The sequence below is a fragment of the Kitasatospora sp. NBC_00458 genome, from assembly GCF_036013975.1.
Taxonomy (GTDB): Bacteria; Actinomycetota; Actinomycetes; order Streptomycetales; family Streptomycetaceae; genus Kitasatospora.
Map to the genome: position 1 here is coordinate 3874954 of NZ_CP107904.1, position 112281 is coordinate 3987234.

The following is a 112281-nucleotide window of genomic DNA, read 5'->3' on the forward strand; positions in this document are numbered from 1 at the left end:
GGGGGTGAGGTCGCGGACCATGGGCGATGCTCTTTCGTCTGGGGGCCGATCGGGGTGCACGGACGCGGGCGACCGGCCCGGGTGCGGGAGAGGTCTCTCCCGCACCCGGGCCGGTCCGGTCATCCGGCGGGCCGACGTGGTGTCACTTCTGCTCGCCGATCGCCCTGTTGAGCAGGACGACGTTCACGCCCGGCTGTCCGAGGAAGCCCAGTGCGCGGCCTTCGGTGTACTTCTCGACGAGCTTGCCGAGCTGTTCGGGCGAGACGTCGCCGCGGGCCCTGGCGACCCGGGCGACCTGCTGCTTCGCGTAGGCCACCGAGATGTGCGGGTCGAGTCCGGAGCCGGAGGCGGTGACCGCGTCCACCGGGACGCTCGCCGGGTCGACGCCGTCGAACGCCGCGACGGCCTTGCGGCGCTCCTCGACCGTCGCGGTGAGGTCCTCGCTGTCGGGGCCCAGGTTGGAGGCGCCGGAGGCCTTCGGGTCGTAGGCGCCGGGCCGGGGCTGGAACCACTTGGGGTCGGGGAGCGCGACCTCGTCCGGGTCGTCCGGGTTCTGCTTGGGGAGGCTGAAGTTCTGGCCGAGCAGGCTGGAACCGGCCTCCTTGCCGTCGACCTTCACGATCGAGCCGTCGGCCTTGTCGGTGAAGGCGGCCTGGGCGATGCCGGTGACCAGCAGCGGGTAGGCGACGCCGAGGATCACCGTCAGGACCAGCAGGGCCCGCAGCGCGGTGAGGTGGGTGCGCACGAGGGTGGGCAGGGGCTTGGACATGGCTGGTGCTCCTCTCTCAGTTGAGGCCGGGGACGAACTGGACGACCAGGTCGATCAGTTTGATCCCGACGAAGGGGACGACGAGCCCGCCGAAGCCGTACAGCCCGATGTTGCGGCGCAGCAGTGAACTGGCGTCGGAGGGGCGGTACTTCACGCCGCGCAGGGCGAGCGGGATGAGGCCGACGATGACCAGGGCGTTGAAGACGATCGCCGAGGTGATCGCGGACTGCGGGCTGTGCAGGCCCATGATGTTGAGCTTGTCGAGGCCCGGGTAGACCGAGGCGAACATGGCCGGGATGATCGCGAAGTACTTCGCGACGTCGTTGGCGATCGAGAAGGTGGTGAGCGCGCCGCGGGTGATCAGGAGCTGCTTGCCGATCTCGACGATCTCGATCAGCTTGGTCGGGTTGGAGTCCAGGTCGACCATGTTGCCGGCCTCCTTGGCCGCCATGGTCCCGGTGTTCATCGCGACGCCGACGTCGGCCTGGGCGAGGGCGGGGGCGTCGTTGGTGCCGTCCCCGGTCATCGCGACCAGCTTGCCGCCGGCCTGCTCCTTCTTGATCAGGGCCATCTTGTCCTCGGGGGTGGCCTCGGCGAGGAAGTCGTCCACGCCCGCCTCCTCCGCGATCGCCCGGGCGGTCAGCGGGTTGTCGCCCGTGATCATGACCGTCCGGATGCCCATCCGGCGCAGCTCGTCGAACCGCTCCCGCATGCCCTCCTTGACCACGTCCTTGAGGTGGATGACGCCCAGGACGCGGGCCGGCCGGTCCCCCGCCCGGGTGGCCACCACGAGCGGCGTGCCGCCCGCCGCCGAGATGCCGTCGACCAGGGCGGAGACCTCGTCGGTGACGGTGCCGCCGTTGGCGGTGACCCAGTTGGCGACGGCCGAGGCCGCGCCCTTGCGGACCCGGTGGACGCCGTCGGCCTCGTCGAGGTCGACGCCGGACATCCGGGTCTGGGCGGTGAACGGCACCCAGGTGGCGTGCGCCAGCTCGCCCTGGGCGCGGGCCCGCAGGCCGTACGCGGTCTTGGCGAGGACGACGATCGAACGGCCCTCGGGGGTCTCGTCCGCGAGGGAGGACAGCTGCGCGGCGTCGGCCAGCTCCTCGACGGTGACTCCCGCGGCGGGCCGGAACTCGGCGGCCTGGCGGTTGCCGAGGGTGATGGTGCCGGTCTTGTCGAGCAGCAGGGTGTTGACGTCGCCCGCCGCCTCGACCGCGCGCCCCGACATCGCCAGCACGTTGCGCTGGACCAGCCGGTCCATGCCCGCGATGCCGATCGCGGAGAGCAGCGCGCCGATGGTGGTCGGGATGAGCGCCACGATCAGGGCGACCAGCACGATCATCGACTGCGGGGCGCCCGCGTAGGTGGCCATCGGCTGCAGGGTCACGACCGCGACCAGGAAGACGATGGTCAGCGAGGCCAGCAGGATGTTGAGCGCGATCTCGTTCGGCGTCTTCTGCCGGGCGGCGCCCTCGACCAGGGCGATCATCCGGTCGATGAAGGTCTTGCCCGGTTCGGACGAGATCCTCACCACGATCCGGTCGGAGAGCACCCGGGTGCCGCCGGTCACCGCGGAGCGGTCGCCGCCCGACTCCCGGATCACCGGCGCGGACTCGCCCGTGATCGCCGACTCGTCGACGCTCGCGACACCCTCGACGACGTCACCGTCGCCGGGGACGGTCTGCCCGGCCTCGACCACCACGTGGTCGCCGAGCCGCAGCGCCGTGCCGGAGACCTCCTCCTCGGCCTGCGACGCCGGCCAGTTCGTGAGCCGGCGGGCCACCGCGTCCGTCTTGGTCCGGCGCAGGGTGTCCGCCTGCGCCTTGCCGCGGCCCTCGGCGACCGCCTCGGCCAGGTTGGCGAAGACCGTGGTCAGCCAGAGCCAGACCGTGATCGCCCAGGCGAACACCGACGGGTCGGCTATCGCACAGACCGTGGTGACGACGGACCCGACCTCGACCACGAACATGACCGGGTTCTTGACCATCACCCGGGGGTCGAGCTTCTTCACCGCGTCCGGCAGGGACGTCACGATCGCCCTGGGGTCGAGCAGACCGGCGGAGACTCTGTGCGGCGCCCCGGCGGGCGCCTCCGGCTGCGGGGCCGGCTTCTCGGTAAGGGTGGAGGACATCAGGAGAGACCTTCCGCGATCGGCCCGAGGGCCAGGGCCGGGAAGTAGGTGAGGCCGACGACGATCAGGACGACGCCCGACAGCAGGCCCACGAACAGCGGCTTGTGGGTGGGCAGGGTGCCCGGGGTGGCGGGGACCGGCTGCTGCTGCGCGAGCGCGCCGGCCAGGGCGAGGACGAAGACCATCGGCAGGAACCGGCCGAACACCATCGCCAGACCGATCGCGGTGTCGTACCAGTCGGTGTTCACCGTGATCCCGGCGAACGCCGAACCGTTGTTGTTCGCGCCCGAGGTGAACGCGTACAGCACCTCGGAGAAGCCGTGGGCGCCCGAGTTGAGCATCCCGGCCCGCTGGCCCGGCAGCGCCATCGCCACACCCGTGCCGACCAGCACGATCGTCGGCGTCGTCAGGATGTAGAGGGAGGCGAACTTCATCTCCCGCCCGCCCAGCTTCTTGCCCAGGTACTCCGGGGTGCGCCCGACCATCAGACCGGCCACGAAGACGGCCACGACCGCCAGCACCAGCATCCCGTACAGGCCCGACCCCACACCGCCGGGCGCGATCTCGCCCAGCATCATGTTGAACATCGTGAGCCCGCCGCCGAACGGCGTGTACGAGTCGTGGAAGGAGTTCACCGCGCCCGTCGACGTCAGCGTCGTCGACGCCGCGAACAGGCCGGACGCCGCGATGCCGAACCGCTGCTCCTTGCCCTCCATCGCCCCGCCGGCCGCCTGCAGCGCGCTGCCCGCGTGCTGCGACTCGGCGAGGGTGATCAGCGCCGTCGAAGCCACCCAGAACAGGCCCATCACCGCGACGATCGCGTAGCCCTGCCGGTTGTCCCCGACCATCCGGCCGAAGGCCCGCGGCAGCGCGAACGGGATCAGCAGGATCAGGAAGACCTCCACCAGGTTCGACAGGCCCGTCGGGTTCTCGAACGGGTGCGCCGAGTTGGCGTTGAAGAAGCCGCCGCCGTTGGTGCCCAGCAGCTTGATGACCTCCTGCGAGGCCACCGGACCGCCCGGGACCGACTGCGGGTCGCCCACCAGCGTGGCCACCTCGTGGAAGCCGTGGAAGTTCTGCACCACGCCGGTGGCCACCAGGACCAGGGCGAAGACGATCGACACCGGCAGCAGCAGCCGCAGGCAGATCCGGGTCAGGTCGACCCAGAAGTTGCCGACCCGGTCCGTCCGGTTGCGGACGAAACCCCGGATCAGCGTGGCGACCACCGCGATGCCCACGGCCGCGGAGACGAAGTTCTGCACCGCCAGGCCCGCCATCTGGGCCAGGTGCCCCATCGCGGCCTCGCCGCTGTAGGACTGCCAGTTGGTGTTGGCGACGAAGGAGATCGCGGTGTTCCAGGCCTGGTGGCCCGGCATCTGCTCGACGCCGAGGTTCAGCGGGAGGTGGCCCTGGAGGCGGATCAGGCCGTAGAGGAAGAGGACCGACACGGCCGAGAAGGCCAGCACCGAGCGCAGGTACACCGACCAGCGCTGGTCGGCGTCGGCGTCCACGCCGATCACCTTGTAGAGGGCCCGCTCCGCTCTCAGGTGCTTGGAGGTGGTGAGGATCCGGGCGATGTGGTCGCCCAGGGGCCGGTAGCACAGGGCCAGCGCGCCCACCAGGGCGAGGACCTGCAGCCAGCCCGCGAGAGTAGAGCTCATGTCAGAACTTCTCCGGGTAGATCAGCGCCACGACGAGGTAGCCGACGAGGGCGACGGCCACGATGAGACCTGCGACGTTCTCGGCGCTCACAGCTTCTCCACCCCCCGCGCGATCAGGGCGATGACGGCGAACACGGCGACCGTGACACCGACGTAGATGAGATCGGACATGGGCTCCACCACAGTGGTTCGGAGGTGGCCGCGGCCCGCGCCGCAGGGGCGGGGGCACGGCACCGGCGGCGGGCCGGCTACGCCAGCCAACCGCCCTCACGGTGCGTCAACGGCGTTCTTGACGGGCTCCATACGGCGGCCGTTCGATTGTTGACGGGCTCCATACGGGCCGCCGTTGCCGCGCCGTCCTGCCGTGCCGCTGCCCCGCTGTTCCGCTGTTCCGCTGCCCCGCCGTGTCGCCGTGCCGCCGTGTCGCCGTGCCGCCGTGTCGCCCGACCGTCCGCTCTCCCGCCGGGGCCGGGGCCGGGGTACTCGGGTGCCCGGGTGCCCGGGTGCCCCACGGCCCCGGACAGCGGCTTGCTGTCCGGGGCCGTGGGCGTGCGCGGGCGCTCCCCGCCTCAGGCGTGCTCGGGCGCCGGCAGGCTCTCGTTCTCCGACCGCACCGCCGGCTCCCCGCGCCGGACCGCGCCCGGGGCCCGCCGGGACGGCTGGTCCGCCCTGCCGGCCGAGGTCAGCTGCCACGGCACGCTGATCACCATCACCCCCGAGGTGAACAGCAGCCGGCTCTTCAGCCAGAGCGCCGACTGGTTGTGCAGCAGGTGCTCCCACCAGCGCCCCACCACGTACTCGGGGATGAACACCGCCACCGCCTCGCGCGGGCTGGTCCGGCGGTACTCCCGCACGTACTGGACGACCGGCTTGGTGATCTCCCGGTACGGCGAGTCCAGCACCGTCAGCGGCACCGCCACGTCCAGCTCCCGCCACTGCCGCTCCAGTTCGCCGGTGGCGTCCGGCTCCACCGCGACGGTGAGCGCCTCCAGCGAGTCCGGCCGGAACGCCTGGGCGTAGCCGAGCGCCCGCAGGGTCGGCTTGTGCACCTTGGAGACCAGCACGATGCCGTGCACCCTGGACGGCCGCACCGACTCGGCGTCCGGGTCGTCGACCGCCAGTTCCGCGGCGACGCTGTCGTAGTGCCGGCGGATGCCGCGCATCATCACCCAGAGCACCACCGCCGCGACCACGGCCAGCCAGGCGCCCTGGGTGAACTTGGTCAGCAGCACGATGACCAGCACCAGCGCGGTGGTGACCGCACCGGAGAAGTTGATCACCCGGGAGCGCTGGGCGCCGCCCCGCACCGCGGGGTCGGTCTCCTCCGCCAGGATCCGGTTCCAGTGCCGCACCATGCCGATCTGCGACAGCGTGAAGGAGGTGAACACGCCCAGGATGTAGAGGTGGATCAGGCTGGTGACGTCCGCGTCGTACAGCCAGAGCAGCCCGCCGGCGACCACCGCGAGCGCGATGATCCCGTTGGAGAAGGCCAGCCGGTCGCCCCGGGTGTGCATCTGCCGGGGCAGGTAGCGGTGCTCGGCCAGGATCGAGGCCAGCAGCGGAAACCCGTTGAACGCGGTGTTGGCCGCCAGGATCAGCACCAGCGCGGTGACCGCCTGGATGAAGTAGAAGAGGACGCTCCCGTCGCCGCCGAACACCGCGGCCGCCAGCTGCGCGATCACGGTCTGCTGGGGCGCGGTCGCGCAGTCGCCCGGGAACCCGGTGAGGTGGCAGGCGTCGTCGGCGATGTGGACCTTGGAGACCAGCGCCAGCGTGGTGATGCCGACGAACATGACCACGGCCGTGGTGCCCATCACGGCCATCGTGGCGGCGGCGTTCCGCGACTTCGGCGCCCGGAACGCCGGCACGCCGTTGGAGATCGCCTCCACCCCGGTCAGCGCCGTGCAGCCGGAGGCGAACGCCCGCAGGCCCAGCATCAGCAGCCCGAGCCCGGCCAGGGTGTCCTTGCCGTCCTCCGGCACGATCCCGTAGGCGGCACTGGCCGCCACCGGGGCGTCGCCGAGCGCGACCCTGACCAGACCGGTGACCACCATCAGCAGGATCCCGCCGATGAACAGGTACGTCGGTGCGGCGAAGGCCTTGCCCGACTCCCGGACGCCACGCAGGTTCCCCGCCATCAGCAGCACCACGAAGCCGACCGCCAGCTCGACCCGGTGGTCGGCCAGCGAGGGCAGCGCCGAGATGATGTTGTCCACGCCCGAGGCCACCGAGACGGCGACCGTCATCACGTAGTCGACCAGCAGCGAGGCGGCCACCACCAGGCCCGAGTTGGCGCCCAGGTTCCGGGAGACCACCTCGTACGAGCCGCCGCCGCTCGGGTAGGCGTGCACGACCTGGCGGTAGGACATCACCACGACCGCCATCAGCGCGACCACGCCGGCCGCGACCCACGGGGTCAGGTAGAGGAAGGCCGCACCACCGACGGTGAGCACCAGCAGGATCTCCTGGGTCGCGTAGGCGACCGAGGAGAGCGGGTCCGAGGCGAAGATCGGCAGCGCCAGCCGCTTGGGGAGCAGCGTCTCGCCCAGCTCTTCGCTGCGCATCGCTCGGCCGATCACTAGGCGCTTGAGCGCCTGGGGCAGGTTGAACACATGGGCGAGCGTAAAGGCGCCCGACCGACGTGCAAGGCGCCCCTGCGGGAGCCTCCGGAGCGCCCGGCGCGCCCGGGGAGCGGGAGTGTTCCCGCAGGTCGGAGCCACTGCAGGCGGGGTGCGCCGGGCGGAGCGGAGGCGTTTCGAGGGCACCGGGAGGGAGTTCGGGAGGGGCGTTAAGACATCGTCAAGATATGACGATCAACTCGGACAAATGCTTCTTATCCCCTTAATTCACCACGCTGGGACGGACCCTCACATCCTCATCCGGAGCCGGCAGACCACCGCGTCGGTGTGCCGGCGCAGCGCCCGGTCGATGACGGCGCCGCGGCGGTTCTGCAGGGCGCGCTGCCAGGGGTGGGCCGGTTCCACCTCGGGGATGAGGACGGTGAGCCGGTCGTAGGCGTGCTCGGTGCCGAGCCGGGCGACGAAGGCGGCGATCGGCGGGCCGAGCCGGCGGTGGGCGTCCGGGATCTCCACCAGCGGGACGCCCGGCTGCCACAGTTCCCAGTCCCGGCGCAGCGCCTCGGCCTCGGCCGGGTCGTGGACGACGGTGACGGCGAGGACCTCGTCGCCCAGTGAGAGCGCCGCCGAGAGCCCGTCGCGGGTGAGGCGGGTGATCGCGGTGACGGGGACGACGACCAGGCTGCGCTGCGGGGTGAGGGGGCCGGGGACGCGTCCGAGTTCCAGCCGCTCGCCGATCCGCGCGTAGCTGCGGTGGACAGCCTCGAAGAGCAGGACGAGCAGCGGCAGGGCCAGGCAGATGCCCCAGGCGCCCTCGGTGAACTTGGTGCCGGTGACCACCACCGCCGCCACCCCGGTGAGCAGTGCGCCGAAGCCGTTCAGCGCGGCCTTCGCCCGCCAGCGCGCCGGCCGCTCCAGGCACCAGTGCCGGACCATCCCGACCTGGCAGACCGTGAAGCCGACGAACACGCCGATCGCGAAGAGCGGCACCAGGCTGTTGACGTCGCCGCCCGAGCCGACCAGCAGCACCGCCGAGACGGCGGCAAGGAACAGGACGCCGTGCCGGTGGACCTGGCGGTCGGCGCGCAGCGCGAAGACGTGCGGCAGGTGGTTGTCGCGGGCCAGCAGGTGGAGCAGGACCGGCAGTCCGCCGAAGGAGGTGTTGGCGGCCAGGCCGAGCAGGACGACGGTGGCGAACTGGACCAGGTAGAAACCGGCGCCGTGGCCGAGCGAGGCGTCGGCGAGCTGGGCGAGGACGGTCACGCCCTCCACCGGCTGGAGGTGGAAGCGGCCGATCAGCACGGCCAGTCCGATCAGCATCACGCCGAGCAGCGCGCCCAGCGCGACCTCGGTGTGCTGGGCGCGCTTCACGCCGGGCGTGCGGAAGGACGGGACGGCGTTCGCCACCGCCTCCACTCCGGTCAACGCCGAACAGCCGGCCGCGAAGGCCTTGAGCAGCAGCAGCGCGCCGACCGCGGTCGCGTTGCCGGCCAGCACGGAGGCGTGCCCCTCGGCCGCCGCGGTGCTCACCGGGGCGTCCCGGAACAGGCCGACCACGATGATCGCCAGGATCGAGAGCACGAAGACGGCCGTCGGCGCCATGAACCAGCGGGCCGACTCGGCGATCCCGCGCAGGTTCACCGCCGTCACCAGGGCCAGCACGCCCAGGCAGAGCCAGACCCGGTCCTCGTACAGGCCCGGCACGGCGGAGGTCAGCGCCGCCACGCCCGCGGTCACCGAGACCGCCACGTTCAGGACGTAGTCGATCACCAGCGAGGCCGCGGCGGTCAGCGCCGTCCGCCGCCCCAGGTGCGCCTTGGCCACCGCGTACGAACCGCCGCCGTCCGGGAACGCCGCGATCACCTGCCGGTACGAGGCCACCAGCACCGCCAGCAGCACCGCGATCGCCACCGTCACCGGGAGCGTGAACCCCAGCCCGTACGCCCCCGCCGCGGCCAGCACCAGCACGATCGACTCCGGCCCGTACGCCACCGAGGCCATCGCGTCCAACGACAGCGCCGCCAGACCGCCGAGCGCGGTGAGCCGGTGCCTCTCGTCACCCGCGCCGGGCGCCCCGTCCGCACGGCCGACCCCGGCAGCGGTAGCAGTAGCGGCGGCGTTAGCGGCAGCGGCGTCAGGTGGCTCGGGCTCGGCGGAGACGGCCGGGGTGACGGGGCTGGACATCGGACGGGACCTCCGCAGTCGATCGGTTGATCCGATCCTGCGGGGCGCACCCCGGGCGGTCGCCGCCCTCTACGCGTTCCTGACGCGCCGGCACCAGCCTTTGACGCACCCTTGACGCGGGCTTCCGCACCTCCGAGGGGGCGGGCTGGACGGGGTGGGCGGACCGCTGTCCCGGCGGGCGCCGGTTGGGAAGACGATCAGCTCTTACGGAGGACTCCCGGCGCGCTTCCGCACGACCGGGGCATCTCAGCGGGGAGGCTGAACGGCCCGACCCCACCCCTGCCCCCACTCTGCTGCCTGATCAAGGTAATTGCAAGCTATTCGCAATAGGGACGGGCAGTTCCTTCGGCTACCCTCCGCGCATGATCCAGCACGATTCGTCACGCCACCCCGGCCCACACCGCCCCCTCCTCCTGATCGACCTCGACCACACCCTGGTCGAACGCGACGGCGCCGCCGACGCCTGGACCTCAGGCTTCTGCACCGCCCACGGCCTCCCCGAGGAGGCCGCGCCCACCGTCTTCGCCCTCCTCCGCGCCGAACGCTCCCCCGCCGGCTTCGCCCGGATCGCCGCCCACTACGGCATCGCCCGCTCCGGCGCGGACCTCTGGGAGGAGCACGTCGCCCGGGAGGCCGCCCGCACCCACCCGATCCCCGGCGTCCCCGAGGCCCTCGCCGCCCTCCGCGAGGCCGGCTGGACCATCGCCGTCGTCACCAACGGCTCCACCGACGTCCAGCGCGCCAAACTCGCGCACACCGGCCTGCTCCCCGCCGTCGACGCCGTCTGCGTCTCCGAGGAGGCCGGCGCCCCCAAGCCCGACCCCGCGATCTTCCACCTCGCCGCCACCCGCCTCGGCCGCACCCTCACCCCCGCCGACTGGATGGTCGGCAACAACCCGGCCACCGACCTCCGGGGCGCCCACGCCACCGGAATCCGCTCGATCTGGATCACCCCCGACCCGCCCCCGCCGCTCCCCCCGGCCCACCCCGCCCCCACCCGCACCGCCCCCGACACCCCCGCCGCCGCAGCCCTCCTCCTCGCCCCCTGACCCCGGAAACGGAGCACGGCCCCCGATCCGCACTTCCGCGCATCGGGGGCCGTGCTCCATCCGTCAGTAGGAGTCGGGGGTCCCGTGGGGCGGGTACTGCGGCGGCGGCGGCGCCTCCGCCCGACGGCCGGCCACGGCCGCGGCGAGCGCCAGCAGGGCTTCGACCTGCGCGACCTGGGCGCGCAGCTCATTGGTGGCCTGCATCCCGGTGATCTTGGTCCGCGCCAGGATGTCGCTCGCGGCCTGGGCATGTGTCTCGTAGCTGGCCATACCGAACTCCGACGTGTTGGGTCGTGGGAACCGAGCTACGTCGACGGTAAGCCCGGGACCCAGCACCGGCACCTCGCGAGCAAGCCGCCCCGGTCCGCGCCCGGCCCGTACACACCGGCCGACACGAGGATCCGGGCGGAACGAACCGAGGTAATCACCCCACAGCGGACCACCCCGGCAAGCCGGCGTTCGAGAATGACGAAAACGGCCCCTGATCCGCGTTTCCGCAGATCAGGGGCCGTTCTCTATCCTGTGGCTGGTGCAGGGTTCGAACCTGCGTAGCTTGCGCGACAGATTTACAGTCTGCTCCCTTTGGCCGCTCGGGCAACCAGCCAGGATGTTCGCCTCCCGGGGCTCGCCCCGTTCGACTGGGTAAACCTTACCTGATGCGAGGGGGTGCTCCGCCACCCGGTCAGGTGGCGGATGATCACCGGGCACGGCGTGGCGGTCGGGGGCGCGGGCGGGGGCGGGCTGGATAGGCTGGGGCCGCGGACGCCCGTTGGGGCGGGCCGTGTCAGTGCAGGCAGAGCATCAAGGAGACCAACACCCATGGCCGACTCCAGTTTCGACATCGTCTCGAAGGTCGAGTGGCAGGAGGTCGACAACGCGATCAACCAGACCTCCCGCGAGATCGCCACCCGGTTCGACTTCAAGAACGTCGGCGCCGAGATCAGCCGCTCCGGCGAGACGATCGAGATGAAGGCCAGCGGCGAGGAGCGCGTCAAGGCCATCCTGGACGTGCTGCAGAGCAAGTTCATCAAGCGTGGCCTGTCGCTGAAGGCGCTGGACACCAAGGACCCGCAGCTGTCCGGCAAGGAGTACAAGATCTTCGCGGACGTGAAGGAGGGCATCTCCCAGGACGATGCCAAGAAGATCGCGAAGATCATCCGGGACGAGGGCCCCAAGGGCGTGAAGGCCCAGGTCCAGGGTGACGAGCTCCGGGTGAGCTCGAAGAGCCGCGACGACCTCCAGGCCGTCCAGGCCCTGCTCAAGGGCAAGGACCTGGACTTCGCGGTCCAGTACGTGAACTACCGCTGACCCCTGCGGACATGCGGTGAGGCCCCGGTCCCGGGTTCGGGGCCGGGGCCTCACGCATCAGGGGGTCCGACGTGCCGGGCGGCCTCGCGCGTCGGGCGGCCCGGCGGGTCGGGGGAGCGGGATCAGCCCGCGGCGGTGTGGGGTCGGACGGCGGCCCCCCGGGCCCCGGCCGCGGTGTCCGCGAGGGCCTGGACCTGCGCCCTGAGGGAGGCGAGCTGCTCCGAACGGGTGGGCGCGTCGGTGCCGGGGGCCGTCGGCGGGGCCGGCACGGTCACCGGTGGTGTCGGCAGCTGGCCGAGCAGCCCCTGCAGCACGGCCTGCAGCGAACCGACCAACTGCTGCACGACGCCGAGGTCGACGCTGGAGACCAGTGACGAGAGCAGGCCCGTCACCGTGTCCACGAGGCCGCCGACCGTCCCGAGGAGCGCCGACGGGTCGGGGGCGGCGGGCAGCGCCGGAGCGGCGGGCAGGTCGGGGACGTCGGGCGCCGCCGGGGCGCCGGGGGGCACCGTGACGGGCAGCGGCGCGTCGGCGGGGCGCGCGGGGAAGCCCGGGAACGCCGGGATCGCGAGGCCTCCCGGGAGTACCGACAGACCCGACAGGCCCGGCAGGGACGGTACGGGGGCGGAGGCGGGGAGGGCGGGAGCGGCCGCACCGGGCGCCGCAGGGGCGGCCGGCGCGAACAGGGGGAGGTCGACGGGGACCGCGAAGGTGCTGACGGTGCGGGGGGTGACCGCGGCTCCGTTGCCGGCGGCGGTGGCGGAGGCCGTGGCGACCGGGGTCAGCGCAAGGGCTGCGGTCAGCGCGGCGGCCGTCCAGGTGGCACGCATGGGTGATGCTTTCCTCTCGGTACGGATCAGGCGAAATGCCTGATTCACACCGTGGAGCAGGCCAGTTGGCCCAGCCACCCGTGTACGCCGAACGGTGCACGACACGCGGCGGCGGGCCCCGACACGCCGTCGGACCGTCAAGCGTCGGACCCCCGGGGCCGTCGGGCCGTCGGTGCGACCCGGCCGGGGGGACGGTTCAGCGGGCCGCCGCCCAGGCCGCCGTGCTGCGGTGGGCGCCGAGGCCGACGGCGTCGAACTCGTCGCGGTGGGCGGTGCCTTCGGCGCTGGCACCGAGCCGGCGCAGGGCGCGGGAGATCGGACTGCCCTCAGGCGGGCTGGGTTCGAACTCCCCCGCGGCGACCGGGCCGAGGTCGAGCCGGCCGTCGGCCCAGACGGCGGCGCGCTGGGTGCCGGTGCCGCCGAAGAAGTCGGCCTCGACGCAGGCGATGGGGCCCGCCTTGGACCAGGCGGCCAGCCGTCGTTCGAGGCCGTCCGGGATCCAGGCGAAGCCGGCGGCGCCGGTGGCCGCCGGGTCGTCGTCGCCGAACCGGAGGGCGGCCAGGAAGGCGGGGGTCGCCGGTATCAGCGCCAGCCCCTGGGCCAGCGGCCGGGGCCTGGCCGCCGGAACCTCGGCAGCCGCCACTGCGACCAGCTCCGCCGGACCGATCAGCGCCTGAAGTTCGTATGACATTCAGTCATCCTGAACCATGGCACTGACAGTGCGCCCGGCGTTTACGAATCCGTGCCCGGGCGGGTACCGCTCCGAGAGCCCGGCGGCGCCGGAGCGGCGGCGTCCGGCTGGACTCCGTAGAGCAGGGTGAACGCCGCCACCTCCACCGCATCCTCGGCCGTGCTCTGTCCGGCGGCGCGCAACTCGTCGAAGACCGCCTTGAATTGAGCACGGAGCCGGACCAGCTGTTCGGGGCTGAGCCGCAGCGTGAAGTGCGAGAAGAGTCCGGGGAGGCCGACCGAGCCGTCCTCCGGGGTGGAGAAGTCGACCCGGCCGGAGAGCGCGTGGTCGCGGAAGTCGTCGCGGACCCGGTCGATCGAGGCAAGCATCGCGTCGAACGCCTCGCCCCGGGTCGGCGAGTCGGCCGAGAAGATCTCGGGAGCCAGCCGGACCGACTCCTGGCCGGGGGCGTAGCGGCTCTCGACGATGCCGGAGACCAGCCGGGTGCCGGCGACGCGGATCAGTCCGGCCTTCTCCAACTGCTTGATGTGGCGGTAGAGCTTGGTCTGCGGCTCCCCCAGGGCGGCGGCGATCTCCTTGGCGGTGAGCGGTCCGGCGCCGACGCTGTTCAGGGCGCCGAGAATGCCCAGGCGCAGCGGGTCGGCGAGCGCCTTGAGCGTGGCCGCCTCCTTGACCAGGCGCTCCCTGGGCAGCCCACCGGGGCCCCCGGCGGGCCCCGCGGCACCCGGGGTGCCGGCGACGGCGACGGCGGCCGCGGGGGCGGGGGCGGCGGCATCGACAGGTTCGTCAGCGTTCTCGACCACGGCCCCACCCTCGCAGATCGCCTTCGCCCCCGGCAATCAGCATTCACCCTTGCGCAATCGCTCACTCATCCGCAACCATTCACGGAAACGTGAACGATGACCAAAAGGTGAGTGGGTGGGGGCATGAGCACCGGACCGACGGATTCGAGAGCCGGGACGACGAGGACGACCGAAACAGCGGGCGGGAGGACGACCGAAACGGCGGGCGAGAGGGTGGACGGAACGGCGGCCGGGGCCGCTCCGGGGCCGCCTCCGGCCGTGGCGAAGGCGACCGCGGCCACGACGGCGGCGACCGCGACCGCGACCACGGGAGGAGCGGCTCCGCCGACCCCCGGGACGCGGCGGAGCAGCCCCCGCGAGCCCGTCCCGCTCCGCCGCAACCGGCGGTTCCAGACGCTCTGGGCCGGCCAGGCCTCCGCGACCCTCGGCCTGCAGATGGCCGACACCGCGTACCCGCTGCTGCTGCTCGCGCTCACCGGCTCGTCCACGCTCGCCGCCGTGTTCGGGGCCCTGCAGATCGGCACCGCCGTCGTCTTCGGCATCCACGGCGGCTCGGTCGCCGACCGGTACGACCGCCGCCGGATCCTGATCCTCGCCGACGGCTCCCGGCTGCTCGCCTCCGCGAGCGTCCCGCTGGCGATGGCGCTGGACCTGCTGACCGTCCCGCACACGCTGCTGGTGGCCGTCGTGATTGGCGCCACCATCGCGTACAGCGGTCCGGTCCGGCTGCTCGCGGTGCGCTCGGTCGTCCCGCCCGAGCAGCTGCGGCAGGCGCTGGCGCAGGACGAGGCGCGGGTGAGCGGCGCGGGTCTGATCGGTCCGCCGCTCGCGGGCGCGCTGTTCGGGCTCGGCCGGAGCGCGCCGTTCGTGGGGACGGCGCTCGCCTCACTGTTCGCGCTGGCCTCGGCCGTGCTGGTCCGCTTCCCGGGCCGGCCGGGGGCGACGGACCCGTACGGCCCCGGCCGGGACACCGCGGAACGGGACGCGGCCGCCGGGGACGCACCCGTCGAGGGGACACCCGCGGAGGGCGGCGGCGCGCTGGCCGGCCTCCGCCACCTGGCCGCCGACGCCTTCCTCCGCCCGACCCTGGCCGTCGTCCTCGTCATCAACGTGGCCTCCACCGCGATGCTGCTACCGGTGATGGTGGTCCTGCGCGGGCAGGGCACGTCGAACGGCGGGATCGGGCTCGCGCTGGCCGGGGAGGCGGTCGGGGCGCTGGCCGGCGCGTTCCTGGTGAACCGGCTGCACCGGCTGGCCGGTCCCGGGGTGCTGCTGCTCGCGGTGGCCTGGGTGCTGGTCCCCGCGGTCCTCGCGCCGCTGCTGCCCGGCGGGCCGGCCGTCGTCTTCGCGGCGCTGTTCGTGGTGGGCCTGGGGATACCGACGCTGCGCGTGATGATCGACCTGCTGATCTTCCGCCAGGTCGCCGACGCGCTGCGCGGCCGGGTGATCGCCGCCACCATGACGCTGTTCAGCCTGGGCATGCCCGCCGGGATGGTCGGCAGCGGCCTGCTGCTCGACCACCTCTCCCCCGCGGCCGCGCTCGGCTCGGTGGCCGGTCTGCTGGTCCTCGCCCTCGTACCCGCGACGGCCGGGCGGACGCTGCGCCGGGCCACCTGGCCGGCCGAGCGGCTCTGAGCCGCCCGTCGACGGTTCCGGCGCCCGCCTGCGGCCGCTGGAACGACCGCCCGGCCCGGCCCCACCGGTACAACGCCCCGCCGGGAGACCGGGCCCGGCCCCGGCCCGCCCCCGACACGGAAACCGGACCCGGGAACCGGCCCCGAAACCGGACGGCAGGTCGGCCAAACCCCTCCGCCCGCGCCTGACAGTCGATCACCCGTGCGGGTGCACGCCACATGCGGCACCCCCGGCAACCGGGTGAACTGGCCGGGTACGGCCCGCCCGGGGCCACCCCGGACCAGGCCGCTGGACCGGCCCCCGGACCAGACCTGTCGGGCCCCCGAGGAGGACTCATGAGTTCCATGGACGTGCCCTCGTCCGGTCGCGGCAGTCCCGGTGCGGGCAGCCCGGGCGGTTCGGGGCAGGGCGGGACCGGCGGGACCGGAACCGGCCCGGCCGCCCGGCAGCGCACCGGCGCGGTGGCGACCAGGCTCGCGAGCGCGCCCCGGATGTCCTGGCTGACCCTCGCGCTGATGACCACCAGCTCGGTGGCCAGTCTCCGCGCGGCGCCGACCATGGCGGTCTACGGCCTGGCCTGCGTCTTCCTCTACCTGCTCCCGGCGGTCGTCTTCCTGATGCCGACCGCGCTGATCTCCGCCGAGCTGGCGTCCGGCTGGGAGGGCGGCGTCTACCGCTGGGTGTCGGAGGGCCTGTCGAAGCCGCTCGGCTTCCTGGCCGTCTGGTGCCAGTTCGCGATGACGATCTTCTACTACCCGTCCCTGCTCGCGTACGTGGCCTCGACCATCGCCTACGTGATCAATCCGGCCCTGGCCAGCAACGGCCTGTACACCGCGATCGTGATCATGGTCCTGTACTGGACCGGCGTCTGGGTCTCCGCGCGCGGCACCAAGGCGGTGGCCGGCCTCTCCTCGATGGGCCTGGTGATCGGCACCCTGATCCCCGGCGTGCTGCTGGTGGTGCTCGGCCTCGTCTTCCTCGGCCAGGGCAACCCCTCCGCCGCGCCGATGAACGCCGCGCACCTCTTCCCGCAGTGGACCGGCCTGGCCAGCCTGGTGCTGATCGTCAACAACTTCCTCAGCTACTCCGGCATGGAGATGAACGCGGTGCACGTCTCCTCGCTCCGCGACCCGGCCAAGGAGTTCCCGCGGGCCATGTTCACCGCCTCCGGCATGGTGCTGGCGATCTTCATCCTGCCGGCGCTGGCGATCAGCTGGGTGGTGCCGTCCTCCGAACTGAGCCTGACCGCCGGCGTGATGCAGGCCTTCGACTCCTTCTTCCAGTACTTCCACATCGGCTGGCTCACCCCGGTGATCGCGGTGGCGCTGGTCTCCGCCTCGCTCGGCGGCATGCTCGCCTGGCTGGCCGGGCCCTCCAAGGGACTGCTGATGATCTCCCGGCAGGAGGGCTACCTGCCGCCGTTTCTGCAGCGGCTCAACCGGGAGGGGGTCCAGCAGAACCTGCTGGTCACCCAGGGTGTGGTCACCACGATCATCGCCCTGGCGTACGCGCTGATCCCGAACGTCTCCAGCGCCTACTGGATCTTCTCGGTGATCACCACGCAGGTGTACCTGATCGTCTACCTGCTGATGTTCACCGCCGCGATCCGGCTGCGCCGCACCCAGCCCGACCACCCTCGCGGCTACCGCGCGCCGGCGCTGGTGCCGATCGCGGTGACCGGGCTGCTGTCCTCGGCGGCCGCGATGGCGATCGGCTTCGTGCCCTCCTCGCAGTTCGGCAGCGGCTCGGTCTGGTCGTACGTCGCGATCGTCGGCGGCGGCCTGGCCCTGCTCGGGCTGATCATCCCGTACCTGTTCCTGCGGCTGCGCAAGCCGGAGTGGCGCTCGCCCGAAGCCCAGGCGGAGCTGGCCGAGATGGAGGCCGCCGAGCGGGCCAACGCCGCCATGCACGCCGACGGCGGCCCCGACGCACCGAACGCACCCGACGCACCCGACGCACCCGACGCACCGAAGGGCCCCGGCGGCCCGGACCGACCCCGCGGCCCCGGTGGCTCCGACGGCCCCGGTGGACCGGGTGGCCCCGCCGGCCCGAGCAACGGCGACACCCCCGGAGGAACGTCATGACCCGCAGCATGATGGCCTCCCGGCACCGCTGGATCTACGTCGGCGCGATCGTCCTCCTGGTCGCCATGCTGGTCACCGGCCTGCTGACCTACTCCCAGCTGAAGTCCACCAACGAGGCCAACCGGAAGGCCCAGCAGCTCTCCGAGGCGCTCGGCGCGGCCGGCTACCCGGTGCCCTCGCAGAGCCAGATCGTGCACACGCTGGGCGAGGACGGCGGCGCCGTCTGCGAGAACCCGGCGCACGCGCTGACCCAGGCGCAGTGGAAGTACGGCATGTCCAACGGCGCGGGCGGCCCCGGCCAGCGCCCGGTGCTCTCCGACCGCGAGGTGGTCCTCGCCGAGACGATCGTGCTCTCGGTCTACTGCCCGGACAAGCTCTCCGCCATCAAGGACAAGATCGACGACCTCAAGCTCCACGACACCGTGCGCAACTGACGGCCCGCAGGCGCCCCGTCCTCCCGCGCCCGTCTCCCGTTCGCCGCGCCCCGCCCCGCCCCGCGCCCGCTCCCGGCCCCGGCCCCGATGCCCGCGGAGGCCGACGACGCCCGACGAAGGCCGGCCGCACCACCCGCCCCGGAAGGAGCCGTACCCATGACCGACGAACTCGCCCGCCGGATCGCCGACCTGATGCCCCGCGCCAAGGCCGACCTGGCCGAACTGGTCGCCATCCCCTCCGTCGCCGACCCCCGCCAGTACCCGCCGGAGAAGTGCCGCCAGGCCGCCGAGTGGGTCGCCGCCGCCTTCACCGACGCCGGTCTGCGCGACGTCCACCTGGAGGAGACCCCGGACGGCAGCCACGCCGTGGTCGGCCACCGCCCGCCACCGCCGGGCGCGCCGACCGTCCTGCTCTACAGCCACTACGACGTCCAGCCCCCGCTCGACGACGACGCCTGGACCTCCCCGCCGTTCGAGCTGACCGAGCGCGACGGCCGCTGGTACGGGCGCGGCACCGCCGACTGCAAGGGCAACATCGTCATGCACCTCACCGCGCTGCGGGCCCTCGGCGACGACCTGCCGGTCGGCGTCAAACTGGTCGTCGAGGGGTCGGAGGAACAGGGCACCGGCGGCCTGGAGGCCTACGTGCCGCCCCACGCGGGCGAGTTGCACGCCGACGCCCTGCTGGTCTGCGACACCGGCAACGCGGCGGTCGGCGTACCCACCGCCACCACCTCCCTGCGCGGCCTCACCAACGTGGTGGTCACCGTCTCCTCGCTCAGGGGCGACGTGCACTCCGGCATGTTCGGCGGTCCGGCCCCGGACGCGCTCGCCGCGCTGATCCGCGTCCTCGACACGCTGCGGGACGCCGACGGCGGCACCCGGGTCGACGGCCTGGACTGCACCGGCAGCTGGAGCGGCACCGGCTACGACGAGCAGCAGTTCCGAGCCGACGCGGGCGTGCTGGACGGTGTCCGGCTGACCGGCTCCGGCAGCGTCGCCGACCGGCTCTGGGCCCGCCCCGCCGTCACGGTGCTCGGCATCGACTGCCCGCCCGTGGTCGGCTCCGCCGCCGCCGTCCCGGCGACCGCCCGGGCCCGGGTGAGCCTGCGCGTCCCGCCCGGCACCGACCCGCGGGCCGCCCAGGACGCGCTCACCGCGCACCTGGAGGCCGCCGCGCCCTGGGGCGTGCGCCTGGAGGTGGCCCCGGAGAGCACCGGCTCGCCGTTCCGGGCCTCCACCGGCGGGCCCGCGTACGCGGCGCTCGACAAGGCGATGCAGGAGGTCTACGGCCGGCCGATGTCCTTCCTCGGCCAGGGCGGCTCGATCCCGCTCTGCAACGTGTTCGCCGAGACCTTCCCGGAATCGGAGATCATCCTGATGGGCGTGGAGGAGCCGCGCTGCCTGATCCACGCGCCCAACGAGAGCGTCGACCCCGGCGAGATCGAGCACATGGCCAACGTGGAGGCGCTGTTCCTCCGGCACTATGCCGACTCCTCCCGGCCGTGATGGAGTCGTAGCGGCCCGGCCGGCCCGGGCCCGACCGCCCCGCAGCCCCGCGACCCCGCAGCCCCGCGACCCAGGCCCGGCCCGGTCCCGGCCCCGAACCCGGCCACCCCGAGCGTTCGCCCCCACCAGGAGACCTCGCATGCCCCGACCGTTCACCACCGAGGACTACCGCGCCCGCCTCGACCGGGCGACCGCGGCCGCCACCGCCGCCGGACTCGCCGGCCTGGTCGTCGCCCCCGGTCCCGACCTCGTCTACCTGACCGGCTACCAGCCCACCGCGATCACCGAACGCCTGACGGCCCTCGTCCTCACCGCCGGACGCGAGCCGGCCCTGGTCGTCCCGGCCCTGGAGCGCCCCGACGCCGAGAAGGCGGCCGGCGCCCCGGCCGTCCGGCTGCTCGACTGGACGGACGGCCAGGACCCGTACGCCGCCGCCGTCCCGCTGCTCGACGGGGCCGGCCGGTACGGCGTCTCCGACAACGCCTGGGCGATGCACCTGCTCGGCCTCCAGGCCGCCCTGCCCGGTACGGGCTGGACCTCGCTCACCGAGACCCTGCCGATGCTGCGCGCCGTCAAGGGACCGGACGAGCTGGAGCGCCTCGCCGCGGCCGGCGGCGCCGCCGACGCCGCCTACCGGGGCATCCTGGAGGTGGACTTCGCCGGGCGCCGGGAGACCGACGTCGCCGCCGACCTCAGCGCGCTGCTCATCCAGTACGGGCACAGCCAGGTCGACTTCACCGTGGTCGGCTCCGGTCCCAACGGCGCCAACCCGCACCACGAGGCCGGCGACCGGGTCATCGAACCGGGCGACACCGTCGTGCTGGACTTCGGCGGCCTCAAGGACGGCTACGGCTCCGACACCACCCGGACGGTGCACGTCGGCACCGACGTCCCGGACGAGGTGCGGAAGGTGCACGACGTCGTCCGGGAGGCGCAGCAGACCGCCTTCGAGGCCGTCCGGCCCGGGGTGAGCTGCCAGGAGATCGACCGGACCGCCCGCCGGGTGATCACCGCGGCCGGGTACGGCGAGTACTTCATCCACCGCACCGGCCACGGCATCGGGATCACCACGCACGAGCCGCCGTACCTGGTCGAGGGCGAGGAGCAGCCGCTCGTCCCGGGCATGTGCTTCTCGATCGAGCCGGGCGTCTACCTGCCGGGCCGGTTCGGGGTGCGGATCGAGGACATCGTGACCGTCACCGAGCAGGGCGGGCGGCGCTTCAACAACACTCCGCACGAGCTGGGCACCGTGTCCTGACCACCCCGCCCCGGGTCCGGAGGCGACGGGCCCGGGGACAGCGGGCCTGGGGCGGGGCGGGTCCGGCGGCGACGGGCCCGGAGCGCCGTTCCGCCGCACGGGGCATTTCTGAGGTGTTCCTGGAAGGGCGGCCGTTCGCACCGAGAGTTCTCCAAGAATGCCTTGCTAGCTTCGACCGGCATGACCAGAATGCTCCGTCCGGCACCGCCGACCCCTCCAGCGGGCGCAGGGCGGCTGCGTCCGGCGACCGGCTCCCGGAACGGCGCGCGCCCCGGCGCCCTGTCCCGGCTCCGCCTGCTGGCGTGGCCGCTCTACCTGCTCGCCCTGCTCTGGTACGTGCGCGCCTACGGGCTGCCGTACTCCAACGACGTGGTGTTCCTCTGGTTGATCGGAGCCCTGCTGGCGGCAGGCGTGCACAGCGGCCACGGCCCGCGCGGCTTCCTCCTCGTACTGCGCGACTGGGTGCCGGTGATGGCCGTCGTCTGGACGTACTCGCTGCTGCGCGGCTACGGCGCGCGCACCCCGTGGGGGCCGTACCTGTGGCCGCAGCAACGGGCGGACGAACTGATCGGACTGGGTGAGACCCTGACCGTCCGGCTCCAGCACGGGCTCTACACGCCCGGCTCGCCGCAGTGGTACGACTACGCGGCGGTCGCCGTCTACATGTCGCACTTCTTCCTGGTCTTCGTCGTGCTCGCGGTGCTCTGGCGCCGCCGCCACGACCGGTTCCGGCACCTGCTCACCTGCTACCTGGGGCTGACCTTCGCCGGCTTCGCGACGTACATCCTGTACCCGGCCGTCCCGCCGTGGCTGGCCTCCCAGGAGGGCCACCTGCCGGCGCTGACCCGGGTGGTGTCGGACGTGCTGACGGAGAGCGGGCTGCCCCGGGCCGGGTCGATCTTCGAGAACGGCAGCCGGTTCGCCAACGACGTCGCCGCGATGCCCTCGCTGCACTCGGCGTACCCGGCGATGCTGCTGTTCTTCTTCTGGCCGACGGCCTCCCGCCCGCTGCGGGCGCTGCTGGTCGCGTACCCGCTCGCGATGACGTTCACCCTGGTGTACGGCGCGGAGCACTTCATCGTGGACGTGTTCGTCGGCTGGGCGTACGCGGCGGCGGTGGTGTTCGGGGTGCGGTGGCTGCGGACGCGGCGGCGGGCCAGGTCGCTCGCCGCGAGCCGGGCGGCGGTCCGGGCGGCGGTCCCGGCCGCGGGCGCCCCGGCCGCCGGAGCACCCGCCGGCCCCGGCAGACTGGACGGGTGACCGAGAAGCCCACCGCCCCGGAGAAGCCCGCGCGCCCGTCGAAGCCGACCGCGGAACAGCTGCTCGCCGCCCGCGACACCACCATCGAGGACGTCGCCGCCCCCGGCCTGCGGGTGCTGTTCTGCGGCATCAACCCCGGCCTCTGGTCCGGCGCCACCGGCTACCACTTCGCCCGCCCGGGGAACCGGTTCTGGCCCGCGCTGCACCGTTCCGGCTTCACCCCGGAGCAGTTCCGCCCGGACGAGCAGCACCGGCTGCCCGCCCTCGGCCTCGGCATCACCAACGTCGCCCCGCGCGCCACCGCCAAGGCGGACGAGCTCACCGCCGAGGAGCTGCGCGAGGGCGGCGCCGCGCTCACCGCCCGGGTGCTGCGGCTGGAGCCTCAGGTCCTGGCCGTGCTCGGCATCGGCGCGTACCGGACGGCCTTCGGGCGGCGGGCCGCGGTGGTCGGGCGGCAGGAGGAGTCGATCGGCGGGACCGAGGTCTGGGTGCTGCCCAATCCCAGCGGCCTCAACGCGCACTACACCCTGGACGCGCTGGCGGCGGAGTTCGCGAGGCTGCGCGAGGCCGTCGCGGCCCGCTGAGTCCGTTCGCCCCGCGGGGTCCCGCCCGTCCTCACGCCGCGGCCGGACCGTCCGGCAGGGTGAGGCCGCGCAGCTCCCGGATCAGCGCCCGCACCGCCGCCGTGCCCGCCAGCTCCGGCGTCGTCACGTACCCGACGTGCCGGGTCGGCGGGTGCGGCCCGAGGCTGGTGACGGCCAGCCCGGCCGGGGCGCCGAGCAGCGCGGTCCGGGGCATGATCGCCATCCCCAGCCCCTGGGACACCAGCGAGACGGCCACCGTGTCGTCCTCGACGTCGATGGTGGCGGGCGGGATCCAGTCCTGCCGGTCCCACCAGTCCCGGGTGTACGAGCCGCAGTTCTCGTCCCAGTCGACCAGCGGCAGGCCGCGCGGCGCCGGGTGACCCGCCGGGTGCGCCAGCGCGTACTCCTCCTCGAAGAGCCGGACGGAGACCAGCCCGGGCACCGGCGGCGGCGCGCTCGCGTCGAGGGTGGCGAGCCCGAGGTCGGCGCGGCCGTCCGCGACCTCGCCGGCCGTACCGCGCCCGATCTCGCGGACGATCCGGACCTGCGGGGTGAGCCCCGGGTGGCGGGCGGTGAGCCGGGCCAGTACGGGCGGCAGCAGGTGGGCGGCGACGCTGCGGAAGGCGGCGATCCGCAGCGTCCCGGTGACCGCCGCGGCCTGGTCGCCGGCGCCGGCGGCACGCACCTCCGGACCCATCGCCGCCAGCAGCCGCAGGACCCGGCGGGCGTACGCGACGGCCCGGGCGCCCGCCTCGGTGGGTCGAGCGCCGTGGCGCCCCCGGTCGAAGAGCACCGCGCCGAGCTTCCGCTCGCAGCTACGGACGGCGTGCGAGACGGCGGACTGGCTCGTCCCCAGGCGCGCGGCCGCCGCCGTGAACCCCTTCTCCTCCTCGACCGCGACCAGGACGCGCAGCTCGTGCGGGGCGAGGTCCGGGGCCGGCTCCCCCGTGCCGCCCGCCCGTTCGCTCCTCACCCGCACCACCCGTCGTCCACCAGCGCCACCTTCCCGTGCCGCCGAACCTACCTCCCCGCCGCCCCGTCCATCGATTCCGCTCATGGAACCGGCCCACCCATCACCGCCGCCCCCTGCCCACGCCCGCGCCGGCTCCCTACGGTGATCATCACCGCCCCACCGATCCCGGAGCCCACCGTGTCCCGACCCACCGCCCGCGTCGTCCACCTCGTCTCCCGCCCCACCGGCGCCCCGACCGCCGAGAACTTCGCCTTCCTCGACGAGACCGTCCGCCCGCTCGCCGACGGCGAGGCACTGGTCGAGAACACCCACCAGTCGGTCGACCCGTACATGCGCGAGGAGATGGACGAGACCGGCAGCTGGCAGCTGCACGCCCCGCTGGAGGGCCGCGCCCTCGGCCGGGTGGTCGAGTCCCGGGCGCCGTCCCTCCCCGTCGGCACGCTGGTCCACCACCGCCGGGCCTGGCGCACCCACTCGGTGGTCGGCGCCGCCGAGACGACGGTCCTGCCGGACTTCGTAGGGGTCCCGCTCAGCGCGCACCTCGGCATCCTCGGCGGCACCGGCCTCTCCGCCTGGGTCGGCCTGACCCGGGTCGCCCGCCTCCAGCCGGGTGAGACGCTCTTCGTCTCGGCCGCCGCCGGCGGGGTCGGCACGGCGGCCGGCCGGATCGCCCGCCTGCTCGGCGCCGGACGGATCGTCGGCAGCGCCGGCTCCGCCGCCAAGGTGGAGCACCTCACCGGGGAGCTCGGCTTCGACGCCGCCTTCGACTACCACGACGCCCCGATCGCCGACCGCCTCCGCGAGGCCGCCCCCGACGGCCTGCACGTCTACCTCGACAACGTCGGCGGCGACCACCTCGAAGCCGCCATCGGCGCCCTGCGCGACCGCGGCCGGATCGCCTGGTGCGGGGCGGTCGCGCAGTACGACCGCCTCCAGGACCCGCCGGCCGCCCCCCGCAACCTCTTCGACGTGGTCGGCAAGAGCCTGCGGCTGGAGGGGTTCCTGGTCCGCGACCACCTCGACGCCCGCCCCGAGCTGTACGACTTCCTCGTCCCGCACCTGCGCTCCGGCGCGATCGCCCCCGACGAGACGGTGGTCGAGGGCTTCGACCACGTCGTCGACGCCTTCCTCGGCATGCTCCGGGGAGCCAACACCGGCAAGATGATCGTCCGGCTCGCCGACGCCTGATCCGCCGACCGCCCGCCCCGCGCGCACGACCGGGCCGGCGGAGGCGGTGCCCCCGCCGACCCGGTCAACGCGCGTCGGCTACCGCGCGCCCCACGGCTCGTCGGTCGAGACGATCTCGCGGCCGAGCGGCATCAGCGAGACGGGGATCAGCTTGAGGTTCGCCCAGCCGAACGGAATGCCGATGATCGAGATGAACAGCGGGATGCTGGTGATCAGGTGCGCGAGGGCCAGCCACCAGCCGGCGAAGACCAGCCAGATCACGTTCCCCACGCAGGACGGCGCCCCGGCGTCCGGGTTCTCCACCGCCTTCCGCCCGAACGGCCAGAGGACGAAGCCGGCCAGCCGGAACGAGGCGATGCCGAAGGGAATGGTGATGATCAGCACGCAGCAGATGATTCCCGCGATCACGTAGCCGATCGCCATCCAGATACCGCAGAAGACCAACCAGAGGACGTTCAGGACGAAGCCGATCACCTTCATGGTTGGCACCCTCTCACGGACGACGGACAGCCCCTATGACCAGCCATTCCCGCCGGCGCCCGTGTCTACGCCGCCACGCACGGCGCTCCGCGCCGACCGGGACGTCCGGTCGGCGCGGAGCGGGGCGGGGGCCCGGCGGGTCAGCCCTCGATGCCGATGCCGGTGTCGGTGAAGCTGCCGGCGACGCCGTCCTCGCCGATGATCAGGAAGCCCTCGAAGTAGCTGGCGCCGTCGGGGCCGAAGTGGACGCTGGTGAAGTGCGCGGCACTGCCGTCGGGGCCGACCGCGAAGGCGCCCTTGTCGAAGTGGGCGACCGGCACGACGCCGGCCGCGTCGGCGGAGGCGACGGTGGCGCCGCAGACGGCGAGCGGGAGGACGACGGCGGCGGCGGCGAGGATGCGGTGCATGGTGCGCATGGAGAGGCCCTTTCGAGGCGTGGTTCTCGTTCCGGTGGGAACACCGGCTGTCACCATTTCCACACGTGCGCATACGAAGCGCTACCGCTGAAAGCCATCCGTGCGCACACGACCGTCGCGCTCCGCACCGGGTGCGGCTCCGCTACAGCGGGGTGACCGCCTTCAGGACGAGCAGCAGGGCCACCGCCGCGTTGAGCGCGGACAGGGCCGAGGCGGCGGTGCCGAGCGCCGCGACCAGGGCGGCGAGTCCGGCGGGGGTACGGGCGGGCGGCCAGTTGCGGGAGCTGGGGACGGGGCCGAGGAGGGCGGCGACCCGGCGGGGCACGGGCCCCGGGCCGGGCGCGGCGAACGCGGGGAAGGCCGCGTAGGCGGGGGCCCGGTGGGAGGCGAGGGCGGCCCGGGCGACCGCGCGGGCGGTGATGCGGCGGTCGCCGACGGCCTGGGCGGACTCCTCGTCCGCCCAGCGCTCCGCGCTGAAGGCGACGGCACGCTGGAGCGGGCGCAGGAACGGGTTGACGCAGCCGGCCAGCTGGGTGGCCAGCAGGTGGCGGTGGTGGCGGTGGGCGAGGTGGGCGCGTTCGTGGGCGAGCAGGGCGGCGCGCTCGTCGTCGGCGAGGCCGGCGAGCATGCCGGTGGAGACCACCACCCGCCCGGGCGACCGGCCGGAACCGGGCAGCGCGTAGGCGTACGGGGCGGGGTCGGGGAGCAGCGCGACGTCGGAGGCGCCGGGCAGGGCTCGGCCGAGGGCGCGCCGGGCACGGGCTCGGATCCGCAGGTGGCGGACGGTCGTCCGGGCGACGGCGAGGAGCACCGCCGCGAGGACGAGGAGCGCCGCCGTGCCGACCGTCTCGTGGTACGGCAGGGCCGCCCTGACCTCCGGGTCGGACCAGCTGTCGGGCAGCGGGTTGCCGGGGATCTGCGCGGTGCCGACCACGCCGATCAGGCCGAGGCAGAGCGTGCTGCACAGCGCCAGCACGATGCTGATCCCGGTCAGCAGGCGGGCGGCGCCGCGCGGGTGGAGGTGCTGCTCGGTGAGGCGGGCGATCGGCAGCGCCGTCAGCGGCAGGATGAGCGGGAGGAAGACGAAGACGCCCACGGTTCGGTTCTCGGGCTCAGCTCTGGCGGTCGGGCATCGACGTGGCCGACGGGGAGGGCAGGGGCGGGGACTGCGGCGGGTCGGCCGCGGAGGCGCTGTCGAGCAGCGTGCGCAGCAGTTCCTCGTCGTGCGGGAGCAGTGCGGTGACGAAGCTGGCGAGCACGGCGTCCCGGTCGGGCTCGCCGTCGAGGACCCGGCGCATCCGCAGGGCGGCGAGGCCGGCCGCGTCGGAGGCCGCCTGCCAGAGGTAGGAGCGGCCGGAGCGGGTCCGGGAGACGGCGTTCTTCGCGTGCAGCCGGGAGAGGATGGTCATCACGGTGGTGTACGCGAGGTCGCCGTCGAGGCGTTCCTGCACCCATCCGGCCGTGGCCGGGCCGGGCGCCTGCTGGAGCACGGCCAGCACCTGTGCCTCCAGCTCGCCCTGGCCGCGCCGCCGGGCCCGCGGGTCCCCGGCCACCGGGGTGTTGGTGTCCTCTGCCATGCCGGCCATCCTAACGAGCAGGTAAAGGGGCCCGGTGTCGGCGCTGGTCAGGGCCTCCGCCGGTCCGGTGGCGCGGGCGGCGGGCCGGACGGGCGGGGCCGGCGGACGGGCGGGGCGACCGGGAGGAGGCGCCCGCCGGAGGCCGACCGGCGGTGCGCGGCGCGGGTCACCCGAACAGGCGCGCCCGGTTGCCCGGCGCCGGGCGGGGGTGGACGGTCGAAGTCCGCACGCCCGTCCGGCACCTGCCCGGCCTCGGCGTCCGGCCCTGGAGGTACCCATGAGCAACACGTCGCCCCCTCCCGATCAGCCCTCTCCCGATCAGCCCCCTGCCGATCAGCCCGGAACCGACCGGCCCGGGGCGGACCCGCCCCGCACGGACAAGCCCCGCACGGACCAGCCCCCGCCCTGGCGCTCCCGCCTCGGCGCGCCGCCGCCCCCGGCCCACGGGTTCGCCGACTGGGCGCCCGGCCTCGTGGTGTTCGCCGGTGTCCTGATGCTCCTGAACGGCACCATGGAGGTGCTGCGGGGCATCATGGCCGTCCACGAGGACGACGTCTTCGTGAGTTCCGCCCGCTACGTCTTCCGGTTCGACCTGACCAGCTGGGGCTGGATCCACATCGTCGTCGGCGCGCTGGTCGCCGTGGTGGGCGCGTTCGTCCTCAAGGGCGCCGCCTGGGCCCGCTACGCCGGTGTCCTCCTCACCGTGGTGAGCGCCGCCGACAGCTTCCTGGCGATGCCGTACTACCCGTTCTGGTCGTTCGTCGTGATCGCGCTGGACGTCTTCATCATCTGGGCGCTCTGCGTGTACCGCCCCGAGGACGCCGCCCACTGATCCGAGGTTCCGGCCGGGCACCGTGCACCGGCGCCCGGCCGTGCGCCGGCCGCTGACCGCGGGCCGTCCGGGCCCGGGCCGGACACGGCGGGCCCGGGCGGCCCCGCCTCACGTCCGGGCCCGCTGGGTGACGGCGATGCAGAGCAGCACCGCCACCGCCGTCACCGGCGCCGCCGCCGGCAGCTCCTCGCCGAGCAGCAGCACCGACCAGACCAGCGTCAGCAGCGGCTGCGCCAGCTGGAGCTGACTCGCCCGCGGCACGCCGATCTCCGCCATCCCCCGGTACCAGAGCACGAACCCGCCGAACTGCGAGACCGCCGCCGTGTACGCCAGCCCGGTCACCGCCTTCGCCCCGAACGCGACCGGCTCCGCGGGCAGCGCCAGCGCCGTGATCAGCCCGGTGACCGGCAGTGCGGCGACCACCGCCCAGCCGATCACCTGCCAGCCGGGCAGTTCGCGGGAGATCCGCCCGCCCTCCGCGTACCCGGCGGCGCAGACCAGCAGCGCCGCGAACAGGTAGAGGTCGGCGACGCCCGGCCGCCCGTGGCTCTGCAGCAGCGTGAAGCCGAGCACCGCCGCGGCGCCGGCCAGTGCCGCGCCCCAGAACGCCCGGGACGGTCGGCCGCCCGCGCCGGTGCCCGCCCCGCCCGACCGGCCCGCCCGCAGCGCCGCGACCGTCGCGGTGGCCAGCGGCAGCACGCCGATGACCACCGCCGAGTGCGCGGTCGAGGAGGTCTGCAGCGCCAGTGTGGTGAGCAGCGGGAAGCCGAGCACGCAGCCCGCCGAGACCACCAGCAGACCCGGCCAGTGCCGGCGGGCGGGCAGCGGGACGCGGGCGGCCGCGAGGCAGAGCGCGGCGATCAGGCCGGCCAGCAGACCGCGCAGCCCGGTCGCCGTCCACGGGCCGAAGCCGGTCAGCGCCCAGGAGGTGGCGGGGAAGCTGAACGAGAAGGAGAGGACGCCGAGCGCCGCGAGCACGGTGCCGGCGGTGCCTCCGGCGAGGCCTGCGGCTGTTCCTCCGGCAATGCCTCCGGCGGGGACTCCGGCAGTGCCTCCGGCGGGGCCGGCACCGAGGGGGCCGGGGGCACCGGCGCGGATCGTGGGCTTCGCTGCTATCGCCGATGACCGGGTAGCGCTATCTTGTGCCTTCATGAACGAGCGTAGCAGTGTGGCCGAACTCGCCGACAGCCTGCGCCTGGAGGTGCAGCGCTACCCCGAGGGACGGAAGCTGCCGTCGAGCCGGGCCCTGATGGAGCGGCACCAGGTCAGCCCCGGCACGGTCTCACGGGCGATCGCCGTGCTGGCGGCGGAGGGCCTCGTGGTCTCCCGGCCCGGCGCCGGGGTCTTCCGGACCGCGGCGGCCGCCGCCACCGGTGGGGCCGCCCCGCCGCACGCCGCTCCGCACGCCCGCCCGGGCGACCTCTCCTGGCAGGAGGTCGCGCTGAGCGCCGACGCCGGCACCCGCGACGCCGGTGCCGGCGCCGCGCCGATGTTCGGCGTCCTGAACGTGCCGCCGCCCGACGTGCTCGACCTCAACGGCGGCTACCCGAACGCCTCGCTCCAGCCCGAGCGCCTGCTCGCCGCCGCACTCGCCCGGGCCGGGCGCCGGCCGGGCGCCTGGGACCGCCCGCCGGTGGACGGGCTCACCGAGCTGCGCTCCTGGTTCGCCCGGGACATCGGCGGCAGCGGCGGGCCGCTCGGGGCGGGCGACGTCCTGATCACGGCCGGCGGGCAGAGCGCGCTCACCATCGCCCTGCGCTCCCTGGCCGCCCCGGGCGCCCCCGTGCTGGTCGAGTCCCCGACCTACCCCGGCGCCGTCGCGGTGGCCCGCGCCGCCGGGCTGCGGCCGGTCCCCGTCCCGGTGGACGGGGACGGCGTGCGCACCGACCTGCTCGCGGCCGCCTTCGACGCCACCCGGGCCCGGGTCTTCTTCTGCCAGCCGCTGTTCCAGAACCCGACCGGCGCGGTGCTCTCCCCCGGCCGGCGCGCCGAGGTGCTGCGGATCGCCCGGACGGCCGGCGCCTTCGTCATCGAGGACGACTTCGCCCGCCGGCTGGTCCACGCCGACGCGCCCGCGCTGCCCCGCCCGCTGGCCGCCGACGACCCGGACGGCGTCGTGGTCCACCTCAGCTCGCTCACCAAGGCCACCTCGCCGAACCTGCGGATCGGCGCGCTCACCGCCCGCGGACCGGCACGGCAGCGGCTGCGCGCCACCCAGGTGGTGGACAGCTTCTTCGTGCCCCGGCCACTCCAGGAGGCCGCCCTGGAGCTGGTCTCCGACCCGGGCTGGGCCCGCCACCTGCGGACGCTCGGCGCCGAACTGCGGGACCGCCGGCGGGCCGCGGTGGCGGCGCTGCGCCACGAGCTGCCGGGCCTGCTGGGCGCGCACCGGCCCGGCGGGTACCACCTCTGGCTGCGGCTCCCGGACGGCACCGACGAGACGGTGCTCGCCGCGGCCGCCCTGCGGGCCGGGGTGCTGGTCACCCCGGGCCGCCCGTACCACCCGGCCGAGCCCCCGGCGCCGCACCTGCGCCTGAGCTACGCGGCCGCGGACAGCGCGGCCATGGTGACGGAGGGCGTCCGGCGGCTCCGGCGGGCGTACGAGGAGACGACCGGCTGAGCGCCCGGCCGGACGGAGCCGACCGGGGGCGGGACGGTCCGTCCGCCCGGGCGGGTGACGGCGGGCCCGGGCGGGGCGGGTCAGTCCCGGCGGCCGGCCATCCGCTCCAGACGGGCGATCCGCTCGGCCATCGGCGGGTGGGTGGAGAACAGCTTCGCCCCGGCCTCGCCCGGCCGGAACGGGCTGGCGATCATCATGTGGCTGGCGGTCTGGATCTGCGGCTCGGGCGGCAGCGGCAGCTGCCGGGTGCCGATGTCGAGCTTCCGCAGCGCGGAGGCCAGGGCGAGCGGGTCCCCGGTGATCCGGGCGCCGTCGGCGTCGGCCTGGTACTCGCGGGAGCGGCTCACGGCCAGTTGGATCAGCGAGGCCGCCAGCGGGCCGAGGATCATGATCGCGAGCACCCCGAACAGGCCCGGGCCGTCGTCGTCGTCGCTGCGCCCGAACGGGATCAGCCAGGCGAAGTTCACCAGGAACATCACCACCGAGGCGAGCGCCCCGGCCACCGAGGAGATCAGGATGTCCCGGTTGTAGACGTGGCTCAGCTCGTGCCCGAGGACGCCCCGCAGCTCGCGCTCGTCGAGCAGCTGCAGGATGCCGTCGGTGCAGCAGACCGCCGCGTTGCGCGGGTTGCGGCCGGTGGCGAAGGCGTTCGGGGCCGGGGTCGGCGAGATGTAGAGCCGGGGCATCGGCTGGCGGGCCGAGGTGGAGAGCTCCCGGACGATCCGGTACAGCCGCGGCGCCTCGATCTCGCTCACCGGGCGGGCCCGCATGGCCCGCAGCGCGAGTCTGTCGCTGTTCCAGTACGCGTACGCGTTGGTGCCGACGGCGACCACCAGGGCGATCACGAGGCCCGTGCGGCCGAAGAAGCCGCCGATCACGAGGATCAGCGCCGAGAGGCCGCCGAGCAGTGCGGCGGTCCTCAGTCCGTTGTGCCGGCGGTGCACGGCTGGCCCTCCAATGGCGCGTGGGGAAGCCCTTCCTGCCTCGTCCCTCTTGCCCGGTCAACGGGTGGGGCACGGGGCCTTGTTCCCTTGTGACCAGCGCGACACCCGACCGGAGGACCAGCTCAGGCGCGCCGGGGCTCCCGCACCCGCCTCACGACGGCTTCCCCGCCCGCCTCAGAACAGCGTGCCGCCGACCACCTGGAGCACCAGCTGCGGGGCCACCGACAGCACCACGGCGGCCGAGGCGGTGAGCCCCAGGGCGGCCGTCAGCGTGACCGGCAGCCGCCGCTCGGAGGCCGCGGCCGGGGCCTCGGCGGGGGCCTGCGCCGGGGCGAACAGCCGCGCCGTCCAGAGCAGGTAGTAGGACAGGGCGACGACCACGTTGACCGCCATCACCGCCGCCAGCCAGCCCAGCCCGGCGTCGACCGCGGCGCGGAACACCACCACCTTGCCGAAGAGGCCGATCACGCCCGGCGGCAGCCCTGCGAGGCAGAGCAGGAAGAAGGCCAGGGCCAGCGCCGTCCAGCGGCGGCGGGCGAACAGGCCCCGGAAGTCGTCGACGCTGGTCCCGGCCCGGCGGCCGACCGCCGCCACCACGCCGAAGGCGCCCAGGTTGACCACGCCGTAGATCAGCGCGTACGCGGCGGTGGCGCCCAGCGGGTCGGTGCCGGTGGGCGCGTACCCGGCGGCGGCCAGCGGCACCAGCAGGTAGCCGGCCTGGCCGACCGAGGACCAGGCGAGCAGCCGCACCGCGCTGAACCGGGTGTCGAACCGCTGGCGCAGCGCGCCGACGTTGCCGACCGTCATCGTGACGGCCGCCAGCACCGCCAGCACCAGGCCCCAGGTGTGCGCGTACGGCCGGAAGGCGACCGTGGTGACCAGCGCCAGTCCGGCGAGGCCGGCCGCCTTGCCGACCACCGAGAGGTAGCCGGCGACCGGGAGCGGCGCTCCGGTGTAGGTGTCGGGCACCCAGAAGTGGAACGGCACGGCGGCGACCTTGAAGGCGAAGCCGGCCAGGGTGAGCACCGCGCCGGCCTCGGCCAGCGGCCTGAGCTGCGCGGGGGCCTGCTCCAGACCGGTGGCGACGGCGCCCAGGTGCAGGCTGCCGCTCGCGGCGTAGACGAAGCCGACGCCGAGCAGCATCACGGCGGTCGCGGTGACGGAGGAGAGGAAGAACTTCAGCGCGGCCTCGGCCCCCCGGCCGTCGCGGCGGAGCGCGACCAGCGCGAAGGCCGGCAGCGAGGCCACCTCCAGGGCGATGACCAGGGTGGCGAGGTCGCGGGAGGCGGGCAGCAGGGCGGCGCCGGCGGCGCTGGAGAGCAGCAGGAACCAGTACTCGCCGCCGGGCAGCCTCTCGTCCTCCACGGTGTGCGCGGAGAGCAGGGCGGCGATCAGCGCGCCGCCGAGCGCGAGCAGCTGGAAGACCAGGGCGAAGTGGTCGGCGACGTACGAGCAGCCTGCGTTGTCGGTGGCGCCTGTTACGTTCTGCGCACAGAAGGTGGCTCGGGGTGAGCCCCCGGTGAGCGGGAGGAGTGCGATGAGCGCCAGGGCGAGTCCGCCGGCGGTGAGCCGGCCCAGCAGCCTCCGGTGGCGCTCGGGCAGGAACAGGTCGGTGACCAGCACGGCGAGGGCGGCCAGCGCGGCGATCAGCGGGGGCGCGATCGCCACCCAGTCCACGGACTGGATCAGGCTGCCCGGGTTGGCTACGGCGAGGGAGGTCACAGTGGGCTGCCCCGTGGAGTGAGGTCCGAGTGCGGTGCCGGGCTGTCTGCCCGTGCCGAGCTGCGTGCTGAGGAGCTGGGTGCCGAGGAGCTGGGCGCTCAGCTGGGTGCCGACCATGATCAGCCACCCCCGAGGAGGTGCTTGACGGCGGGCTCGGAGAGGCCGAGCAGGAGCGCGGGCCAGAGGCCGGCCAGCAGGGTGAGGGCGACCAGCGGCGTCCAGCTGACGGCCTCGTACGGGTGCAGGTCGGCGAGCTCCGCCACCGGGGCGGGCTGCTTCGGGTCGCCCATGCAGACCCGCCTGACCACGATCAGCAGGTACGCCGCGGTGAGGAGGGTGCCGAGACCGGCCATGACCATGTAGGTGACGAACGCCGGGCGCGAGAGGCCCTCGGCCGGGTCGAACGCGCCGAACATCGCGAGCAGCTCGCCCCAGAAGCCCGCCAGCCCGGGCAGGCCGAGGCTGGCGACGGCCGCGAAGGCGAGCAGGGCGCCGATCCGCGGTGCCCGCCCGTACAGGGCGGCGCCGGTGGTGCCCGCCAGGGTGTCCAGGTCCGCGGTGCCGTAGCGGTCCTTGATCGCGCCGACCAGGAAGAAGAGCAGACCGGTGATCAGACCGTGGGCGATGTTGGCGAACAGCGCGCCGTTGACGCCCACCGGGGTGAGGGAGGCGATGCCCAGCAGCACGAAGCCCATGTGGCCGACGGAGGAGTAGGCGATCAGACGCTTGAGGTCGCCCTTGGCGCCCGGCCGCGCCAGCGCGAGGCAGGCCAGCGAGCCGTAGACGATGCCGACGGCGGCGAACGCGCCCAGGTAGGGGGCGAGCGTCGCGGTGCCGTCGGGCACGACCGGGAGGAGGACGCGGACCAGGCCGTAGGTGCCCATCTTCAGCAGCACGCCGGCGAGCAGCACGGAGCCGACGGTCGGGGCCGACGTGTGCGCGTCCGGGAGCCAGCTGTGCAGCGGCCAGGCGGGGGCCTTGACCGCGAGCCCGACCATGATCGCCAGCGCGGCGATCACCTGGGTGGAGTGGCTCAGGCCCGAGCCGTGGGCGGCGGCCAGCGCCTGCATGTCGAAGGTGCCGGCCTTGCCGCCGACCAGCAGGAACCCGAGCAGCATGACGGCCGAGCCGAGCAGCGTGTACAGGATGAACCGGTTGGCGGCCGGCGCCTTGGCCCCGCTGCCCCAGCGGGCGATCAGGAAGTACATCGGGATCAGCACGATCTCGAAGGCCAGGAAGAAGAGCAGGAGGTCCAGCACCGAGAAGGTGGCGAGCATGCCCACTTCGAGGAGGAGGAACAGCCCCGCGAAGGACCGGGCCGACGGCACGCCCTCGCCGGACGGCAGCCGCCGCTCCGAGTACAGCGCGCAGAGGAAGGTGAGCAGCGAGGTCAGCACGATCAGCGGGAGCGAGACGCCGTCCACGCCGAGGTGGAACCGCACGCCGACGGCCGGGATCCAGGCCACGTCGGTGGTCGCCTGCATCCGGGCGGGCTCGTCGTGGTCGAAGCCCGCCGCCAGCACGACGGTGAGCAGCAGGACGGCGCCGGTGAGCACGGTGGTGAAGCGCAGCGCGCGCCGGTCGGCGACGGCCGCGTCGGCGCCGAACACCGGCGCCAGGGTGAGCGCGGCGCCGAGCAGCGGCAGGGCCAGGAGGGCGATGAGGACCGCGTTCATCGGGGGCTCCTACGGGCTGCGGTCGACGGGGTGGAACGGATCGGCTGGTTCATCCGGCTACACCGCCACCAGGACGACCAGCAGGACGACGCCGGCGAGCAGCACGCTGAGGTAGGTCTGCGCGTTGCCGGTCTGCGCGAGCCGGACGGCCCGGCCGAGCAGGTTGGCGCCGACCCCGCTGCCGCGCACGTAGGTCTCCACGACCTCGCGGTCGAGGAAGCGGACCAGGCCCGCGGCGGCGGCCACCGGGCGGACGAACAGCGTGCTGTACAGCCGGTCGACGCCGAAGCCGTGCCGGGCCGGGCCGAACAGCGGGCCGAGCAGGGCGCGTCCGGGGTCGGCGACGATCACCTCGGCGGCCGGGGCTCCGGCCTGCTCGGGCACCCGGCCGGCCGCCGCGGGGGCGGGCCGTCCGGCGCCGAGCCGGGTGGTGGCGGAGCGCCAGGCGCCGTAGGCCAGCAGGATGCCGACCACGGCGAGGCCGGTGCCGGTGACGGCGGTGACCGCCGAGGGCCGCAGCGAGCCGCCGTCGAGCAGGGCGGGCAGCCAGTCCGTGCGCAGGCTGGTGACGCCGAAGGCGACGGTCGGGACCGCCAGCACCCAGAGCGGCCAGCGCATCGCGGGCGGCTCGGCGGTGGCCGGGTCGGCCTCGTCCACCTCGGGCGAGTACGGCGCGTCGGCCTCGTGGTCGGCCCCGTGGTCGACGGCGGGGGCCGCCGCCGGGGCACCGGCCGCGGCCGGGCTGTGGAACGCGACCAGGAACAGCCGGGTCGCGTACGCCGCCGTGAGCAGCGCGGTGATCCCGGCCGAGATCAGCACGATCCACCCGGCCGCCTGCGGCACGGCGGAGGCCGGGCCGAGGCCGTTGGTCAGCGCCTCGCCGTTGGCGGCGTGCTCGGCGGCGGTCAGCACCGCCTCCTTGCTGAAGAAGCCGGAGAACGGGGGCAGGCCGACCAGGGCCACCAGCGCGATGCCCATCGTCCAGTAGGCGTCCGGCACGCGCTTGCGCAGGCCGGGCATCCGGGACATCACGGAGATCGAGTTGGTGTGCGCGGCGTGGATCACCACACCGGCGGCGAGGAAGAGCAGTGCCTTGAAGGCGCCGTGGCTGACCAGGTGGAAGACGGACGCCTCGCGGTCGCCGCTGGCCAGCGCGCCGGCCATGTAGCCGAGCTGGCCGACGGTCGAGTAGGCGAGCACCCGCTTGAGGTCGTCCTGGGCGAGCGCGCAGAGCGCCGAGCCGATCATCGTCACGGCGGCCATCACCGCCAGCACGACCAGGGCCGCGCCGGAGAGCAGGAAGACCGGCAGCAGCCGGGCGACCAGGTAGATGCCGGCCGCGACCATGGTGGCGGCGTGGATCAGTGCGGAGACCGGGGTCGGGCCGGCCATCGCGTCCGGGAGCCAGGTGTGCAGCGGGAACTGCGCGCTCTTCCCGGCCACACCGGCGAGGAGCAGCAGCGCGGTCAGCGTCGGGTGGCCGAGCTGCCCGTCGCCGGCGGCCCGCAGCACGTCCTCGATCCGGAAGCTCCCGGCGTCGGCGCCGAGCAGGAAGATGCCGAACAGGAACGGCACGTCGCCGAGCTTGGTGACCAGGAAGGCCTTGAGCGAGGCCGAGCGGGCGTCCTCGGTCTCCCAGTGGTGGCCGATCAGGAAGTACGAGCAGATGCCCATGACCTCCCAGCCGACCAGCAGCACGATCAGGTCGCCGGAGTAGACGACCAGGAACATCGCGGCCGTGAAGAGCGAGACCAGCGCCGCGTAGGAGGGGTAGCGGGGGTCGTCCTTGAGGTAGGCGGTCGAGTACACCTGCACGCAGGTGGCGACCAGGCCGACCAGCACGGAGATCAGCGAGGTGTAGCCGTCCAGGTGGAACGCGAGCGCGATGTCCGGGCCGCCGGTCGGGGTGAGCCGGGTGGCGACGTCCAGCGACCGGCCGGTGCCGAGTTGGAGGGCGACGACCAGGGCGAGCACGGCCGAGACGGCGACCGGCACGATCGCCAGCGGCCGGGCCAGGCCCGGGGCGCGCTTGCCGACCGCCAGCGTGGCGGCCGCGCCGAGCGCGGGCAGGGCGGGGACGAGGGCGGGCAGGGCGAGGTTCATGCGGCGGCCTGGCCCTTCAGCGCCTCGGCTCCGACCGGCGCCTCCCCGGCGTCGGTGATGGACTCGGCCGGGTCACCGAGCGAGGTGACCTTGTCGATGTCCGCGGTGCCCCGGGCCCGGAACAGCAGCAGGACGATGGCGAGCCCGAGTCCGATCTCGGCGGCGGCGATGGTGATGGTGAACAGGGTGAGCGCCTGGCCGGCGTGCAGCGAGTCGCGCAGCCAGACGTCGAAGGCGACGAGGTTGAGGTTGACGGCGTTGAGCATCAGCTCGACCGACATCAGCACCAGGATGACGTTGCGCCGGGCGAGCACGCCGTACACGCCGACGCTGAACAGCAGCACCGCGAGGACGGCGGGGTAGGCGAGGTGCATCAGCCCTCCTGCTCGGGGGTGGTCGGAGCGGAGGGGGCACCGCCGGCGCCGTCCGCGCCTTCGGCGGCCACGCCGGCCGGAGCCGCGGGGGCTGCCGGAGCGGTGGGGGCGGCCTTCGGCGCGGTCGCGGCGACCGTCCCGTTCGAGCCCACCGGCTTGCCGGCCCGGATCCGCCCGGCCCGGGGCACCGGCACCCGCCGGCCGCCGCCGCGCGACAGCACGATCGCGCCGACCAGGGCGGCCAGCAGCAGCACCGAGAGCGCCTCGAACGGCAGCACCCAGGTCCGGAACAGGCTCGCGCCCGTCACCGCCGCCGAGCCGCCGCCCGCGCCGAGGTCGATCCAGGAGGTCCGGAAGGCGTCCACGACCAGCGTCACCAGGGTGCCGGCCGAGGCCAGCGCCACCACCAGGGCGACCCACCGGTTGCCCGAGTCGGCGTCCGGCGAGCGCCCGATCGGCGCCTTGGTGAGCATCAGCCCGAACAGCACCAGCACGACCACCGAGCCCAGGTAGATCAGCACCTGGACCCAGGCGATGAACTCGGCGGTGAGCAGCAGGAACTCCACCGCCAGCCCGCCGAGCGCGGCCACCAGCCAGAGCGCGGCGTGCACCAGCTGCCTGGTGGTGACGGCGACCACGGCCGAGCCGAGCACGGCGATGCCGACCAGCAGGAAGACGATCTCCACCCCGGTCGGGGAGAGGAAGGAGCGGGCGGCCGGGTCCAGCGGTCCGGCCGCGGCGAGCAGGGCGGTGGCGCTCACTGCGCGTCACCCCCCTGTTCGAGAGCCGCGGCAGCGGCGGCGGCCAGCTTGTCCGCCGCCTTCCGCGCGGTGGCGATCTCCTTGGGCTCCTCGGCCGCCGGGTCCAGCGCGGGCGGCGCCGGCACGGTCCACATCCACTCGCGGAGCCGGTCCCGTTCGTGGGTCAGCTCCAGGATGTCCGTCTCCGCGTACTCGAACTCGGGCGACCAGAACAGCGCGTCGAACGGGCACACCTCGATGCAGATCCCGCAGTACATGCAGAGCGAGAAGTCGATGGCGAACCGGTCCAGCACGTTGCGGGTGCGGGCGCGGGCGTTCGGGTCGGCGGCCGGCAGCGTCTCCTTGTGGGAGTCGATGTAGATGCACCAGTCCGGGCACTCGCGGGCGCAGAGCATGCAGACCGTGCAGTTCTCCTCCAGCAGCGCGATCACGCCGCGCGAACGCGGCGGGAGGACGGGCTGCACCTCGGGGTACTGCGCGGTGACGCTCTTCCTCGTCATCGTCCGCAGGGTGACGGCCAGGCCCTTGGCCAGGCCGGCGCCGGGGAAGCTCATGAGATCGCCACCTTGATGATGCCGGTGAGGGCGAGCTGGACGAGGGCGAGCGGGATCAGCACGATCCACGCGAAGCGCATCAGCTGGTCCTCGCGGAGCCGGGGGTAGGTGACCCGCAGCCAGATCACCACGAAGGCCAGCGCGAAGGTCTTCAGGATGGTCCACAGCCAGCCGAGCTGGTCCGGCAGCGGGCCGTGCCAGCCGCCCAGGAACAGCACCGCGGTGAGCGCGGAGACGACCAGGATGCCCACGTACTCGGAGAGCAGGAACAGCGCGAAGCGCAGACCGGTGTACTCGGTGTACGCGCCGAAGATGATCTCCGAGTCGGCGATCGGCATGTCGAACGGCGGGCGCTGCAGTTCGGCCAGGCCCGCCGTGAAGAACACGAACGCGCCGATGATCTGCCACGGGATCCAGTACCACTCCCAGGCTTCCAGGATCCCGGGCAGCGAGAGCGTCCCGGCCGCCATCGCGACGGAGGCGGCGGCGAGCACCATCGGCAGCTCGTACGACATCAGCTGCGCGGCCGTCCGCAGACCGCCGAGCAGCGAGAACTTGTTGGCCGAGGCCCAGCCGGCCATCAGCTTGCCGATCACGCCGACGCCCATGACGGCCAGGACGAAGAACAGTCCGGCGTCCACCGCCTGGCCGACGAAGCCGTCCGGGCCGACCGGGATCGCGAGCAGCACGAAGAGGTACGGCAGCAGCGAGACGGCGGGCGCCATCTGGAAGATCCGCCGGTCCGCGCCGGCCGGGACGATGTCCTCCTTCTGCGCGAACTTGACCCCGTCCGCGACCAGCTGTGCCCAGCCGTGGAAGCCGCCGGCGTACATCGGGCCGAGACGGCCCTGCATGTGCGCCATCACCTTGTGCTCGGTCTGGCCGATGAGCAGGGGGAAGGTGAGGAAGACGACCAGTGTGGCGACGCAGCGCAGCACCGTGTCGAGCAGGTTCACGCGCTGTCTCCGTCCTGGCCGGCCGGGTCGGCCGGCGTCTCACCCTGGTCGCCCTTGCCGCGGTCGGCGCCCTTGTCGGCGTCGTCGCCGTCGTCGCCCTTCCCGCCCGGCTCGGGTGCCGCAGTCGGCTCGGGTGCCGCAGGTGCCGCAGTCGGCGCGGGTGCCGCAGGTGCCGCAGTCGGCGCGGGTGCCGCAGGTGCCGCAGTCGGCGCGGGTGCCGCGGTCGGCTCGGCCGTCTCCTCGGCGGCCGCCTTCACCGGCTCGTCGTGAGCCGGTACCGGGCTGTGCCAGGGCGCGTCGGCGGACCGGGTCCGCGCGGGCGCCGGACGTCCGGGCCCCTCCTCGCCCGAGGCCGCCGGAGCGGCACCCGGAGGAACGGCGGCATCGCCGGGAGCGGCCGCGTCCCCGGGGGCGGCGGCCCCCGCGTCGGCCGCCTGGCTCACCGAGCCGTCCGAGACCGACCGGACCCGGCGCGGCCGGTCCGCCCGGACCGGCGGCGTGGCCGCCTCGGCCGCCCCGGACGCGGGAGCTCCGGCACCCTCGGCCGCCCCGGACGGCTCCGCCGCCTGGCTGACCGAGCCGTCGCCGACCGTCCTGGTCCGCCGCGGCCGGTCGGCCCGCACCGCGGCCGCGCCCTCGGCACCGCCCTCGGTACCGCTCGCGGCACCGGCACCGGCCGCCGCACCCCGGGCCGCGGCTCCCGCCGCCCCCGCCGCACGCGGGGTCCGGGCCGCCCCCGCGGCGCGCGCGGCACGCGCGGGCCGCTCGGCGACCGGCGGCAGGGTGCCCTTGAGCGGCCCCCACTCGTTCGGGTCCGGCACACCGGCCGGCTGCATCTTGCGCCGCGCCGGACCGTCGCCCTCGGACTCGCCCGGTTCCTTGGCACCGGGCCAGGCCTTGGCGACCCGGGCCGCGAGCACGAACTCCTTGCGCAGCGGGTGGCCCTCGAAGCCGTCCGGAAGCAGCAGGGTGGCGGGGTAGGGGTGCCCGGGGAAGTCGATGCCGAACATCTCGTGCGTCTCGCGCTCGTGCCAGGCGGCACCGGCGTAGACGGACACGGCGGTCGGCAGCGCGGCCCCGTCGCGCGGCACGCGGGTGCGCAGCGCCAGGTGGCGGACGCCGGGGGCGTCGACGCCGGCCAGGTGGGCGACCACCGAGAAGCCCTCGGCCAGCTCGTCGACGGCGCTCAGCCAGTCGAAGAAGCCGAGGCCCAGCGTGTCCCGGGCGGCGGTGAGCGCCTCGATCCAGTGCTCGGCCGGGACGTCGACGGTGGTCAGCCCGTACGCCTCGGCGCCGGTCGCCCACTCCCCGACCGACGCCGCGTACTGCTCGGCCGTGGTCATGAGGCCCCTCCCTCGGCGGTACCGGGACCGGCCACCAGCGGGCGGCGGAGCGCGGCGGCGGGTGCGGTGTAGCGGCCGGGGAGCGACTCCTCGGCGATCTTCTCCTGCAGCTTGAGGATGCCCTGGAGCAGCGCCTCCGGGCGGGGCGGGCAGCCGGGCACGTAGACGTCGACCGGGATGATCTGGTCGACGCCCTTGGTGACGGAGTAGGAGTCCCAGTAGGGGCCGCCGGAGTTGGAGCAGGCGCCGAAGGAGATGACGTACTTCGGCTCGGGCATCTGCTCGTAGAGGCGCTTGACGGCGGGTGCCATCTTGTCGGTCACCGTCCCCGAGACGATCATCAGGTCGGCCTGCCGGGGACCGGGCGCGAAGGGGATGACACCCATCCTGATGAAGTCGTGCTTGGCCATCGAGGCGGCGATGAACTCGATCGCACAGCAGGCGAGGCCGAAGTTGAAGCACCAGAGGCTGTAGCGGCGCCCCCAGTTCAGGACGACCTTGACCGGGTCCGGCGCGAGCCGGGCCAGCGGGCCGATGCCGCGCCGTTCGACGGCGGCGCCGGGGCGCGACGGGTCGGGCACGCCCAGCGGGACCGGGCCGCCGGAGGTGCCGTGCCCGTGCTGGTGGGTGTGCGTCACGTCCATTCCAGAACGCCCTTCTTCCAGGCGTAGAGCAGTCCGACCGCGAGGAAGCCGATGAAGACGAACATCTCGATCAGCGTCCCGGCGCCGTAGCCGGCGGAGGCGAAGACGGTCGCCCACGGGAACAGGTAGATCGCGTCGACCGCGAAGATCACGTACAGGAAGGCGTAGACGTAGTAGCGGACCTGGGTGTGCGCCCAGTCCTCCCCCACCGGGTCCACGCCGCACTCGTAGGCGAGGAGTTTCTCGGGCGAGTACACCACCGGCCGCAGCAGGCGGTTCGCGGTGAAGGCCACCACGACGAAGAGCACGCCCACGACCGCGAGCAGGCCCATCGCGGCGTACGCGTCGAAGTAGCCGCTGCCGGCCGCCGGGTCGGCCGCGGCGACGGCCACCTGCTGCCCCTCCATGCCTCGCCTCCACATCGGCCGTGAAACCGCCCTCAGGGCGGTCCTACGACGTTTCTTTACACGCCCATAACCATCGCCAGTGCGTGAGTCTAAGTGCACGGCACAGGTACCCCCTACCCTGCCCGATCCGCAAGACGCCCGGTGGACATCCGGTGGAGGACCGGCCCTCGGTGCCGCCCGCGGTGCCGCCCGCGACGGGGTGGGGATAACCCCCGGCCGGGAAGACGTATCACCCCCATGGCACCGCACGCCCCCGACCAGGGAAGCTTGGCTCACCAGCTCGACCGAGAGGGACGGTAGACCGAGATGAAGCCATTGCACCGCCGGGCCGCGGATGCCACGAGTGAGCAGGACGCGCCTGCGGAGCGCGCCCCGCTGTACGGCGCGCGGATGTGGCGGCAGGTCGGGCAGCTGATGCTGAACCTGCCGCTCGGCATCGCGGGGTTCGTCCTGACCGTCGTGACGCTCTCCGTCGGCCTGGGGCTGTCGGTCACCGTGATCGGCCTGCCGCTGCTCGCGGCCGGTCTGGCCGGCTGCCGGGCCATGGGCGGGTTCGCCCGCCGCCGGGCCCGCTCGGTGTACGGGTCCGGGGTGCACGAGCCGGAGCCGGTCCAGCAGCGCCGCCCGGGCATCACCGGCTTCGCGATCAGCCGGCTGACCGACGCGCTGGCCTGGCGCTCGGCCCTCTACCACGTGCTGATGCTGCCCTGGGGCATCCTCAGCTTCACCCTGACCCTGGTCTGCGTCCTGGTCGGCTGGCCGGTGCTGCCGTGGGTGGTCCGCTACGAGGCGGCGGTGGACCGGATGCTGGTGGAGACCCTGCTCTACCCGGGGGCGCTCTCCGAGCGGGTGCGCGAGCTGGAGGACGACCGCGGCACCGTGGTCGACACCGCCGCCGCCGACCTGCGCCGGATCGAGCGCGACCTGCACGACGGCGCCCAGGCCCGGCTGGTGGCGCTGGCGATGGACCTCGGCATGGCGAAGGAGCGGCTGGAGGAGACCGAGTCGCCGGAGGACGTGGCCGCCGCCGCCCGGATGGTCGGCAACGCGCACGGCGAGGTGAAGATCGCCCTGCAGGAGCTGCGCGACCTGGCCCGCGGCATCCACCCGGCGGTGCTGACCGACCGCGGCCTGGACGCGGCGCTCTCCTCGGTGGCGGCCCGCTGCACGGTGCCCGGCGGGGTCAAGGTGCACGTCGACCTGAAGGACCGGGAGGGCACGGCCGAGCGGCCGGACTCGGCGGTCGAGGGCATCGCCTACTTCACGGTCAGCGAACTGCTGACCAACATCTCCAAGCACTCCGGCGCCCGCTCCGCGACGGTGGACGTCTGGCGGGCCGGCGACCAGCTGATGGTGCTGGTCCAGGACGACGGCAAGGGCGGCGCCGCCCCGTACCCGGGCAGCGGCCTGGCCGGCCTGGCCGAGCGGATCCGGGCCGTGGACGGCGTCTTCCTGGTCGAGAGCCCGCACGGCGGGCCGACCACGGTGACGATCGAGCTCCCCTGGCGGACCCGCGCCGCCCGCCGCTGAGCCGGACCGGGCTGCCTGGCCGGATCCGGCGGCCTCCGCGCACCGGGGCCCCGTCGCACGTCCGCGACGGGCCCCGGTGGCGCTGGTGCCCGGGCGGCGGCCGGCCCGCGGACCCTTGCGCGGTGTACGGGCCGGCCGCCGCCCGGGGGCTCCGGGGGTGGTGCCCTACGGGGTCTCCAGGGTGCCGAGGGTGACCTCGGCGGTCATGCTCCGGCCGTCGCGGGTGTAGCCGACGGTGGCCTTGCCGCCCGGGGCGAGCGAGGCCAGCGCGGTGGTGAGCGAGTTCAGCGAGGTGACCTGGGTGTCGCCGATCCTCGTGATGACGTCCCCGGGCTGGATCCCCGCCGAGGCGGCCGGGCCGCCCGCCGCGACGGCCACCACGGCGGCGCCCGCGGGCCGGAAGTCCTGGTCGAAGTAGGTCCGGGCGGTGATGCCGAGCGCGGCCCGGCCGGAGTTGGTGACCTTGCCGTCCTTGATCAGCTGGTCGGCGATGCTGGTCACGGTGGACGCCGGGATGGCGAAGCCGATGCCGGGCGCGGCCGCCCCGCTGGCCTCCGGTTCGGTGGCGGCGAGGGTGTTGATGCCGATCACCCGGCCGTCGAGGTTGACCAGGGCCCCGCCGCTGTTGCCGGGGTTGATCGCGGCCGAGGTCTGCACCATGTTGCCGAGGGTGGCGCCGGGCGAGCCGCCGGTGGTGGGTTCGGAGACGGTCCGGCCGGTGGCCGAGACGATGCCCTGGGTGACGCTGCTGGAGAGGCCGAGCGGGCTGCCCATGGCGAGGGTGATCTGGCCCAGCTCGACCTGGGTGGAGTCCCCGAAGGCGGCCGGCTTGAGGCCGCCCGGCGGGTTGCTCAGCCTGATCACCGCGAGGTCGGAGTCCGGGTAGCCGGCGACCAGGGTGGCGTCCAGCGGCTTGCTGCTGTTGGCCAGCGTGACGGTGAAGGCGGTGGCCGAGCCGACCACGTGGGCGTTGGTGACGATGTCGCCCTTGTCGTCGTAGACGATCCCGGAGCCGAGGCCGGTGGGGGTGGTGATCTGCACCACCGAGGGCAGCACGTCCTTGATCACCCGCTGGTAGGCGTCCTGGAGCTGGTTGGGGCCGCCGGGCTGGCCCGGGGAGGACGGGCCGGCCGAGGGGGCGCCGGCGGCGGCGGTCGAGACGGAGGACGAGGAGGACGAGGAGGACGAACCGCTGCTGCACCCGGCGAGCGCCAGGGCGGTCAGGACGGCGACGGCGCCCGGCGCGAGCAGGCGGCCACCGAACGCCTTCGGCCCGGTCGGCCGGGGTCCGGCCGGGATCGGACGGGTGGGCTCCTTCTTGCGGTTCACGGTGACGCCTCCGGCTTCCTCGGACACGGACACGACGCAGAGATCTTTGTCAGCATTTCACCGAAATGTCCGACTTCTCTGCTCCGACTCGCCCGCGGCACCGACCCGAAATCCGCACGCCCTAGGATTCGCCCATGACTTGGTTGATCACCGGCGGTGCCGGATACATCGGCGGACACGTCGTGCAGCAGCTCCTCGACGCGGGCGAGCGCGTGGCCGTCCTGGACGACCTCAGCACCGGTGACCGGACCCGGCTGCCGCAGGAGGTGGCCCTGGTCGAGGGGTCGACGCTGGACCGGGCGGCACTGGACGCGGCCATCCGCGAGCACGGCGTGACGGGCGTCCTGCACTTCGCCGCCAAGAAGCAGGTCGGCGAGTCCGTCGAGCAGCCGTTCCTCTACTACCGCGAGAACATGATCGGCCTGCAGACGGTGCTGGAGGCCGCGGCCGAGGGCGGCGTCAAGCGCTTCCTCTTCTCCTCCTCCGCCGCCGTCTACGGCATGCCCGACGTCGACCTCGTCACCGAGTCCACCCCGTGCGCGCCGATGAGCCCGTACGGCGAGACCAAGCTGGCCGGCGAGTGGCTGGTCGCCGCCGCCGGCAAGGCCCACGGCATGTCCACCGTGGCGCTGCGCTACTTCAACGTGGCCGGCGCCGCCTCGCCGGAGCTCTCCGACGCGGGCGTCTTCAACCTGATCCCGATGGTCTTCGAGCGGCTCACCGCCGGCCAGGCCCCGCGGGTCTTCGGCGACGACTACCCGACGGCCGACGGCACCTGCGTGCGCGACTTCATCCACGTCTCGGACATCGCCTCCGCCCACGTGGCCGCCGCCAAGCGGCTGGCCGCCGACCCGGCCGGGGAGACCTCGCTGGTCCTCAACATCGGCCGCGGCGAGGGCGTCAGCGTCCGCGAGATGCTGGACGTCGTCGGCAAGGTCACCGGCTACGACACCACCCCGGAGATCACCCCGCGCCGCGCCGGCGACCCGGCCCGGGTGGTGGCCTCGGCCGACCTGATCCGCCGCGAGCTCGGCTGGACCGCCAGGCACGGCGTCGAGGAGATGGTGGCCTCCGCCTGGGAGGGCTGGTGCAGCCGCCACCCGGAGGCCCGGAAGTAACCGGCCCCGCCGGTGGCGGGCGGAGGCCGGTGCCTCCGCCCGCCGCGGGCCCGCGGGCGCACCCGCGGGCCCCCCGTCAGTGCGAGGGCACCGCCGTCCCGTAGAAGGCGTCCAGCGCGTAGACGCAGCGGTCCTTGGAGCCGACGAACACCTTCCCGCCGACCGCCACCGGGGAGCCGGTCAGCTCGCCCTTGGTCCCCAGCTCCCAGCGCAGCTGCCCGCTGGCCAGGTCGACGGTGTGCAGCGAGTGGTCCCGGCTGCCGAGGTGGACCAGCCCGTCGGCGACCGCCGGGGAGCCGACGATCTCGCCCCGGGCCGTGTAGCGCCAGCGCTCCCGCCCGGTGGCCGCCTCGAAGGCGTACAGCACCTCGCCGTTGCCGACCAGCGCCATGCCGTCCCCGACCACCACCGGCTCGGCCCCCTGCCGGCTGCCGGTGGCCGCCCGCCAGCGGTCCCGGCCGGTCGCCGCGTCCAGCGCGTACACCGTGCCCAGGTAGTCCGCGACGTAGACCGCGTCGGCGTCCAGCGAGGGCGGCGTGAACAGCACCGCCGAGGCCTCGAACCGCCACCGCTCGGCGCCGGTCGCCACGTCCAGCGCGTACACCCGGGTGCCGGCCGTCACGTACAGCACCCCGGCGCGCTCGGCCGGGCGGGACGGCACGTCCTCGCCGACCGGGACCGACCAGCGCAGGCCCCCGCCGCGCGGGTCGACGCAGCGCAGCCGGCCGCCGCCGTAGTAGAAGGCCGCGCCCGCCACCAGGGCCGGCCCGGACTGCGGGTTCTCGAAGTCCTGCTGGGCGTCGTCGGCGCGCCACAGCTCGGTGCCGTCGGCCGCCGAGCGCAGCTGCACGCCGCCGCCCCGGATGCCGCAGCAGAGCACGCCGTCGGCGGCGTCCAGCGAGTACACCCAGCCGTCCAGCGAGTGGCGCCAGCGCTCGGCGCCGTCCCCGACGTCCACCGTGAACAGGTGGGGGCCGTCGGCGGCGTGCACCCGGCCGGCGTCCACGGCGAGCGCCCAGGCGACGTCGCGGGTCTTGTAGCGGCGCTGCCCGGAGGCGATGTCCAGGGCGTGCACCTCGAAGCTGGAGACGAACAGGGTGCCGTCGGCGACCACCGGGGTGCCCCAGACGTCGTTGGACATCCGGAACCGCCAGGGGCGCCAGCGGGCCGCCCGGGCCGGGGGCGGGGTGATCCGGCGGACCCAGTCGGTCTCGGCCGGTGCCGCGCCCGAGCCGGTCTGCTCGGCGCGCGGCCCGGGCCCTATCCGGACCGAGGCGCCGGGCAGCCGCACCTCGACGGCGCTCTCCTCGGCGACCGGCGCGCGGTGGCGCCGGGGCGCCGCCAGCTTCTCGGTGGCCGGCTCCGGGTCGGGGCCGAGCGGCGCGGTGTGCACCGGTCCGGCCGGCGGCGGGGCGTGCCGCCCGCCGTGCCTGGTGCGCGGGTCGTCGTGGCCGGGCCGCGGCGGCGGGACGTGCTGGTGCGGTGGCACCGGCGGGGCCGCGGGCGGCTGCACGGGGGCGGCCGGCGCGACGGCCGGCACGGCCTGGCGCCCGCGCCGCTTGTGCTCGATCAGGGCCAGCGCGTTGGGCGGCAGCCAGTCCCCGGCCTCGCCCGAGGCGTCGTCCCGGGAGAACAGGTGCGGGGCCAGTTCGGCCTGGATCTGCTCCGGGGTCGGCCGGTGCTCGGGGGCGGGCCGCATGCAGGCCCGGACCAGGTCGACCAGCTCGGCCGGCAGGCCGGACAGGTCGGGCTGCTCGCGCAGCAGCTGGAACACCGTCTCGACCGGGTTGGCACCCCGGTACGGCGGGTGCCCGGTGGCGCAGAACACCAGCAGCGAGCCGAGCGAGAAGACGTCGCTGGCGCCGGTGACGCCCCGGCTGTCCCTGGCCTGCTCGGGCGACATGTAGGCCGGGGTGCCGACCGCCACGTTGGTCATGGTGAGCCGGGTGCTGGAGACCCCGGCGGCGATGCCGAAGTCGATCACCCGGGGGCCGTCCTCGACGACCAGCACGTTCGAGGGCTTCAGGTCACGGTGGACCAGCCCTGCCGCGTGGATCGACTGCAGCGCCTCGGCGATGCCCGCGACCAGCCAGCGCACCGCCCCGGCCGGCAGCGGCCCGCAGTCGGTGACCAGGTCCTCCAGGGAGGGCGCGGGCACGTACGCGGTGGCCAGCCAGGGCACCCGGGCGTCCGCGTCCGCGTCGACCACGGCCGCGGTGTAGAAGCCGCCGACCGTCTTGGCGGCCGCGATCTCCCGGGCGAAGCGGACCCGGAACAGCTCGTCCTCGGCCAGTTCCCCCCGGACGGTCTTGATCGCCACCCTTCGGCCGGACGCGGAGCGCGCCAGGTAGACCAGGCCCATTCCGCCCGCGCCGAGCCGCCCCAGCACCTCGAAGGGCCCGATCCGCCTCGGATCGTGCGCCGTCAGCTGGTCCACCCGCTGCCACCTCCCCGTCTTCCGCACCGCCCGCGTGGTGCCGGACACCCGCCGCGTGGTGCCGGACCCGATTCTCCAATGCCGCCGGGTGCATCTCCAACCTCCCCCGCCCACGGGCGTTCAGCGCCCGCCGGTGCGTCCACCGCCCGGTCACCGCCGCAGGAACGGCCGGATCCTGACGTCCGCTCCGGCGGAGGCTTGCGCCCGACACGCCCGGAGGTCCCGAGCGGGCCAGGTCATTCCCGAACTGTAATCGTCACGCTCCGTTACTCGATCACCCCTCAGCGGAGGGGCCGTCACCCTGTGGCGTCAAAAGCACACGGGGGGGCGTCAAACCGGGCCCGGGGAGCGTGATGAATATCCGTCCGAAGTGCTTCACGCCTCTATACCAACCCCCATGCGGAGTAATAGTCACATCACCGAATCGCGCCAAGATCGTGCCACGGTAAGCTGACGGCATGACAGGACAAGTTCGCACCGTCGACGGTCGCGTCGCCGGGCGACGCGGACAGGAGACGCGGCAGAAGCTGCTCGACTGCCTCCGCGAGATGCTCAGCACGTCGCCCTATCGGGACGTCAAGGTCATCGACGTCGCCCGTATGGCGGGTACCTCCCCCGCGACCTTCTACCAGTACTTCCCGGATGTCGAGGGCGCTGTCCTCGAAATCGCCGAGGAAATGGCCAAGGACGCCGACAGCCTCAAAGAGCTGGTGGCCGGAAAGTCCTGGGCAGGGAAGTCCGGCACGGCCACTTCGGAAGAACTGGTCGACGGATTCCTCGCCTTCTGGCGCAAGAACGACGCCATTCTCCGAGTGGTCACGCTCGGTGCCGCCGAAGGGGACAAGCGGTTCTTCAAGATCCGCATGACCGTCCTCAACGCCGTCGCCAAGCCGCTCACGGAAGCCGTCAAGGAACTCCAGGCGAAGGGCCAGGCCGACAAGTCACTGGATCCGGCCGCAGTCGCCGGGTCACTGGTCTCACTGCTCGCCTCCGCGGCCGAGCACCAGAAGGCCTTCACCTCCTGGGGTGTCAAGGTCAAGGACCTCAAACCCAACCTCGCTCCCCTGGTGTACCTGGGCGTCACCGGCAAGAAGGCGCCCAAGTAGACCGATCCGCCACGACCCACCCTTCCGCTCCGCGCGGCCCCGGCCTCCTGTCCGGGGTACGACGGACGGCGGCCGTGTCCTCGGGGGAGGTCCGCCGACGGTCCGTACCGCGCCACGACATGCCGGTGGGCGGGCACCCCCTCAGGGGTGCCCGCCCACCGGCTCGCGTGCTTTCCGGGCTCCTGGAGCCCCGCCCGGGCCCTGCCGGGCCGCCCCGGGCCCCGGGGGGCCGCCCCGGGACCGCGAGCCGCCGGCGGCCCCGCCCGGGCCGCTGCGGGCCTCCCCGGGACCGGCCCGGGTCGGCTCAGGGGCAGCGGACGACCTGACCGGCGTACGCCAGGCCGCCGCCGAAGCCGAACAGCAGGACCGGGTCGCCCGGCGACAGCTCGCCGCGCTCGACCAGCTTGGAGAAGGCCAGCGGGATGGACGCGGCCGAGGTGTTGCCCGAGTCCACCACGTCCCGGGCGACCACCGCGTCGGCGAGGCCCAGCCGGGACGCGATGGCGTCGATGATCCGCAGGTTGGCCTGGTGCGGCACGAAGCCCTTCAGCTCGGACGGCTCGACACCGGCCTTCGCACAGGCCTCGCGGGCCAGCGGGGCGATCTGCGTGGTGGCCCAGCGGAACACCGACTGGCCCTGCTGGCTGATCACCGGGTCCCAGCCGGTGATCACCACGGCGTCGCCCCGCTCCGGCTCCGAACCCCAGACCACCGGGCCGATCCCCGGCTCGGCGCCCTCCTCCTGGGCCTCGACCAGCGCCGCGCCGGCGCCGTCGCCGAAGATCACGCAGGTGGACCGGTCGGTCCAGTCGATGGTGTCCGACATCCGCTCCGCGCCGATCACCAGCGCCAGCCGTGCCGCACCGGCCCGGATCGCGTGGTCGGCCGTGGCCAGCGCGTACGAGAAGCCCGAACAGACCGTGTTGATGTCGTAGGCGGCGGGTGCGCGCACGCCCAGGCGGGCGGCGACGGCCGCGGCCGTGTTGGGGCTGCGCTCCACCGCGGTACAGGTGGCGACCACGACCAGGTCGACGTCGGCGGCCGACCGCCCACTGTTGGCCAGCGCCTTCTGCGCCGCCTCGGTGGCCAGGTCGACCAGGGTCTCGCCCTCGGCGATGTGGCGCGTCCGGATGCCCACCCGGCTGCGGATCCACTCGTCGTCGGTGGCGACCAGCTTCGCCAGGTCGTCGTTGGTGAGGACCTTGGGGGGCTGGTAGTGGCCGAGTGCCACGATGCGCGAACCGGTCATACTGCCCACTCAACCCGGTTACCCACTGGTCAGTCGGGCGTGACCGGCTACAGGATCCGTGCCGGGATGCTGTAGGAGGCCGACAAGGACCGTTGCGGCGCCTGGGCCGTGCCCCGGCTCCTCCGGCCCGCCGGGGCGCCGGACCGGGCTCCGGAAGGTCCGGTCAGACCGCCAGCGAGCCGGCGTCGCCCATCACGATCACCGGGTGGGCGGCCGGGTCCAGGGTCCGGATCAGCTGGGCCATCTTGTCCTCCGGGATCGAGACGCAGCCATGCGTCGGACCGCCGTGGTCGACGTGGATCCAGATGCCGCCGCCCTTGGTCGAACCGTCGGGACGGCGCGGGTCGAGCGGGGAGTTCCCGGGCACCCGGTTGTAGTTGATCGCGACCACGTAGTCGAAGGAGCCGGCGAGCTGCTCCCCGGCGAAGCCCCGGCCGGAGACCACGAAGCTGGGGTCCTTGTCGTACGGGAGCCTGCTGCCCGGGTCGGCCTTGCGGCCGCCCGCGTCGGTGAGCGAGTAGACGCCGATCGGGCTGCGCAGGTCGCCCTCGTTGTGGTCGGTGGTCCAGCCCTTGAACGCGTTGTGGCCCTGCCAGGTCTCGCCGGCCAGCCAGCGGCCCTCGGGGGTGCGGGTCCAGAGCGTCACGGCCGCCTTGTTGGTGTCCTTGCCCTCGCCGGTGGCGAGCACGACCTGGGTCGACTCGGCGGGTATCCGGGCGGCGAAGGCGGCGCCGAGGCCCGGTATCGCGGCCACCGAGCCGTCGGCCCGCGCCTCGCTGCGGTCGGCGGCCGGCTCCCCGGTGTGCCGGGCGTCGGCGGCGGGGGCGGCGGTCGGGGAGGCCTGGTCGGTCACCGGCGGGGCGGCGGCGGGCGGCGCGGCGGACTGGGCCGCCGCGGGCTGGTCCGGGGCCGCGACGCCCTCCGGGCCGGGGCCGTCCGCACTGGTCACGCCGGTCCTGGCGGCGTCCTGGCCGACGGTGTACCAGCCGGCGGCGGCCGCCAGCAGCAGGGCGGTTCCGGCGGTGACGGCCCGGCCGGTGCGCTTCTTCTTGGGCTTGCGCCGGTGGCCGCGGGCGGCGGCCCGGGAGCCCGCGGGGGCTGCGGCGGCGGGCGCTGCGCCCTGGGCGGGCACCGGTGCCGGACCCGCCGCCGGCCCGGGACCGGCCACGGGCTCCGCCTGCTCCGCCGGGGCGGCCTGGAACGGCTGGTCGTACACGTCGTGCTCGGCCAGGCTCCGGTAGGGGTACGCCGCGTGGCCGTGGTCGTCCCGGCCCTCGTAGGGCCCCGGGTGCGGCGCCTCGTACTGCTGCGGGTACGACGGCTGGTACGGCTGCTGGTAGCCGTACGACTGTTGCGGCACCTCGTACACCGGCTCGTACCCCGGCTCGTACGACGGGTACGCGGTGGAGCGATCGGAACCGGACATGCGGCCGATCCTGCCAAACCCGCGGCCCGTTGGGAAACCCGGGGCCTGTGCGGAGCCGGTGAAGAAGCCGCTGCCCGGGCCGTCAGACGGCCCGGGCGGCGGGAGGGCTGGGGCGGGGACCGCCGGTCGCCGAGGGGTCAGAGGCGCATCGCCTGCGGGGTCTCACGGCGGCCGAGGTCCGGGCCGTCGTACTCCCGGATGACCTCGTAGCGGGTGTTGCGCTCCACCGGCCGGAACCCGGCGTCCCTGATCAGGCCCAGCAGGTCGTCCCGGCCGAGCTTGTTCGGGGTGCCGAAGTTGTCGGCGTCGTGGGTGATCTTGTACTCGACCACCGAGCCGTCCATGTCGTCCGCGCCGTGGCTGAGCGCCAGCTGCGCGGTGGTGACGCCGTGCATCACCCAGAAGACCTTGACGTGCGGGACGTTGTCGAAGAGCAGCCGGGAGACGGCGAAGGTCTTCAGCGCCTCGGCTCCGGTGGCCATCTCGGTACGGGCCATCAGCTTGTTGCGCACGACGCCGTCCTTGGAGTCGTGGAAGTCGTGCTGGTAGCGCAGCGGGATGAAGACCTGGAAGCCGCCGGTCTCGTCCTGCAGCTCGCGCAGCCGCAGCACGTGGTCGACCCGGTGGCGGGGCTCCTCGATGTGGCCGTACAGCATGGTGGACGGCGTCTTGAGGCCCTTGCTGTGGGCGAGCCGGTGGATCCGCGACCAGTCCTCCCAGTGGGTGTCGTGGTCGACGATGTGCCGGCGGACCTCCCAGTCGAAGATCTCCGCGCCGCCGCCGGTGAGCGACTCCAGGCCGGCGTCGATCAGCTCGTCCAGGATCTCGTCGGCGGGCAGGCCGCTGATCCGCTCGAACCAGTGGATCTCGGTGGCGGTGAAGGCCTTCAGCGAGACGTTCGGCAGCGCCGCCTTCAGCTCCCGCAGCGAACGCGGGTAGTAGCGCCACGGCAGGGTCGGGTGGAGGCCGTTGACGATGTGCAGCTCGGTGAGGGAGTCGACCTCCATCGCCTTGGCGAGGCGGACGGCCTCCTCGATGCGCATCGTGTACGCATCCTTCTCGCCCGGCTTGCGCTGGAACGAGCAGTAGGCGCAGGACGCGCTGCACACGTTGGTCATGTTGAGGTGGCGGTTGACGTTGAAGTGGACGACGTCGCCGTTCTTCTGCGTCCGCACGTGGTGGGCCAGCCCGCCCAGCCAGGCCAGGTCGTCGCTCTCGTAGAGCGCGATCCCGTCCTCGCGGGTCAGCCGCTCACCCGCGTAGACCTTCGCCTCCAGCTCGCGCTTGAGCCCTGCGTCCATGCGGTGCCCCGCCTCCTCCGACTTCGATTCCTTGCCGGAACGAGCGTACGCCCCCGCCGTGCTCAGCCCGCGAGCAGCTCCGCGAGCAACGCCGGTTCGATGTTCCCGCCGCTCACCACGGCGGCGGTGCGCCGTCCGCCGGTCTCGGCGGCGCGGTGGAAGTACGCGGCCGGGGCGACCGCGCCGGACGGCTCGGCGACCAGCCGGCCGCGCCGCGCCAGCAGCGCCACCGTCGCGCGGATCTCGTCCTCGGTGACGGTGACGATGTCGTCCACGTAGGCGGTGAGGTGCTCGAACGGCAGCGCGCCGACCGAGGGGGTGCGCAGCCCGTCCGCGATCGTCCGGTAGGTGTCGGCGACCGGCCAGGCCACCCGCTCACCGGCCCGCAGGCTGGCCTGGGCGTCGGCGGCCAGCTCGGGTTCGACGCCGATCACCCGCACGCCCGGCCGGGTGAGCTTGAGGGCGGCCGCCGTGCCGGAGATCAGCCCGCCGCCGCTGACCGGGACGAGGACGGTGTCGAGGTCCGCCGGGGCGTCCTCGGCGATCTCCAGGCCCACGGTGCCCTGGCCCGCGATGATGTACGGGTCGTCGTACGGCGGCACCCAGACGTAGCCGTGCCGCTCGGCCAGCTCGCCGGGCACGGTGTCCCGCTCCTCCGGCGACACCAGCACCACCTCGGCGCCGAACGACCGGGTGCCCTCGACCTTGACCGCCGGCGAGGTGTCCGGCATCACGATCACGGCCTTGATGCCGAGCAGGTCCGCCGCGTACGCCACAGCCTGCGCGTGGTTGCCGCTGGACTGGGCGACCACGCCGCGGGCCCGCTCGTCCCCGCTCAGCGCGGCGAGCCGGTTGTACGCCCCGCGGGTCTTGAAGGCCCCGGTCGGCTGGAGGTTCTCCGGCTTGAGCCAGAGCCGCCGCTCGCCGTCGGCCGCCCAGGGGGCGGGGACCAGCGGGGTGCGCACGGCGACCCCCGCGATCCGCTCCCGGGCCGCGTGCAGCTCCTCCAGACCGACCAGTGCCATCGCCGTCACTCCCCTTCGGCGAGCGGCAGCTCGCTCACCCGGCTCTCCCATTTCGTGGAGAGTACGACGGTCGTGCGGGTACGGGCCACACCCTTCGTGCCGGAGATCCGCTTCACCGCCGATTCCAGCCCCTCGACGTCCGGAACCCGGACCTTGAGCATGTACGAGTCGTCGCCGGCGATGAACCAGCAGTCCTCGACCTCGCCCAGGTCCTTCAGCCGGAACGCGACGTCCTCGTGGTCGGCCGCGTCGGTGAGCTGGAGCCCGATCAGTGCCGTGACGCCGAAGCCGAGCGAGGCCGGGTTGACCGTCGCGCGGTAGCCGGTGATCACCCCGGCCTGCTCCAGCCGGTTGATGCGGTCAGTGACGCTCGGGCCGGAGAGGCCCACCAGTCGGCCCAGCTCGGCGTAGGACGCGCGGCCGTTCTCCCGAAGCGCCTGGATGAGCTGTCTGTCCACCGTGTCCATATACCGTCCGCGTCCTTCCGAACCTCACCAGACCCACAGATCATTATCCGGATTCAAAGGTGCCATGCTCGGACCAACCCGGATATCGCAGAGAACATACTCTCCCGACTCCCGGTGCCTCACTCCCCCTCAGCCCGACCCGTCGGTGTCGTCAGGCCGATCGGCCGTCCTCCCGGGCGGCGGCACCCAACTCGCCCTCCCACCGCCGGTACAGCCCGTGCGGCACTCCGACCGCGTCCAGCACCCGCCCGGCGACGAAATCGACCAGCTCGCGGACGGTGGAGCCGCCGGCGTAGAAACCGGGCGAGGCGGGGAGCACGACCGCCCCCTGCGCGTCCAGCTCCACCAGGTGCTTCAACGTCACCCCGTTGAGTGGCGCCTCGCGGACGCAGACCACGAGCGGGCGGCGCTCCTTGAGGGTGACGCTGGCCACCCGCTGGAGCAGGTCCTTGCTCAGGCCGAGCGCGATGCCGGCCACCGCGCCGGTGGTCGCGGGGACGACCAGCATGCCCTTCGCCGGGTACGAGCCGCTGGACGGGCCGGCGGCGAAGTCCCCCGCCGACCAGTACCGGACGTCGTCGAGGCGCTCCTCCGGGACGCCCAGCCAGGCCGAGAGGTCGGTGCGCCAGTGCGCGTCGCGGAAGGAGATGCCGGTCTCGTCGAGGATGGTGAGCCGCGCGGCGCGGCTCACCACGAGGTCCACGGCCTCGTCCGCGGCGAGCAGCGCGCGGATCACGGACGCGGCGTAGGGCGTCCCGGACGCTCCGGACACTCCCACGACCCAGGGCTGGCGTACTGGCTGCTTCGGCTTCTCCATGGTTGCTTTCTATACTCACTCGGCCCGCCCGGCCCCGGCGGCGTCCTGGAAGGATGGGCGCCATGGCAGCGACCCTCGTCGACCTCACCCATCAGGTGACCACCGCGATGCCGGTCTACCCCGGCGATCCGGCCGTGGTCCTGGAGCCCGCGCTCACCACCTCCACCGCCGGGGTGAACGTGCTGGCCCTGCACCTCGGCTCGCAGTCCGGCACCCACGTGGACGCGCCCTACCACGTGGACGTCACCTGGCCCACCCTGGACGGCCTGCCGCTGGAGCTGTTCACCGGCCCGGTGGTCGTCGCCGACCTGCGCGGCCTGGAGCCGCGCGCGGCCGTCACCGCCGAGCAGCTCGCGCCCGCGCTGGAGCGCGCCGGCGAGGGCACCGTCCTGCTGCTGGCCACCGGCTGGGCCCGGCACTGGGGCACCGACACCTACCTCGCCCACCCCAGCCTGACCGCCGGTGCGGCCGAGGCGATCGTCGCCGCCGGGGTGCGGACGGTCGGCGTGGACGCGCTCAGCGTCGACCCCACCCCCGACCCGGGGCCCGGCGACCCGGCGGTGGCCGCGCTGCTCGCCGACCTCACCGACGAGCACGACCAGCCGGCCGCCGACGAGCCCACCCTGGCCGCGCACCGGGTCCTGCTCGGCGCGCCCGGCGGCGGCGTCATCGCCGAGAACCTCACCGATCTGCGGCCGCTGCTGGAGGCCCAGCAGGCCGGGCGGCCGGTCGAGATCTCGCTCTTCCCGATCCGGCTGGTGGCGGCCGACGGGGCGCCGGTCCGCGCGGTGGCCCGGCTGGGGTGACCCCGGACCGGGCGCCGGCCCCGGCTCGGGCTCGGGCTCGGGCTCGGCTGCGCGATCGGCCCCGGCGCCCGCCTCGCTCCGGCCGCGCTCCGGGGTGGCTCCGGGTTGCTCCGGGGTGGCTCCGGCACGGCGGTGACGCGGCCCCGCGGTGACACCGGGACGACCCCCGATCGGCCGCGGGCCGCCCCCGGACCTCCCCGGAGGCGCCCGGGCCGACCGGTCCGATCCGCCGAACCGCTTGACCCGCCCGGTACTTGGTCTAGACCATCCCCGGCGTACGCCGGTACGCTGTCCGGCCATGGCAGAGATCATCGGAGTGATCGAGCAGCTCTGGCGCTACCCCGTGAAGTCCACCGGCGGCGAGCGGCTCGACTCCGTCGAGGTGGACGACCGCGGGCTCGCGGGCGACCGCCTCTACGCCGTGCGCGACGGCAACGGCAAGCTGGGCTCCGGCAAGAACACCCGCCGGTTCCGGCGGATGGACGGCCTGCTCCGGCTCTCCTCCCGGCTCGGCCGGCGGATCGACGGCCCCGAGCTGTTCGACCCGCTGGGCCGCCCGGTCGCCGACCCGACCGCGTTCCTGCGCGCCTACCTCCAGCGCGACGACGTCGAACTCGCCCGCGAGGACGCCGTTTCGCACTTCGACCAGCTCCCGGTCAGCGTGCTCACCACCGCCACCCTGGACTGGGTGGCGGAGGCCGCGCCGTCCGCCGTCGTGGACGTCCGCCGGTTCCGGCCCAACGTCCTGCTGCGCACGCCGCCCGGCACCCCGCCGTTCGTCGAGGACGAGTGGTTCGGCCGCGAGGGCCGGGCCGGTGCGCGCTCCGGCGCCCGGCTCGCCTTCGTCCGCTCCAGCGAGCGCTGCGCGATGACCACCGCCGCCCAGCCCGGGCTCCCGCACGCCCCCGAGATCCTCAAGGCCATCGCCCAGGCCCACGACACCCGCCTGGACGCGCTCGCCGAGGTCGCCGCCCCCGGCCGGCTCTCCGTGGGCGACACGCTCTCCCTGCACTGACGGGCGCATTGCACCGACGCGTCGTCAAGTCCCTTCGGCCTGCCTCGAATCACACCCCGGCCTCACCACTTGACTGATCCGCGCCTATCCTGTCTTACTGTCGTAGGACAGGAGAACAACTGGTGATCGAGTTCGTGCTCGACGGCCGCTCGCGGGTGGCCACGTACATGCAGCTGGTGCTGCAGGTGAAGCAGGCGCTGCGAGTCGGACTGGCGCAACCGGGGGACCGGCTGCCCAAGGTGCGCGACGTGGCCCAGTCCCTGGCGATCAACCCCAACACCGTGCTCAAGGCCTACCGGGAGCTGGAGTTGGAGGGGCTCGCCGAGGGCCGGCCCGGAGTGGGGACGTTCCTGGTCCGCACCCTGGCCGGGCCGTCGCTGTCCCACCAGGCAGAACTGCGCGAGGAGTTGGTGGCCTGGCTGCGCAAGGCGCAGGCCGCCGGACTCGCCCGCGAGGACATCACCGCGCTGATCGACACCACCACGCGGGCCACGTTCGACCGGCCGTCACCGAAGGACGGCTGACCCGCACGGCACCCGCCAGACCGCATCCTTGGGGGAACACATGACGGAAGTCGCTTTGCAGACTGAAGGGTTGGGCAAGCGCTATGGCCAGACCTGGGCACTCCAGGGCTGCTCGCTGCAGCTCCCCGCCGGGCGGATCGCCGCCCTGGTCGGCCCCAACGGCGCCGGCAAGTCCACCCTGCTCCACCTCGCCGTCGGCCTGCTGCAGCCCGACGCCGGGCAGGTCCGAGTCTTCGGGCAGGACCCGCGGGACAACGTCGAAGCCCTCGCCGACCTCGGGTTCGTCGCCCAGGACACCCCGCTCTACCCGGACTTCACCGCCACCGAGCTGATCACCATGGGCAGCCGGCTCAACCGCCGCTGGGACTCCGCGATCGCCCGCGACCGGCTCGACCGGATCGGCATCCCGCACGACAAGCCGGTCGGCAAGCTCTCCGGCGGGCAGCGCGCCCAGGTCGCGCTCGCCCTGGCCCTGGCCAAGAAGCCCCGGCTGCTGCTGCTCGACGAACCGGTCGCCGCCCTCGACCCGCTCGCCCGGCACGAGTTCATGCAGGCCCTGATGGGCGCGGTCGGCGAGTACGGCACCACCGTGCTGCTCTCCTCCCACCTGCTCGCCGACCTCGAACGGGTCTGCGACCACCTGATCGTCCTGCAGACCGCCCACGTGCAGCTCTCCGGCGCGGTCGACGACCTGCTCGCCTCGCACTGCCGCCTGGTCGGCCCGCGGATCCCCGACGGCGCCGCGGTGCCCGGCGTGGCGGCGGTGGTCCGGGCCAGCCACACCGAGCGGCAGTCCACCCTGCTGGTCCGCACCGACGGCCCGGTCGAGGCCGACCGGTGGGCCGTGCACGACGTCACCCTGGAGGACCTCGTCCTCGCCTACCTCGGCGCCGCCGACACCCGGACGACCGGCGCCGACCCGCGCCCGGAGGTGACCGCATGATCTGGCTGACCTGGCGTCAACACCGCAAGCAGGCCCTCTGGACGGCGATCGCGCTGGCCGTCCTGGCCGCCGCGCTGATCCCCACCGGCCTGGGGATGCGGTCCAGCCTCGAAGACTCCGGGCTCGGTGCCTGCCTGCGCAAGCTGGGCGACACCCAACTCGTCTCCGGCAGCGGCTGCGAGGCGCTCAGCCAGCGCTTCGACAACCAGTACGGCGCGATGCCCTTCCTGGCCATCCTCTTCGTCCTGCTGCCGGTCCTGGTGGGCCTCTTCTTCGGCTCCCCGCTGGTCGCCCGCGAGGTGGAGAACGGCACCCACCGGCTGGTCTGGACCCAGGGCATCAGCCGCCGCCGCTGGATCCTCACCAAGTTCGGCCTGATCGGCGGCGTCGCCCTCGTCCTGTCGGTGGTCTACGCGCTGGGCGTCGCCTGGTGGCTGACCCCGCTGACCGCCAACGGCCTGGGCCGGTTCGGCTACCTGCTCTTCGACGTCCAGGGCGTGGCCCCGATCGGCTACACCCTGTTCGCGGTGGCGCTCGGCATCCTGGTCGGCACCCTGAGCCGCAAGGTGCTGCCCGCCATGGGCATCTCGCTCGCCGCCTTCGTCGCCGTCCGGGTCCTGGTCGAGACGCTCGCCCGCCCGTACTTCCTGCCGACGAAGACGCTCAGCTACGCCATCGACAGCTCGCTGCTGGCCAGCCGCTTCAACGGCTCCTGGATCTACCAGGAAGGCGTCCGCAACGGCCTCGGGGAGCTCGTCCTCCCGGACGGCCGGGTCAGCTGCAACACCGACGGCCCCGTCGACTCCGCCGGGTGCGTGGCCCACTTCGCCCAGCAGGGGTTCGGACCCGCGCCCTACACCAACTGGCAGGAGTACCAGCCGGCCGACCGCTTCTGGACCTTCCAGGGCATCGAGACGGGACTCTTCCTCGCCCTCACCGCCCTGCTCCTCGTCCTGGCCGTCCGCCGGATCCGCCGCATCGCCTGAGCGGCCGGGCCCGGGCCGGATCGGACCGGACCGGATCCGGGCGCCCTCCGGCCGGTGCGGCGGAGAGCGCCCGCAGGCGTCAGGGGCGGGCCGGGAGCAGGCACACGGGGTGGCCGGCGGGGTCGGCGTAGACGCGCCAGCCGCCGGCGTCCCGCAGGAGCGCGCCCCCGAGCGCGAGGACGACCGCCTCGGCGGCGGCCGGGTCCTCGACGTCGACGTCCAGGTGGGCCTGCTGGGGGTGGGCCGGGTCCGGCCAGCGGGGCGGACGGTGGTCGGCGACCCGCTGGAAGCAGAGCACCGGCCCGCCGGGGGTGTGCAGGGTGGACCAGTCGCCACCCAGCGACCAGCGCGGATCCGGCCGGTCCACCTCGCCGCCGAGCAGCCCCGCGTAGAAGCGGGCCAGCGCGGCCGGGTCGGGACAGTCGAGGACGATGCACTGCAGACGGCCGATCACGGTCTCTCCTTCGCGGGTTCCTGCTGCGCCCATTGTCCCCGCAGGATCGTCCTGCCTGCTGGACAGCGGCCGACACAGGTCGGACCATGATCGGATGATCACAGGAGACGGATCGCTCCACGCCCCCGCCGTACGGCTGGAGCGGCTCTCGGCCGGACACGCGGACGCGCTGCTCGCGTTCGAGCGCGAGAACCGGGAGTTCTTCACCCGCTCGGTGCCCGACCGCGGGGACGCCTACTTCACCCCGGCCGGGTTCGCCGGGCGGCACGCCGCACTGCTGGCCGAACAGGCCTCCGGCGCCTGCCACTTCCACGTCGTCCTGGATGCCGGGGGCGCACTGGTCGGACGGGTCAACCTGGTCGACGCGGCCGACGGCGGCGCCGAGCTCGGCTACCGGGTCGGCGAACGCGCGGGCGGCCGGGGCGTCGCCCGGGCGGCGGTCGAGGAGGTCTGCCGGCTCGCCGCCACCGCGTACGGACTCACCGCGCTCACCGCCGTGACCACCCTCGACAACGCACCCTCGCGGGCCCTGCTCGCCCGCACCGGGTTCACGGCGGTGGGCGAGCGGACCGTCGACGGCCGGCCGGGCACGGCGTACCGGCGCGCGCTCTGACCCGACGCGCCCGGTCCGGCCGCCGGGCCCGAACCCGTTTACCCGCCAGTAGTTCGGCGGCGCGGATTCGCGGGCAGAACAACGGATATGACGATCCCTCACCGCCTGATCGGCACCGGCGCCCACAAGGTCCTGGTGCTGCACGACTGGTTCGGCACCAGCGCCGGCTGGGGCGCGTTCCTGGACTACCTGGACGGCTCCTCCTTCACCTACGCCTTCCTCGACTACCGGGGCTACGGCGAGCGCAGGAACGTGACGGGTGCGTACACGCTCGCCGAGATCGCGGACGACGCGCTCGCGCTGGCCGACCAGCTCGACTGGGAGACCTTCTCGCTCGTCGGGCACTCCATGGGCGGCAAGGCCGTGCAGCAGGTACTGGCCCAGGCGCCCGGCCGGGTGCGGAAGCTGGTCGGCCTGGCGCCCGTCCCGGCCGGCCCGTACCCGATGGACGCGGCGGCCGAGAAACTGTTCTACGGTGCGGCGGACGACCGCGAGAAGCGGTACGCCATCGTGGACCTGGTGACCGGGCAGCGGGCCGGCCGGGTCTGGCTCGACCTCATGGTGAACCGCTCGCTCTCGCTGTCCACCCGCGAGGCGTTCGGCGGCTACGTGCGCGACTGGGCGACCGCCGACCTGGTGGACCGGATCGACGGGAATCCCGTGCCGGTCAAGGTGATCGTCGGCACCCACGACCTCGCGCTGACCGCCGAGGTGATGCGCGGCACCTTCCTCGCGCACTACCCCAACGCCGAGTTGGAGGAACTCCCCAACAGCGGCCACTACCCGATGCACGAGACGCCGGTCGCGCTGGCGGTCTCCCTGGAGTCGTTCCTCCGCGCATGATCCGGTGGCCCCCGGCCCCGCCCCTCGGCCCGTGCCCCGTGCCCCGGCTCCGGCTCCGGCTCCGGCTCCGGCTAGCCGATCTCGCGGATCCGCTCCAGCACCGCGGGCGGGGCCTTCGCCACCGAACCGGCGTCGAAGGGCGGCTGGGGGTCGTACTCGGCGTAGAGCTGGATCGCCTGGGCGGTGGTCTCGTCGGTGAGCAGCGCCGCGAGCAGGAGCGCCATGTCGATGCCGGAGGAGACCCCGGCCGCCGTGACGATCCGCTCCCGGCGGACCACCCGCTCCGGCGTGTACGTCGCGCCGTACGCGGCCAGTTCACCGGCGGCCGCCCAGTGGGTGGTCGCCGCCAGCCCCTTCAGCAGGCCGGCCGCCCCGAGCAGCAGGGCGCCGGTGCAGACGGAGGTGGTGAACCGGGTGGTCGCGTGCACCCGGCGGATCCAGTCGAGGAACCCGGCCTCGTCCAGCAGCGGGCGGGTGCCGTTCCCGCCCGGCACCAGGAGGACGTCGCACGACTCGACCTCCTGGTACCGGACGGGGACGTCGAGTCTCAACCCGCCCAGGGTGTCGGCCACCCGGCCGGTCCCGCCCGTCGAGACGAACCGCACGGTGGCGCCCGGGAGGTACCCGAGCACCTGGTAGGGGCCGATCGCGTCGAGCGGCTCGAAGTCGTCGAAGAGCGGGATCACGATGTCCATGTCCCGCAGACTAGAGCGGAGTTGGCCCTACGTCCGCCTCCTGGTCAGCGGATTCACGAGAACGAGTGGTCTGCACCACCGGCTTTCACCTGAGCGCATCCAGCTCCGCCCCGATGGCCGCCCGGATCGCGTCCTGTCCCGGGCCCAGTGCGTACCGGGCGTCGCGCCAGCGGTCCGCCGGGTAGAGCCACACGGGCATCCGGACGCGGTCCTCGGGCTCCCAGTCGAACCTCGGCCACACGTGCGCGTGCAGGATCGGGTCGGTGTTGCCCAGGATCTCCAGGTTGACGCGGCGGAACGCCGGATCGGCCGCCCGGCACGCCCGCTCCACGGCCTCGCCGAGCCGGTCGAGGTCCTCCAGGTAGGCGATCCGGCGCGCCTTCGGCAGATCGGTGAGCCGCTCGACACCCGGCTCGTCCGCGAGCAGGATCGCGTAGCCCGGCAGGAACTGCACGTCCCCGATCACCGCGAACCCGGCGTCCAGGCGCCGGATGACGGTCGGGTTCTCACCGCGCAGCGCGCTGCCGATGCGGTCGGACTTCCAGTCGGTGTTGTCGATCATGAGGCGATGCTAGGGCGTGTCGGCAAGGTCGCGTCGGCCCCGGAGGGACTCTGCCGACAGGCCTCAGGGGTTGCCCGTACCGCCGACCGGCGGGTGCTCGGCCGCGACCAGTGCGGCGGCCCGGCCGAGGTCTCCGCCGGCCCGGGTGAGGAGCTCCACCACGAGGTAGGTGGCGGCGAACGGCCCGAGGACCGGATCGCTGCGCCCCGGGGGCTCGTCGAAGGCGCCGAGGCCGAGGACCGGGCCCCAGGAGGCGCGCGGGGTGAACAGCGCGGCCGCCAGATCGGGCCGGAGCCCGTCGAGTGCGCGGAGCAGCTCCCAGGCGTCGGCGTGCAGCCGCTCCCGCTGCACCGGGTCGCAGGAGGCGACCGCGGAGGCGGCCCCGGCGTACCGGGGGATCCCGGGGTCGTACCTCCGCAGGGCCGGCAGCAGTTCGGGGAGTGCCATGATCTCCGCCGAGCCGAAGACCCGGGCGTGGACCCGCGCGGGGTCCGCCAGCAGCTCCAGCAGCAGCGGCAGCGCGCGCGGGTCGCGCCGCCGGGCCAGGCCGCGGATGCCCTCCTCACGGGCGTCCGGGTACTCGTCGCGGGTCCGCTCCCAGAAGGCGGCCCGGATCGCCGGGGTGTCGGCCTGGAACTCGCCCGCGAGCTGATGGGTCGCCCAGTCCCGGACGCCCGGGTCCGGACTGCGCGTGAGGCCGATCAGCGCGCGGACCCCCGGGCTGTCCGGGTGGTCGGCGACCACCAGCCGGGCCGCCCGGGCCGGATCGCCGCCCGCGCGCCGGAGCAGCGCCCCGACGTCGTACTGCGCGCTCCCGGGATCCGACCCGAGGGTGAGCGCGAGGCCGGGCTCGGGGCGGGAGGCGGACAGCGCGGCCTCGAAATCGGGCCGCAGCCCGTCCAGTGCGCACAGCAGCTCCCAGGCGTCGGCGTGCAGCCGCTCGCGCCGCACCGGGTCGCAGGCGGCCAGCGCCTCGGCGACGCCGGTGCCGTCCGGGTCGTAGTCCTCCAGCACCGGCAGCAGTTCGGGGGCGGCCAGGACCTGCGCCGCGTGGAAGGTGAGGACGTGCGCACCCTCCGGGTCCGCCAGCAGCTCCAGCAGCAGCGGTACGGCGCGCGGGTCGCGCCGCCGGGCCAGGCCGCGGATGCCCTCCTCACGGGCGTCCGGGTACTCGTCGCCGGTCCGCTCCCAGAGCGCGGCCCGGATCGCGGGGCCGTCGGCCTCGGACTGGAAGCCGAGCGCGAACGTGGCCCAGTTGCGCACCTCCGGGTCCGGATCGCGGGTCAGGGTGACGAGTGCGCGGACGCCCGGCCCGTCCGGGTCGCCGGTGGCGGCTCCCGGCAGGGCGACGGCCACCCGCTCCCGGACCCCGGCGTCCGCGTGTCCGGCCAGCGCGACCAGGACGGGCACGGCGCGCCGGTCGTCCGTCCGCCCCAGCGCGGCCGCCAGCGCCCGGAGGACCGGGACGTCGGCCTCCCCCTCCGCGAGCCCGACCAGCGCGGTCGCCGCCTCCGCCCGGACCTCCTCGTCCCGGTCGCTCGCGGCCCCCAGCAGGTCGCAGCCGACCGCCCGCTCGACCGCATCGGCCGACCCGAGCAGTCCGAGCCCGCCCGCCAGCGCCCCGGCACCGTCCCCGCCCGCCTGCCGCAGCAGGTCCTCGTACCCGCCCCGGTCACCCGACCCCTCGGCGGCCCTCGCCGCCACCACCACCCGCCCGACCAGCGCGGGCGCCGCCCCCGTGTCATCCATCCCCGCAGTCTCCCGCACACCCCCACCCCCGCCCACCGGTTTCCAGTAGCGGAAACCCCACCCACTTGCACCCCGCGGATCACGGCCGGGAGGATCGGAACAGGCATCAGATCCCGCGCTAGGGGGCGCCGTGCTTGTCCAGAAGCTCACCAGCTCGTGCGACGACGGGGACTGCCCGACGCTGTACGCGACCGACCGGGGAACCCTGCTGGTCCAGGGCGCGACCCCGCCGGATCACGGCCTTGCTCTGCCGTCACACGAGACAGTCGTGGAAATCCCCGTCGAACTGATCCGAAAGGCCGTCCGTGACAACCTCATCTAGGCCCCTGGGAGAGTGGTTCGGGGCATTCGAGCGGGAGGCCTTCCGGCTGGAAACCCTGGACGACTACAGCCGCTCCGGCGGAGTCGACGCCTACGAGGCGTTTCTCGCCGGGGAGCCCCAGCCGGAGTCCTACCGGTCGGCGGACTGGGTGACCACCGTGCGGAACGCCACCCGGGCCGGAAAGCGCATGTACCGGGTCCACGTCCTCTCCCGTCCGCTGACCCCGTACCTGCGGTTCGAGCTCGGCTGGGGATACCGGCGCAACGCGCTGGCCGGCGAGGAGTTCTTCATCCTCGACACCACGGAGCAGCCGAACCCGATCCCCGGGGCACCCGATTTCTGGCTGTTCGACGAGCACACCGTCGGTTCCATGAAGTACGACGACGCCGGGGGCTACCTCGGGTCCGAGTTCGTCGACGCCGACCGGGTCGCCGAATTCGTCACCTACCGCGATACGGCGATGGCACACGCCGAGCCGTTCCCCGATTGGTGGGCACTGCACGGCGAGTGAGGAGAACAGATCTGGGTTCGGCGCTGCGGGCACTGCGCAAGGCCTCCGGCAAGGAGGCCAAGACGGTTGCCCGCAGCGCACTCATGTCCCAGAGCAAGCTCAGCAAGATCGAGAACGGCCGCACGTCGGTCGGCGTCTCCGACGTCGACCGCATCCTGACGGCCATCGGCGTTTCCGATGAGGTCAAGGCCGAGTACCTGAACGCAGCCCGCACGGCTGCGACGGAGGCCGTGGCATGGCGACAGTTCCGCCGCCTCGGCTATCACAGGAAACAGCAGCAGATTCGGGCTCTGGAAACCTCCATGGCCACGCTCAAGTTGTTTCAGCCGTCACTGATTCCAGGCCTCCTGCAGACCCCGGAGTACCTGGACGGGCTGACGCAGTGGCTCGACCACCGCCACGGCCCGCACACCTTCCGCCGCCTGTTCCGCTCACCGGCCTACACCAGGCCCGACCACAGCCAGTAGCACCCCCGACCGGCTCGAAGGCCGCCCCCGGGGTCCGGGGGCGGCCTTCCACTCGTCGATGCGTCAGGCGGCGGCGAACTCACCCTCGGCGGCGGCGGTCACGAAGGACTGCCAGGCCGCCGGGGTGAAGCGCAGACGCGGGCCCTGCGGGTCCTTCGAGTCACGGACCGAACCAGGGAGCGCGTCGTCCACCTCGATGCAGTTGTTGTTGTCCAGGCCTCCGCTGTAACTACTCTTGCGCCACTGCTCGGTTCGCTGCATCCGCGTAGTCCTCCGCCGCCGATGCGATCAGGGCCAGGGACGCCTCCGGCGACAACGCGGCAGCCCTGACCAGATCGTAGGCCAGCGAGTACGTGGCGACCAGCGATGGTTCATCAACCAGGTTTCCCGTACCAGGACCCTCCACGTACGCCGTGGGCGGCGCGTCCTCAAAGGTCATCAGGCAGATGGAACCGTCCATCAGCGCGTGTGCACCCGCCACGAACGGCACCACCTGGATCAGGGCCTTCCGACTTCGGATCAGGTCGGCGAGGTGCTTCAGCTGCCGGACCATCACGGACGCGCCGCCGACCGGCCGCCGCAGCACGGCTTCGTCCAGGACCGCCCAGTACATCGGGGCGTTCTCCCGGTCGAGCAGTTCGGCGCGGGCCAGGCGGGCAGCGACCATCTCCTCGTTCTCGGCCGCCTTCCGCAGCGGCTGCGCCGACTCGAACAGCGCCCTCGCATAGTCGGGCGTCTGCAGTAGGCCCGGCACCAGCAGCGGGGAGAACTCGCTGATGGTCAGCGCCAGTCCCTGCAACTCCGCCGCATGCCGGAAGTAGTCGGCGTAGCGCGACGCCTTCCGGTACATCTCGTAGACGCGCAGGAAGTGGCCGCCGGTCTTGAGCACGTCGTCCAGACGCGCCGACATGTCCTCCTGCGGGTTCCGGATCGCGGCCTCCAGCTGGCCGACGTACGCGCCGGAGCAGAACAGCACCCGCCCCAGTGCGTCCTGGGAGAGTCCCGCCTCCTCGCGCAGCCGCTTGAGCTCCTTGCCCCAGAAGGCCCGGGGCGAGTGGGAGGGGTCGAGTTCCATAGCCATATGCCAAATCCCTTCAAGGAACCGGTGTTCGGGCTGTCCGACGGCCACACTAACTACCGGCGGCGAGGGTCGAGATACGAACAGTGATAGTGGGCTTGTCACATCAACACGTGACCCACGTCACGCCGGCCGACCCGATGAGTTTCCGCCCCGTGCCCGGTCCTATGGGCATGACGAACACGATGGCGGCCACGGCCACCCCCTCCGCGACCCGCGCCCTGCTGACCGCCGGGGCCGTCGCCGGCCCGCTCTTCCTCGCGGTCGGAGTCGCCGGCGGACTGACCCGGGAGGGGTTCGACTTCACCCGGAACGCGCTCAGCCAGCTGAGCCTCGGCGAGCTCGGCTGGATCCAGCAGACCGCGTTCCTCCTCACCGGCCTGCTGCTCATCGCCGGCGCCGTCGGACTGGCCCGCGCCCTGCCCGGCAGCGCCTGGGCTCCGCGCCTGGTCGGCCTGTTCGGCGCGACCTTCCTCCTCGACGGCCTCTTCGCGGCCGACCCCGGCGCCGGGTTCCCGGTGGGCGCGCCCGAGGGCCGGGTGACGGAGCTGAGCACGCACGGCGCGGTGCACCTGGCCGGCGGGGCGGTCGGCTTCCTCGCCCTGTGCGCCGCGTTCCTCGTCCTCGCCCGCCACCTGGACCGCCCGTGGGCCGTCGCCTCCCGCGTGGTGGCCGCCGCCGTGCTGGTCGGCTTCGCCGCCTCGGGGGCCACCGTGCTGGCCTTCACCCTGGGCGCCGCGCTCGGGCTCGGCTGGCTGACCGCTGTCGCGCTCAAGCTCGATGCGTGAAGATCACAAGCGTCAAGACCCTCGGACCTCAGGAGAATCCCCATGGCCCTCCCCGGCAACGGACCCGCCAGCTACTTCCCGGCCATCGAGAAGAAGCACGGCCACCCGATCGCCCACTGGCAGGAGCTGATCCGCTCCTCCCCGCTCACCAAGCACATGGAGCTGGTGGCGTGGCTCAAGACCGAGTACGGCATCGGCCACGGCCACGCCAACGCCCTCGTCAAGCACACGCTCGACGAGCTCAAGGGCTGACGAGTCCCGGCCCCGGAGGGCGCGGCCCGGCTCAGACGCCGAGGCCGCGCACCACCAGGTCGACCAGCGCGAAGAAGAACAGCGAGATCCCGACGAACCCGTTGGTCTGGAAGAACGCCCGGTTCAGCCGCGACAGGTCGTGCGGCTTCACGATGGTGTGCTCGTAGACGAAGGCGCCCGCCACGACCAGCAGCCCGACCCAGAACGCGGGTCCGGCGTCCGTCAGCACCGCGTACCAGCCGAGCAGCAGCGTGGTGACCACGTGGCAGCCGCGCGCGCCCCGGATGGCCGCCGGGACGCCGAACCGGGCCGGCACCGACCGCACGCCGCCCGCCCGGTCGGACTCGACGTCCTGGCAGGCGTAGATGAGGTCGAAGCCGCCGATCCAGATGCCGACCGCCGCGCCGAGCACCACCGCGTCCCAGGACCACGAGCCGGTGACGGCCAGCCAGGCGCCCACCGGGCCCATCGCCTGGGCGAGGCCGAGGATGGCCTGCGGGAAGTCGGTGAACCGCTTGCCGTACGGGTAGACCACCATCGGCACCACGGCGACCGGCGCGAGCGCCAGGCAGAGCGGGTTCAGCAGGGCCGCGGCGCCGAGGAAGAGGACCAGCGCGACCGCCGATCCCACGTACGCGGTCCTCAGCGAGACGGCGCCGGTGACCAGCTCGCGCCCGGCGGTGCGCGGGTTCCGAGCGTCGATCTCCCGGTCGATGATCCGGTTGGCCGCCATGGCGAAGGTCCGCAGCCCGACCATGCAGACGGTGACGATGAACAGCTGGCCCCAGTGCACCCGCTCGTCAGCCAGGAACATGGCCGTCAGCGCCGCGATGTAGGCGAAGGGCAGGGCGAAGACCGAGTGCTCGATCATCACCAGCCGCAGGAAGCTCCTGATCCTCCCGGGCGGGACCTCGGGAAGGACTGCCGCCGTGCTCACAGGCCGTACTCCTTCCAGCGGCGGTCGACCAGGGCGGCGGTCTCCGGGTCGGAGGAGACCATCTCGGGCCAGCCGCCGTCCCGGGTGTAGCCCTCCTCGGGCAGCTTGCGGGTCGCGTCGATGCCCGCCTTGCCGCCCCAGAACTGCTGGTAGGAGGCGTGGTCGAGGTGGTCCACCGGGCCCTCGACGACGGTGAGGTCCCGGCTGTAGTCGACGTTGCCGAAGGCCCGCCAGGCGACTTCCCGGTAGTCGTGCACGTCGCAGTCGGAGTCCACCACGATGATCAGCTTGGTCAGCGACATCATGTGGGCGCCCCAGATGGCGTGCATCGTCTTCTGGGCGTGCTTCGGGTACTTCTTGTCGATCGAGACGATCACGCAGTTGTGGAAGCCGCCGGCCTCGGGCAGGTCGTAGTCGACGATGTCCGGGATGATGATCTTCAGCAGCGGGAGGAAGAACCGCTCGGTGAACTTGCCCAGCGGGCCGTCCTCCGTCGGCGGACGGCCGACCACGATGGACTGCAGGACCGGACGGCGGCGCATCGTCACGCAGTCGATCCTCAGCGCCGGGAACGGCTCCTGCGGCGTGTAGAAGCCGGTGTGGTCGCCGAACGGGCCCTCGGGCAGCATCTCGCCGGGCTCCAGCCAGCCCTCCAGGACCACCTCGGCGTCGGCCGGGACCTGCAGCGGGACGGTCTTGCAGTCGACCATCTTCACCCGCTCCCCGGCGACGAAGCCGGCGAACAGGTACTCGTCGATGTCGCCCGGCAGCGGCGCGGTCGCCGCGTAGGTGACGACCGGCGGACAGCCGAAGGCGATCGCGACCGGCAGCTTCTCGCCGCGCTTGGCGGCCACCGCGGCGTGGTTGCGGCTGTCCTTGTGGATCTGCCAGTGCATGCCGATGGTCCGCCGGTCGTGCCGCTGGAGGCGGTACAGGCCGAGGTTGCGGATGCCGGTGTCCGGGTCCTTCGTGTGGGTGAGGCCCAGGTTGAAGAAGGAGCCGCCGTCCTGCGGCCAGGTGAAGAGCGCGGGCAGGTCGTCCAGGTTGACGTCCTCGCCGGTCAGCACGACCTCGTGCACCGGCGCGTCGCCGGACTTCACGTGCCGCGGCGGCACGTGGGCCATCGAGGCGAGCTTGCCGAAGGCGTCCCGGAACCCGGTGAAGCCCTGCGGCAGCTCCGGCTTGAGCAGCCCGGCGATCTTCTCGGAGATCTCCTCCGGGCCCTTGAGGCCGAGGGCCTTGGCCAGCCGGCGCTCCGTGCCGAAGACGTTCATCGCCAGCGGCATCGTGGAGCCCTTGACGTTCTCGAAGAGCAGCGCGGGGCCCTTGGCCTTCTGCACCCGGTCGACGATCTCGCCGACCTCGAGATAGGGGTCGACCTCCGCCTTGATGCGCTTGAGGTCGCCTTCGCGGTCGAGGGCCCGCAGGAACGAGCGGAGATCGTCGTATGCCATGCCTGTCAGTATCCGCCACCCGATAGCCTGACCCGTGTCAAGGGCCCCCTTGAAGCGCCCCGCCGCTCCAGGAGGCGCCCGCCAGCCACCGCCGTCGCCGGGGGAGATCGCCGCCGTGCTGAGGATCCTGACCTTCGTACTCCCGCTCGCCCTGTGGGTGTGGGCCTTCATCGACTGCCTGACCACGCCCGAGGACGAGGTGAAGCACCTGCCCAAGGTGGTCTGGGTGATCATCGTGCTGCTGTTCCCGCTGGTGGGTTCGATCGCCTGGCTGGTGGCCGGCAAGCAGCGCGGCGGCCCGCACGCCGCAGCCGGTGCGGGCCGCCGCGCGGCCGGCGAAGGGCACCCCGGGTACGACCGCCCGCGCGGAGGCCGGCCGCTCGCACCGGACGACGACCCCGAGTTCCTCGCCTCGTTGAAGAAGGACGACAACCGGCACGAGGACATGCTCAAGCAGTGGGAGGCGGATTTGCGCCGCCGCGAGGAGGAGCTGCGGGGCAGGGAGGACCCGGAGGACGGCCGGAAGGGCTGACCCCGGATAACTCGGACAGCCCACCCGGTATCCACCGGGTGGGCTGCGGAGTTTTTGGTGCATCCCTACGACTGCCCGGCCGCCAGCAGCCGTCCGGCACAGCCTTCACGGCTGCACCGAGCGACCCTGGACCAGGTCTTTAGTCAGACCGGCTAACGTTCCCCATGACAGCCCTGACCTGCACGTTTCCTCATGCTCAGATCATCCGGTGGCCACCTGGGCGACAGCTCGGGGTAATCGAACAGCTACCGGCCGCAGGGGCCGAAACCCTTCGGCTTCTGTGCAGCCCTGACATCTAAACGGACGCGACCTTGTACGGAATCGACGCCGAAACCAGCACGCGGCCCCTCGTACAGTCATAAGTGAAGAAGTGATTCGCAGCCGGGGGCATCGCAGACGTTGGCTGTCGGACAGTTCCCTCACCTTTGGAGTGGTTCGAGATGACGGTTGTGCATGAGGCACCGGTCGGAGACGACATCCCGGAGAGCCCGGCGGACGCGCGGGGGCGGGTCGCCGAGCTGCACGAGCTCCGCGAGCAGGTCCGCCGCGGCCCCAGCGAGAAGGCCACCGAGGCGCAGCACGCCAAGGGCAAGCTGACCGCCCGCGAGCGCATCGACCTGCTGCTGGACGAGGGCTCGTTCCACGAGGTGGAGCCGCTGCGCCGGCACCGCGCCACCGGCTTCGGCCTGGAGGCCAAGAAGCCGCACACCGACGGCGTGATCGTCGGCTGGGGCACCGTGCACGGCCGGACGGTCTTCACCTACGCGCACGACTTCCGGATCTTCGGCGGCGCCCTCGGCGAGGCCCACGCCCAGAAGATCCACAAGATCATGGACATGGCCATCGCGGCCGGTGCCCCGCTGGTCTCGCTCAACGACGGCGCCGGCGCCCGCATCCAGGAGGGTGTCACCGCGCTGGCCGGCTACGGCGGCATCTTCCAGCGCAACACCAAGGCCTCCGGCGTCATCCCGCAGATCTCCGTGATGCTCGGCCCCTGTGCCGGCGGCGCGGCCTACTCCCCGGCCCTGACCGACTTCATCTTCATGGTCCGCGAGACCTCGCAGATGTTCATCACCGGCCCGGACGTGGTGCAGGCCGTCACCGGCGAGAAGATCACCCAGAACGGGCTCGGCGGCGCCGACGTCCACTCCGGCGTCTCCGGTGTCGCGCACTTCGCGTACGACGACGAGCAGTCCTGCATCGAGGAGGTCCGCTTCCTCCTGTCGCTGATGCCCCAGAACAACCGCGAGATGCCGCCGGCGGTCGCCAACGACGACCCGGTGGAGCGCCGCAACGACTCGCTGCTCGACCTGGTGCCGGCCGACGGCAACCGGCCGTACGACATGCGCAAGGTGATCGAGGAGATCGTCGACCACGGCGAGTACCTGGAGGTCCACGAGCGCTGGGCCACCAACGTGCTCTGCGTGCTGGCCCGGATCGACGGCCACGTCACCGGCATCATCGCCAACCAGCCGCAGTCGCTGGCCGGCGTCCTCGACATCAACGCCAGCGAGAAGTCCGCGCGCTTCGTCCAGATGTGCGACGCCTTCAACATCCCGCTGGTCACCATGCTCGACGTCCCCGGCTTCCTGCCCGGCGTCGACCAGGAGCACGACGGCATCATCAGGCACGGCGCCAAGCTGCTCTACGCCTACTGCAACGCCACCGTGCCGCGCATCCAGCTGATCCTGCGCAAGGCGTACGGCGGCGCGTACATCGTGATGGACTCGCGCTCGATCGGCGCCGACCTGTCCTTCGCGTGGCCGACCAACGAGATCGCCGTGATGGGCGCGGAGGGCGCGGCCAACGTGATCTTCCGCCGTGACATCAACGGCGCCGACGACCCGGACGCCATGCGCGCGCAGAAGATCAAGGAATACAAGAGCGAGCTGATGCACCCGTACTACGCGGCCGAGCGCGGCCTCGTGGACGACGTCATCGACCCGGCCGAGACCCGCCAGGTCCTGGCCTCCTCGCTGGCCATGCTGCGCACCAAGCACGCGGACCTGCCGAGCCGCAAGCACGGCAACCCCCCGATGTAGCAGCGCGGTTCGGCCGCGGTCCAGACCGCGGCCACCGTGCCGACGACCACTCACACACTTCCGCCGGGAGAAGACCGGACCATGACCGCTTCCGCCGAACCACTCGTCCGCATCGTCCGCGGCTCGCTCACCGACGAGGAGCTCGCCGCCCTGACCGCCGTGCTGCTGGCGCGCGCCGCAGCCGCCCAGCAGGCGGCGGCCGCCGCCTCGCCGGTCGAGCCGATCGCCAACTGGCAGCGCCTGGAGCGCCGCCCGGCGTACTACTCGCCGGTCAGCTGGCAGTGGGCGGCCTGACGCCCGCACGCCGGTCGCACCGGACCGCACGACCGACGGCCGGTCACCCTCGGGTGGCCGGCCGTCGGCGTTCCCAGCGCCCGTCGGCGTTCCCAGCGCCCGTCGGGGCACGTGTACCGGCGCACGGACCGGCGTGCGACGCCGATCGCGCGCCGGAGCCGAGACCCGGGCGCTCGATAGGATCCCTACCGGACGGTACGCGGCCCGCCGCCCCTCCGGCCCCATAGGATCCAGCCGCTGCCGACGACCAGAACTATCCGAGGAGGCTGCGATGGCCAGGCAGGCCCGGGCGCTGGCGACCCGCCAGGCGGTACTGCTCGCCGCCGCCGCGGTGTTCGACGAGCGCGGCTACGCGGCCGCCACCATGGCGGACATCCTGGAACGGGCCCACGTCACCAAGGGCGCGCTCTACTTCCACTTCCACTCCAAGGAAGAGCTGGCGCTGGCCGTGATCGAGGGCCAGGGCGCCTGGCTCGCCACCTGGCAGCCGGCCTCCGAAAGCCCGGTGCAGACCCTGATCGACCTCGGCTACGCCTTCGCCCACGCCCTGCTGGACGACCCGGTGCTGCGCGGCGCGATCCGGCTGACCATCGAGCACGGCACCTTCACCCAGCCGCAGATCGCCGCCTACCAGGGCTGGACGGACGCGGCCCGCGAACTGCTGGAACACGCCAGGGACACCGGGGAGCTGCGCCCGGGCGTGGAACCGGCGGCCGCCGCCGGCGTGATCACCGGCGCGGTGACCGGCATCCAGCTCAGCTCGCAGGTGCTCACCGACCGCCGGGACCTGCTCCGGCGGATGGCCGACCTCTGGACGCTGCTGCTGCCCGGGCTGGTCCCGCCGCACACCCTGGCCCGGCTCGTGCAGACCGACCGGCTGCCGACCGCCGCCGCGCCCGCCCCCGACACCTCGCCCACCACAGCCACCACGGCCACTGACGGCACGGCCGCGGGCTCCGGCCCGGCCGACACCGGGCGTGCGGACCCGCCGGGCACCGGACCGCGGACCGGCTGACCGCCGGCCCGGAGCCGGCCGTCGCCGTCAGGTCCGGTACTGCGCCTGGCGCTCAGCCGGGACGAGGGCCGGCAGCGCGGCCGCCCAGAGCCCCCGGACCGCCTCCTCGGCCAGCCGGCCGGTGGACTCGGCGGCGAACAGCACCAGCCCGGCCGCCAGGGTGGTGAGCAGTTCGGCGGCCTGGCCCCGGTCCAGCCCGGGGCGCAGCTCGCCCGCGTCCCCGGCCCGGTCGAGCAGCGTGCGGAACACGGCGGTCAGACTGCGCCAGGCGTCCGCCGAGGGTTCCGGGGGCGAACCCGCCGGCGCCATCACCAGCCCACCGGTGCACGAGGACGGCCGGCCTCCGAGGCCGAGCAGCACACCGGCCCGGACCACCACGTCCTCGCGCAGCAGCCGGCCGAGTTCGTGGGTGAGGCCGATGAGTTCCTGGACGGCCGGCCCGGCGCCGCGCAGGGCGCGCAGCACGGCCATGCCGATCGTGTCGGCGGCCTCGGCCCGGACTCCGTCGGCCAGCGCCTGCTTGGAGACGAAGTGGAAGTAGAGCGCGCCCTTGCTGACACCCGCCCGGCGGCTGATGTCGACCAGACTGGCCGACTCGAAGCCCGCGTCCGCGAAGGTGTCCGCCGCGGCGAGCAGCACGGCCTGCCTGGTTCGCCCCGCCCGTTCCTGCTTAGCCACTCGGCCCCTCCGGCCCCGGCCGCGGCGAGCTCCGGCTCGCCCGGTTGCTGTCCCGGCGCCGCCGTCGGTGGTGGGACGGCGCCACGCATACGGCCCGGCCCGCCCGAAACCGCATGGTTGGTATCTAATCTAGCCCCTGGACGGTCCCCGCCGTCCAGGGGGGACCGACCCCCGCCCAAGGTCCGGACTCTCCCGACCGGACGTTCCCGCAGACCAGCGCCCCGGTACCGTGAGCACGTCAGCCGCCCGGCAGTGGTGACCCCGCACGCCGAGCAGAAACCGGGTGGCCTGTATGTTTTGCCAAGGCCGACCGTACGGCCGGTCGACCGACACCCGGGAGTGGGGCCCGCCATGCCAGCGATCGTAGAACCGGACGGCGACACTCCGTATCCCCATCCCGCCCCCGGCCTCCCCGGCAGCGCCCGCTACGACTTCCACGAGCGCACGGTCTCCCGCCACCTGGTGCACCGCTCCTCGGTCGCCGAGGTCCTGATCACCGGCTGGCAGGCCACCGGCCCGTACGACTTCCTGCTCGGCGCCCAGTGGCCCCGGCTGCACGGCTTCTACCGGCTCCCCGGCGACCGCCACCACGACCCCGTCCTGATGGCCGAGACGATCCGCCAGGCCGCCCTGCTGGTCGGCCACGTCGGCTTCGGCGTCCCGCACGACCACCACTACGCGCTCGACGAACTCAGCTACGCGCTCGGCCCGGCGGGACTCGACGGCCTCGCGGTCACCGCCGCCCCCGCCTCGCTGATGCTGCGGGTCGGCTGCCAGGACGTCCGGATGCGGCACGGCCGGCTGGGCGCCCTGCGGGTGCACGTCGAGATCGAACGGGACGGCCGTCCGGTCGGCCGCGGCTCCGGCGAGCTGCGGGTGCTCTCCCCCGCCTCGTACGCCCGGCTGCGCGGCCCCGGCCGCCCGGCCTCCCCGCCCAGGCCCCCGGAGTCCTCCACCGCGCCCGAACTGGTCGGCCGCCAGCAGGCCGCCGACGTCGTGCTCGGCCCCTCGCTGCTGCCCGGCAGCTGGCTGCTGCGCGCGGACGCCGACCACCCGGTGCTGTTCGACCGGATGGACCCGACCCCCGACCACGTCCCCGGCATGCTCGTCCTGGAGGCCGCCCGCCAGGCCGCCCAACGGCTCTGCCACCCCGCGCGGGTGGTGCCGGTCGAGCTGGTCACGTCGTTCCACGACCACATCGCGCTGGACCGACCCTGCCTGGTCCGCGCCGTCCGCGAGCCCGTCCCGGAACCAGGGCACCGGGCCGCGGACGGGGCCGGGCCCGGAGCAGGGACCGGAGCCGGGCCGAGGTCCGCCCTGGGGGCCGCGCAGGAGACCGCACAGGGGGCCGGAGGCGAGAGCGGATCCGGGGGCCGGGCCACGGCCCCGAACGGCGAACGGCGGGTCCCCGTCCGGGTCCTGCTGGTGCAGGACGGCCGGACGGTGGCCGAGTGCCGGCTGCTCACCGGGCGGGCCGACGGCGGCCCGCCCGCCGTCGGTGCGGCCCCGGACAGCCGCGACGCCGTCGACGCGCGCCCCGGGGGCGCCGACCGCGGCCGGGGCCTGCCCCTCGCCAGCTGATCCGGCGCCCGCACCGGCGCCGGACCCGGGGCTCCCCCGCGCCCCGGACTCCCCCCGTACCGAGGCTCCCCCGCGCCTCGGGCCCCCCTCTACCGTCCTGGGGTCAGGCCGCGACCAGGGCGGACGGACGGCCCGCGTGCATCACGCTGAGGTTGGCCGCCAGCCGGACCGGGTCCTGGGCCAGCCAGAGCCGCAGCGCGGCGCCCAGCATGGCGCTGGCCGAACCGATCCGCACCTCCGTCACCTGGGCGATCCGGGCCGCGCCCGGCACCAGCAGGTCGGCCAGCGGCGTCGGCAGCCAGACGGTCAGTGCGCACGGCGCGGGCGCCGCGAGGGCGCCGAGCAGCCGGTAGGCGTCGGCCGGCGAGCTGAGCGTGGGGATGACGTCCAGCAGGCCGTCGGCCACCACCTCGGACACGTCGCTCCGGTGCCCCTGGGCGAGCCGACGGAGCAGCGTGCGCTCGGCGGCGGTGATTCGGACGGTCAGCATGACCTCGTCGCACTCCATTGCGCGATTTCCTCCTCGGTTCCTCCCCGTGCCGGACCGGGTGGGCCGGCACGAACTACCCCTGTCGCACCTCGGCCCGGCTTCCTGGAACGGAGCGCCGGGCCGGTGGTTGGTGCAGCCCCGGTCAGAGCCCCGCGTACGAGTGCTTGCCGGTGACGAAGATGTTCACGCCGTAGTAGTTGAACAGCCAGCAGGCGAAGGCGGCGAGCGCCAGGTACGCGGCCTTGCGGCCCTTCCAGCCGGCGGTGGCGCGGGCGTGCAGGTAGCACGCGTAGGCGACCCAGGTGATGAACGACCAGGTCTCCTTCGGGTCCCACTCCCAGTACTTGCCCCACGCGGCCTCGGCCCAGATCGCGCCCGCGATGATGGTGAAGGTCCAGAGCGGGAAGACCAGGGCGTTGATCCGGTAGGACAGCTTGTCCAGGGTCGACGCGGCGGGCAGCCGGCGCCAGATCGACGGCGAGGTGCCGAGCGGGCCCTTGGTCAGGCCGGCCGCCATCCGCTTGTCGAAGGAGTCCTTGCCCACGTACAGCAGGGTCGCGATGAATCCCGCGTAGAAGGCGCCGCCGCAGATGATCGCGGTGGAGACGTGGATCGCCAGCCAGTACGAGTGGAGCGCCGGGACGAGCTGCTCGGACTCGGTGTACAGCACCTCGGTGGCGATGCCGAGCGTCAGCACGACGGCCAGGGTGACCGGCAGGCCGAGCCAGCGGACCGGCTTCTTCGCGACCAGCAGGCCGACGAAGGCCGCCGTCATGGCGAGCGCGAAGGCGCAGGAGAACTCGTACATGTTGCCCCACGGCCAGCGGGACACCGAGAGGCCGCGGGTGAGGACGCCGCCCGTGTGCAGCAGCAGGCCGAGGACGGTGAGCGAGACCGCGATCCGGCCGGCCAGGTCGGCCTTCTCGCTGGTGCCGGCCGCGCCCGGGCCGTCGACCTCGTCGTCGCCGCGGCCGCTGGTCACCACCGTCGCGCCCTCGCCGGCCAGGGCGGTGCGGGTGAGCGTGGTGGTGCCGCCGCGCGCGGAGGCCACGGTGACGGTCACCTTCTTGGTGCCCTTGGCCTTGGCGTCGGCGTCGGCGACGGTCTCCGCCAGGCCCGCCTGCTCGATGGAGCGGACGGCGACGGCCCCCTTCGCGCCGAACGTCCACTCGAACATGTAGGCGAACATGGCGATCAGGTAGACGGCCATGGCCGAATAGATCAGCTTGTTGGACAGGTCGGCCAGCTGTGGGTCGACCGACGAGGCGAGGTGCACCGTCTACTCCTTGGAGTTCTGGTCGGCAGGGACTGCGGGGTCGGAAGGTGCGGATGGTGCGGAGGCTCCGTCGGTGTCGCCACCGGCCTCGCCGGTCTCGGCGGCCTCGCCGGTCTCGTCGGCTTCGGCGGCCTCGTCGGTCTTGCCCGCCTCAGCGGCCTCAGCGGCCTCAGCGGCCTCGGTGGCCTCGCCGGTCTCGTCGTCGAGCGCCGGAGCGTCGTCCTGGAGGTCGACCGCCAGCTCGGCCAGCTCCTCGGCGATCCTCGCCGACTCGCTGCGGCCCAGCCCGGCCAGCTCGACCAGCGTGCCGCCGCCCGGCAGGGCCACCGCCCGCACCCAGATCCGGCGCCGCTGCACGAACAGCGAGCCGATCAGGCCGAGGATCGCCAGCACGCCGCCGGCCAGGGCGATCCCGTTGCCCGGACGGTGCGAGACGTTGAAGCTGGCCCACTGCTTGTAGCCCTCGAAGGTGACGCTGCCGTAGCCGTCCGGGAGCGTCCAGCCCTGGCCCGGCTTCAGCCGGACCTTGGCGGGCTCGCCGTCCTGCTGGAGCTGGGTCAGCTTCTTCGTGTTGAGCTGGTAGATGTTCTGCGGCAGGCCGGAGTCGGTGCCGAGGTCGCCCGCGTAGGCGTTGAGCACCAGCACCGGGTCCGCGGCGCCCGGGAACAGCGAGCGCGGGCCGGCGCTCGGGTCGAAGGCCACCGGGGCGGTCGGCAGGAAGAAGCCGGAGAAGCCCATCTGGGTCTTCGCGCCGTCCTTCTCCCCGTAGTCGGAGACCTTGACGACGCCGGTGGACGTCAGGTTGCCGTCCTGCGGCAGGAACGGGGTCGCGCCGGTGTAGACGACGTCGCCCGCGGCGTTCCGCACGGTGATCACCGGGGCGTAGCCGTGCCCGATCAGGTAGAACTTGCTGCCGCCGACCTCCAGCGGGTGGTTGACCTCGATCGTGCCCCGCTTGAGCTTCCCGGCGTCGCTGCCCGCGTAGTACTCGACGTGCGCGGTGAACTCCCGGGCGCTGCCGATCTGGTCGCCCTTGCTCTGGAACTTCGAGGTGAAGTCGTTCATCTTCACGTAGAACGGGTCGAGGTCGTCGGTGCCGTAGAACCGGGTGCCCGTGAAGTCGTCCAGCTGCGTGATGGTGTTGGAGTAGCCCTCGCCCTCGACCAGCAGCTTGCCGCCGGTGCCGCTGGCCAGGCTCGCCCAGGCGAAGCCGCCCAGCAGCGCGAACAGCGACAGGTGGAAGACCAGGTTGCCGACCTCGCGCAGGTAGCCCTTCTCGGCCGCCACCGCGCCGCCGCCGAGGTGCGCGCGGAACCGGCGGGCGCGCAGCAGCCGGTGCGCGGCGGCGTTGACCGCCGCGGCGTCCGCGTCCGTCCGCCAGGCCGCGTACACCGGCATCCGGGTCAGGTTGCGCGGCGCGGCCGGCGGCTGCGCCCGCAGCACGCCGACGAACTGCCAGGTGCGCGGGACGATGCAGCCGGCCAGCGAGACGAACAGCAGGATGTAGATCGCCGAGAACCAGACCGAGCTGTAGACGTCGAACAGCTGGAGCTTCTCGTAGATCGGGGAGGCCGTGGTGTGCTGCGCCTTCCAGGTCTCGACCTTGAACTGGTTCTGGCCGTTCTGCGGGATCAGCGAGCCCGGGATGGCCGCCAGCGACAGCAGGAAGAGCAGGATCAGCGCGACCCGCATCGAGGTCAGCTGCCGCCACATCCAGCGCAGCCAGCCGACCACGCCGATGCCGGTGGGGCCGTCCGACTCGACCGGGGCGGTGGTCATCCGCTCGGCGGCGTCCTCGGCCGCGGCCTCCGTCGCGGCCGGGGGCAGCTCGCTGTCGGTCGTGGTCTTGCTCACGGATCAGATTCCGATCTGGAAGTCGGCGAACTGGTTCTGCAGGTCACTCACCATCGAGTCCCAGACCCCGGTGACCAGCAGCAGACCGACCACGACGAGCATGCCGCCGCCGATCCGCATGACGAGCGGGTAGTGCCGCTTGATCCAGCCGAAGGCGCCCAGCGCCCGGCGGAAGGCCACCGCGGCCACGATGAACGGTACGCCCAGGCCCATGCAGTAGAAGAACATCAGCAGGGCGCCGCGCTGGGCGTCGGCCTGGTTGAGCGCCAGGTTGGAGACGGCGGCCAGGGTCGGCCCCATGCAGGGCGTCCAGCCCACTCCGAACACCACGCCCAGCATCGGCGCGCCGATCAGCCCTATCACCGGGCGGCGGTGGGAGCGGACCTCGCGCATGCTCAGGCCGGGCACGAGCCCCATGAAGGCCAGCCCCATGACGATCGTCACCGCCCCGAGCACCTTGCTGATGACCGCCTGGTGCTCCTTCAGGGTGTCGCCGAACTGGCCGAACAGCGCCCCGCCCGAGACGAAGACGGCGGTGAAGCCCAGGATGAACAGCGCCGCGCCCGCGAGCATCCGGCCGCGCCGGGCCCCGCGTGCGTCGGCGAGGTCGGCGGCGGAGAAGCCGGTCACGTAGGAGAGGTAGCCGGGGACGAGCGGCAGCACGCAGGGCGAGAAGAACGACACCAGGCCCGCCGCCAGCGCGATCGGCGCCGCCACCAGCAGCGCCCCGCTCTGGATGGTCCCGATGTTGTCCGCCAGCTGCACCGCCGTGCTCACTGCTTCTGCTCCGCCAGCACCGGCTGCAGCATGGTCTCCAGGGCGTCGTCGGTCTGGCCGCCGACGGCGCGGGCGGCGAGCCTGCCGTCCCGGTCGACCACCAGGGTGGTCGGGATGGAGTTGGGGTTGAGGCTGCCCTTGGGGAACTTGAGCAGCTGCTCGCCGGCCGGGTCGTACAGGCTGGGGAAGGTGACGCCCTTCTCCTGCTCGAACCGGATGGCGTTCTTGACCTCGGTGTCCCGGGTGTTGATCCCGAGGAACTGCACGCCCTGGTCCTTGTACTTGTCCCAGATCCGCTGGAGGTCGTCGGCCTCCGAGCGGCACGGGCCGCACCAGGAGCCCCAGACGTTCAGCACGACGACCTTGCCCCGGTAGTCCGAGAGCTTGGCCGGGGTGCCCTCCAGGGTGTTGCCGCCGATGTCCGGGGCGTCCTGGCGGTGTCCGGCGGCGGCCGTGGAGATGTTGGTGCCCTTGGCCGTGACGAAGCCGATCTGGCCGTCACCGCCGGCCGACGAGCCGGAGGAGGAGCAGCCGCTGAGGGCCAGCGCGGCCGCGGCGGCGGAGGCTGCGGCCGCGGCGGCGAGACGGGGACGGGGGCGCGTCATGCCAGACATGTGAAAAGTTTCGCATGGAGTCCCGGGCAGGTTCGGGGGGGTCCGGCATTGTCTGCCGAACCCCCTCTGACCTGCGGTCGGGCCGCGCCGCGCGGCGCGGCCCGGGTGTGACGCAGCTCTTACTTAAACCGTTTTTACGCCGGGTCGGGAACCATAGGGGGTGCTCCGGGCGTCCGGGGTTCCCCTCGGTGTACCCGGATCCGCGCGCCTCCGTACGGACGCACCGGACCGCCCCGGTCCGCCCCCGGTTCCGGCGTCGGCCGGGCCGTGCCCGGGCCGTGCTCAGGCGCCGAAGCTCTTGCCCACCGGCTTGCTCCTGCCGCCCTTGCCGACCAGGTGCGCGGGCAGCAGGTCGCGGGCCGGCTCGCGGTAGCCGACCGACACGATCCGGTCGCCCTCGTAGGTGAAGCTGGTCAGCGAGGCCAGCGAGCACTGCCGGTTGCGCGGGTCGTGCCAGAGCCGGCGGCGCTCCACGAAGGAGCGGACGATCCAGATCGGCAGCTGGTGGCTGACGCAGACCGCCTCGTGCCCGCGCGCGGCGTCCCGGGCCGCGGCCAGCGCGCCCATCATCCGCACCGCCTGCTCCAGGTACGGCTCGCCCCAGGAGGGCTTGAACGGGTTGGTCAGGTACTTCCAGTAGCCCGGGTTGCGCAGCGAACCGTCGCCGACCCCGAAGGTCTTGCCCTCGAAGACGTTCTCCGCCTCGATCAGCCGGCCGTCCTCCGCGACGTCCAGGCCGTGCGACTTGGCGATCGGCTCGGCGGTCTCCTGGGCGCGCTCCAGCGGGGACGCCACCACGTGGGTGATGTCCCGGCCGGCCAGGTCCTCGGCCACCCGGTCGGCCATCTGCCGGCCCAGCTCGGACAGCCGGTAGCCCGGGAGGCGGCCGTACAGCACGCCCTCCGGGTTGTGCACCTCGCCGTGCCGCATCAGGTGGACGACGGTGATCTCTTCGGCACTCACTTCTCAGTACTCCTGGCAGCTTCGTAGGGTCGTCCGGAGCCCGGGGTCCGTCGGACCTCAGGCCGTGGCCGGGGCGGTCGCCCCGGCGGCCGCCCGGGCGGCGGCAGGAAGGGCGGCGGCGATCCGCTCGATCGCGCGCTCGTCGTGGGAGGCCGAGACGAACCAGGACTCGAAGGCGGACGGCGGCAGGTAGACGCCCTCGGCGAGCATCGCGTGGAAGAACGCGGTGAAGCGGAACGCCTCCTGGGTCCTCGCCTCGTCGTAGTTCGTGACGGCGTCCCCAGTGAAGAACACCGAGAACATGTTCCCGGCGGTCTGCAGGCGGTGGGTGACGCCCTCCTTGGTCAGCGCCTCCGACACTAGGCCGGACACCTCGGCGGCGACCCGGTCGACGGTGGCGTACACCTCGTCGGTGCAGCCCCGCAGCTGGGCGAGGCCGGCCGCGGTGGCGACCGGGTTCCCGGAGAGCGTGCCAGCCTGGTAGACCGGGCCGGCCGGGGCCAGGTGGGCCATCACGTCGGCGCGGCCGCCGAAGGCCGCCGCCGGGAAGCCGCCGCCCATGACCTTGCCGAAGGTCAGCAGGTCGGGCGCCCAGCCCTCGTGGGCCGCCTCCAGGCCGTACCAGCCCGCCTTGGAGACGCGGAAGCCGGTCATCACCTCGTCGGAGACGAACAGCGCGCCGTTCTCCCGGCAGAGCCGGGCCAGGCCGGCGTTGAAGCCGGGCAGCGGCGGGACGACGCCCATGTTGCCGGGCGAGGCCTCGGTGATCACGCAGGCGATCTCGCCGGGGTGGGCCCGGAAGGCCTGCTCGACGGCGGCGAGGTCGTTGTAGGGCAGCACGATGGTGTCGCCGGCCTGGGCGCCGGTGACGCCCGGGGTGTCCGGCAGACCGAAGGTGGCCACGCCGGAACCGGCGGCGGCCAGCAGCGCGTCCACGTGACCGTGGTAGCAGCCGGCGAACTTCACGACCTTGGCGCGGCCGGTGAAGCCGCGGGCCAGCCGGATCGCCGACATGGTCGCCTCGGTGCCCGAGGAGACCAGGCGGACCTGCTCGACCGGGGCGACCCGCGCGACGATCTCCTCGGCCAGCTCGACCTCGCCCCGGCCGGGCGTGCCGAAGGAGGTGCCGCGCGTCACCGCCTGCTGGACGGCGTCGATCACGGCGGGGTGCGCGTGGCCGAGGATCATCGGGCCCCACGAGCAGACCAGGTCGACGTACTCACGGCCGTCGGCGTCGGTCAGGTAGGGGCCGGTGCCGGACACCATGAAGCGCGGCGTACCGCCGACGGCGCGGAACGCGCGCACCGGGGAGTTGACGCCGCCGGGGGTGACGACCGAGGCGCGGTCGAAGAGCGACTGGGACTGGGGTGCTTCGTAGGGGTAGCTCACGGGAGACATGGTCTCAAATCGTGTCCTTCACCTCTGCATGTCGGACCTCATCATCTGGAACGATGATCCGGGCGACAGAGTCTGTACGGTTATCCGTACAACGGGTCCCCTGGCTGCTTCGGCTCCCCGGACCAGTCAGACTATGTACCCAGAGTGGATCCGGAGTGCTCCGCACTCGGGATGTACGGACACTCCGGGACGATGCAGGGGTGTGGAGAGGACTGCCGCGTACCTGGACTGGGTACGGCGGCGCATGACGGGTAAGGAGCACGTCCGGAGGGACGCCGGGCGTGCGGGGGTCTGTCGATTCCGGCGAATTCCGGTGAGGATGGTCCGAGTGTCCGAGGCGCAGGACGGCTACGACGAGGCCGCGGGTGGCCCCCGCCGCCCCGCCGAGGCCGCACGCGGGGGTACGGGAGCGGGAACGGGGCGTGGCGGCCGTGGTGGCGAGAGGCGGGGTGAGGGACGCGTGGGGGTGACCTACAAGTACTTCGGGGCACCCGACCGCGCGACCGCCGCCAGAGTCCCGACGGCGCTCGGCCCCGGTGGGCTCGGCCTGGACGCGGGCGAGCTCGGCTCGCTCGGCCGGCTCGGCGACCTGATGGAGACCAGCGGCTCGCCCAACGGCCACCTCTCCACCAAGATCAAGCCGGAGACCATGAGCGCCATGGTCCTCACCGGCATCCAGGGCGTGCCGCTGCACCAGGTCCCGCCGCTGGAACTGGTCGTGCTGCACCCCGACTACGCCGTCGTGCAGCTCCCGCAGAACGTGGTCGAGCCGCTCCGCAAGGCGGACGAGACCGAACTCGGCGCCGCCGCCTTCATCTGGTCCACCGTGCCCGACCGGCGCGGCCCGCGCGACGCCTTCGTGATCTACAGCATGCTCCACGAGTGGCAGGACTTCGCCAACCGCCTGCACGACGCGGGCCACCAGCTGTACTGCCTGGTCTGGCCCTGACCCCCGCGGGCCGGCCCCCTGGAGTCCGGCCCCGCCGCCGCAACGCACCGGTCCGGCCCTGACGCGACGTCGGGGCCGGACCTGTCGGCGGATCAGCCGCCGGAACCGTAGGTGGTGTTGGCGCAGATGTCGTCGTCGGCCGAGCGGGCCTCCTCGGTCACCGAGGTGGGCAGCGGGGCCGGCTCGGCCGGGGTGGCCGGAGCTCCCGAGGTGGCGGCGCCGCCGCCGTTGGCGTCCGCGTAGTCCTTGCCGAGCACCACGCTGATCCCCGCCGCCGAACTGGTGGTGAGGGTGGCCCCGGGGAAGAGCGCGGCGACCTTCTCGGCGTTGGCCTTCTGCCCGGAGCCGTACTCGATCGTGGTGACGGTCTTGTTGGTGGACTTCGCCGTCATGGTGCCGGTGACGGTGAACTTCGCCGCCTTGAGCGCCTCGCTCGCCTTGCCGGCCAGGCCGTTGACGGTCGTGCCGTTGTACACCGCCACCTTGACCGGGGTCGTCACGGCCGCGGTGGTCGGCGGGGCGGTGGTGGTCGGAACCGGCGGCGCGGGGGCGGCCGGGGCCTCCGGCGACGCCGGCGCGTCCGGCTGCTGACCGGTGGCGTCCTTGCCGTCGAGGGTGCGGTCGGCCCGGATGGCCTCCCACAGCCGGTCGGCGTCCGGCTTCACCAGGTCGAGGTTGGCGCCGTGGTAACGCCACGGCGGGGTCACGAACTTGAGGTCGTGCATGTCGATGCCCTTGAGCGAGAGGGCGAGCGACATCAGCTTGTCGACCGAGTTCAGGCCCTCGTCGACGCGGAGCGACTTGGTGGCGGCGTCGGCCAGCGGCAGCAGGGTGGTCGGGTCGAGGCCCTGCTTCTTCACCGTGCTGATCATCGAGCTCATGAAGGCCTGCTGACGCTTCATCCGGCCGATGTCGGACCCGTCGCCGATGCCGTGCCGCAGCCGGACGTAGTCGAGGGCCTTCTGGCCGTCCACCTTCTGCTTGCCGGCCGGCAGGACCTGCGAACCCTTCTTGTTGAGGTTCGGGTTGATGTCGCCCTCGTAGATGGCCTTGGGGAGGCAGACCTCGACGCCGCCGACGGCCTTGGTCATCGAGGAGAAGCCCGAGAAGTCCACGACGATGGTGTGGTCCACCCGGATCCCGGTGAGCTTCTCCACCGTGTTCTGGGTGCAGGCCGGGTTGCCGTCCGGCGAGCCGCCCACCTCGAACGCGGCGTTGAAGAGGACCTCGTCGCCCTTCTGCTCCTTGGTCCACTTCCCGTTGGGCTGCTTGCACGGGGGTATGACGGCCAGGGTGTTGCGGGGGATCGAGACGCCGATCGCGTTCTTGTGGTCGGCGTAGACGTGCAACAGGATCGTGGTGTCCGAGCGGGCGCCCTCGGCGTCGCCGCCGCCGAGGTCCGAGTTCCCGCCGCCGCGGCTGTCGGAGCCGATCAGCAGGATGTTCACCGGCTTGTTGCCGTTGGCGTCCGCGACGGCCTCCGGCGGGCGGTCCTTGCTGACCGCGTCCTGGTCGAAGGTCTTGATGTTCCCGCTGAGCTTGAAGTAGATCGCGCCACCGGTGCCGGCTATGAGCACCAGCGCGCCGACCGCCGTCCAGCCGACGATCTTCTTGACGTTCCGCTCGGGCTTCTTGCCGCGCCCGCCGGACCTGCGGTGCCCGGAGCCCCCGCCCTGACCGCCGTCACCGCTCTGACCGCCGCGGCCGCCGCGGCCCTGCGCCGCCTTCCGGGCCTCGGCCCGTCCACCGGTCCGGGGGGCCGGGATCGAACCCGTGGCGCCGTCCTGGGCGGCCGGGGCCGCCGCGGCGCGGGTGGCGGAACGCGCACCGGCACGGGTGCCGGAAGCGGCACCGGAACCGGTCGGACCGCCGGTGGAACCCGCCGAGCCGGTCGAGCCCTCCGAACGTGGCCGGGCCACGCTGGGCTGACTCCTGTCTCGGCGACCCGACATCCCCGCACCTCTCACGGCTGTGCCATCGAACGAACGGCTGCCAGGAAATGCCCCCCTGGTGCCAGGTGGAGCATACAAGCCGACCGGAAACCGCCTTCGGCCGCGCCGGGCTACGGCCCCGGTCCGGGGCCCGGACCCGCGGGATCCGGCCCCGGGAACGCCTGGCACACGCACGACACAGGGCTTGTCCGACGATTCGCGTCGCCTCAGCGAGCGGCGGGAGTCGTCGGACGAGCTCCGGGGGCCCGGCCTCCGGGGCGACCGGGGCCCAGCGGTGCGGGGTCCGGTCGGCCGGGGTCACCGGGGCGACGGCGCACGCCGTGCGCGCGGCCGCGGCCCGGCATCACCGAATCACCGGATCACCGATCGGTCGTCCCTCCCCCGTCCCCTTCGTCTTTCCCCGGGCGCGCGGGCGGAGCCGGAACCGGCAGGCCCGGTCGCTCGTGGAGAGCGGTCCGGGCCTGCCGTGGAATTCCTTCGGCCGCTGTCCGGCCGAATTCCATGACATCGGTTCACCGGGCGGACGGCGAATGTGTCGGAGCACTGCGAGGTGTCCCGGTTCTTCGGCCGCGAGGTGGGGGGGTCACATGTACCGGCCCGGACCGCCCGGGTTCCATTGGAAGCGGATCCGCACGCCGTGGTCGTCGTTTCCGTTGCGCACCGAGGCGGCGTCGTCCCGACCGCTGCGCCGTCGCCGTTGCCGCCGCCGCGGAGGCCGGTGCGGCTCTCCCGGGCCTTGCCGCCGCTGGTGGCGGGCGCGCCGCCTGCGGCCATGGGTGCGACGGCGCCGACGGCGGCCTTGCCGCGGACCGGCATGCGGTTCCCCTCCCGCCGTTCCGGGCGGGGTTCCCGGAATTCGCCCGCCGCCGTGTCCGCACGGCCGGTGGAGAAGCGGGCGCGCGGAACCGGTTCGGCGAATCGGTGCATTCCTCCGGGTATCCCTCGGCCGCCTCCGGAAAACCCCCGGCAACCGCTTCCCCCCGCCCCGCCCCAGCACTCCGGGGAAGTACCGGGCCGACCGGGCATTCACTTCGGGTTCGACTCGGGAAACCCCTGCGAACCGGTCCGACAACAGCTGCCCGGGCCACCGGGAGAGGGCTTTGACCTTCCGTCAGTCGCCATTGCCCCGCTCGCCGGTCACTTGCTCGGACGCAGGACCACCGCGGTGAGGGCGAAGGCCGCCACGAGCAGCCCGGTGGCCACCGCGAAGGCGAGCCGGAAGCCTCCCGTGAGGGCCTCGGCGGCGGGACGGCCGGCGGCGGTGAGGTCGGCGGCCCGGGAGCTCGCGAGAGTGGAGAGCACGGCCACCCCGAGCGCCGCGCCGACCTGCTGGGTGGTGTTGAAGAGCCCGGAGGCCGTCCCCGCGTCGGCCTCTCCCGCGCCGGACATGCCCAGCGTGGTGAGGCCGGAGAGGACCAGTCCGCCGCCGCCGACGAGCAGCATGGTCGGCAGCAGGTGGACGGCGTAGCCGGCGTCGACGGGCAGCCGGACCAGCAGGCCGAGGGCCGCGACCAGCAGCGCCAGGCCGGCCAGCAGCACGTTGCGCTCGCCGAACCGGGCGTTCAGCCGGGCGGACAGCAGCAGCGAGACGGCGCCGACGGCGACGGCGGCCGGGAGCATCGCGAGTCCGGTGGCGGCGGCGCCGTAGCCGAGCACGTTCTGCAGGTAGAGGGCGACCAGGATCTGGAAGCCGAACAGCCCGGACACGGCCAGCACCTGTACCGCGTTGGCACCGGAGACGGCGCGCGAGCGGAACATCCGCAGCGGCAGCAGCGGGTGGGCGGCGCGGGCCTGGCGGACCAGGAAGCCGGCCAGCAGGGCGGCGGAGAGCGCGCCGAGGCCGAGGGTGCGGCCGGAGGCCCAGCCGTGCTCGGCGGTGCCGACGATGGCGTAGATCCCGAGCATCAGTGCCGCGGTGATCAGGACCGCGCCGAGGGCGTCGGCGCCGCCCCGCAGCCCGGGGCCGCGGTCGGCCGCCAGGACGCGCCAGGCCAGCGCCGCGGCGGCCAGGCCGAGCGGCAGGTTGATCAGGAAGATCCAGTGCCAGTCCAGGGCCTCGGTGAGGACGCCGCCGAGCACCTGTCCGATCGAGGCGCCGGCCGCGCCGACGAAGCTGAACGCCCCGATGGCGCGACCGCGCTCGCCCGGCTCGGGGAAGAGGGTGACGATCATGCCGAGGCTGACCGAGGAGGCCAGTGCGCCGCCGACGCCCTGGAGGAAGCGGGCGGCGATCAGCGTCCCCTGGTCGGTGGCGAGTGCGCAGAGCAGCGAGGCCGCGGTGAAGAGGAGGAGGCCTGCGACGAACACCTTCTTGCGGCCGACCAGGTCCCCGAGCCGGCCGGCGAGCAGCAGCAGCCCGCCGAAGGCGATCAGGTAGGCGTTGACGGTCCAGGTGAGGTCGGCGGAGGTGAAGCCGAGGTCCTGCTGGATGGCCGGCAGGGCGACGGTGACGATCGAGCCGTCCAGGATGATCATCAGCATTCCCGCGCAGAGCACCGCCAGGGCGAGCGCGCGGGATCGGACGGGTGCGGCTGGCGCCTTGTCGGCGGTCTTCCGCGCGGGGGCGTGCGTGGTCATGGCGGGTCTCCCGGTTCGTCGAGTACCGGGAGAGACGCTAGCAGATTGTTTTGTTCGGGACTATCTTTCTCGGGAAGGTCCCCTGGGGGATCGTCTCCTTCGTGGCGTCAGCTCCTGGAACGACGCGCCCGGCGGACCGTGCGGTCGCTCTCGACCGGCTCCGCCAGCGCCCCGCCCACCAGCCGGGTCAGTGCCGAGACGAAGACCGTCCGCTCGTCCCCCGGCAGCGACTCCAGCACCTCCCGGTGCACCCGGTCCGCGATCGCCGTGCCCCGCTCGACGGCCTGCTCGCCCGCCCCGGTGACCGAGATGATCCGGGCCCGGCGGTCCGTGGCGGACGGCCGGCGCTCGGCCAGCCCGGCCTTCTCCAGCTCGTCCACGGTCACCACCATGGTGGTCTTGTCCAGGTCGGCGAGCTCGGCCAGCTGGATCTGGGTGCGCTCGGCCTCCATGGCGTGGAAGAGCACGCAGTACGCGCGCGGCGTGATGCCGAGCTCGGTGAAGGCGGCCGCCATCCTGGTCGCCAGGACGTGGCTGGCGTGGTCCAGCAGGCCGGAGATGTCACGGATCTGGCGCGCGGGCGGGCTCGTCGTCATGGCTCCGAGATTAGCAACGCCGTCCGCTGGCGGATGATCCCGTGCGGGAGCGGTCGCGGACGGTGGCGAGCCGGGCGCGGGCGGTGGCGAGCCGGGCACGGACGGTGGCGGGCGGTGCCGCCGGCCCCGCTACGGGATGCCGAGCTCGAACAGCGCGTACCCGGCGTACCAGCCGGCCGCCACCGCCGGCATCGCGAACAGGCCCGCCACGGTGGCCGGCCGCAGCCGGCGCAGCGCGATCGCGAGGCCGATGAACAGCGGGAAGGCCGGCAGCAGGTAGCGCGAGATGTTGCCGTAGATCTGGTTGCTGCTCAGCGCGGTGAACAGGGTCAGCAGCGTGTAGACCACCAGCACCAGCGGCGGCCGCAGCCGCAGCAGGAGCACCAGCAGGCCCGGCAGGGCGATCAGCAGGGCCACCGCGATCAGGTCCGGCGCGGGGTTGGACTGCCAGAACGTCCAGTGCCCGGTGACCACGTCCAGCGTGGTGCGGGCGGTCGAGGCGCCCCAGTCGAAGTAGCGGTTCCAGGCACCGCGCTGCAGCTTGAAGTAGCCGGTCCAGTCGCCCATCCGGTAGCCGACCCAGGCGACGTACCAGAGCAGGCCCCACGGGGTGATCAGCATCGCGGTCAGCGGGCGGGCCACCCCGTCGGTGCGCCGGACCAGCGCCACCAGTGCGGTGATCGAGACCGCCGCGATCAGCGCCGCGGCGGTCGGCCGGTTGAGGCCCGCCACCAGGGCGAGCGTCCCCGCGGTCAGCCAGCGGTGGGTCATCACGCAGTAGCAGGCCCAGGCGGACAGGGCGACGAAGAGCGAGTCCGAGTAGACCGCCCACTCCACTCCCGAGCCCGGGAAGAGCCCCCAGATCACCGCCGCGATCACACCCGCCCGGAAGCCGCCGAGCCGCTCGGCGATCGCGAAGATCCCGGCCGCCGCGACGAACGAGGCGAGCACCGAGACGACGATGCCCGAACCGTACGGGCCCAGTCCGGTGACCGCCCCGACCAGGCGCATCAGCCAGGGGTAGAGCGGGAAGAACGCGGCCGAGTTCTCGTAGTAGGTGGCCAGCGGGTAGCCGTGCAGCGGGATCAGCTGCGGGTCGTAGCCGTTCTCGGCGATCCGCTGGTACCAGATGCCGTCCCAGGTGCCGAGCACGTCCCACGGCTGGGCGCCGCCGCCCCGCCCGGGGTCCTTCTTCAGGAAGTCCTCGGTGTGCGAGAGCAGCAGGAGGAAGACGGTCAGCCCGGTCGCCTTGACCACCGCGTACGCGCCGAGCGCGGGCGCGAACCGGTCGACCGCGGCGGCGAACCGCCCCTGCCGCGGCTCCGTGGCGGCCGGCCGCTCCGCCGCCTCCGGGGGCGCCGACGGCACTCCCGCGCCACCGCCCGACGACTCGGTGCTCGATGCCGTGCTCATCAGCTCTGGACTCCCCGCCCCACTCGTGACCGGCGCGCCGACCGACACAGCGACGCCGGGCGAGCCTACGACACCGCCCCCTCCCGCCCCACCCCAACCTTCCGTGTCCGTCCCGCCGCCCCCGCGGGGCCGGCCGGCCGGCGGCGCGACGAGGCCGCCGCCGCCCCGGGCAGCGGGGCGGCGACGGCCGGGACGGGGCAGGTCAGCCGTGCAGGTAGACGATGCCGAGCTTGGTGAGCTGCCAGAGCTGGGCGGGGGCGCCGGTGTCGGCGGCGAGCTCGACGAGCGGGTTGCCCCGGGCGTCGAGCCGGCCGGCGGCGGTGGCGACCTTGCCCTGGTCCTGGGAGTCGGCGAGCTTCCAGAGGCCGTTGCCGGCCGGCTTCACGATCCAGTGCTGGTTGCCGCCGCCGTTGCACCGCCACTGCTGGACGCGGGTGCCGGGGGCGGTCGAACCGCCGTCGGCGTCCAGGCACATGTCGCGGTTGCCGCTGAAGTCGAGCTCGTAGCTGCCGCCGGCCTTCGCCTCCAGGACGAAGGACTGGTTGAGGCCGCCGGTGGCCGGATAGGTGATGGCGGCCCGGCCGTTGGTGGCGTCCCCGTACGTGCCGCCGCCGCTGAGGTCCAGCGCCCGGCCGTCGGCCGCGTTGGTGAACTGGTACCAGGCGCCGTCCTCGGGCACGTCGGCGATCGGCCGGCCGGGGGTGAGCGGTTCGATCGAGGTGGCGTTGCGCTGGTCGAGCGTGCAGTAGGCCTGGGGGAGGTCGGTCCGGGCGTAGAACCGGCCGAGGCAGACGCCCTCGCCCCGGTAGCCGGCCACCCGCAGGTGGTACGACTGCCGGACCATGTTCATGCAGAGGCCGGGGATGCCGATCTGCTGGTCGCAGCCGTTGCGGACCCACTCGGAGAGGTTGACGACGTCCCCGTTGGTGTACTCGTACGGGGAGCTGGTCCACTCCGCGCAGACCTCGTGCCCGAAGGCGACCCGCCGCTGGTCGAGGTAGCGGACGCCGGGCACCTGCTCGGCCGCGCCGCGCAGTGCGTCGCTGAAGAGCGGCACCACCCAGTTGTGGCCCCAGGCGAGGTCCTCGGGGAAGGCTGGGCAGCCGTCGGCGACCTTGCCGAGGTAGTCGTTGCGCCGGATGTCCGGGGTGATCGGGTTGAAGTACGACTGGTAGACGAGCTGGTAGGAGTCGTCGGCGTAGCCGGCCCTCCGCATGGTCTGCCGGATGTCCTGCAGCGCGGCGACCACCTTGGGCCGGACGCTCTGGGCCCGCCGGGCGATCTCGGCGCTGCCGATGGTGTCGCGGCAGCCCTGCCCCTGGGGGATCGGGAAGTACTGCGCGAGGCAGTGCATCATGATGCCGCTGAAGTCGAAGTCGTCGTTGGCGCCGATGGTGACGACGACCAGCTTCACGTCGTACCGGGCCGCCACACCGGCGAGCTGGACGTCCTGCTTGGCCTCGCCGAAGTCGCCGCTGCCGGGGCCGGTGATCTTCGCCAGCTCGGGGTCGCTGACCAGGTCGCCGGTCTGGGCGCCGGAGCAGGCGAGGTCGATCGGGGTGACACCGGGGATGTCGGTGACGAAGATCTCCGACTCGGGGTGCCGGTGGCAGTAGTCGGCGGGGCCGTCGGTCCCGGGGAAGTAGCCGTCGCCGGTGTCGGTGCCGGCGCCCTCCCCGGAGATGGCGCTGTCGCCGAGGGCGACGATCGCGGCCGGGCGGGTGGTGGCGGCCGCGGGGGCGGCCGGGCCGGTGTCGGCGAGGGCGGCGGGGGTTCCGGCGAGGCCGAGGGCGGCGACGAGGGCGCCCGTCGCCAGCAGTGCGCCGTAGGGGGAGCGGCGCGCGACCGTCCTGTTCCGCCGCGCACCCGCCCATCGTGACCTGATCACACGCGACTCCTTGCGGGTGGGGGCCGCCCGACCGGGGGGTGCCGGACGGTTCGGAGCGTGGGAGCTTCGGAGCTTCGGAGCGAAGAAAGGTGAGCAGGTCTCATATTCTAGGTACTGACAAGTAACGCAACAAGGCTCGTGACAGCACCGGTGACTGACGCCCGGTCACGACGGTCCCGGCCCGGGCATACCGAGAGCCGCCGCCCCGCACCCCAGGAGGGAAGCGCGGGAACGGCGGCTCGCAGTGGCCGGACGTGACGCAGATCAGCCGTTGTTGACGCAGGTGTTGCCGAACGCGGGGTTCAGCAGACCGATGATGTCGATGGTGTTGCCGCACAGGTTGACCGGGACGTGAACCGGAACCTGCAGCTGGTTGCCGGAGATGACACCGGGGGAACCCGCGGCAACACCCTCCGCACCGGAGCTGGCCATCGCGGAGCCGGCACCGGCCGCCACGATGCCGACCACAGCGGCGCCGACGGCGGCCGTCTTCTTGATGCTCATGAGAGCCTCCTGACTGTTCGACAGAGATGCACGGGGAGTGCGACATCTCCAACGAGACCCGGTCGAGGCGGTTGCGAGGGCACCCTCACTGTCACCCATCCGGACGAACGGACCGGCCCGCCAGGCATTCGGGTGATCAGCACATCCGACCGTTTCCCCCCGGGCGCTGCCTCGTTCTCCCTGGCGGAACACGCTCCGCCCCGCCCCACGCCCGTCACGAAGAAAGCGAGTCCCGCACATGCGCAAGTTCGCCCACGGCGTCCTCGGCACCGCGGCCACCGCCGCCCTGCTGGCCGCCGGAGCCGGCGCCGCCGCCGCCCACCACGCCCACGGCGCGTCCGCCGAGGGCGTCGCGGCCGGCTCCCCCGGCGTGGCCTCGGGCAACCAGCTCCAGGTCCCGGTGCACATCCCGGTCAACCTGTGCGGCAACTCGATCGACGTGGTCGGCCTGCTCAACCCGGCGTTCGGCAACACCTGCGTCAACGCCTGACCCGGGGCGGCACCTCCGCCCGGTCCGCCCCCGCCGGGCGGCACCCCTACTCCGGGAGATCCGACGCCGGTCCAAGCCCGTCCGGATTCCTCCTGGTCGCGCGTCTGCACGAATTCTTCCCGGCCGTGCGGGAATTGTTCGCGGCGCGCGGTGAAGCGGCGGCCGACCATCGCCCGAGCCATGGGCGACACGCGCCATCTGGGCCGCCCGAGTGACAATCACGGTATTCCCAGAAGCCAACGGGCAAGGATTTCACCTCGCCCGGCTCCCGACTATTTCCACTGACGGTCGGGCAGAAAACGGAGGAAGAACCACATGCGTAACCTCAAGAAGGCCGCCGCCCTGTCCCTCGCCACCGCCGGTCTGGTGGTCGGTGCGGCGGGCGGCGCGTTCGCCAGCTCCGGTGCCCAGGGCGTCGCCGCCGGCTCCCCGGGTGTGCTCTCCGGCAACCAGATCCAGATCCCGGTGCACATCCCGGTCAACGTCTGCGGCAACTCCATCGGGATCGTCAGCATCCTGAACCCGGCGTTCGGCAACACCTGCATCAACCACGGCTGACCGGGTGGTCGCCGCACCGGCGACCACCGTGTCACCGCATCCGTGCCGCACCCCGCCACCGGCGGGGTGCGGCCCGCTCCACCCGTGTGTGATCGAGGAGATCAACCCCCATGCAGAACGTGAAGAAGGCCGCCGTCCTCTCCGCCGCCGCCGCCGGCCTGGTGATGGGTGCGGCGGGCGCCGCCTCCGCCAGCTCCGGTGCGGAGGGCGTCGCCGCCGGCTCGCCCGGTGTCGTCTCCGGCAACCAGCTCCAGATCCCGGTGCACGTCCCGGTCAACCTGTGCGGCAACTCCGTCAACGTCATCGGCCTGCTGAACCCGGCGTTCGGCAACACCTGCATCAACGCCGAGGCGGACCACCACCACGTCGAGGACGACTGCTGATCCCGATCGGCACGCGTTCCGGCCGCACTGCCCCCCGGCCCACCGGCCGGGGGGCGGTTCGGCGTACCCGGGCGCGGTCCGGCCGCGCCGGGACCCACTCCCCCGAAGGGTGATTCCGCATGGTTTCGAAGAAGAGCGGGGCCGGCCTCGCCGCCGCCCTGGGCGCCGCGATGCTGCTCGGCGGCGGCGCGGGTGCCGCGCACGCGGCCCCGGCCGAGGGCGGCGCCGCACTGGCCAAGACCGACATCGCCCAGGCGCTCGGCGGCACGACCACCGGCCTCGGCTACGGCGTCGCGCCGGTCAAGGACCTGCGCCTGGACCCGTGGGCCAACTCCTCGGCCGACGTGCTGAACAACGGCGCGACCGTCCGGCCGGAGAACACCGGTCTGGCCCCGATCGGCACCGAGACGCTCACCGGCCCGCTCAGCGCCGGCGGCGGGCCGCGGGACCTGCCCCTGGTCGGCCCGCTGCTCGGCGCGCTGCCCGGCTGATCCGGCGCTCCCCGCGGCCGTACGCGCGAGAGCCCGGCACCCCCCTTCGGATCGGGGTGCCGGGCTCTCGCACGTGCTGCGGCGCCGCCGAGCGGCTACAGCTGGGCGAGGCCGGCCAGGCCGGTCTCCTGCACCACGCCGGTGGCGGTCGCGGTGGTGGTGGTCGCCAGGTCGCCCACCGAGTCGGTCACCGAGATCCGCTCGTCCTCGTTGCCGAGGGTCGCCTTGGCCCCCGGGACGGCCTGGACCGCCCCGGTCACCAGCCGCGGGTCGATCTCGTCCACCTTGACCCGGCCGTCGGCGAGCTGCCCGGTGCCGTCCTGGACCACCGAGAGCGGCGTGCCGAGGCCCAGCCCGGGGGTGTCGGCGTGCAGCGGCGCGGCCGGGGCGTCCAGCAGCAGCTCGCCGAGGTCCGCGCCCTGGTCGACCAGCGGCAGCGGCAGCTCGGCCTTGGCCGTCGGGCCCACCTTGCCGGTGCCCAGGGCGGGCACGATCCGCTCGGGGATCAGCGCGTCACCGGTGGTGTGCGCGGGCACCGGGGGCATCAGCAGCGAGGTCGGGATGCCGCCCGAGATCCGGCTGCCCAGCGGCGCCACCGGCACGTCCACCGGGACCTGCTGGGTCGCCAGCTGGTCCTCCAGCGCCCCGACCTGCTCGGGGCTGACCGGGGCGGCGGCGGACGCCGCCCCCTGGGAGGCGAGTACGCCCGCACCGACCGCCAGCAGCATCGCGCCGGCCCGCTTGGAGAACCTCATGCTTTTCACCGTTCTGCCTGTTCGTACTGGAGACCTCTGGGGGAAGGGCTGCGCGGGCGCAACCCGAAGCAATCTGTCTCAACGAGCCACTCGGACCCCGGATTGCGGCCGTTAACCGATTCGGGCTAATAATCCGACCGGAAAGCGCTCCCGGTCGCGCCTCCCGGACTCTTTTCGAGAATCCCCGTAACCTTCCGTGCCGTCATTCTTTGATCTGAACGTCAGTGACCGCAGACCGGGTCTGAGCGTTGTACGCGTTGTACGCACGGAAACTCAAGAGCATTTCAGAGAGGGATCTCCCCATGATCCAGAAGTCCTTCGCCGCCGCCGGGCTGGCCGCCGCCGCGCTGGCCGCCGCCGCGGCGCCGGCCTCGGCCATCGGTGACTCGGACGGCTCCGCCGGGTCCTTCCAGGGCAACGGTGGCACCAACTTCACCGGCACCGTCGGCGACCACAGCCCGAACTTCCACTTCCTGGACAACGCGAACGTCTGCCTGCCGGAGATCCACAACATCGCCGTCGGCGTGCTCGGCGTGGCCGTCCCGGTCGAGGTCCCGATCGCCAACAGCGGTGGCAAGCAGTACTGCACCCAGGGCCAGGGCACCCAGACCAAGGGCGACTCGGGCGTCTCCCACCTGATCGGCTGACCCGCTCGCCCCACCTGCGTCACCCCCTCCTGAACCACCCTTCGAATCGCTCCCCGATTCAACCCCGAGAGGAACACCGAAATGATCAAGAAGTCCCTCGCCGCCGCCGGCCTCGCCGCCGCCGCCATCGCGATGTCCGCCGGCTCGGCCTCCGCCATCGCCGACTCGGACGGCTCGGCCGTCTCGGTCCAGGGCAACGGCGGCACCAACCAGACCGGCACCCACGGCGACCACAGCCCGAACTTCCACACCCTCGACAACGCGAACATCTGCCTGCCGGAGGTCCACAACATCGCGGTCGCCGTCCTCGGCGTGGCCGTCCCGGTCGAGGTGCCGATCCTCAACAGCACCCCGAAGCAGATCTGCAACGTCGGCCAGAACACCCAGTCCTCGGGCGACGCGGGTGTCTCGCACCTGATCGGCTGATCCAGCGACATGGCGCGGCGGAGGGCCCGGGGACATCTGGTCCCCGGGCCCTCCGGGCGTACGGGGCCGGACGTCCGGCCGGCCGCACTCCGGGTGCGGTCCGGCCGGGTGACAGGCCGTCGGCACGGCGCGTGGGGCGCCGGCACGGACGGCACCGTGTGTTCACGTGGCAGAGCCGGCACCCGGACACGGACCGGAACACACGTCAGAGGCAGGGCGTCCGGACCGGACGCTCCGGAAAGAGAGGGCAGATCCATGAAGAGCAAGCTGGGCAAGGTCGCACTGACCGCCTTCGGCGCGCTGGCGCTGGCCGGCATCGCCACCCCGGCGTCCGCGCACGTCGGCCTGGCCGGCGGCGGCGAGTTCGTCGCCTCCGCCCACCCGGTGTTCGCGGCCGGCGAGTGGTGGGGCCTGGCCCACACCTCGAACATCCACACCGGCGCGCACGGCTGGGGGGCCGCCACCTCCACCGACGCCGTCGGCGGCGTGGAGGGCTTCGCCCACGTCGGCGGCTGGGAGTAGCAGCCGAAAGGCCGGGCCCCTCCTCGCGGAGGGGCCCGGCCCCGGCACGTCCGGCGGTACCCGGAAGGGTGGGCCTACCCGAGCATCCCGGCGGCCTCGACCGCCCAGTACGTGAGGATCTGCTCGGCACCGGCCCGGCGCAGCGAGGTCAGCGTCTCCAGGATCATCCGCTCCCGGTCGATCCAGCCGTTGGCCGCGGCCGCCTCCACCATCGCGTACTCGCCCGACACCTGGTAGGCCGAGACCGGCACCGGCGAGGCGTCGGCGACCTGGCGCAGGATGTCCAGGTAGGCCATGCCCGGCTTCACCATCACCAGGTCGGCGCCCTCGGCGACGTCCAGCTCCAGCTCCCGCAGCGCCTCCCGGGCGTTGGCCGGGTCCTGCTGGTAGGACTTGCGGTCGCCCTTCAGCGAGGAGCCGACCGCCTCCCGGAACGGGCCGTAGAACGCCGAGGCGTACTTGGCCGTGTAGGCGAGGATGCCCACGTCCTGGTGGCCGGCCTCGTCCAGGGCCCGCCGGACCACGGCGATCTGACCGTCCATCATCCCGGACGGGCCGACCAGGTGGACGCCGGCGTCCGCCTGTACGCGGGCCATCTCGGCGTAGCGCTCCAGCGTCGCGTCGTTGTCCACCGAGCCGTCGGCCGCCAGCACGCCGCAGTGGCCGTGGTCGGTGTACTCGTCCAGGCAGAGGTCGGACATGACCACCAGGGCGTCGCCGACCTCGCCGACCACGTCCCGGATCGCCTGCTGCAGGATGCCGTCCGGGTTGGTGCCCTCGCTGCCGGTCGCGTCCTGCACCTCCGGGACGCCGAACAGCATGAGGCCGCCCAGGCCCGCCTCGGCCGCCTCGACCGCGGCCTTCCGCAGGGTGTCCCGGGTGTGCTGGACCACCCCCGGCATCGACGTGACCGGCACCGGCTCGCGCACGCCCTCGCGGACGAACAGCGGCAGGATCAGCTCCGCCGGGTGCAGCCTGGTCTCGGCGACCAGGCGGCGCATCGCCGGGGTCGACCGCAGGCGGCGCGGGCGGACGTACGGGAATTCAGCGGACACGGCTTCTCTCTCCGAACGGTGTGCGTGTGCCGGGGGCGGCGGGTGGGCCGCCCCCGGACCGTTTAGCGCGCGGCCTTGCGGCGCGAACCGGGACGGCGCTCGCTGGGCCGGTAGACCGGCTCACCGGCGGCGGTCGCGGTGTCGCGGCGCTTGGCCCCGAAGTCTGCCAGCGCCTGGGCCAGCGCGGCCGCCGACGGCGCCGGAGCCATCACGTCGACCCGCAGGCCGTGCTCCTCGGCGGTCTTCGCGGTGGCCGGGCCGATGCAGGCGATGACCGTCACGTTGTGCGGCTTGCCGGCGATGCCGACCAGGTTCCGCACGGTCGAGGACGAGGTGAACAGCACCGCGTCGAACCCGCCGCCCTTGATCGCCTCGCGGGTCTCGGCCGGCGGCGGCGAGGCGCGCACCGTCCGGTACGCCGTCACGTCGTCGACCTCCCAGCCCAGCTCGACCAGGCCGGCCACCAGGGTCTCGGTGGCGATGTCGGCGCGCGGCAGCAGCACCCGGTCGATCGGGTCGAACACCGGGTCGTACGGCGGCCAGTCCTCCAGCAGGCCGGCGGCCGACTGCTCGCCGGACGGCACGAGGTCCGGCTTCACGCCGAAGTCGACCAGCGCCTGCGCGGTGGTCTCGCCGACCGCCGCGACCTTGATCCCGGCGAACGCCCGGGCGTCCAGGCCGTACTCCTCGAACTTCTCCCGCACCGCGCGGACCGCGTTCACCGAGGTGAAGGCGATCCACTCGTACCGGCCGGTGACCAGGCCCTTGATCGCCCGCTCCATCTGCTGCGGGGTGCGCGGCGGCTCGACCGCGATGGTCGGCACCTCCTGCGGCACCGCGCCGTACGAGCGGAGCTGCTCCGAGAGGCCGTGCGCCTGCTCCTTGGTGCGCGGCACCAGGACGTTCCAGCCGAACAGCGGCTTGGTCTCGAACCAGGAGTGCGAGGCGCGGTGCGCGACCTGCTCGCCGACCACGGCTATGACCGGGGTGGCCGGATCCACCGGGGCCGACACCGGCGAGGGCAGCACCCGGGCGGCCTTCAGGTCCGCCGCGATGGTGGCCAGGGTGGCGGTGAAGGTGCGCTGACGGGTGGTGGTGCCCGAGAGCGTCGCGCTCAGCGCCGACTCCGGCTTGCGCCCGTTGGAGACCAGCGCGTTGGCGGTGGCCGGCAGCTGTCCCAGGGTGGTCCGCACCACCAGGGTGGTCTCCGGCGCGCCCAGGTCCACCGGGGAGCCGGCCAGCAGGGCCGCGCCCTCGACGAACCGGACGTCGGTGCCGGCCGCGCCGCGCAGCGGCACGCCCGCGTAGGCCGGGACGCCGACCGACTGGGCGACCCCGGGGATCACCTCGAAGGAGATCCCCGCGCCGGCACAGCCGAGCATCTCCTCGGCGGCACAGCCGTCCAGGCCCGGGTCGCCGTCGACGGTCCGCACCACGTGCTTGCCGGACCGCACGGCCTCGCCGACCAGTCGGGCCAGGTCGAACTCCGGCCCCTCCGCACCCGGGGTGTGCACCTGCACGCCGGTCGGGCAGTGACTGCGCACCGCGGCGGCGGTCAGCGGGTCGGCGACCAGGATGTCGGCCGAGGCCAGCACCTCGACCGCGCGCAGGGTCAGCAGGCCCGGGTCGCCGGGGCCCGCGCCCAGGAAGGTGCAGCGGCCGGCGGCGGGGACCACGCCCCCGAAGGGGCTGTCGGCCGGGAACGGGCTGTCGGTGGCGGCGGTGGGGCTCATCGGGCTCGCTCCCCCATCAGGGCGGCCGCGCCCGCGTCGAGCAGCCGGTCGGCCAGCGCGCGGCCGAGGGCCACCGCCTGCCGCTCGGCGGTCTCGTCGAGGACGATCGGACCGTTGGCGGACATCTTCAGCAGGGTGGCGCCGTCGGTGGTGCCGACCACGCCCTCCAGCCGCAGTTCGTTCTCGTGGCCGCGGACCGCCAGACCGGCGACCGGTGCGGAGCAGCCGGCCTCCAGGGCGGCCAGCAGGGCGCGCTCGGCGGCCACCGCGACCCGGGTGGGGGCGTGGTCCAGGGCCGACAGCGCGGCGGTCAGCCCCGTGTCGGAGGCCTTGCACTCGACGGCGAGCGCCCCCTGGCCGGGGGCCGGGATCATCAGCTCGCGGTCGAGGTGTTCGGTGATCTCGGCGGCGCGGCCGAGCCGGTTCAGGCCGGCGGTGGCCAGCACCACCGCGTCCAGCTCGCCCGAGGTGACGAAGCCGATCCGGGTGTCCACGTTGCCGCGGATCGCCACCGTCTCCAGCTGTGCGCCGCGGGCCCGGGCCCAGGCGTTCAGCTGCGCCATCCGGCGCGGCGAACCGGTGCCGATCCGCGCGGTCCGGCCGGCGCCGGCCAGCTTCTCCACCAGCTCGTCCAGGGCCAGCCCGTCACTCGCCACCAGGGCGTCGCGGAAGTCCTCGCGCTCGGGGACGGCGGCCAGCGCCAGTCCCTCGGGGGCGGCGGTGGGCAGGTCCTTGAGCGAGTGCACGGCGAAGTCGATCCGGCCCTCCAGCAGCGCGTCGCGCAGCGCCGAGACGAAGACGCCGGTGCCGCCGATCTGGGCCAGGGCCTCGCGCGAGGTGTCGCCGTAGGTGGTGATCTCCACCAGCTCGACGGGGCGCCCGGTGAGGCGGGTCACCTCGCGGGCGACCATGCCCGACTGCGCCATGGCGAGCGCGCTGCGCCGGGTGCCGAGCCGCAGGGGTGCGGTGGCGTCCGGGGACTGGCCGGTGAGCGGTTGACCATTCATGAGGTGATCGTCCCGGTGGTACTCGTGGGATGGCTGACGGTTCATCTGGCGCCCCCGCCCGCAGGCTGCTGGGTGCCGATCGGGGTGCCCGAGACCGCGTGCACCGCGGCCGGGTCGAGGTCGAACAGCTCGCGCAGCGCGTCCGCGTAGGAGGCGCCGCCCGGCTCGGCGGCGAGCTGCTTCACCCGGACCGTCGGGGCGTGCAGCAGCTTGTCGACGACCCGCCGGACGGTCTGGGTGATCTCGGCGCGGGAGCGCTCGTCCAGCGCGGGCAGCCGGGAGTCGAGGCGGCCGAGCTCGGCGGCGACGACGTCGGAGGCCATCGCGCGCAGCGCCACCACGGTCGGGGCGATCCGGGCGGCCCGCTGGGCGGCCCCGAAGGCGGTGACCTCCTCGGCGACGATGCCGGAGACCGCGTCGACGTCGCCGGCGCCGGGGGTGGCGGCGTGCGCGTGCGAGAGGCTCTCCAGGTCGACCAGGAGCGCGCCGGGCAGCTCGTGCACGGCGTGGTCGACGTCGCGCGGCATGGCCAGGTCGAGGAAGGCGAGCGGGGTGCCGGCGGTACGGGACGCGACCGCGGCGGCGACGTCCTCGGACCCGATCACCACGCCGGCCGCGCCGGTACACGAGATCACCAGGTCGACGTCGGCCAGCGCCTCGGGCACCTTGGCCAGCTCCACGGTGCGGGCGACGTCCGCGCCGAGGATCTCGACCAGCCGCTCGGCCCGCTCGGGCGTCCGGTTGGCGACCAGCAGGTCGGTGACGCCGGAGCGGACCAGCGTGGCGGCGGCCAGCGAGCTCATCGAGCCCGCGCCGACCACCAGCGCCCGCTTGCCGGCGATCTCGCCGGCACCGGCCGCGACCTGCTCCAGGCCGAAGGTCACCAGCGACTGGCCGGCCTTGTCGATGCCGGTCTCGCTGTGCGCCCGCTTGCCGACCCGCAGCGCCTGCTGGAAGAGCTCGTTCAGACCGCGCCCGGCGGTGTGCTCGTCCTGCGCCCGGGCCAGCGAGTCGCGCAGCTGGCCGAGGATCTGGCCCTCGCCGACGACCATCGAGTCCAGGCCGCAGGCCACCGAGAAGAGGTGGTGGACGGCGCGGTCCTCGTAGTGGACGTAGAGGTGGGAGGTGAGCTCCTCCAGGTCGACCCCGCTGTGGTGGGCGAGCAGCAGCGACAGCTCGGCGACACCGGCGTGGAACTTGTCCACGTCGGCGTACAGCTCGATCCGGTTGCAGGTGTTCAGCAGCGCGGCCTCGGCGACGGTCGCCGACGCGGCCGCGTCGTGCAGCAGCCGGGTCGGGACCTCACCGGTCAGGGCGGCGCGCTCCAGCACGCCGACCGGGGCGGTGCGATGGCTCAGCCCTACGACGAGAAGACTCACGCCTGCCCCCTGGTACCGCGGATCCCACCGGCCGTACGGCTCCCGTCGCGCCCGGCGGCCGCCTCGAACGGCGCCCGGCCCGCGAATGCCCGCTCGTTGTGCCCGTTCATGCCGGCATCACCGCGGAGAGGTCGCCCTCGCCGGGCTTGCCGGGCTTGGTCTTCGGCGCCGGCTCGGCGTCCTTGGCGGACTCCGCGGCCGGACGGGCCTTGGTGCTGCCGCCGGCGGCCCGGCGCAGCTTGGCGGCCGCCGCCCGGACCGGGCCGGGGGCGCGGTCGAGCACGGACTCGGTCCGGTCCGGCTCGTCGCCGGCCTTGCGCTGCTCGTGGAAGGCGAGGATCTGCAGCTCGATGGAGAGGTCCACCTTGCGCACGTCCACGCCGTCCGGGACGGTCAGCACGGTCGGGGCGAAGTTCAGGATGCTGGTGACGCCGGCCTCGACCAGCCGGTCGCAGACCTGCTGGGCGGCGCCGGGCGGGGTGGTGATGACCCCGATCGAGACGTGCTGGCTCTCCACGATGGACTCCAGTTCGTCCATGTGGCGCACCGGGAGTCCGGCCGCGCTGCTGCCGACCACGGACGGGTCGGCGTCCAGCAGGGCCGCGACCCGGAAACCGCGGGAGGCGAAGCCGCCGTAGTTGGCGAGCGCGTGGCCGAGGTTCCCGATGCCGACGATGACGACCGGCCAGTCCTGGGTCAGGCCGAGCTCGCGCGAGATCTGGTAGACGAGGTACTCGACGTCGTAGCCGACACCGCGGGTGCCGTACGAGCCCAGGTAGGAGAAGTCCTTGCGCAGCTTGGCGGAGTTCACGCCGGCGGCCGCGGCCAGCTCCTCGGAGGAGACGGTCGGCACCGAGCGCTCGGAGAGCGCGGTGAGCGCGCGCAGATAGAGGGGCAGGCGCGCGACGGTCGCCTCCGGGATGCCCCGGGCACGCGAGGGTCGGCGCGCGGCGCCCTGCTCGGGCGTCTGCGAACTGCTCTGTGGTGATCGGCCGATTGCCACGGTGCTCCTGTGGGTGAAGCTGGGCTTTGGCAGCCAGGCTATGCGTTTGTGAACGTGTGCACAAAGATGGTGTCCGATTTGTCCCTGCACAGTGATGCGCATCACGCCGTCGCACCCATAGCACCGGACCCTTTCCGCACCCCCGCCGGGGGCGGTGCAGCGGGTGGCCGCGAGCCGTACGGCAGCTCGGCGGGCCCCTCCCTGCGCACCGTCGGCACCGGCTCCCCGGACGGCCGGGACCGCGCCCCGCCCAGCCTCGGCCACGGCACCCGGGCGGCCTCCCGCAGCGGCTCCGCCCAGTCGCCCGGCGCGCAGGACGGCGCACCCAGGCAGTGCCGGAGCAGCCCGGCGGTGGCCCGGGCGTCCCCCAGCGCGGTGTGCGCCGGGAACCGGCCCAGACCGGCCGCCTCGACACAGGCCGCCAGGCCGAACCCGCCGGCCTCCGGCAGGTGGGCGCGGGCCAGCCGCATCGTGCAGAGCAGCGGCACCGCCGGCAGCGGGACGCCGATCCGGGCGAACTCACGATCCAGGAAGGCGTGGTCACAGGTGACGTGGTGGCCGACCATCACCCGGCCGGCCAGCAGCTCCAGCAGCCTCGGCGCGATCTCCCGGAACCGCGGGGCGCCCTCGACGTCCTCCTGGGCTATCCGGTGCACATGGGTCGGGCCCACCGGGCCGAGCGGGTCCAGCAGCGTGCAGAACTCGCCCTCCGGGCGGAGCCGCTCGTCCAGCAGCACCACGGCGACCTCGACCACCCGGTGCCGCCACGGGCTGCGGCCGGTCGCCTCCACGTCCACCACGGCGAAGCCCCGGGGTTCGGCCGACGGATCGGCGGGCGCCGCTAAGGGCACCCCTGGGGACGTCCCTGGGGGCGGGCCGGGAAGCATGGCGGCACTCCTCGCGTGCTCAGCCCCCCATGGGCGCAGACGAGTTCGATCGTAAGCCGACCACCGGGGGCCGCCCCAAGCCGTGCGCGGGGAATCTTCACAACGATTCGGCGAACCGCCCCCGCCGGACGGCGGGGGTCACCGGACGCGCCCCGGCGCGGGATCCGGAGCGGGGCGGGCGCCGCGGGCGCGGGAGGTCAGGCGCCCAGCGCGGTGCGCAGGCGCTTCTCGTCCACCCGCCAGAAGTCGTGCTGGCGTCCGTCGATCAGGGTCACCGGGATCTGCTCCCAGTAGCGCCGGTAGAGCTCCTCGTCCTGCGTGATGTCCTTCTCCTCGAAGGCCGCGCCCAGCTCGCCCGTCACCCGGACGATCACCTCCCGGGCGTCGTCGCACAGGTGGCAGCCGGGCTTGGCGACCAGGGTCACGGTCCGCTCGGCCGGCTTCGGGGTCTTGTCGCGTCGCAGCAGTGGGCTCACCCCGCCATTGTGCGCCGCCCCTACGCACGGCCGGGCGGCCGGGGCCGCGGGCGGCGGGGCGACCCGGCCGGGCGACCCGGGCGGGCCTGCCGCGCGGCGGGGGCGCGGACGGGCGGGCGGGCGCGGACGGGCGCGGACGGGCGCGGCTGTTCACCGGCCCGGCACGCCGCCGTCACGGCCGCTCCGCGACCCGCTGGCTATGCTCGGTGGCATGGCCGTGCTCCGAAGGCTCCTCCAGACAAGGCGACCCACCACCGCGCGGATCGCCCTGGCGGGCGAGGCCGCGGCCGAGGCGGCGGAGGCCGCCCTGCGCGCCGCGCCGGAGCCGCCCGCCACCCTGGAACCGGCCGCCGGAACCACCCCCGGAGCACCCGCCGGAACCGCCGGGGAAGCGGCCGGGGAGGGCCCCGACGAGGACACCGGACAGCCCGCCAGACGCGGCAGGGCCCCGAAGGCCCCCGCCGAGAACCACACCCCCGAGCCGGACGACCCGCGCGCCGCCGCCTTCTTCGACTGCGACAACACCATCCTGCGCGGCGCCGCCATCTTCTACCTCGGCGTCGGGCTCTACCGCCGCGGGTTCCTCACCCGCCGCGACATCGCCCGGTTCGCCTGGCAGCAGGCCTGGTTCCGCATGCACGGCACCGAGGACCCGGACCACATGGCGGACGCCCAGCACACCGCGCTCGGCCTGGTGGCCGGCAAGCGGACCGCCGACCTGGAGGCCCTCTGCGAGGAGGTCTTCGACGAGGTCATCGCCGACAAGGTCTGGCCCGGCACCCGCGCGCTGGTCCAGATGCACCTGGACGCCGGACAGCGGGTCTGGCTGGCCACCGCCGCCCCGGTGGAGGTGGCCCGGATCATCGCCGCCCGGCTCGGCATGACCGGTGCGCTGGGCACCGTCGCCGAGGCACGGGACGGCGCGTACACGGGCCGGCTGGTCGGCGAGCTGCTGCACGGTCCGGCCAAGGCGGCGGCGGTCCGCTCGCTGGCCCGCCGGGAGCGGCTCGACCTGGACCGCTGCGCCGCGTACAGCGACTCGGCCAACGACATCCCGATGCTCTCGCTGGTCGGCCACCCGTACGTGGTGAACCCGGACGGCGCGCTGCGGCGGCACGCCCGCTCCCAGGGGTGGCGGGTCCGGGACTTCCGGACCGGCCGGAAGGCGGCCCGGGTGGGCCTGCCCGCGGCGGCCGCGCTCGGGGTGGCGGGCGGCGCGGCGGCGGCCGGGGTGACCCTGTACCGCCGGCACCGGGCCTGACCCCGCTCCGACGCGAAGCCCCGCCCCGGTGTGAAGCCCCGCCCCGGCGCCCGGCCCCGAGCGGCGCCGGGGCCGAACGCCACCGATCCCCGCACGCCGCCGGGGACCCGGCGGCGACGGACCCGCCCGGGCCGGTGCCCGGATCCGGGGCCGACCCGTTCGCCCCCCGGCGGGGTGAGCCCGGTCAATTCGCGCGCTGACCAGGCCGCCCGTACGGGCTAACTCCGGCGCGCCGCAGGCCGATTCGCAGGCCACGACCGAACCCGACACCGGGTGACTGGTTCTGATCGTTCGTCAGACGGGGAAAGTCAGGGGTTATCCGCACCCAAGACAGGGAAACCGCCCGCCGGGCCGTCGAATTGGTCACCCGGTGCACTTGTTCGGTCACGTTGGGCCGGATGATCGATGACACGTTCGGTCAGTGTCGGCCGTATATGTGTCCGATGCGGATCCCAAACGACCACTTCGACCACACGGTGTAGCTGTCATTGCACAAAGCGTTATTCTCTCCTGGATGCGCGTCACCCACCCGCCCCAGCACGACCGGGTGGTGCGGCCGTGCTCTCCGCGCAGGCGGAGGTGATCCGTCCACAGTTCTGCCTCTGGGAGTCCCGTGTACCCACCCGTCCGGAACGACGCGCCTGCACCCTCCCGCCCGTCGTCCGCGCCCCTGCGCTCCCGCACCAGCCTCCGCGGCCGCCCGGTCCCGCCCCGGCAGATCTCCACCGGCCTGGAGCTGCTGCGCAGCCTGCTCCGCAGCCAGCTCGCCGCCTCGCCCCAACTGGTGCCCGCCGGAGCCTCGTTCGGCCCCGGCCAGCCACAGCCCGTCGGCGGCCCGCTGCTGCGCACCACCGCGGCCGGCTCGACCGGCACCGGCTCGCGCGGACGGACCGGGGCCACCGGAACCGGCGGCCGCAGCCGGGCCCGCACCACCACCGGCCCCGGCTACGAGACCGAGCACAACCCGATCATGGAGCTGGTCGAACGGGCCCAGGCCGGCGAGAGCGAGGCCTTCGGCCGCCTCTACGACCACTACTCGGACACGGTCTACCGCTACATCTACTACCGGGTCGGCAGCCGGGCCACCGCCGAGGACCTCACCAGCGAGACGTTCCTGCGCGCGCTGCGCCGGATCGGCACCTTCACCTGGCAGGGGCGGGACTTCGGCGCCTGGCTGGTGACCATCGCCCGCAACCTGGTCGCCGACCACTTCAAGTCCAGCCGCTTCCGGCTGGAGGTCACCACCGGCGAGATGCTCGACTCCAACGAGTGCGAGCGCAGCCCTGAGGACTCGGTGCTGGAGTCGCTCTCCAACGCCGCCCTGCTGGAGGCCGTCCGGCGGCTCAACCCGCAGCAGCAGGAGTGCGTCACCCTCCGCTTCCTGCAGGGGCTCTCGGTCGCCGAGACGGCCCGCATCATGGGCAAGAACGAGGGCGCCATCAAAACCCTCCAGTACCGCGCGGTACGGACCCTGGCCCGCCTGCTCCCGCCCGACGCGCGGTGAGCGGGGAGAGGACCGGCGGCGGTCCCGGGGCTGCGGGGGAGATATCCGGCGGGCCGTCATCCCCGGCGACGGCCCGACACGTCCGGGTGAACGGTCGGTCCGATGATCAGCCGTGCGTAACCGACCGCCCGCACCGCTCGTTGGCCAGCGTGCAAGCCTCCACCAGGCGTACGGTCAAGTCGAATTGCGACCTCTCACCCGATGGAGTGGCTTTGGCTTGCCGGGGCAACCGTCCGGCAGGCCGGGGTGTCGACAACGACGAAGGGAGGTGTGGCCCGTGACGGCAAACGTGCTTGAGCACCGGCGGGCGAAGGCCTTCGCCGAGGCGCTGGAGGCCCACCAGGCGGAGCAACTCGGTGCCGACGGCGGGGAACCGGCCGGCACCGCTGCCGGCAGCGCCGGATCGGCCGCGATGGCCGGGCTCATCGACATGGTCGGCGCGCTCGGCGCGCTGCCCGGCCCGGAGCTGGACCGCGAGGTCCGGACCGTCCAACGCGCCCGGCTGATGGCCGCGTTCGAGCAGGCCTTCGCCGGCGGACCGGGCGCCACGGTGCCCCGGCAGCGCCGCCACCGGGCGATCAGGACCGCACCGCGCGGCCGCTGGAGCCGCCGGTTCGCGATCGGCGGACTGGTCGCCGGGCTCGCCGTGGGGAGCTTCGCCGGCGCCGCGGCCGCCAGCGGCAACGCGCTGCCCGGCGATCCGCTGTACGGGATGAAGCGCGGTCTGGAGGGGCTCCGGCTCAACCTCGCGGACTCCGACACGGAGCGCGGCGAACTGCTGCTGGACAACGCGGCCACCCGGCTCGGCGAGGCGCGGTCCCTGATCGGCCGGACGGGCGACAGCGGCGCGCTCAGCCCGGGCACGGTCGACCAGGTCCGCAAGGCGCTCGACGACATGCACGCCGACGCCCTCCGGGGCCGCGACCTGCTGCGCGCCGTCTACCGCAACAACGGCTCGCTCGACCCGATGCGCACCCTGGCCGGCTTCGCCGAGGGCGAGGACGGCGCCTGGGCCGAGGTCCAGTCCAAGCTGCCCGTCCAGCTCACCCCGCAGGCCCACCTGGTGGAGCAGCTCTTCGACGACATAAGCGAGGACGTCGCGCCCCTGCGTCTGGCCGGACCGCCCGCGGACAGCGGTGCACCGGCCGGCGGCGGGGCGGGCGGCGGCACGCAGGCTCCGTCCGGCGGCGGTGCCGGGGCCCCCGCCGGCACCACGGCCACCGGCGGCGAGCCCGCACCCGGCTCCTCCCCCGCGAACGGCGGCTCCGCCGGATCGGGGCAGGCGGGCAGCACGGCCGGCAGCGGCCGGCCCGGCACCACCGAGCGGGCCCCGTCCGTCGGGGCGACCGTCCCGGCTCCCCCGGCGGCTCCCGGTGCCCCGGTCGACATCCTGCCGAGCGGTGCGCCCGGCAACGTCGTCCCGGCCCCGGTCGGCGGCCTGGTGGACAACCTCACCAGCGGGCTCACCGGTGCCAAGCCCTCGCCCAGCGCCGACCCGGCGCCGGACCAGGCGCCCGCGCAGCCGTCCGCCACGCCCAGCCCGTCGGCCGACGGCGCCCCGCAGCAGGGCGTCGAGGTGCCTCCGCTGATCCCGGGCCTGCTGCCCGGTCTGCGGATCCTCGGCGGCTGAGCGGCGGCCGAGCAGCGGTGACGCGGAGGGGCCCCGGTGGACGCGTCGTCCACCGGGGCCCCTCCGTGCGGGCACCCCTCGCCGGGGAGCGGCTCCCCGGGGGGCACCGCTCAGAAGAAGACCGAACGCCGCTGCACCAGCAACTGGTAGAGGGTGTGCTGGATGGTCTCCCGGACCTCGTCGGCCAGGTCGAAGACCAGCATCGGGTCGTCCGCCGCCTCGGCCGGGTGCCGGTCGGTCGCGATCGGCTCGCCGAACTGGATGATCCACTTGGTCGGCAGCGGCACCGCGCCCAGCGGCCCGAGCCACGGGAAGGTCGGCGTGATCGGCACGTACGGCAGGCCCAGCAGCCGGGCCAGCGTCCGGAGGTTGCCGATCATCGGGTAGGTCTCCTCGGCCCCGACGATCGAGCACGGGACGATCGGCACCTGCGCCCGCAGCGCGGACGAGACGAAGCCGCCGCGGCCGAACCGCTGCAGCTTGTACCGCTCGGAGAACGGCTTGCCGACCCCCTTGAAGCCCTCCGGCCAGACCCCGACCAGCTCGCCGCGCTCCAGCAGCGCCTGGGCGTCCTCGTTGCAGGCCAGCGTGTGCCCGGCCTTGCGGGCCACCTCGTTGACGCCGGGCAGCACGAACACCAGGTCGGCGGCCAGCATCCGCAGGTGCCGGTGGTGCGGGTGGTGGTCGTGCACGGCGACCTGGGTCATCAGGGCGTCCAGCGGGATCGTCCCGGAGTGGTTCGCGACGATCAGCGCGCCGCCCTCGGCCGGGATGTTCTCGACGCCGCGGACCTCGACCCGGAAGTACTTCTCGGCCAGCGGCCGGAGCAGCGCGAGCAGCACCTCCTCGGTCAGCTCACGGTCGAAGCCGAACTCGTCCACCTCGTAGTCGCCGGTGATCCGGCGCCGCAGGAAGGCGAGGCCGTCGGCGGCCCGGGCCTCCCAGCCCTTGCCGAACAGCCGGGTGGCGGCCGGGCCGAGCCGCCCCGCCAGCGCCCCGCCGACGGTGTCGGCGACCCGGTCGGCCAGGCCGGGCCCGGCGGGCGGCGGCTCGGTCCAGCTGGGCGCGGACTCGATCGGGATGACCTTCGCCCCACCCGGCGCGTTCTCGGCGGCGGCACTCATGCGGGTTCAGCTCCTGGGTCGGTGCGGGCGGGCGGGACCGTCCGGGGCGGCCCCCGGGCGCTCGGGGCCGAGCAGCGCGGCCACGCCGTCGGTGAGGGCGGTCAGCCGCCCGGGCGGCAGCAGGCCGGGCGACTGCGCGGCGGCGAAGTCGGCGAACGCCTCCGGGGTGGTGAACGCCGGGCGGTAGCCGAAGGTCTCCCGCAGCCGTGCGGTGTCCACCACCCGGCCGTGGGTGAGCAGCCGCAGCTGCTCCGGCGAGACGTCCACCAGCCGGGTCTGCCGGGCCAGCCCGGCGAACCAGCTGATCGCGGGCAGCAGCAGCGGCAGGGTCGGCCGGCCCAGCCGGCGGGCGCACTGGGAGAGCAGCAGCACGCCCTCCCCCGCCACGTTGAAGGTACCGGTGTTGGCGGTGCC

General features: G+C 73.7%; 110 protein-coding genes, 1 tRNA gene and 1 pseudogene (2 of these 112 cut by a window edge). 43 read left to right on the forward strand and 69 right to left on the reverse strand.

The window, feature by feature from the left end; genetic code table 11:
* The 7 genes from OG550_RS15690 to OG550_RS15720 all read right to left on the reverse strand — a co-directional run.
* Positions 1 to 21, reverse strand: partial view of a sensor histidine kinase KdpD gene (locus OG550_RS15690; RefSeq protein WP_327677972.1) — the 5' end (the start) only. 2592 nt of this gene lie to the left of the window's left edge; 21 of the gene's 2613 nt are visible here — the first part of the coding sequence; it begins with the start codon at positions 19 to 21; its stop codon lies off the left edge, out of view.
* A 121-nt stretch (positions 22 to 142) separates the two neighbouring features.
* Positions 143 to 769, reverse strand: a complete 627-nt coding sequence (gene kdpC, locus OG550_RS15695) for a K(+)-transporting ATPase subunit C (RefSeq protein ID WP_327677974.1) — start codon at positions 767 to 769, stop codon at positions 143 to 145.
* Between the two features lie 16 nt (positions 770 to 785).
* Positions 786 to 2903, reverse strand: a complete 2118-nt coding sequence (gene kdpB, locus OG550_RS15700; protein ID WP_327677976.1) for a potassium-transporting ATPase subunit KdpB — start codon at positions 2901 to 2903, stop codon at positions 786 to 788.
* Positions 2903 to 4564: a potassium-transporting ATPase subunit KdpA gene (kdpA, locus tag OG550_RS15705; RefSeq protein ID WP_327677978.1), complete on the reverse strand. Its 1662-nt coding sequence runs from the start codon at positions 4562 to 4564 to the stop codon at positions 2903 to 2905. Before kdpA ends, kdpB begins: the two co-directional genes overlap by 1 nt.
* Before the next feature lies 1 nt (position 4565).
* Positions 4566 to 4655, reverse strand: coding sequence for a K(+)-transporting ATPase subunit F (kdpF, locus tag OG550_RS15710; protein ID WP_238863773.1), 90 nt, complete (start codon positions 4653 to 4655; stop codon positions 4566 to 4568).
* A 478-nt stretch (positions 4656 to 5133) separates the two neighbouring features.
* Entirely contained in the window at positions 5134 to 7128 is a 1995-nt protein-coding gene (locus tag OG550_RS15715; protein ID WP_327683909.1) for an APC family permease, read from the reverse strand.
* A 303-nt stretch (positions 7129 to 7431) separates the two neighbouring features.
* Positions 7432 to 9324 carry an APC family permease gene (locus OG550_RS15720; protein WP_327677983.1) on the reverse strand — a complete coding sequence of 631 codons (1893 nt, stop codon included), beginning with the start codon at positions 9322 to 9324 and terminating at the stop codon, positions 7432 to 7434.
* Positions 9325 to 9686: 362 nt separating this feature from the next.
* Here OG550_RS15720 and OG550_RS15725 point away from each other — a divergent pair, with 362 nt between their 5' ends.
* The gene (locus OG550_RS15725) at positions 9687 to 10373 is read left to right on the forward strand and encodes an HAD family hydrolase (RefSeq protein ID WP_327677985.1); all 687 of its coding nucleotides are present in this window, start codon (positions 9687 to 9689) and stop codon (positions 10371 to 10373) included.
* A 63-nt stretch (positions 10374 to 10436) separates the two neighbouring features.
* Here OG550_RS15725 and OG550_RS15730 read toward each other — a convergent pair whose 3' ends face one another.
* Entirely contained in the window at positions 10437 to 10643 is a 207-nt protein-coding gene (locus tag OG550_RS15730) for a hypothetical protein (RefSeq protein ID WP_327677987.1), read from the reverse strand.
* Between the two features lie 253 nt (positions 10644 to 10896).
* Positions 10897 to 10977 (reverse strand) — tRNA-Tyr (locus OG550_RS15735).
* Between the two features lie 215 nt (positions 10978 to 11192).
* Here OG550_RS15735 and OG550_RS15740 point away from each other — a divergent pair.
* The gene (locus OG550_RS15740; protein WP_327677989.1) at positions 11193 to 11681 is read left to right on the forward strand and encodes a YajQ family cyclic di-GMP-binding protein; all 489 of its coding nucleotides are present in this window, start codon (positions 11193 to 11195) and stop codon (positions 11679 to 11681) included.
* Positions 11682 to 11803: 122 nt separating this feature from the next.
* On the opposite strand, the gene OG550_RS15745 is transcribed toward OG550_RS15740, so the two are convergent.
* From OG550_RS15745 to OG550_RS15755, 3 genes are all read right to left on the reverse strand, one after another.
* On the reverse strand, positions 11804 to 12511 hold the full coding sequence (locus OG550_RS15745; RefSeq protein WP_327677991.1) for a hypothetical protein: 708 nt from the start codon (positions 12509 to 12511) through the stop codon (positions 11804 to 11806).
* A 196-nt stretch (positions 12512 to 12707) separates the two neighbouring features.
* The gene (locus OG550_RS15750) at positions 12708 to 13202 is read right to left on the reverse strand and encodes a hypothetical protein (protein ID WP_327677993.1); all 495 of its coding nucleotides are present in this window, start codon (positions 13200 to 13202) and stop codon (positions 12708 to 12710) included.
* 41 nt (positions 13203 to 13243) lie between these two features.
* On the reverse strand, positions 13244 to 14005 hold the full coding sequence (locus OG550_RS15755; RefSeq protein ID WP_327677995.1) for a helix-turn-helix domain-containing protein: 762 nt from the start codon (positions 14003 to 14005) through the stop codon (positions 13244 to 13246).
* A gap of 258 nt (positions 14006 to 14263) precedes the next feature.
* On the opposite strand from OG550_RS15755, the gene OG550_RS15760 reads away from it, so the two are divergent.
* The 7 genes from OG550_RS15760 (at position 14264) to mug (ending at position 22769) form a co-directional block, all read left to right on the forward strand.
* Complete coding sequence (locus tag OG550_RS15760) at positions 14264 to 15640, forward strand: MFS transporter (RefSeq protein WP_327677997.1); 1377 nt, start codon at positions 14264 to 14266, stop codon at positions 15638 to 15640.
* Between the two features lie 335 nt (positions 15641 to 15975).
* On the forward strand, positions 15976 to 17724 hold the full coding sequence (locus OG550_RS15765) for an APC family permease (RefSeq protein WP_327677999.1): 1749 nt from the start codon (positions 15976 to 15978) through the stop codon (positions 17722 to 17724).
* Entirely contained in the window at positions 17721 to 18158 is a 438-nt protein-coding gene (locus tag OG550_RS15770) for a hypothetical protein (RefSeq protein ID WP_327678001.1), read from the forward strand. Before OG550_RS15765 ends, OG550_RS15770 begins: the two co-directional genes overlap by 4 nt.
* A 156-nt stretch (positions 18159 to 18314) precedes the next feature.
* Complete coding sequence (locus tag OG550_RS15775) at positions 18315 to 19667, forward strand: dipeptidase (RefSeq protein WP_327678003.1); 1353 nt, start codon at positions 18315 to 18317, stop codon at positions 19665 to 19667.
* Positions 19668 to 19806: 139 nt separating this feature from the next.
* Entirely contained in the window at positions 19807 to 20925 is a 1119-nt protein-coding gene (locus OG550_RS15780; RefSeq protein WP_327678005.1) for an aminopeptidase P family protein, read from the forward strand.
* Positions 20926 to 21105: 180 nt separating this feature from the next.
* Entirely contained in the window at positions 21106 to 22185 is a 1080-nt protein-coding gene (locus OG550_RS15785; RefSeq protein ID WP_327678007.1) for a phosphatase PAP2 family protein, read from the forward strand.
* Entirely contained in the window at positions 22182 to 22769 is a 588-nt protein-coding gene (gene mug / locus OG550_RS15790) for a G/U mismatch-specific DNA glycosylase (RefSeq protein ID WP_327678009.1), read from the forward strand. Before OG550_RS15785 ends, mug begins: the two co-directional genes overlap by 4 nt.
* Before the next feature lie 31 nt (positions 22770 to 22800).
* On the opposite strand, the gene OG550_RS15795 is transcribed toward mug, so the two are convergent.
* Positions 22801 to 23742, reverse strand: a complete 942-nt coding sequence (locus OG550_RS15795; RefSeq protein WP_327678011.1) for a LysR family transcriptional regulator — start codon at positions 23740 to 23742, stop codon at positions 22801 to 22803.
* A 177-nt stretch (positions 23743 to 23919) separates the two neighbouring features.
* Between OG550_RS15795 and OG550_RS15800 the strand changes: the two genes are divergently transcribed.
* Positions 23920 to 24930: an NADP-dependent oxidoreductase gene (locus OG550_RS15800; RefSeq protein ID WP_327678013.1), complete on the forward strand. Its 1011-nt coding sequence runs from the start codon at positions 23920 to 23922 to the stop codon at positions 24928 to 24930.
* Between the two features lie 78 nt (positions 24931 to 25008).
* Here OG550_RS15800 and OG550_RS15805 read toward each other — a convergent pair whose 3' ends face one another.
* From OG550_RS15805 to OG550_RS15820, 4 genes are all read right to left on the reverse strand, one after another.
* Positions 25009 to 25410, reverse strand: a complete 402-nt coding sequence (locus OG550_RS15805; RefSeq protein WP_327678015.1) for a YccF domain-containing protein — start codon at positions 25408 to 25410, stop codon at positions 25009 to 25011.
* Positions 25411 to 25550: 140 nt separating this feature from the next.
* Positions 25551 to 25826 carry a hypothetical protein gene (locus OG550_RS15810; RefSeq protein WP_327678017.1) on the reverse strand — a complete coding sequence of 92 codons (276 nt, stop codon included), beginning with the start codon at positions 25824 to 25826 and terminating at the stop codon, positions 25551 to 25553.
* Between the two features lie 142 nt (positions 25827 to 25968).
* Positions 25969 to 26922, reverse strand: coding sequence for a M48 family metalloprotease (locus tag OG550_RS15815; RefSeq protein ID WP_327678019.1), 954 nt, complete (start codon positions 26920 to 26922; stop codon positions 25969 to 25971).
* 16 nt (positions 26923 to 26938) lie between these two features.
* The gene (locus OG550_RS15820) at positions 26939 to 27403 is read right to left on the reverse strand and encodes a BlaI/MecI/CopY family transcriptional regulator (RefSeq protein WP_327678020.1); all 465 of its coding nucleotides are present in this window, start codon (positions 27401 to 27403) and stop codon (positions 26939 to 26941) included.
* Between the two features lie 277 nt (positions 27404 to 27680).
* On the opposite strand from OG550_RS15820, the gene OG550_RS15825 reads away from it, so the two are divergent.
* On the forward strand, positions 27681 to 28235 hold the full coding sequence (locus OG550_RS15825; protein ID WP_327678022.1) for a DUF7144 family membrane protein: 555 nt from the start codon (positions 27681 to 27683) through the stop codon (positions 28233 to 28235).
* Between the two features lie 108 nt (positions 28236 to 28343).
* Here the strand turns inward: OG550_RS15825 and OG550_RS15830 are convergent, their stop codons facing one another.
* Positions 28344 to 29387, reverse strand: coding sequence for a DMT family transporter (locus OG550_RS15830; protein WP_327678024.1), 1044 nt, complete (start codon positions 29385 to 29387; stop codon positions 28344 to 28346).
* On the opposite strand from OG550_RS15830, the gene OG550_RS15835 reads away from it, so the two are divergent.
* On the forward strand, positions 29386 to 30855 hold the full coding sequence (locus tag OG550_RS15835) for an aminotransferase-like domain-containing protein (protein WP_327678026.1): 1470 nt from the start codon (positions 29386 to 29388) through the stop codon (positions 30853 to 30855). The two genes, OG550_RS15830 and OG550_RS15835, sit on opposite strands and share 2 nt — an antisense overlap.
* An 80-nt stretch (positions 30856 to 30935) precedes the next feature.
* Here OG550_RS15835 and htpX read toward each other — a convergent pair whose 3' ends face one another.
* The 11 genes from htpX to OG550_RS15890 all read right to left on the reverse strand — a co-directional run bounded on the left by htpX (position 30936) and on the right by OG550_RS15890 (position 42339).
* On the reverse strand, positions 30936 to 31799 hold the full coding sequence (gene htpX, locus OG550_RS15840) for a zinc metalloprotease HtpX (protein ID WP_327678028.1): 864 nt from the start codon (positions 31797 to 31799) through the stop codon (positions 30936 to 30938).
* Between the two features lie 174 nt (positions 31800 to 31973).
* On the reverse strand, positions 31974 to 33638 hold the full coding sequence (locus tag OG550_RS15845; protein WP_327678030.1) for an NADH-quinone oxidoreductase subunit N: 1665 nt from the start codon (positions 33636 to 33638) through the stop codon (positions 31974 to 31976).
* Between the two features lie 2 nt (positions 33639 to 33640).
* Complete coding sequence (locus tag OG550_RS15850; RefSeq protein WP_327678032.1) at positions 33641 to 35197, reverse strand: complex I subunit 4 family protein; 1557 nt, start codon at positions 35195 to 35197, stop codon at positions 33641 to 33643.
* Between the two features lie 57 nt (positions 35198 to 35254).
* On the reverse strand, positions 35255 to 37300 hold the full coding sequence (locus OG550_RS15855) for an NADH-quinone oxidoreductase subunit 5 family protein (protein ID WP_327678034.1): 2046 nt from the start codon (positions 37298 to 37300) through the stop codon (positions 35255 to 35257).
* Positions 37297 to 37674, reverse strand: a complete 378-nt coding sequence (nuoK, locus tag OG550_RS15860; protein WP_327678036.1) for an NADH-quinone oxidoreductase subunit NuoK — start codon at positions 37672 to 37674, stop codon at positions 37297 to 37299. The genes OG550_RS15855 and nuoK overlap by 4 nt, the downstream gene beginning before the upstream one ends.
* A complete protein-coding gene (locus OG550_RS15865; protein ID WP_327678038.1) occupies positions 37674 to 38435 on the reverse strand; it encodes an NADH-quinone oxidoreductase subunit J family protein in 762 nt (253 codons plus the stop codon). The genes nuoK and OG550_RS15865 overlap by 1 nt, the downstream gene beginning before the upstream one ends.
* Positions 38432 to 38989 (reverse strand): NuoI/complex I 23 kDa subunit family protein, encoded by a 558-nt coding sequence (locus OG550_RS15870; protein WP_327678041.1) that lies wholly within the window; start codon positions 38987 to 38989, stop codon positions 38432 to 38434. The genes OG550_RS15865 and OG550_RS15870 overlap by 4 nt, the downstream gene beginning before the upstream one ends.
* Positions 38986 to 39945, reverse strand: a complete 960-nt coding sequence (gene nuoH / locus OG550_RS15875) for an NADH-quinone oxidoreductase subunit NuoH (RefSeq protein ID WP_442906004.1) — start codon at positions 39943 to 39945, stop codon at positions 38986 to 38988. Before nuoH ends, OG550_RS15870 begins: the two co-directional genes overlap by 4 nt.
* Positions 39942 to 41288: an NADH-quinone oxidoreductase subunit C gene (locus tag OG550_RS15880; protein ID WP_327678043.1), complete on the reverse strand. Its 1347-nt coding sequence runs from the start codon at positions 41286 to 41288 to the stop codon at positions 39942 to 39944. The genes nuoH and OG550_RS15880 overlap by 4 nt, the downstream gene beginning before the upstream one ends.
* On the reverse strand, positions 41285 to 41932 hold the full coding sequence (locus tag OG550_RS15885) for an NADH-quinone oxidoreductase subunit B (protein ID WP_327678045.1): 648 nt from the start codon (positions 41930 to 41932) through the stop codon (positions 41285 to 41287). Before OG550_RS15885 ends, OG550_RS15880 begins: the two co-directional genes overlap by 4 nt.
* Positions 41923 to 42339 (reverse strand): NADH-quinone oxidoreductase subunit A, encoded by a 417-nt coding sequence (locus tag OG550_RS15890; RefSeq protein WP_327678046.1) that lies wholly within the window; start codon positions 42337 to 42339, stop codon positions 41923 to 41925. The genes OG550_RS15885 and OG550_RS15890 overlap by 10 nt, the downstream gene beginning before the upstream one ends.
* A 306-nt stretch (positions 42340 to 42645) precedes the next feature.
* On the opposite strand from OG550_RS15890, the gene OG550_RS15895 reads away from it, so the two are divergent.
* Complete coding sequence (locus tag OG550_RS15895; RefSeq protein WP_442906005.1) at positions 42646 to 43869, forward strand: sensor histidine kinase; 1224 nt, start codon at positions 42646 to 42648, stop codon at positions 43867 to 43869.
* 165 nt (positions 43870 to 44034) lie between these two features.
* Here the strand turns inward: OG550_RS15895 and OG550_RS15900 are convergent, their stop codons facing one another.
* Positions 44035 to 45120, reverse strand: a complete 1086-nt coding sequence (locus tag OG550_RS15900; RefSeq protein WP_327683915.1) for a S1C family serine protease — start codon at positions 45118 to 45120, stop codon at positions 44035 to 44037.
* A gap of 212 nt (positions 45121 to 45332) precedes the next feature.
* Between OG550_RS15900 and galE the strand changes: the two genes are divergently transcribed.
* Positions 45333 to 46316 (forward strand): UDP-glucose 4-epimerase GalE, encoded by a 984-nt coding sequence (gene galE / locus OG550_RS15905; RefSeq protein WP_327678047.1) that lies wholly within the window; start codon positions 45333 to 45335, stop codon positions 46314 to 46316.
* A 76-nt stretch (positions 46317 to 46392) separates the two neighbouring features.
* Here galE and OG550_RS15910 read toward each other — a convergent pair whose 3' ends face one another.
* Positions 46393 to 48753: a serine/threonine-protein kinase gene (locus OG550_RS15910; protein WP_327678049.1), complete on the reverse strand. Its 2361-nt coding sequence runs from the start codon at positions 48751 to 48753 to the stop codon at positions 46393 to 46395.
* Positions 48754 to 49211: 458 nt separating this feature from the next.
* Between OG550_RS15910 and OG550_RS15915 the strand changes: the two genes are divergently transcribed.
* Positions 49212 to 49859 carry a TetR family transcriptional regulator gene (locus OG550_RS15915; RefSeq protein WP_327678051.1) on the forward strand — a complete coding sequence of 216 codons (648 nt, stop codon included), beginning with the start codon at positions 49212 to 49214 and terminating at the stop codon, positions 49857 to 49859.
* Positions 49860 to 50163: 304 nt separating this feature from the next.
* On the opposite strand, the gene OG550_RS15920 is transcribed toward OG550_RS15915, so the two are convergent.
* The 6 genes from OG550_RS15920 to OG550_RS15945 form a co-directional block, all read right to left on the reverse strand.
* Positions 50164 to 51108: a beta-ketoacyl-ACP synthase III gene (locus OG550_RS15920; RefSeq protein WP_327678052.1), complete on the reverse strand. Its 945-nt coding sequence runs from the start codon at positions 51106 to 51108 to the stop codon at positions 50164 to 50166.
* Between the two features lie 163 nt (positions 51109 to 51271).
* The gene (locus OG550_RS32790) at positions 51272 to 52534 is read right to left on the reverse strand and encodes a L,D-transpeptidase family protein (protein ID WP_442906006.1); all 1263 of its coding nucleotides are present in this window, start codon (positions 52532 to 52534) and stop codon (positions 51272 to 51274) included.
* Positions 52535 to 52671: 137 nt separating this feature from the next.
* Positions 52672 to 53835: an aminofutalosine synthase MqnE gene (gene mqnE, locus OG550_RS15930; RefSeq protein WP_327678054.1), complete on the reverse strand. Its 1164-nt coding sequence runs from the start codon at positions 53833 to 53835 to the stop codon at positions 52672 to 52674.
* Between the two features lie 62 nt (positions 53836 to 53897).
* On the reverse strand, positions 53898 to 54860 hold the full coding sequence (locus OG550_RS15935) for a threonine ammonia-lyase (protein WP_327678056.1): 963 nt from the start codon (positions 54858 to 54860) through the stop codon (positions 53898 to 53900).
* A gap of 5 nt (positions 54861 to 54865) precedes the next feature.
* Positions 54866 to 55327, reverse strand: coding sequence for an Lrp/AsnC family transcriptional regulator (locus tag OG550_RS15940; RefSeq protein WP_327678059.1), 462 nt, complete (start codon positions 55325 to 55327; stop codon positions 54866 to 54868).
* Between the two features lie 151 nt (positions 55328 to 55478).
* Positions 55479 to 56144: a UbiX family flavin prenyltransferase gene (locus OG550_RS15945; protein WP_327678061.1), complete on the reverse strand. Its 666-nt coding sequence runs from the start codon at positions 56142 to 56144 to the stop codon at positions 55479 to 55481.
* A gap of 62 nt (positions 56145 to 56206) precedes the next feature.
* Between OG550_RS15945 and OG550_RS15950 the strand changes: the two genes are divergently transcribed.
* From OG550_RS15950 to OG550_RS15970, 5 genes are all read left to right on the forward strand, one after another.
* On the forward strand, positions 56207 to 56950 hold the full coding sequence (locus tag OG550_RS15950) for a cyclase family protein (protein ID WP_327678063.1): 744 nt from the start codon (positions 56207 to 56209) through the stop codon (positions 56948 to 56950).
* 298 nt (positions 56951 to 57248) lie between these two features.
* Entirely contained in the window at positions 57249 to 57965 is a 717-nt protein-coding gene (locus tag OG550_RS15955) for an MOSC domain-containing protein (protein WP_327678064.1), read from the forward strand.
* A gap of 122 nt (positions 57966 to 58087) precedes the next feature.
* Entirely contained in the window at positions 58088 to 58489 is a 402-nt protein-coding gene (locus OG550_RS15960) for a GntR family transcriptional regulator (protein WP_327678066.1), read from the forward strand.
* A 70-nt stretch (positions 58490 to 58559) separates the two neighbouring features.
* Positions 58560 to 59432, forward strand: coding sequence for an ABC transporter ATP-binding protein (locus OG550_RS15965; protein WP_327678068.1), 873 nt, complete (start codon positions 58560 to 58562; stop codon positions 59430 to 59432).
* On the forward strand, positions 59429 to 60418 hold the full coding sequence (locus OG550_RS15970; protein WP_327678070.1) for an ABC transporter permease: 990 nt from the start codon (positions 59429 to 59431) through the stop codon (positions 60416 to 60418). The genes OG550_RS15965 and OG550_RS15970 overlap by 4 nt, the downstream gene beginning before the upstream one ends.
* Positions 60419 to 60497: 79 nt before the next feature.
* Here the strand turns inward: OG550_RS15970 and OG550_RS15975 are convergent, their stop codons facing one another.
* Positions 60498 to 60872: a VOC family protein gene (locus tag OG550_RS15975; protein WP_327678072.1), complete on the reverse strand. Its 375-nt coding sequence runs from the start codon at positions 60870 to 60872 to the stop codon at positions 60498 to 60500.
* Positions 60873 to 60966: 94 nt separating this feature from the next.
* On the opposite strand from OG550_RS15975, the gene OG550_RS15980 reads away from it, so the two are divergent.
* Positions 60967 to 61485: a GNAT family N-acetyltransferase gene (locus tag OG550_RS15980; RefSeq protein WP_327678074.1), complete on the forward strand. Its 519-nt coding sequence runs from the start codon at positions 60967 to 60969 to the stop codon at positions 61483 to 61485.
* An 87-nt stretch (positions 61486 to 61572) separates the two neighbouring features.
* Positions 61573 to 62328, forward strand: coding sequence for an alpha/beta fold hydrolase (locus OG550_RS15985; protein WP_327678076.1), 756 nt, complete (start codon positions 61573 to 61575; stop codon positions 62326 to 62328).
* A 71-nt stretch (positions 62329 to 62399) separates the two neighbouring features.
* Here the strand turns inward: OG550_RS15985 and OG550_RS15990 are convergent, their stop codons facing one another.
* The 3 genes from OG550_RS15990 to OG550_RS16000 form a co-directional block, all read right to left on the reverse strand.
* On the reverse strand, positions 62400 to 63023 hold the full coding sequence (locus tag OG550_RS15990; RefSeq protein ID WP_327678078.1) for a DJ-1/PfpI family protein: 624 nt from the start codon (positions 63021 to 63023) through the stop codon (positions 62400 to 62402).
* Positions 63024 to 63108: 85 nt separating this feature from the next.
* The gene (locus OG550_RS15995; RefSeq protein ID WP_327678080.1) at positions 63109 to 63585 is read right to left on the reverse strand and encodes an HIT family protein; all 477 of its coding nucleotides are present in this window, start codon (positions 63583 to 63585) and stop codon (positions 63109 to 63111) included.
* Positions 63586 to 63648: 63 nt separating this feature from the next.
* Complete coding sequence (locus OG550_RS16000; protein WP_327678081.1) at positions 63649 to 65334, reverse strand: HEAT repeat domain-containing protein; 1686 nt, start codon at positions 65332 to 65334, stop codon at positions 63649 to 63651.
* A gap of 130 nt (positions 65335 to 65464) precedes the next feature.
* Between OG550_RS16000 and OG550_RS16005 the strand changes: the two genes are divergently transcribed.
* The 3 genes and pseudogenes from OG550_RS16005 to OG550_RS16015 all read left to right on the forward strand — a co-directional run.
* Positions 65465 to 65656 carry a hypothetical protein gene (locus tag OG550_RS16005; RefSeq protein WP_327678083.1) on the forward strand — a complete coding sequence of 64 codons (192 nt, stop codon included), beginning with the start codon at positions 65465 to 65467 and terminating at the stop codon, positions 65654 to 65656.
* On the forward strand, positions 65640 to 66167 hold the full coding sequence (locus OG550_RS16010) for a DUF6879 family protein (protein ID WP_327678086.1): 528 nt from the start codon (positions 65640 to 65642) through the stop codon (positions 66165 to 66167). Before OG550_RS16005 ends, OG550_RS16010 begins: the two co-directional genes overlap by 17 nt.
* Positions 66164 to 66550, forward strand: a pseudogene (locus OG550_RS16015) (Scr1 family TA system antitoxin-like transcriptional regulator); the annotation flags it as partial. The gene OG550_RS16010 and the pseudogene OG550_RS16015, both read left to right, overlap by 4 nt.
* 147 nt (positions 66551 to 66697) lie before the next feature.
* On the opposite strand, the gene OG550_RS16020 reads toward OG550_RS16015, so the two are convergent.
* Complete coding sequence (locus tag OG550_RS16020) at positions 66698 to 66826, reverse strand: DUF397 domain-containing protein (RefSeq protein ID WP_327678088.1); 129 nt, start codon at positions 66824 to 66826, stop codon at positions 66698 to 66700.
* A 37-nt stretch (positions 66827 to 66863) separates the two neighbouring features.
* A complete protein-coding gene (locus OG550_RS16025) occupies positions 66864 to 67715 on the reverse strand; it encodes a helix-turn-helix domain-containing protein (RefSeq protein ID WP_327678089.1) in 852 nt (283 codons plus the stop codon).
* A gap of 170 nt (positions 67716 to 67885) precedes the next feature.
* Between OG550_RS16025 and OG550_RS16030 the strand changes: the two genes are divergently transcribed.
* Positions 67886 to 68500, forward strand: coding sequence for a DUF998 domain-containing protein (locus tag OG550_RS16030; RefSeq protein ID WP_327678091.1), 615 nt, complete (start codon positions 67886 to 67888; stop codon positions 68498 to 68500).
* A 42-nt stretch (positions 68501 to 68542) separates the two neighbouring features.
* On the forward strand, positions 68543 to 68752 hold the full coding sequence (locus OG550_RS16035) for a DUF4287 domain-containing protein (RefSeq protein ID WP_327678093.1): 210 nt from the start codon (positions 68543 to 68545) through the stop codon (positions 68750 to 68752).
* 31 nt (positions 68753 to 68783) lie between these two features.
* Here the strand turns inward: OG550_RS16035 and mqnP are convergent, their stop codons facing one another.
* Both mqnP and OG550_RS16045 read right to left on the reverse strand, forming a co-directional pair.
* Entirely contained in the window at positions 68784 to 69689 is a 906-nt protein-coding gene (gene mqnP / locus OG550_RS16040; RefSeq protein ID WP_327678095.1) for a menaquinone biosynthesis prenyltransferase MqnP, read from the reverse strand.
* Positions 69686 to 71143 (reverse strand): menaquinone biosynthesis decarboxylase, encoded by a 1458-nt coding sequence (locus tag OG550_RS16045; RefSeq protein ID WP_327678097.1) that lies wholly within the window; start codon positions 71141 to 71143, stop codon positions 69686 to 69688. Before OG550_RS16045 ends, mqnP begins: the two co-directional genes overlap by 4 nt.
* Before the next feature lie 115 nt (positions 71144 to 71258).
* On the opposite strand from OG550_RS16045, the gene OG550_RS16050 reads away from it, so the two are divergent.
* The 4 genes from OG550_RS16050 (at position 71259) to OG550_RS16065 (ending at position 75026) form a co-directional block, all read left to right on the forward strand.
* Complete coding sequence (locus tag OG550_RS16050; RefSeq protein WP_327678099.1) at positions 71259 to 71675, forward strand: PLD nuclease N-terminal domain-containing protein; 417 nt, start codon at positions 71259 to 71261, stop codon at positions 71673 to 71675.
* A 440-nt stretch (positions 71676 to 72115) separates the two neighbouring features.
* On the forward strand, positions 72116 to 73717 hold the full coding sequence (locus OG550_RS16055; RefSeq protein WP_327678101.1) for an acyl-CoA carboxylase subunit beta: 1602 nt from the start codon (positions 72116 to 72118) through the stop codon (positions 73715 to 73717).
* A gap of 81 nt (positions 73718 to 73798) precedes the next feature.
* Complete coding sequence (locus OG550_RS16060; protein WP_327678103.1) at positions 73799 to 74011, forward strand: acyl-CoA carboxylase epsilon subunit; 213 nt, start codon at positions 73799 to 73801, stop codon at positions 74009 to 74011.
* A gap of 271 nt (positions 74012 to 74282) precedes the next feature.
* Positions 74283 to 75026, forward strand: a complete 744-nt coding sequence (locus OG550_RS16065) for a ScbR family autoregulator-binding transcription factor (RefSeq protein ID WP_327678104.1) — start codon at positions 74283 to 74285, stop codon at positions 75024 to 75026.
* Positions 75027 to 75053: 27 nt separating this feature from the next.
* On the opposite strand, the gene OG550_RS16070 is transcribed toward OG550_RS16065, so the two are convergent.
* Positions 75054 to 75704 carry a ScbR family autoregulator-binding transcription factor gene (locus OG550_RS16070; protein ID WP_327678106.1) on the reverse strand — a complete coding sequence of 217 codons (651 nt, stop codon included), beginning with the start codon at positions 75702 to 75704 and terminating at the stop codon, positions 75054 to 75056.
* 351 nt (positions 75705 to 76055) lie between these two features.
* Here OG550_RS16070 and OG550_RS16075 point away from each other — a divergent pair, with 351 nt between their 5' ends.
* On the forward strand, positions 76056 to 77285 hold the full coding sequence (locus OG550_RS16075) for a ScbA/BarX family gamma-butyrolactone biosynthesis protein (protein WP_327678108.1): 1230 nt from the start codon (positions 76056 to 76058) through the stop codon (positions 77283 to 77285).
* Positions 77286 to 77388: 103 nt separating this feature from the next.
* Here OG550_RS16075 and OG550_RS16080 read toward each other — a convergent pair whose 3' ends face one another.
* From OG550_RS16080 to hemL, 7 genes are all read right to left on the reverse strand, one after another.
* Positions 77389 to 77775 (reverse strand): hypothetical protein, encoded by a 387-nt coding sequence (locus OG550_RS16080; protein WP_327678110.1) that lies wholly within the window; start codon positions 77773 to 77775, stop codon positions 77389 to 77391.
* Positions 77776 to 77917: 142 nt separating this feature from the next.
* Positions 77918 to 79051: a c-type cytochrome biogenesis protein CcsB gene (gene ccsB, locus OG550_RS16085; RefSeq protein ID WP_327678112.1), complete on the reverse strand. Its 1134-nt coding sequence runs from the start codon at positions 79049 to 79051 to the stop codon at positions 77918 to 77920.
* A 3-nt stretch (positions 79052 to 79054) separates the two neighbouring features.
* Positions 79055 to 80830 carry a cytochrome c biogenesis protein ResB gene (gene resB, locus OG550_RS16090; RefSeq protein WP_442906153.1) on the reverse strand — a complete coding sequence of 592 codons (1776 nt, stop codon included), beginning with the start codon at positions 80828 to 80830 and terminating at the stop codon, positions 79055 to 79057.
* Positions 80831 to 80908: 78 nt separating this feature from the next.
* Positions 80909 to 81682, reverse strand: a complete 774-nt coding sequence (locus tag OG550_RS16095) for a cytochrome c biogenesis CcdA family protein (RefSeq protein ID WP_327678116.1) — start codon at positions 81680 to 81682, stop codon at positions 80909 to 80911.
* A complete protein-coding gene (locus tag OG550_RS16100; protein ID WP_327678118.1) occupies positions 81679 to 82287 on the reverse strand; it encodes a TlpA family protein disulfide reductase in 609 nt (202 codons plus the stop codon). Before OG550_RS16100 ends, OG550_RS16095 begins: the two co-directional genes overlap by 4 nt.
* 291 nt (positions 82288 to 82578) lie before the next feature.
* Positions 82579 to 83226, reverse strand: coding sequence for a histidine phosphatase family protein (locus OG550_RS16105; protein ID WP_327683919.1), 648 nt, complete (start codon positions 83224 to 83226; stop codon positions 82579 to 82581).
* Positions 83227 to 83316: 90 nt separating this feature from the next.
* The gene (hemL, locus tag OG550_RS16110) at positions 83317 to 84657 is read right to left on the reverse strand and encodes a glutamate-1-semialdehyde 2,1-aminomutase (RefSeq protein ID WP_327678119.1); all 1341 of its coding nucleotides are present in this window, start codon (positions 84655 to 84657) and stop codon (positions 83317 to 83319) included.
* A 466-nt stretch (positions 84658 to 85123) separates the two neighbouring features.
* Here hemL and OG550_RS16115 point away from each other — a divergent pair, with 466 nt between their 5' ends.
* The gene (locus OG550_RS16115) at positions 85124 to 85606 is read left to right on the forward strand and encodes a hypothetical protein (RefSeq protein ID WP_327678121.1); all 483 of its coding nucleotides are present in this window, start codon (positions 85124 to 85126) and stop codon (positions 85604 to 85606) included.
* 92 nt (positions 85607 to 85698) lie between these two features.
* Here OG550_RS16115 and OG550_RS16120 read toward each other — a convergent pair whose 3' ends face one another.
* The 6 genes from OG550_RS16120 to OG550_RS16145 all read right to left on the reverse strand — a co-directional run bounded on the left by OG550_RS16120 (position 85699) and on the right by OG550_RS16145 (position 94536).
* Positions 85699 to 87525 carry an LCP family protein gene (locus OG550_RS16120; RefSeq protein ID WP_327678123.1) on the reverse strand — a complete coding sequence of 609 codons (1827 nt, stop codon included), beginning with the start codon at positions 87523 to 87525 and terminating at the stop codon, positions 85699 to 85701.
* 1170 nt (positions 87526 to 88695) lie between these two features.
* The gene (locus OG550_RS16125; protein ID WP_327678125.1) at positions 88696 to 90135 is read right to left on the reverse strand and encodes an MFS transporter; all 1440 of its coding nucleotides are present in this window, start codon (positions 90133 to 90135) and stop codon (positions 88696 to 88698) included.
* A 107-nt stretch (positions 90136 to 90242) separates the two neighbouring features.
* On the reverse strand, positions 90243 to 90731 hold the full coding sequence (locus tag OG550_RS16130) for a MarR family winged helix-turn-helix transcriptional regulator (protein WP_327678127.1): 489 nt from the start codon (positions 90729 to 90731) through the stop codon (positions 90243 to 90245).
* Positions 90732 to 90860: 129 nt separating this feature from the next.
* Complete coding sequence (locus OG550_RS16135) at positions 90861 to 92144, reverse strand: hypothetical protein (protein ID WP_327678129.1); 1284 nt, start codon at positions 92142 to 92144, stop codon at positions 90861 to 90863.
* Positions 92145 to 92346: 202 nt separating this feature from the next.
* A complete protein-coding gene (locus OG550_RS16140) occupies positions 92347 to 94032 on the reverse strand; it encodes an RICIN domain-containing protein (protein ID WP_327678131.1) in 1686 nt (561 codons plus the stop codon).
* A 264-nt stretch (positions 94033 to 94296) separates the two neighbouring features.
* Positions 94297 to 94536, reverse strand: a complete 240-nt coding sequence (locus tag OG550_RS16145; protein ID WP_327678132.1) for a chaplin — start codon at positions 94534 to 94536, stop codon at positions 94297 to 94299.
* Between the two features lie 238 nt (positions 94537 to 94774).
* Between OG550_RS16145 and OG550_RS16150 the strand changes: the two genes are divergently transcribed.
* The 4 genes from OG550_RS16150 (at position 94775) to OG550_RS16165 (ending at position 96458) form a co-directional block, all read left to right on the forward strand.
* The gene (locus OG550_RS16150) at positions 94775 to 95026 is read left to right on the forward strand and encodes a chaplin (RefSeq protein WP_327678134.1); all 252 of its coding nucleotides are present in this window, start codon (positions 94775 to 94777) and stop codon (positions 95024 to 95026) included.
* A gap of 315 nt (positions 95027 to 95341) precedes the next feature.
* Entirely contained in the window at positions 95342 to 95584 is a 243-nt protein-coding gene (locus OG550_RS16155) for a chaplin (protein ID WP_327678135.1), read from the forward strand.
* Between the two features lie 110 nt (positions 95585 to 95694).
* Positions 95695 to 95967, forward strand: coding sequence for a chaplin (locus OG550_RS16160; RefSeq protein WP_327678137.1), 273 nt, complete (start codon positions 95695 to 95697; stop codon positions 95965 to 95967).
* 119 nt (positions 95968 to 96086) lie between these two features.
* Positions 96087 to 96458 (forward strand): hypothetical protein, encoded by a 372-nt coding sequence (locus OG550_RS16165; RefSeq protein ID WP_327678140.1) that lies wholly within the window; start codon positions 96087 to 96089, stop codon positions 96456 to 96458.
* A 95-nt stretch (positions 96459 to 96553) separates the two neighbouring features.
* Here the strand turns inward: OG550_RS16165 and OG550_RS16170 are convergent, their stop codons facing one another.
* Positions 96554 to 97213, reverse strand: a complete 660-nt coding sequence (locus OG550_RS16170; RefSeq protein ID WP_327678142.1) for a hypothetical protein — start codon at positions 97211 to 97213, stop codon at positions 96554 to 96556.
* Positions 97214 to 97515: 302 nt separating this feature from the next.
* Between OG550_RS16170 and OG550_RS16175 the strand changes: the two genes are divergently transcribed.
* The 3 genes from OG550_RS16175 to OG550_RS16185 all read left to right on the forward strand — a co-directional run bounded on the left by OG550_RS16175 (position 97516) and on the right by OG550_RS16185 (position 98808).
* Positions 97516 to 97860 (forward strand): rodlet layer protein, encoded by a 345-nt coding sequence (locus OG550_RS16175; protein WP_327678144.1) that lies wholly within the window; start codon positions 97516 to 97518, stop codon positions 97858 to 97860.
* A gap of 81 nt (positions 97861 to 97941) precedes the next feature.
* Complete coding sequence (locus tag OG550_RS16180; protein ID WP_327678146.1) at positions 97942 to 98286, forward strand: rodlet layer protein; 345 nt, start codon at positions 97942 to 97944, stop codon at positions 98284 to 98286.
* A 255-nt stretch (positions 98287 to 98541) separates the two neighbouring features.
* On the forward strand, positions 98542 to 98808 hold the full coding sequence (locus OG550_RS16185; RefSeq protein ID WP_327678147.1) for a hypothetical protein: 267 nt from the start codon (positions 98542 to 98544) through the stop codon (positions 98806 to 98808).
* 74 nt (positions 98809 to 98882) lie between these two features.
* Here OG550_RS16185 and hemB read toward each other — a convergent pair whose 3' ends face one another.
* From hemB to OG550_RS16220, 7 genes are all read right to left on the reverse strand, one after another.
* Positions 98883 to 99863, reverse strand: a complete 981-nt coding sequence (gene hemB, locus OG550_RS16190; protein ID WP_327678149.1) for a porphobilinogen synthase — start codon at positions 99861 to 99863, stop codon at positions 98883 to 98885.
* 62 nt (positions 99864 to 99925) lie between these two features.
* The gene (locus OG550_RS16195) at positions 99926 to 101596 is read right to left on the reverse strand and encodes a bifunctional uroporphyrinogen-III C-methyltransferase/uroporphyrinogen-III synthase (protein WP_327678150.1); all 1671 of its coding nucleotides are present in this window, start codon (positions 101594 to 101596) and stop codon (positions 99926 to 99928) included.
* Positions 101593 to 102603, reverse strand: coding sequence for a hydroxymethylbilane synthase (gene hemC, locus OG550_RS16200; RefSeq protein WP_327678152.1), 1011 nt, complete (start codon positions 102601 to 102603; stop codon positions 101593 to 101595). The genes OG550_RS16195 and hemC overlap by 4 nt, the downstream gene beginning before the upstream one ends.
* 41 nt (positions 102604 to 102644) lie before the next feature.
* Complete coding sequence (locus tag OG550_RS16205) at positions 102645 to 103982, reverse strand: glutamyl-tRNA reductase (RefSeq protein ID WP_327678154.1); 1338 nt, start codon at positions 103980 to 103982, stop codon at positions 102645 to 102647.
* A gap of 106 nt (positions 103983 to 104088) precedes the next feature.
* The gene (locus OG550_RS16210) at positions 104089 to 104985 is read right to left on the reverse strand and encodes a redox-sensing transcriptional repressor Rex (protein ID WP_327678156.1); all 897 of its coding nucleotides are present in this window, start codon (positions 104983 to 104985) and stop codon (positions 104089 to 104091) included.
* Between the two features lie 101 nt (positions 104986 to 105086).
* Entirely contained in the window at positions 105087 to 105836 is a 750-nt protein-coding gene (locus OG550_RS16215) for a 3'-5' exonuclease (RefSeq protein ID WP_327678158.1), read from the reverse strand.
* Between the two features lie 233 nt (positions 105837 to 106069).
* Positions 106070 to 106348 (reverse strand): glutaredoxin family protein, encoded by a 279-nt coding sequence (locus OG550_RS16220; RefSeq protein ID WP_327678160.1) that lies wholly within the window; start codon positions 106346 to 106348, stop codon positions 106070 to 106072.
* Positions 106349 to 106559: 211 nt separating this feature from the next.
* On the opposite strand from OG550_RS16220, the gene OG550_RS16225 reads away from it, so the two are divergent.
* The 3 genes from OG550_RS16225 (at position 106560) to OG550_RS16235 (ending at position 110743) form a co-directional block, all read left to right on the forward strand.
* Complete coding sequence (locus tag OG550_RS16225; RefSeq protein WP_327678162.1) at positions 106560 to 107609, forward strand: HAD family hydrolase; 1050 nt, start codon at positions 106560 to 106562, stop codon at positions 107607 to 107609.
* Positions 107610 to 108327: 718 nt separating this feature from the next.
* Positions 108328 to 109113: an ECF subfamily RNA polymerase sigma factor, BldN family gene (locus tag OG550_RS16230; RefSeq protein ID WP_442906154.1), complete on the forward strand. Its 786-nt coding sequence runs from the start codon at positions 108328 to 108330 to the stop codon at positions 109111 to 109113.
* A 277-nt stretch (positions 109114 to 109390) separates the two neighbouring features.
* Positions 109391 to 110743 (forward strand): DUF5667 domain-containing protein, encoded by a 1353-nt coding sequence (locus OG550_RS16235; protein ID WP_327678164.1) that lies wholly within the window; start codon positions 109391 to 109393, stop codon positions 110741 to 110743.
* Between the two features lie 110 nt (positions 110744 to 110853).
* Here the strand turns inward: OG550_RS16235 and OG550_RS16240 are convergent, their stop codons facing one another.
* Complete coding sequence (locus OG550_RS16240) at positions 110854 to 111867, reverse strand: lysophospholipid acyltransferase family protein (RefSeq protein WP_327678166.1); 1014 nt, start codon at positions 111865 to 111867, stop codon at positions 110854 to 110856.
* Positions 111868 to 111873: 6 nt separating this feature from the next.
* Positions 111874 to 112281, reverse strand: the end of a protein-coding gene (locus OG550_RS16245) for an NAD-dependent epimerase/dehydratase family protein (protein WP_327678168.1). The gene runs 705 nt beyond the window's last position; 408 of the gene's 1113 nt are visible here — the last part of the coding sequence; its start codon lies beyond the right edge, outside the window — the gene reads right to left on this strand; it ends in the stop codon at positions 111874 to 111876.

Coding starts and splice junctions, on each gene's coding strand:
- kdpC (WP_327677974.1), bottom strand. CDS start 769: ATGTCCAAGCCCCTGCCCACCCTCGTGCGCACCCACCTCACCGCGCTG.
- kdpB (WP_327677976.1), bottom strand. CDS start 2,903: ATGTCCTCCACCCTTACCGAGAAGCCGGCCCCGCAGCCGGAGGCGCCC.
- kdpA (WP_327677978.1), bottom strand. CDS start 4,564: ATGAGCTCTACTCTCGCGGGCTGGCTGCAGGTCCTCGCCCTGGTGGGC.
- OG550_RS15715 (WP_327683909.1), bottom strand. CDS start 7,128: ATGCGCAGCGAAGAGCTGGGCGAGACGCTGCTCCCCAAGCGGCTGGCG.
- OG550_RS15720 (WP_327677983.1), bottom strand. CDS start 9,324: ATGTCCAGCCCCGTCACCCCGGCCGTCTCCGCCGAGCCCGAGCCACCT.
- OG550_RS15725 (WP_327677985.1), top strand. CDS start 9,687: ATGATCCAGCACGATTCGTCACGCCACCCCGGCCCACACCGCCCCCTC.
- OG550_RS15730 (WP_327677987.1), bottom strand. CDS start 10,643: ATGGCCAGCTACGAGACACATGCCCAGGCCGCGAGCGACATCCTGGCG.
- OG550_RS15740 (WP_327677989.1), top strand. CDS start 11,193: ATGGCCGACTCCAGTTTCGACATCGTCTCGAAGGTCGAGTGGCAGGAG.
- OG550_RS15745 (WP_327677991.1), bottom strand. CDS start 12,511: ATGCGTGCCACCTGGACGGCCGCCGCGCTGACCGCAGCCCTTGCGCTG.
- OG550_RS15750 (WP_327677993.1), bottom strand. CDS start 13,202: ATGTCATACGAACTTCAGGCGCTGATCGGTCCGGCGGAGCTGGTCGCA.
- OG550_RS15765 (WP_327677999.1), top strand. CDS start 15,976: ATGAGTTCCATGGACGTGCCCTCGTCCGGTCGCGGCAGTCCCGGTGCG.
- OG550_RS15770 (WP_327678001.1), top strand. CDS start 17,721: ATGACCCGCAGCATGATGGCCTCCCGGCACCGCTGGATCTACGTCGGC.
- OG550_RS15775 (WP_327678003.1), top strand. CDS start 18,315: ATGACCGACGAACTCGCCCGCCGGATCGCCGACCTGATGCCCCGCGCC.
- OG550_RS15780 (WP_327678005.1), top strand. CDS start 19,807: ATGCCCCGACCGTTCACCACCGAGGACTACCGCGCCCGCCTCGACCGG.
- OG550_RS15785 (WP_327678007.1), top strand. CDS start 21,106: ATGACCAGAATGCTCCGTCCGGCACCGCCGACCCCTCCAGCGGGCGCA.
- OG550_RS15805 (WP_327678015.1), bottom strand. CDS start 25,410: ATGAAGGTGATCGGCTTCGTCCTGAACGTCCTCTGGTTGGTCTTCTGC.
- OG550_RS15810 (WP_327678017.1), bottom strand. CDS start 25,826: ATGCGCACCATGCACCGCATCCTCGCCGCCGCCGCCGTCGTCCTCCCG.
- OG550_RS15820 (WP_327678020.1), bottom strand. CDS start 27,403: ATGGCAGAGGACACCAACACCCCGGTGGCCGGGGACCCGCGGGCCCGG.
- OG550_RS15825 (WP_327678022.1), top strand. CDS start 27,681: ATGAGCAACACGTCGCCCCCTCCCGATCAGCCCTCTCCCGATCAGCCC.
- OG550_RS15835 (WP_327678026.1), top strand. CDS start 29,386: ATGAACGAGCGTAGCAGTGTGGCCGAACTCGCCGACAGCCTGCGCCTG.
- OG550_RS15830 (WP_327678024.1), bottom strand. CDS start 29,387: ATGAAGGCACAAGATAGCGCTACCCGGTCATCGGCGATAGCAGCGAAG.
- OG550_RS15845 (WP_327678030.1), bottom strand. CDS start 33,638: ATGGTCGGCACCCAGCTGAGCGCCCAGCTCCTCGGCACCCAGCTCCTC.
- OG550_RS15850 (WP_327678032.1), bottom strand. CDS start 35,197: ATGAACGCGGTCCTCATCGCCCTCCTGGCCCTGCCGCTGCTCGGCGCC.
- OG550_RS15855 (WP_327678034.1), bottom strand. CDS start 37,300: ATGAACCTCGCCCTGCCCGCCCTCGTCCCCGCCCTGCCCGCGCTCGGC.
- nuoK (WP_327678036.1), bottom strand. CDS start 37,674: ATGCACCTCGCCTACCCCGCCGTCCTCGCGGTGCTGCTGTTCAGCGTC.
- OG550_RS15870 (WP_327678041.1), bottom strand. CDS start 38,989: ATGAGCTTCCCCGGCGCCGGCCTGGCCAAGGGCCTGGCCGTCACCCTG.
- OG550_RS15880 (WP_327678043.1), bottom strand. CDS start 41,288: ATGACCACGGCCGAGCAGTACGCGGCGTCGGTCGGGGAGTGGGCGACC.
- OG550_RS15885 (WP_327678045.1), bottom strand. CDS start 41,932: ATGGACGTGACGCACACCCACCAGCACGGGCACGGCACCTCCGGCGGC.
- OG550_RS15890 (WP_327678046.1), bottom strand. CDS start 42,339: ATGGAGGGGCAGCAGGTGGCCGTCGCCGCGGCCGACCCGGCGGCCGGC.
- OG550_RS15895 (WP_442906005.1), top strand. CDS start 42,646: ATGAAGCCATTGCACCGCCGGGCCGCGGATGCCACGAGTGAGCAGGAC.
- galE (WP_327678047.1), top strand. CDS start 45,333: ATGACTTGGTTGATCACCGGCGGTGCCGGATACATCGGCGGACACGTC.
- OG550_RS15915 (WP_327678051.1), top strand. CDS start 49,212: ATGACAGGACAAGTTCGCACCGTCGACGGTCGCGTCGCCGGGCGACGC.
- OG550_RS15920 (WP_327678052.1), bottom strand. CDS start 51,108: ATGACCGGTTCGCGCATCGTGGCACTCGGCCACTACCAGCCCCCCAAG.
- OG550_RS32790 (WP_442906006.1), bottom strand. CDS start 52,534: ATGTCCGGTTCCGATCGCTCCACCGCGTACCCGTCGTACGAGCCGGGG.
- mqnE (WP_327678054.1), bottom strand. CDS start 53,835: ATGGACGCAGGGCTCAAGCGCGAGCTGGAGGCGAAGGTCTACGCGGGT.
- OG550_RS15935 (WP_327678056.1), bottom strand. CDS start 54,860: ATGGCACTGGTCGGTCTGGAGGAGCTGCACGCGGCCCGGGAGCGGATC.
- OG550_RS15940 (WP_327678059.1), bottom strand. CDS start 55,327: ATGGACACGGTGGACAGACAGCTCATCCAGGCGCTTCGGGAGAACGGC.
- OG550_RS15945 (WP_327678061.1), bottom strand. CDS start 56,144: ATGGAGAAGCCGAAGCAGCCAGTACGCCAGCCCTGGGTCGTGGGAGTG.
- OG550_RS15950 (WP_327678063.1), top strand. CDS start 56,207: ATGGCAGCGACCCTCGTCGACCTCACCCATCAGGTGACCACCGCGATG.
- OG550_RS15955 (WP_327678064.1), top strand. CDS start 57,249: ATGGCAGAGATCATCGGAGTGATCGAGCAGCTCTGGCGCTACCCCGTG.
- OG550_RS15970 (WP_327678070.1), top strand. CDS start 59,429: ATGATCTGGCTGACCTGGCGTCAACACCGCAAGCAGGCCCTCTGGACG.
- OG550_RS15980 (WP_327678074.1), top strand. CDS start 60,967: ATGATCACAGGAGACGGATCGCTCCACGCCCCCGCCGTACGGCTGGAG.
- OG550_RS15985 (WP_327678076.1), top strand. CDS start 61,573: ATGACGATCCCTCACCGCCTGATCGGCACCGGCGCCCACAAGGTCCTG.
- OG550_RS15990 (WP_327678078.1), bottom strand. CDS start 63,023: ATGGACATCGTGATCCCGCTCTTCGACGACTTCGAGCCGCTCGACGCG.
- OG550_RS15995 (WP_327678080.1), bottom strand. CDS start 63,585: ATGATCGACAACACCGACTGGAAGTCCGACCGCATCGGCAGCGCGCTG.
- OG550_RS16000 (WP_327678081.1), bottom strand. CDS start 65,334: ATGGATGACACGGGGGCGGCGCCCGCGCTGGTCGGGCGGGTGGTGGTG.
- OG550_RS16025 (WP_327678089.1), bottom strand. CDS start 67,715: ATGGCTATGGAACTCGACCCCTCCCACTCGCCCCGGGCCTTCTGGGGC.
- OG550_RS16030 (WP_327678091.1), top strand. CDS start 67,886: ATGACGAACACGATGGCGGCCACGGCCACCCCCTCCGCGACCCGCGCC.
- OG550_RS16035 (WP_327678093.1), top strand. CDS start 68,543: ATGGCCCTCCCCGGCAACGGACCCGCCAGCTACTTCCCGGCCATCGAG.
- OG550_RS16045 (WP_327678097.1), bottom strand. CDS start 71,143: ATGGCATACGACGATCTCCGCTCGTTCCTGCGGGCCCTCGACCGCGAA.
- OG550_RS16055 (WP_327678101.1), top strand. CDS start 72,116: ATGACGGTTGTGCATGAGGCACCGGTCGGAGACGACATCCCGGAGAGC.
- OG550_RS16060 (WP_327678103.1), top strand. CDS start 73,799: ATGACCGCTTCCGCCGAACCACTCGTCCGCATCGTCCGCGGCTCGCTC.
- OG550_RS16065 (WP_327678104.1), top strand. CDS start 74,283: ATGGCCAGGCAGGCCCGGGCGCTGGCGACCCGCCAGGCGGTACTGCTC.
- OG550_RS16075 (WP_327678108.1), top strand. CDS start 76,056: ATGCCAGCGATCGTAGAACCGGACGGCGACACTCCGTATCCCCATCCC.
- OG550_RS16080 (WP_327678110.1), bottom strand. CDS start 77,775: ATGCTGACCGTCCGAATCACCGCCGCCGAGCGCACGCTGCTCCGTCGG.
- resB (WP_442906153.1), bottom strand. CDS start 80,830: ATGACCACCGCCCCGGTCGAGTCGGACGGCCCCACCGGCATCGGCGTG.
- OG550_RS16100 (WP_327678118.1), bottom strand. CDS start 82,287: ATGACGCGCCCCCGTCCCCGTCTCGCCGCCGCGGCCGCAGCCTCCGCC.
- OG550_RS16105 (WP_327683919.1), bottom strand. CDS start 83,226: ATGCGGCACGGCGAGGTGCACAACCCGGAGGGCGTGCTGTACGGCCGC.
- hemL (WP_327678119.1), bottom strand. CDS start 84,657: ATGTCTCCCGTGAGCTACCCCTACGAAGCACCCCAGTCCCAGTCGCTC.
- OG550_RS16125 (WP_327678125.1), bottom strand. CDS start 90,135: ATGACCACGCACGCCCCCGCGCGGAAGACCGCCGACAAGGCGCCAGCC.
- OG550_RS16130 (WP_327678127.1), bottom strand. CDS start 90,731: ATGACGACGAGCCCGCCCGCGCGCCAGATCCGTGACATCTCCGGCCTG.
- OG550_RS16135 (WP_327678129.1), bottom strand. CDS start 92,144: ATGAGCACGGCATCGAGCACCGAGTCGTCGGGCGGTGGCGCGGGAGTG.
- OG550_RS16145 (WP_327678132.1), bottom strand. CDS start 94,536: ATGAGCATCAAGAAGACGGCCGCCGTCGGCGCCGCTGTGGTCGGCATC.
- OG550_RS16150 (WP_327678134.1), top strand. CDS start 94,775: ATGCGCAAGTTCGCCCACGGCGTCCTCGGCACCGCGGCCACCGCCGCC.
- OG550_RS16155 (WP_327678135.1), top strand. CDS start 95,342: ATGCGTAACCTCAAGAAGGCCGCCGCCCTGTCCCTCGCCACCGCCGGT.
- OG550_RS16160 (WP_327678137.1), top strand. CDS start 95,695: ATGCAGAACGTGAAGAAGGCCGCCGTCCTCTCCGCCGCCGCCGCCGGC.
- OG550_RS16165 (WP_327678140.1), top strand. CDS start 96,087: ATGGTTTCGAAGAAGAGCGGGGCCGGCCTCGCCGCCGCCCTGGGCGCC.
- OG550_RS16170 (WP_327678142.1), bottom strand. CDS start 97,213: ATGAGGTTCTCCAAGCGGGCCGGCGCGATGCTGCTGGCGGTCGGTGCG.
- OG550_RS16175 (WP_327678144.1), top strand. CDS start 97,516: ATGATCCAGAAGTCCTTCGCCGCCGCCGGGCTGGCCGCCGCCGCGCTG.
- OG550_RS16180 (WP_327678146.1), top strand. CDS start 97,942: ATGATCAAGAAGTCCCTCGCCGCCGCCGGCCTCGCCGCCGCCGCCATC.
- OG550_RS16185 (WP_327678147.1), top strand. CDS start 98,542: ATGAAGAGCAAGCTGGGCAAGGTCGCACTGACCGCCTTCGGCGCGCTG.
- OG550_RS16195 (WP_327678150.1), bottom strand. CDS start 101,596: ATGAGCCCCACCGCCGCCACCGACAGCCCGTTCCCGGCCGACAGCCCC.
- hemC (WP_327678152.1), bottom strand. CDS start 102,603: ATGAATGGTCAACCGCTCACCGGCCAGTCCCCGGACGCCACCGCACCC.
- OG550_RS16225 (WP_327678162.1), top strand. CDS start 106,560: ATGGCCGTGCTCCGAAGGCTCCTCCAGACAAGGCGACCCACCACCGCG.
- OG550_RS16240 (WP_327678166.1), bottom strand. CDS start 111,867: ATGAGTGCCGCCGCCGAGAACGCGCCGGGTGGGGCGAAGGTCATCCCG.